Below are 115,343 nucleotides of genomic sequence, written 5' to 3'. Positions count from 1 at the left end.
ACAAACCTCTGCTTTGTGTTAACTTACATCCTTTTTTTTCAAGATAAAAATGATACAAATTTTCATAAATGGGGATATTATGAAATCCAGGTTTTTGATAATATTTATTTCTGCTTTCCAATGAAAAACAAAAAACATCCGCATTTGAAGATCGAATAAAATGAATTGAGATTTGATTTGGTATTTTCTCAATTATTTTTTTATTTTTTTCAGATAAAGATTTTGCTAAAAATAATCCTCTTGCAGATTTGTTTAAGAGGGAAGAATAAATTAAGTTTAAAGAATTTTTAGTTTTATCTGATAATAATAAATGATTTAATGAATAGTTTTTCTGATTTAATATTCCATAACTTTCCCAGTATGGCTGATTAAATGAGATATATAAACCAATCTCTGCTGCCTCCGCATAGGCATCTTCAGCAACAGATATTGACTGTAATATTAATTGATTATTTATAGTGATTTGATTTATTAAATTGGCTATTTTTGAAGATTCTCTTAACGTTGACTCTCTAGCCTTTTGAATATTAGAATAATTACGAGAATAAGATTCCGAAATAAATAAAAAATAAATTGAAAAAAATAAAGTAAAAATAAGAAGTATAAGACCACTTACTAAAGCTTGTCCTTCTTGATTTTTATTTTTTTGAGATTTAAACATTAAAATTCCTTTTTATATTCTTGAAAAAATAAAGTTAAATTATTGTTCTGAATTGCTTGCAAAGTGCTTTGATTCAAATCATTTTCCAGCCCATAAAATTTATTTGGAACTGCAAATCCTTTTTGATAAATAGATGAGGAAGCAGGCCAAGGAAAAAAGGAGCTTGTGCGCACCCGAAACCAAAACAAAGGTGTCCATATTGAATTAGAGGAATAATAACCAAGGCAATTTCTTGAAGCTGCTTTATCTTCTGATATTTTTTCATTTACTTTTTTTCCAATTTGCGGAAGATTCTTTTTTTGATAAAGATAATTCCGAAAAAACCCCGAAAATAAAACAGGTAAACAAGCATTTATTTTCATATAAACACCAGGTGTATTTAATTCATTATAACGATTTATAAATTCTATATTTAATGAAATATTATGTTCATTTAAATATAGCAAAGAATTATTCTTATTAAAATCAAATGACAAGTGCGATGTCATAAAATGATTTAAATTAAGCTCTATATTTTTTTTTATTTCTTTTTCTAATTTATAATTTTTACTTTTATCATCTAACAGATTATTTTTTAAAAGATATAAATGAGAATGAGATATTTTACTTGCCGAGTCATGAGTCAAAATTTGAAGATAATTTTTAAAAGCATATAATCTTGATATCTCTATAATTGAGAGTGATAAAAATAAAATAATAATTATGACAATTAAATACTCAAATAAAGTTTGGCCACTTTCATTATTTAATTTCATTTTTTTTATGACCTTTCTTAATATTTAAAAAATACCTTGTATCTTTGTCTAATTTTTCTGTGAATTTATTTTTTTTATTTAAATTTATATTATGATTTATTTTTATATCACTTTTTATAATAACTTCATTTTTATCCGATAATTTTTCTTCTTTAGCATTTTGGATAATTTTTTGATAACCAATATATATTTTTTTTTGAATCAGATGCCTATTCTTAATTAAATCTATATTTTCTTTTACCACATTTTCCGTAAAAAAAGAAGAAATTAAAAATAAAAATACAATAGTGTACTTTATTATAATAATATTTTTTATAAATATTTTTAATAAAAAATGGAAAATAAACCTTAAAAATATTAAATTAAAAAATACTTTTTTTACACCTTCAATATCTCTTAAAATAAAAAAATAATCTGTAAAATTTCCTACTATAAAAACAAATAGAGAAAATGATTTATTGACAATACAATAAATATCTTGATTATAAATAAAAAATTCATTCAATTTTAAAATATTTTTTTTATTTTTTATTTCAATCATAAATAAATTTTTATTAATTTTTTTATAAATAATATCTTTAAACAAAGAAAAAAAATCTTCCACATTATAATAGATTTTGTCTTTAAATGAATATATATATAATTTCTCATGTATCATTATTAAAAACCCTAAATCAGAGGAATATAATTACAAATATTTTTCAAATTTGCTTTATCTATAAAATTTGATTGAGGAACTAAAATAAATTTTTGAATATTAGAAACCTGACTTTTTTTTTCAAATAAAAGTATATCAATATTTTTATGAATTAAAAAAATAAAATAACTATCTTTATTTTCATTTAAACAACTAAATTTATTTGATAGTTTAATTAAATTTAATTTTTTATCCATTGATATTATCTCTTTAAATGAGACCGCAATATATCTATCCGGATAATCCTTATTTAAATTCTCTAACTGAATGGGCAGAACATAAAAATCATGAATTCCTTTAATAATTGGAAAATTACTTTCAAAATAAAAAAATTTGTTTACTTCAATAGATTTATTAATTGGCATTTGGAAAATTATTTTTCTCCAATCTAATAAAGAAATGTTTAATTTTTCCTCATTTTTATTTTTATCTACATAAAAACCGCATATAATAAAACGAAATAAGCATATAAGTAAAATAATTATTATTACAAAATGATTCATAATTTTTTTATTTTTATAATTAATTTTACTTAATTTTAAAGAGATAAAATTACAAAAAAGATAAATTTTATAAATGAATACAAAAAAATATAAAATAACTAATTTAAAAAATTTATTTTTAAGATAATAACGAAAGTCAGGAATAAAAATACTGTTTTTCAATTTTAGATTTAAAACCAAACAAAATACGTTATTTTCAAAACATATTTTCTCAAAAGATTTAATTAAAATACCTCTATAAGGGCTAGTCTCATCCTTATTACAATAACTAAAATGTAATATTGAATTATTATAGTCGTAAATTAAAATCATATTTATTCCTTAATCTAATAAACTTCCAGTAATATTTTTTTTGAAACTTGCAAACTTATTCTCAATTAAGGCTTGAACATCTTTATCTTCATCTAATAAGTCACCTCTCATAGCAGAAACGGCAACCCATAATTCAGACTCATCATCTTTAAATCTTCTACTTTTAAACAATTCGCCAATAATAGGAATGCTTCCTAAAATTGGAAATCTTTCAACATTTTTTGAATTTTTAGTCTGGACTAATCCGCTTAAAATTGCATATTTTTTATCTTTTAAAATGATATTTGTATTGACTCTTCTTGTTGTAAAACCAGGTACATTTTGATAACTGAGTTGTTCTGATATATCACTTACTTCTAAATCTAATTTTAACCAAATAGATCCATCTGTTTGCAAATTTGGGGTAACGTGAAACAAAATTCCGAAAGGTTTATAGGAAACACTTGAACTTTGTCCATTTGTATTAAAGGATGAACTTACGATAGGAACTTCACCACCAGCAAGAAAAGATGCTTTTTCTCCCGAACGAGTAATGACAACAGGCTTTGCTAAATTTCTTGCATAGGATCGTTCTTGTAATGCCTTTAATAAAGTTGTTAAAGGTGCGATTTGTAATGTAGGTTGTGATATTCCAGAGGATAATAAATTAGGAGCAAAAGATAAGCTACCTGATATGGATTGATTCATTCCTGGTTGCTGAAAACCAGCCCCAATTTTTTCGGATTTTCCTACTTCTAAAAACTCAAGATTTACTTGAATAATAGCACTATCACCTGTCATATTACTTGTAGAATCAATTAAATTTGGAATTAAAGCACTTAAAAATTGCCAAGATTTATTTTTTCCTATTGGCGAAGAAGGAACTCCAGATAAAGAATACAATCCTGATTTATTTAATATTCTCAAATCTCTTTCACCAAATAACTTTAAATCAGATTGAATTGATTTAAAAACAGCATTTTCAATTTCTTTTGATAAACTATAGGCAGGAAAAAAAACATTTGGTTTAGAAACAACAGCTACCACTAACTTACGAAAGGATTCATAATCTGTAATATGACCTAAAATAATTATTTTTCCATTTTTAATTTGATATTTTATCCCAGATATTTGATTTAAGGAACGAGCCATGACTTGAAGAGATAAATTTTGATTTTCTGTATAAATATCACCTAAATTAGATGAATAAGAATTATCTTCTTTTCCAATTTGGATATTCCATATATTTTCAATACCGCCCGTATATTGAATAATTAATTTAACTTTTCCATTTTGTTTTGGAATTAATTTAATGGAATTTGTCAAACCTACTCTCTGTATATCAAGGATATCAGGGTCTGAATTTTGAATACTCTGAGGTGCATTTCCAAGATCAATTGTTTTATCACGCCCTAAAGATAGTTTTAAGCTATCCTCAGCATAGGCTGCCATAAAAATTAAACAACTAAATATAAAGAGATGTAAACATAAAATTTGTTTCAAATATTTGAAAATATAAAAAAATAATTTATTTTTATATACTATGACTTTATCGGAATAATGACTATCATTTATTTTATCAATAATTTCATGATTTACCTCTGCAACATATTTTGTTTTAAAGGGAACAATAAATAAACAATTTTTTTGAATAACAATTGGTTTTGATAATATTTTATGACTTTTATCAAAACAAATTATACCAATTGGAAAAAACATACCAAAGGTATGAAACAAATAAGTATTTTTATATAATAAACCTTCATTAGAAAGAAGACTCATATGATTTAATAATCCTACTTTTTTTTCAGAATGATTTTTTGGAATAAGCAATGATACTATATTTTTTTTTGTGTTTTCTGATTTTTTAAGTATCAAATTTAAATTTAATTCTGCTTTATTTTTTTTTGTATTTAAAAACAACATATCTACCCCATCCTAAATTGAATCCAAGATTTCATTTATTTTCTTGATTTTAGGAAGAGACTTTTAACCGACTTCAAAATATTTATAAATTACTAATTTTTTTGGGAAATAAATTAAAAAAAAGAGCTTAAAAAAGAGAAAATATTTTTTTAACAATAAAATCAAAGAAAAGAATGAAAATATAAAATCTGTTTTAGAATCAAAATAAAAAAGGAATAAATCAATTGCATTTTAAAAGGAGACAATAAACAATGCAAAAAAGAAAATCAGAACTAGGTCAAGGCCTAACAGAGTACGCTATTATTCTAAGTTTAATTGCCGTTGCTTCTATTGCAGCAACAGCATTTTTTGGTGGCGCTATGAAATCAAAAATTGCGTCTCTAGCTGGAGCCATAGCGGGTCAAGATACATCTAAAATAAGCGAGTCAGAGAAAAAAGCCAATTCTGCTGCTGATAAAGCACAAAAAAATGCTTCAAAAGTTACTGGTAATACTTCTATCAAAGAAAATGAAGACATCTTTAATAGTGAAAACTTATAATATTTTTTGGATATAATATGATTGAATGGAATGAATTAAAAGATAATAATTTAGAAAAAAAGAGAAATAATAAAAAGAAATTATTCATAACGTCTTTTTATGCAATTATAATAACCTTAATTCAATTTTTAATTTTTAAATCTATTTCGCAATCATCAAATCCAGAACAAAATATGAAATCTATATTAATTGCAAAAAATAATTTGCTTCAGGGACAGATTGTAAATGAAAATGATTTTAAGTTAAGTGAAATAAAATCAAACGAGTCAAATTCTTTTTTTATTGATAGTAATGAAATAGACCAATACATTGGTAAAAAAATCTTAATTACAATAAAAGAAAATACTCCTCTATTAAAAGATTTATTTATGAGTCCTTTTCAAAAAAACTCTGTCCCTGAAAAAATACCTAATGGAAAAAGACTTTTTGTTTTGGACATCGATTTTGGAAATTATGGAACACTTCTTAAAATTGGAGATAAAATCGATCTTATTGCTCATTTAAACATTCCCAATTTTGGAAAAGTGACCGAAACTATTTTACAAAACATTAAAATAGTAGGAATAAATGATCAAATAGAAGAAAAAACAAACGTTTCTTCCGCAAATTCTATAAGTTTTTATATTTATCCTGAAGAAGTTAAAATAATTACATTTATGAAACAGTATGCCAACTTTAGCATTTCTTTAAGAAATCCAAATGACAATATGATAAACAAAGATGAAGCAATTACATTAAACAAATTTATTGAAAATGAGCGTATTCAAAAAATAATAAAAAATGATTCTTTTCAATTTATTCCAGGATTAAAAAAATGAAATGGAATATAATTCATAAAAATTTAAGTAAATCAGCTACAGTCTCAGATAATAATTATTTATCTATTGGAAATAATTCTGAAAATGATATTTTTTTGGAAACAAAAAGCATTAAAAATTTATTTTATCAGTTTTTCCTTGATAATGGATTTATTTATTTTGAACATGATAATAAAAAAAGTGTTTATTATTTAAAAAATCAATTTTCTTTTGAAAATCATAATATAATAATTGAATGCAGCTCAAAACCTAATTTTATACCTCCAATAGAAGAAGAAATTTCAAATATTTTCTCATCTTCAATTTTTAAAACTACACTTGAACTGATCCAAAATGAATTTTCAAATAACTCTGATTTTTTATTTTACAAAGAAGAAATTGATGATTTTGTTTTTTTTAAAACAACTTGTTATTATTTAAATTTAAATTTTTGGGATAAATATCATTTTTTTGATAAAGAAGATCGTATATTATTTCAAAAATATATTTGGTGTATTTGGGCGGAATCGTATCAATATGGTGTCATTACGTCTGTATTGGAAGATGATTCTATTTCTGAAATTATGATTAATAATTCAAAAAATATCTTTTTAGAAAAAAATGGGATTATCATTTCTTCAAATTTAAAGTTTGACTCAAATGAAAACTTAAAAGGAATTATAGAAAGAATATGTAATCAAGTTGGGAGAAAAATAGATGAAAGTATCCCTTATTGTGATGCGAGGCTACCTGATGGATCTCGTGTCCATGCTATTATTCCACCCTTATCTTTAGATGGTCCTTGTTTAACGATTCGTAAGTTTCCAAAAAAATCCATAACTTTTAGTGAACTTATTCAAAAAAATTCGATTGAAAATGAAATTTCTTCTCTTTTAAAAGAGATTGTTCTCTCAAAGAAAAACATTTTAATTTCGGGGGGGACAGGTACGGGAAAAACAACATTATTAAATTGTTTATCTTCTTTTATATGTCCCAAAGAAAGAATCATTACAATTGAAGACTCTGCTGAACTTAAATTACAACAACCACATGTGATTCGTCTGGAAACGAGAAAAGAAAACATTGAGCAAAAAGGCAGTATTTGTATTCGTGAATTATTAAAAAATTCATTAAGGATGAGGCCAGATAGAATTATCATAGGAGAATGCCGAGGGGGAGAAGCATTAGACATGTTGCAGGCTATGAATACGGGACATGAAGGTAGTATGACTACAATACACTCCAACTCAACAGTCGACGCTCTGCGCAGATTAGAAACTTTAGTTCTTTTTGCTTCTTCCCATTTACCATCTCGTGCTATTCGGGAACAAATTTCTTCTGCTATTCATTATATTATTCAACTTTCTAGAAATGAAAAAGGACACCGCTATATTTCTGCAATACACCAAATGGTTTCTTTATCTGAAAATAATAATTTTATAACAAAATCTATTTTTGAAAAAAATTTAACATGACATTTATTTTCCTTTTATTATTATTAATTTTACAAATATTATATTTAATGCATCTTTTAAATATAAAAGAAATTTATATATTATTTAAAATTCATCCTGCCTTTTTAGTTGGTAAAATTTTATCGTTAGAATTTATTATTTTTATAAAAAATAAAATTCATATAAAAAAACAGGAAGAAGAAATTCCTAAATTAATAAAATTAATGATTTCATATTTAAAAGCAGGTATACAGCTTTCTCATGTGTTTAAAATAATTGAATCTAAAAAAAAATGGCCCCTTCCTATTCAAACTGCAATGTATAAAATCAATCGTTATTATTCCCAAGGAATGACTTTAGATCAGTCTATTTACTCTGCTGCTAAATCTATTAAAAAAAACAAAAAAACTTATTATTTATTATTATTGCTAAATATGATAAAAATGGGTTATGTGAATAGTGGAAACTTAGTAACCCTTTTAGAAAAAATGGATAATAGAATAACAGATAAAATTTTATTAGATAAAAAAATGTCTGCAGCGACAGCTCAAATCAGATTTCAATCTTTTATAATTGGAATTTTTCCCTTATTTATTGCAATTATAATTTGGATTATATCTCCTTCCTACATCCTTTTTTTCTTTCAAAATAAAATAGGTATTTTTCTTTTAATTACCATGATATTACTTAACACAACTGGATTTTATATCCTAAAAAAAATGGCGCAACTAAAATAACATGAAATTTTTATTCTTTTCTTTATTATTGAATCTCATTTTTATTTTTATTTTTCAAAAAATAATTTCTTTATCTTTTCGTAAAAAAATATTGTCCTTATCTTTTCTTAAAAATGAGTTTATTCTCACTCAGCATGAAACAGCCGATTTTTTAGATATTATTTTATTAAATCTCGATGCTGGGAAAAACATTTATCAATCATTTGAAAATGCAACAACATTTACCATTAATCCCATTATCAAGAAATCAGCAAAGGAAGCCCTAACACGATATTCCGTAGGTTGTTCCTTTATGACAGCTCTCCAAAAGTCAACTGGTAAAAAAAATAATCCATTTTACGACGAAATTATTGAAAATATAATTATCTCATTAAAACTAGGAACGTCACTCCAAAAAAATTTAACTGAATTAAGTAAAAATATGAGGACTCAGGCAAACCTCAAATTAGACGAAATGACGGCTCAAGCTCCTGTAAAAATGGTCTTTCCTCTGGTTTTCTTTATTTTTCCAGTTATATTTATTCTTCTTAGTAGTGGTTCCATACAGGACTTGATCAGATCTTTGCGTTTTTAATACTCAACAGGAGATAAACATGGAAAATCTTGAATTATTGCCTTCTGAGAAAATAGCTTCCATTCCAAAATTTAAAACTGAAAATTTGAGTATAGATGCGATTTTAGAGTTTTATTTTATAGACACGATTAATCTTTGGAGAAACAAATTAGATGAACTGGGGAAAGAATATGATCTGAGCAGACTAGAAAGAAGAATTTTAGTTTATATTGGAAGAAACCCTGGAATAAGACAGGCTGATTTAGCATTGATCATGGACGTAGAGCCTCAAAGTTTAACTCGATCTCTAGAAAATATGGAACAAAAAAAATGGTTGCAGAAACAAGATGACAATAAAGATAAACGAGCAAAAAGTTTGCATTTAACAGAAACAGGCGAAAACAAACTTACAGATGCTTTTAAAGTAAGCGAAAAAATACGCCCCAAAGTTTTAAAAGACCTTCCTGAAAATGATAAAGAATTGCTCACAAAAATACTAAAACAGCTTCGAAAAAATTTAGAAATTATTATTTAGCAATATTAAATTTTATATCAAATACATTTATTTTTAAAAATGTAGATTATTTTGCTCTAAAACAACCAAAGCTGCTCCAATAGCACCTGCTGAATCTCCTATTTTATGCTTATAAATAGAAATAGCTTGTTCAGGAAGGTACGTATTTTCACCAATTTTTTTCTCAAGACCTTCATAAATGACGTCTTGTAAACTTAATCCTCCTCCTAAAACAAAATAATGAGGATCAAGCATACAAGTTAAGGTTCCTAAAAAGAAAGCGAGATCTGATTTATACCTTTTCACGACAGCAAGTGCGATAGGATCTTGTGCTTCATAAAGTTCAAATATTTCAGCAGCACCAGGACGCTTTTCAATTTGAGAATAAATTCGATTATTTAAAGCAGCCTCTAATGCAGGTCCACATAAATATTGTTCGGCACAACCAGCACGGCCGCAATAACAAGGACTGCCACCAGGATAAAGAGTCATATGCCCAACTTCTCCTGCTCCCCCTCTACGACCTGTTACCGCTTTTCCATTAACGACAATACCACCACCAAAGCCTGAACCTAAAATAAGACCAATACTAACTTGTTTATTTACAGGTATTCCTGTCTTTTTAAAGTAATCGAGACCTGCCCCGCAAAGAGTTTCTGCTAAAGCAAAACAATTGGCATCGTTTTCAGAAATAATAGGAAATGTTACTTTTAATTTATCACGAAGATCTTGGTGTAAATTATGACCGACTAAGATCATTGTATTACTTGATGTGACTAGTTCCGACTTGGGATCAACAGGACCTGGCACACTGAGTCCAATACCAGATAATGAATGTAAATCGACATTTTTTTCGGCACATACTTCTTTAGCTAATAAAGCCATTTTATCTATTAATTGTACGTATCCATTATGCCTTTCCGTTGCTACTCTTTTTTTATAAAGGACATATCCTGGGACAATGTCTCCTGATGATTTTTGGAACTCAAAAGAAGAGATAAAGGATTCCTCCTTTTTTAGCTTACCAATGAATATCAGCATAGCCTCTACTTTTGTTCCACCAATATCAAACCCAATAAGATGCATAAGTACGTCTCCATCAGAAACAGTAAAAAATAGAGATTGCAGCTTGCCATACATAGAGTCTGTATATCAACTTTAAAAAGACTAAAAATGTAAAATATCAATAGAATTTATGATTTTAGTTAATTCTTAGAGCCTAGGCTGGACATAATATTCTAATATCTTATTTATTTCTATGTTCATAGATTTCACTTCTTGCAGCAACCTTATTAATAGAGCACGGTATTTTATCATATCAAATGATGTTGTTTTACCACGATGATCGTATAAATTTTTAATAGCCTCTTTTTCAAGATTTTCTAAAAGATTTAACTCATCTACAGTTCCCATAAGAACAACCGCCTTTTCTTTTGAAAGCGGTAAACGAGCAACACAAATACGAAAATAGTTTTGAATGGAATTTAATTGCTCATAAACAAAAGGAAGACTTTCTTTTCTTTTTTCATAAGAATTAATTCTAAGAGAGTTATATATATTCAATAAAGAAAAATGTATTCTTTCTTGTGATAAAATAAAATCTTCATATTCTTTTAAAGGATAATTTTTTTTTCCAAGTTCATGATAAATTTCTGAAATTTTAATTCTTGCATTTTGATTATTAGTTGCTGATAAAACTTTTTGAATATAAACTTTGTCTTCTTTTATTTCGCCAGCACTCCAATTTATTATAAATTGAAAAAGATTTTCAAGCTCAGAAACAACTTGCAAAAGATCATCTTTAAATGTTTTTTTTGCAAAATCGGGCCATAATAAAAATGAAGCTAAAGTTCCAATTAAAGCTCCTAGTGCTACATCTTCAATTCTTAAAATAGCAAATTCTGCTCCATTATGAAATAATGCAGAGATCAAAGCAATCAATCCAAATGTAAAGAAAAAAACAGTATAAGTATAAGAATTATTATTATAAACTGAATTATAAATTGCTAATAACAATGAAATTAATAATAAAATAACAGATATTGTAACGTTATCTGGAAATAAAAAAGTTAATAAAAAAGCAAGAGCACAACCTAAAACAGTTCCTAAAACCCTTTGTTTTGCTCTTTTTAAAGTAGCTCCAAAATTACTTTGCAAACAAACAATAGCTGTAACTAATACCCATCCAGGATATTCACCTTTTAGCCATTTATGATTTACATATAAACAAACTATACATACTATAGATGCTCGCCATGCTTGCCTTATATCAGATATTTTAAAATTGAAAATGAAAGAAAAAAAATTCTTAAAAACATCGGTTAAAAACATTTTTTACTCTTTTTTACATAGAAATTTAAATTCTGAATTAAGTAAACTTATATTATCTTTTAATTGATATGCATTTGAAAATATTTCATTAAATAATTCATCGTGAACAAAATTTTTTCCAATTTTTTCAATTTTTTTAACTTCAACCAACGCATCTAAATAAATTTTTTCATAAAGAAAGCCTAGTTCTTTTGTATTATATTTTTTTCTATTATCTAAAAACTTAAGCATATCATTATTTGTCTTATGAATTAAAGCAAATAATCTTCTTACAACAGGCTCATATTCAAATGGAACATTTAATAATCTTATTTTAATAGAAATTCCTATGGTATTTTCAATAAATCTTTCTGTTAAAACCGACATAATATAATATGGTAATAATTCATTTTTTTTAGCACTCTTACGATTTCTTCGATACATATTTATATCATTCATCATAAGTCTTAAACTTTGAAGCCGTAAAAATATTTTTTCTCTTCTTTTGGTCAATTGTAAAGAATATTTATCAGATTTATCAAAAGTGTAATTCTCTACTATTTCTATATAAAACGAAAGTTCCCTCAAAATAGATTTTGTTTCTAAAAAACATTCCTTGCGAAGTTTTGGTGGCATTAAAACAATACAAATAAAATAACAAATAGAAAAAGCTATAATGTTCATGTAAATGTTTTTAATAAGTTCATGTCCACTTTTTACAGATAAAATTGAATATAATGGAATTAAATAAACCCATAATGAAAAAACAGATCCAATTTTGAAATAAGTAAATACATACATTAAAAAAGTTAATACAAAAACATAAAAATAAATGGAAATAATGTTTAATGTATAAGGATAAGAAATAGCTAGAGCAACTGTTGAAATTAAAAAAGAAAGCAACATATTAATTTCAAAGCGCCAATACAAAGAACGAGCATTTGACTGACATAAACCTAACGCACAAATCCCCATAAAAAACAAGGATGAATCTTTGACGAATAAATAAATAATAATAACACAAAGAACAGCAAAAGCTGTTCTTGTTCCTTGTAAAATGGAGCGATAATCTTTTTCCCAGATATAGAGAAAATAATTAAATGTGTTTTTATTATTCATCAAGTTGAGTTAGCCACTCCATTATCAATTTCATTTCACGACCATTTATAAAATCTTTTGCATAGGCAATGTCGAATAAATCAGTTGTTTTAAACAAACTTTTATATACGATATGTTTAGAATTAAAAAAATCACTCGATTTTTTTAAATTATGAGTTGATATACTTGAAGCAACAACAGATTTAATAGGCTCCATTTTTATATAATCTACAGCTTGAATCACACTTCCACCCGTTGTAATCATATCATCAATTACAAATATATTTGAATTTGATGGTAAAGTTCCTTCAATGACGGAAGTTAACCCATGTTGCTTAGGTTTACTTCTAACATAAACAAAGCCAGCATTAAAATATTCTGCTAAAGCATAAGCAGGAGCGATCCCTGCCGTTGCCGTTCCTGCAAATACAACATTTCCCGAATCAAACATAAAAGGAAATTCTGTTTTTAAGAATTCAGCCCACTTTGTTATAATTTTTTTTCGTAAAGAAACATTTGAAAATATTTTTCGATGATCTAAATAAACAGGCGACTCCTTGCCACTTGTTAACTTAAACATTGGATTTGTACTAATTTGTAACACTTTTGTCTCAAAAAAACCCCTCACAATTTCATGGGTTTCAGAATCTAGAATCATGAAGGAATCTCCTCGCTTTTTTCATAAGGCACCTGAAGATAGTCTGCTACTTCCGATGCTAAATTTAAATTCCACATCATACCTGTAGCTGCTTGAACAAGATCGGCTCCCGCAGAAAGATAAGATTGAAATTCTTTGATACTCACAACCCCACCAACTCCTATAATTCCGAGCTGATTTGAACGGATCCCTAATTTTGATCGCGTTTCAGCCAATGTAGAAACCATGGATATACCTTGATCAAATATGAGAGAACCACAAACACCACCAGACAACGAACCACTTCCAAGTGCTATTTTGCCATTTATATTTCTAATATTAGCAGAAACTGTATTTATTGCACTAATAGCATGTAGCATCCCAGCTGTCTCTGAAACAAATTTCATTGTTTCTTCTGGACTCAAAGCACCTATTTTAGCAACAAGTTTTACATCTGATTTTTCTTCATTTAAAACTTGATGAGCGCACTGAATTGCTTTTAATGCACTAGGTAAATCTTTATATAATGGAGAATGTACTTCATTGGGACAGCTTAAATTAATTTCTAAAATCGAAGATGGTGAGTTTTTAATACAATCTAAAGCCAAACGGATTGTTTTTTGTATGTCAAAATAAAAAGCTTCTTTTGTTTCTTTACTGGAAGACATTTCTTCTCTTGAACCTTGAAAGCTTAATACAACTCCATATCCTAAAGTTTGTTTTTCATTTAAAGTTAGAAAATCTTTTTTCCATACTTCTGGTGCTTGGCTTGGGACACCAAAAGAATTTGAAATCGAAATTGATTTAGAAAAATAATCTTTATCTTGAAAGGGAGTTCCAATCACATCATTTTGATCATTTGAAAAGATCGATTTTTGATTTGAATTGATTGATAAAACATTAGGCCATTTGTTACATTCCCATTCCCGTGATCGCACCGTCTTATATACTGGTAAACAAAAGCCAGCATTTAAAGCGGCTTTTACATAAGAGGCATTTAATAAGGGGCCTGCTGCCACACCAAAAGGGATATGAAGAGGCACTCCTAAAAATTCATAACGAGGTTTTTTTGTGTATTTAACAAAAGGAAACTTGCCTTCTTTTAAATACTTTGGATCAGGTCCATTTTTATAATTTTCTTCATAAGATGCTGAAGCATTATACATTTTAAGTTAGCCCCAATACTTTTAAACCATTCGATGTTGCAATTTTTAATAGCTCATCCATTTCATAAAAATGAGTAGATTCTAGTAACACTCTTAGTTCCGTTAGCATATTTCCATCTGCATACGGTTTATAAATATCACAAATATTATCTGATCCTAATGCCACTGTTAAACCAGCAGGAATCATTTCATCAATAGGTGTTACTGAGTTGTGTGTTGGTGACAAAGTTTCATTTCTTCTACTATCAATCCATGCTGTCGGACAAGCAACAAAACTGAGACCCGCATCGCGACAAAGTTTATATAATTCTTGACGATAAGATTTTGAATGGGCTGCAATTGAAATCCCGTGAACAGCTGTTACTTTACCTTCAAGCCCAAATTCAATTACCTTACGCGCCAATAATTCTGTTTCTTTTTCTTCAGCAGAATTTAATTGGTCAACATGAATATGAACACGTTTTCCTGTTTCTTTAGAAGCTGCTAATAAAATACGGATATGTTCTTCTTCTTTGCCTGCATCAGCACCAGGCAATCCACCTATGATATCGACATGCTCTAAAGATTTTTCAAACCAAGCACGCGCTTCTTTATCAACAACACCTTTTAATGTTTGACAGGCAATTAAAAATCTCATTTTTAATTCTTTTGCAGCAAACTCTTTTGCACGTTTTGCAGCAATTAAAGCTCTTTCACCGGCAACAGGATCACAATCAATAAAAGATAAACAATGGCGCACACCTTGTTCATTTTGTAACCTTAAAGCAGAAGAAATATGTTGGAAATAAATGTCTTCTGTTGCTTGGGATTTAAAACGATCAACCAACTTCCATTTTTCTTGTAATTGGCTATTAATGTTACCTTGAGTATTTGTAAAATCTTCAATAGAAACAGAATATGCTCTATCAAAATGAGCATGGGCATTAACAAAACCACCATGACCAGAAATCATTCCTGTTAACTTAGATAAAGGATTCCACATATTATTTCCTATTAAAGTAAAGCTGGTTTTTTAGTTGATTCAGATAATTTAGACAAACCTGATTTAGCAGATTTTGCCATTTTTTCAACTGTAACTTTAAATACTTCATAATCCGTTATAAGTTGAACACCGTTTTTTACACTCCAATTGCGAATATTTTTTCCATCAATTTCTTCACTAATTGGCTTTGAAGGTGTAGGAACATTAACAACAAGATCAAATCTATTTTGTTTTAAAAGATCGATTAAGTTAGGCTTATGACTTTCTTCATTTGCTTTATGCACAAGAATACTTTTTACACCTTGTTTTGCTAAATAAGCATGCGTTCCTTTTGTGGCGAATAATAAAAAGCCTTGTTTTTGAAGTTCTGCAATTAAAGGCGCAAATTTTTCTTTATTTTCATCGCCACCTACGGAAACAAGTGCATAACGTTCTTTTTCTTGTGAAAGACGCATTTGCATTGTATAAATTTCTGTAAATCCTGCAGAAGCATTTTGGTTAAACGCGTTACTTTTCATAAATGTTGCAAGTTTTTCATCAAAAATACTATTTGGAGTTTCAACAGCAACAACGTCCGCTCTACCTTTAAATAACTTTATTGTTACTAAACCTGTTACTTTTTCATTTATTTTTTCAATAAATGCATTTAAATCATCCATTAAAGGCTCATGCCATAAAGCGCCATAACATAAATAGCCCCATTTTTGATCCACAACAGATTTAAATTCATTTTCTTGTCTTGTGCAGACAAATTTTTCAAGAGTTTCATGCGCACGAATAATGGTGTGTGCTGCAGGAGATTCATATACCCCACGAACTTTGAGACCCACTACACGATCTTCAAGGTGATGAGTCACACCCACTCCATGTAATGCACCAATTTTATTTAACTCAAGAATAATGGAAGGAAGATCCATATCTATCCCATTTAATTGAACAGGAATTCCTCTTAAAAAGCCTAATTTTACTAATTGGGATTCATGAGGGGTTTTTTCTATAATATTGCACACTTGAAGAATAGCAGGAAGGTTAGGAATAAGAGCCGGATTTTCAATTTCTCCTCCTTCTGCAGAAACACCCCACATATTATCGTCGTAGCTATAAGGGGAGTCTTTTGTCTGTTTTACAGGAATATTATGAACCCTAGCATATTCAAGTTCTTCATCACGTCCCATTCCCCATTCACGAACAGGGGCAATGATTTTCATTTCTGGGGCTAGCGTTAATACAGTACCTTCAATACGAACCTGATCGTTTCCTTTTCCTGTACAACCATGGGCTATACAGTCACAATTTTCTTCACGTGCAATGTCTACGGCTATTTTAGCTAGAAGAGGGCGCCCAAGAGGAGTTGCTAAATGATAATCACCTTGATAACGAGCATTTGCCTTAATTCCTTTTGCTAAATAGTGGTAAGCAAATTCTTTTTTGGCATCGATGACGTAAGCTTTTAAAGCACCTAACTTTAAAGCTTTTTGACGTATTTCTTCAAGATTATCGGCCTGTTGCCCAATATCAATCGTTAAGGCAATCACTTCGGCATTGTAATACTCTTGAATCCATTTCAACATTACAGAGGTATCAAGGCCTCCAGAATACAAAAGAACAACCTTACGAATTTCTCCTTTACGACCTTCATAAGATGCTACTTTAACATAATCCGTCATTGTGAAATCTCCTCTGAAATATAAAATAAGCAAAAAAAAAGCCCCGCAATGCGGAGCTTTAAAAACAATAAATAAATGAATTAGAAATGAGCAATTTCTTTCTGCTTTCAGTGTCTATTTTGACTCGATAAATTGCAAAAGACATAGAATACCCTTTTGAAAGAAAAACTTAAAAATCGTCCGAACGTTGATACTTGAATAAAAGTGCATCGTCAAGACATATTCTTTTATTTTTTAAATTGGATATTAAGGCATGGAAACAATTGCCAAACTAGAACCAAATAGATCACCATCAAGGAGATCAAGGCTATCTGAATTGACTTCTCCATTACTTCTTCCACCAATAAACTCAATACAATTAGAACCATCAAGCTGACATCTAAACACAGCTCCTGTTCTTGCGTTTGCATTATTGATTCTTCCAGAAGCCCCTATGTAAAGATAGTTTCCTAAAATAGCTAAACTCGAGCCCAAATTATCTTTTAGAGAAAGACCTAGACTAGCTGCACTCGCTTTATTTTCACCAGCAATAATTTCAGAACAATTTGTACCTTCTAAATCGCATTTAAAAACAGCACCTATATCATACAAATTAGGATCCGTTGTCGGAAATCCATTTCTGCCAATAGCACCCACAAAAATATTTTTTTCGTTACCTACTAAACTAGAACCAAAAGCATCATTTAACGATAAATGAATATTTTTTACATCTATGTAATTACATTTTGAAATATCATTATTGCATTTTAATAATCCGCCATTACCTGCATTTTTATTCATAGCACCAACATAAATGGTACTATTATTCATAAACAAACTAGATCCAATGGAATCATGTTCACTTAATAATTGGTTCAATAATTTTGATTTATTCTTACCACCAATCAATTCATTGCAATTTTTTCCATCTAAATCACATTGAAAAATGGAACCGACATCATCTTTATTATTATTATCTCTACCTATAGAACCAATATAAATTTTATTGTTTGAATGAAATAAAGTAGAACCAAAATGATCAGAAGACATTAAATTAATTCTCGAATTTTCAGATTTGGTTTGAAAGGAATTATGACCACCTAAAAACTCTTGGCACTCCGTACCATTCAAATTGCATTGAAAAACACTGCCTACTTCATCTTTATAATTTGCACTAGAAATACTCCCCGCATCATTTCCATTTTTATTATCGCGTCCTATTGCTCCAATAAACAATTTATCTTTGATAACCAAAACACTAGAACCAAAAAGATCTCCATTAAATAACTTTAAAGGCTTCAATCCTGATTTTGAAGGCGCTTGAAACCTCATATTGCCACCTAAAAATTCAGTACACTCATAGCCATCAAGAGTGCATTTAAAAACGGACCCTTTACCGAATCTTCCTTTAGCACCAATTAATATATAACTGTGACTATTTTTTTGAGAATTGCTCAATTCGTTAGTCGAATTTTTATTATTACCACCACTTACAGAACATGAAACCAAAAATAAAAAAGAAATTAACGAAATGATAAATAATCTAACAAAAGGTATACTTAACAGGGATTTTAAAAGATTATTTTTCATGAATTACCTCAAAATAAATACTAAAAATCAAACAGTATTTATAGTTATCGGAAATTTTTATGATATTTTAATTCGACAGATTTTTGTCTTTCAACATACATTTAAAATTATTTCTTATTTACATGTTATTTTTTCCGAAGAAAAGTATATTTTAATAAAATTTTTTATGTTTTATTAAAAACAATCATCACCAAGGAAAATGATGATATGAAAAAAATTTTTATATTAAATTTTATAACACTATTTTTTATAATTGGCTGTAATTCTTCTGGAGTAAAAAGCAATAAAACAGAAGCTCTAGATGAAAAAAAAATTGCCCCTGTTGAAAAAGTAACAAACGATCTTATTCCCTATGAAATTAATGAAGATTATTTAACAGATGAGGATTATCCTTTTCGGATTAACAATGAAAGCATATGCTCTATAGTCTTTCATTATACAGCACAATCTTATAAAAAATCACTTCGATCTTTAACAACTGGTGGGAATAGTTCGCATTGGCTTGTACCTGAAAAAGGAAATACAGTTTATAAAATAGTAAGTGAAGACAGAAGGGCACAACACGCTGGAACAAGTTTATGGAAAAATAGAAAAAATGTTAATGTTATTTCGATTGGAATTGAGGTTGTTAACTTAGGTTTTAAATGCAAGAATAATAAAAAGTATTGCAAACAAGGTGAATTGGATTGGATTGGATTTTCAGAAAAACAACAAAAACTTATTGTTTCATTAGCAAAAGATATTCAAAAACGTTACAATATTGATCCTTTGTGTGTTGTAGGACACTCTGACATTGCAGTAGATAGAAAATTAGATCCAGGGCCTTTATTTCCATGGAAAATGCTTGCAGAAAACGGTGTAGGCGCATGGGCTACAGATGAAGAAATACAAATTCAAACTGAAAATATTAAAAAAAGTTTAAAAGGAAATATTTCTCCTTTGCTTCTTCAAATTCGCTTATTTGAATTTGGATATGACATTAGATTAGATAAAATATCCGTAAAAAGTTTAACTAAAAAACTTCTCAAATTTGAATATAATTTAAATAAAACAAGAATATCAGACTTAGAGTCTCTTCAATTAGCAAATAATTTTGGTAATAAAGGTGTTAAAAATGATATGTTTGATATTAAAAAAACAAATTTTGCAATACATTCATTCTTAATGCATTATTTACCAGGTGAATATTTAAATCATAGAGTTAAAGAATCAAATAGCATTGCAGATAATCGCTCTAAACGTGATACTAAAAACTCACCTGATAGCAAATCTGATTTTAAAGGTTCAGTCATTAATTTAGATACGGATTTTGATAATCTTAAAATTTTAGCAGCACTGCAGGCTCTATTAGTAAAATTTCCTAACAAAGTAAGAACAGGCTGCAATTATTAAATCTTTTTCATGAAATAAATATATTTATTCAATTCCAAAAATCATATCTGAATATTTAGGATAAGGCCACAAATCATTTGGCACAAATGCTTCTACCGTATCTACCGCACTTCGGAGATCTTCAAGTTTCAGCATTAATACTTCTGAAATAATCTTACTTGTTTTTTCTAAATGATGATGATCGAGGGCATCACCAGATGTAATTTTTTCAACTTGTATTTTAAGTGCTTCTAGAGTGCTCCATACATGACTGATGTCATCTCCAAAACGCTCCGCCATTTTTTTAGATGGAGACGAACAACTTATTTCAGAAGAAAGTTTTGCATTTTTCATTAGTTTTGAATGAAATTCTATACAAACGGGCAAAACTAAAGTTTGTGCCATTTCAATTGCACAATTCACTTCAATTAGACATTGTTTAATGTAACGCTCTTGTTGAATTGCAAGTCTACTCAATATGTCTTCTGTATTAAATACTCCCGCATTTTTCAAAAATTTTGTTTTTTCTTTATCAGCTAATACCATAAGAGCATCTGGCGTTTTTGAATAATTAGATAATCCCCTTTGAGCAGCTTCATCACGCCATTCTTGAGAATATCCATTTCCTTCAAAACGGATTTTTTTAGTTTGAATAATAACTTCACGAAGAATGAGCAATAAATCGTTATCAGAAACAACTCCATTGACAGCTTTTTCTTCTAGTTTTTTATTTATTTTTGTTAATCCATCATGAACAGCGGCATTTAAAATAGCTGTAGGATAATTTATGGGTGCACTTGAACCAACAGCTCTAAATTCAAACTTGTTTCCTGTAAATGCAAAAGGAGAAGTACGATTGCGGTCTGTATTATCTTTAGCAACTTCTTGAACATGAGAAACACCAAGATCGATCATAATTTTTTCGGCGTTTACTTTATCAGCAGATCCAGATTCAATTGCATTTAAAATTTTATCTAGAGTGTTACCTAAAAAAGCAGAGATGATAGCGGGAGGAGCTTCATTTGCGCCAAGTCTGTGATCATTACCTGCAGAAGCAATAGAAGCTCTTAATACGTCTGCATTATCATTAATTCCTTGTAAAATTCCGCATAAAAAAGTTAAAAAGACTAAGTTTTCGTGCGGAGTTGCCCCTGGATCCAATAAGTTTCTTCCTAATGAATCACTCATGGACCAGTTTACATGTTTTCCGCTTCCGTTTACTCCAGCAAATGGCTTTTCATGCAATAAAGCAACAAAACCATTTTTTAATGCAACACTTTTTATACATTTTAATGCAAGTTGATTATGATCAGCGGCAATATTGGAGCCTTCATAAATTGGAGCAATTTCAAATTGACCTGGTGCCACTTCATTATGTCTTGTTTTAACTGGGACACCTAATTTATATAATTCAACTTCTAATTCATTAAAAAAGGATTGAACACGACTTGGAATATGACCAAAATAATGATCTTCAAGTTCTTGCCCTTTTGATGGTTTACGTCCAAAAACAGTACGTCCTGATAAATGTAAATCTAGCCTTTTCATAGCATGTTTTTTGTCAATGATAAAAAACTCTTGCTCAGGTCCAACCGATGTTGTTACGTGTGTTACCTTTTTTTCACCAATTAAATGTAAAGTTTTTGTAGCTTCTACAGAAAGTGAACCATTAGAACGTAACAAAGGTGTTTTAAAGTCAAGAGCTTCACCATGGTAGCTGATAAATACAGATGGAATATAAAGCGTTTTTCCATTTTCTGTTTCCATAATAAACATAGGACTGGAAGGATCCCATCCTGTATAACCTCTTGCCTCAAATGTAGATCGGATACCACCTGATGGAAAACTTGAAGCATCGGGTTCACTTTGAAGAAGTTCTGGTCCTGTAAATCTTTCTATCGGATTTCCTTGTTTATCAAACCATAAAAAAGCATCATGTTTTTCAGCAGTAGCTCCTGTTTGGGGTTGAAACCAATGGCAGTAATGAGTGGCTCCTTTTTCCATTGCCCACTCTCTTGCTGCTGAAGCAACTCTTTCCGCCAATGAAGCATCAATTTTTCCACCATATTTCATTACTTTGGTCATCGTTTCGAGATCTTGGGCAGATAATCTTTTTACCATGGCACGAAGATCAAAAACATTAGAAGCAAAATAATCTGCAATTCGAGATTGTTTACCGTCGGCATTTTGAGGACGAAAAACTTTACGAATAGATAAAGCAGAATAAAAAGATGAGATATCAGACATGTAGCTTAACTCCATATGCAATTTGAAAATCAAAAAAAGTTAATATAATAAGAAATTCCTATTATATTTTCTTAGAGCCTCTAAATAACTATATTTTCAAAATTAAAAAACGATAAATAACATTCGGTCGTATATCATTATCATGAAATATTTAAACTCAAAAGTGATTATTTATTTTTTTGAAGAGTAGCGCATCCAGAAAAAGATAGGAACACGAGATGGGGATATCACAATGAAAATAAAGGATAGAATTCCGCCTAATAATAAAGACTCAGATAAAGCTGCACATACTTTTGTTTTTTCTGAAACTTTTAAACCTTTGTTTTTATTATTTTGAATTGCTATTCCAAATATCCATCGTCCTAAAGTAGAACCTTCAAAACCTAAGATAGTATATTGAAAAAGGAAAACAAGAAAAGCCATAAAAAACCAAACTTGCAAGGAAAATAAAAATGTATGAAAAACACTTATATCTAAAGTAACAAAACTTAAATATTTTTGTACAGTCGGTGAAATTACAAATATTCCTTTTGGAACAAATACATAATTAATGCACAAAGAAATAATTAAAAAGCAAAAACCTAAAATAGCGTCTATTGTCCAAGCCAAAAAGGCAAAAAAGGGATTTACGTAATATTCTGATTTAAACTTTTGATTATCTAAAAATTTATTTTGAGAAATTTCATTTTCATCTGTTTTATTTTTATTATCTGAATTCGGAATTGTTGTAGATATATTTTCATCAAATGAAGAGATCATTTTAGATGAAGTTTTATCTATAAAAGATGTCTCCATTTTAAGTTCAGTTTCAGCATTAGTTTCTATTTCAATTTTTTTTAATTTCCCAAGTCTTTTTTGTATTTCTTCACCATAAAATCCAAAGCCAACATGTAAAGGTTTTATATTTGTATCTTGTTTAGATAAATAATTTGCTAAAAAGAAACTCATGTAGCTTCCTCGAGAAAAAGGTTAAGAACAGTAGAACGAATATTTTCTTCAGTAATACTTCCAAATTTATCTTTCCAACCTGCAACAGGAAATATTGCTTTTGCCATCGTTCTATGACCACCACCACTTCCAATTCCATTTAAAATTCGTCTTACAACATCACCAGCATTTTTTACATAACCAACATTTCTAACACTCATTACTATATTATTTTCAAAAATACCGACACAAACAACCCATTCTATATTTTCAAATTGAAGCATAAAATCGGCAACTTGTGGAATAAGATCTTCACGCTCAACATTACCAATAAAACTTACTAAAATTTTATCTTGAAAGGCCATATTTAATAATGCATTTGCTAATACAGGAGCAAATCTCATAGGAAGCTCAGGTTTTTCCATTCGCCTTAATAAATTATAATTAATGTCTGGATATAAAGAAACAAATGCATATAAATCGGCATCAATTACTTCTCTATTTAAATGCAATGTATCTGCTTTAATTCCATATAATAAGGCCGTCGCAAGACGTTGCCCAATATTTACCGCTGCAGCCCTTAAATATTCAGTTAAAATAGTAGAGGTAGCCCCATATTTTGAGCGAATATCACAGTAAGGAATGTGAGAATAATTTGCTACCATGGGATGGTGGTCTATAATAACATCGACTCTTGGCAAAGTAACAGTAAAATGGGCTGGCTGTGTATCTAACATTGCTACTTTATCATAATTTATAAGGTCTTCTGGTTTTATAGTGATAACTTCAAGGTCAAGAAGTTGCATCATAGCTATATTTTCTGGTCTTGTTACTTTACCAAAACTACAAATAGGAGTGGAAACTTTGTTACGCCCAAGCAAACATCTTAGCGCAAGAGCAGAAGCTAAACCATCAGGATCGGGATCGGGTTGCAGAAGAAGGGCTATTTTATCACCTTCCATCAAAATATCTCGGATTTCTTTTACTCGATGAGTACTTTCAATGTGCCTTAATTCAGCACTAATAGGTCGACTTAAAAGCTCGGTCCAGGAAAGCACCAATTCTCGATCATTATCGACAAGTTTTCGAGGTACTTCCTCGGGATGTCCAATTTGAAAAGATAAAATTCGAGACTCTGGTAATTCTTCTAATAACATTTCTCTAACATTAGAATACTTGTCATTATCCTTTAAGGATAAAACAACACAAATAGGATCGTATTCTTTCCATTGAGAAAAAAAGGACGGCTTGGTAATATCGCCTTTTACTAGAATATCATCAACTTTATCAGAATCTTCACAGGCCTCAATCAGAGAGGTTTGTAATTGATTTTGTTTATTTGGAAGCCAAACCTTTATATCCATATTTTTTTGAATATGTACTAAAGTTGAGGCAAGTTCGGGGTCATCACAAATAACCAAAAATAGTCCGCGCTTGGAATCCATCTGATACACCTTACATATTGATTTTATTAAATTTATAAAACCAAAAAACTTGAAAAATATCCTTGCAAGACTGTCTATGCTACAATATTTTACCCAATCTGTTGCGTAGAGGAAAATTACTGTTGCATTTTCCACTCTACACTATATTGCATTATATCTGTAAGATCAGATAATTTGCTTAGGTAACAATAAGCAGAACTCATTGAGGACATAAGATGACAGAAATACTCGGCTTTAACAACCTTACGAAAGCTTTAAGCTTTAATCTCTATGACTTTGCAGTTGCTCTTAATGATGAGGAAAGAGCTTCCTATATTCGTTATATTGACGAAAAATATTCTGCAAGACAGATCGAGTCACAACTCATTCGCATTGCTGAAATCATAGATGCCGAAGTATTGAACGTAAGTTCAAAAGATTTCGATCCTTATGGAGCTAGTGTGGTGCTTTTAATGAGCGATCTTAAAGGAGATCAGGCTACAAAAGAAGCAAACATGCAATCCTCATCTTCAAAGTCCTCTAACCTCATGGCTCAATCTACAGTTTCTATACATTTAGACAAGAGCCACATCTGCGCCCATACCTATCCAGATAGCCTAGATCCATCTGGTATATGTAGCTTTAGAGTAGACATTGACATTGCTACTTGCGGAAGCATTTCTCCGCTTTATGCGCTAGATTTTATGTTTAAAGCATTTGAAACAGATGTTGTGTGTGTAGATTACGTTGTCCGTGGTTTTGCACGTAACAAACGTAACGAAAAAATATTTATGGATCATGACATGTCTAGCATAACTAAATATGTTTCGCCGCTCATTTTACGTGACTATGATACAATTGATATGAACTCACCAGAGCATCATACCTATCAAACCATGTTTTGCCGTCGTGAGCTTGATGAAAGCAGTTACTTTAGAAATCCACGTACGGTTCCACCAGAATTAGCTACGGAAAAAATGATTCTTATTCGTAAAGAAATGGAATCAATCGCAAAATTAAAAAAATAAATATTTTTGAATTTCTTTTAAGACCTTATTCTTATGAATAGGGTCTTTTTTTATGTATAATTTTAAAATCGAAAATTTAAGGCATTTTTTTAATGCGAAAAATTAATATTTTATTTAAATTTAATTTTCTTGAAATGAAAAATTTGATAAATATAATATTTTAATTTTACAATAAAGTATAATTATGATATTTAAAAAAAAATCTTCGCGCTATGAAGAATGATTGATTTAAAAGTTTTTTTATTCTCAAAGAATTAATTCCAATTATTAAATAAAGGATTTCTATGGGTAAAAGAAGTGCCAATGAAGCAATTTTAGGCTATTTTTATCAATTTGACTATTCAATTCTTGAAATTCTAAATTTACAAAATGATACTAATGTAATTACTATTGAAGGAGTAGAAGATATTGATGTAAACTTAAATGACGAAACTTTAGCTATCCAGTGCAAATATTATTCTGAAAGTGATTACAATCATTCGTTAATTGGAAAACCAATCCGATTAATGCTGAATGATTTCAAAAAAAACAAAAGAGACGAAAATTTTAAATACAAATTATATGGGCATTATAAATCAGGCCAAAATAAACTAAAACATCCCATAAATATTATTTATTTTAAAGAAAATTTTTTAACTTATACAGAAAAAGGTAGCAAAAAAGAACATTATAATGAAATAGATATAACTGATTATGAATTAAATATTTTTCTAAAAAATCTAACTATTGATATCAATGCACTAAGCTTTAGTGAACAACGTAAAAAAATTTTAGATCTTATAACCATTTGTTTTAAATGTAAAAATGATGATGAAAAAAATAACTTTTACTCCAATGCATTAGCACTTATTTCAGATCTTGCAATAAAAAAAGATGAAAAAGATAGAAAAATAACAAAAAAAATATTTTTAGATAAAATAAACAAAAAAATTGTGCTATTTAATTCTTGGCTTAAAGAGTATAAAGGAAAAAATATTTTTTATAAAAAAATTAAGGATGATTATTTTATTCAAGACCTTAATACATCACCATTTGATAGATTTTTTCTTTTTGAAATTGATAATAATAATTTCGATTTATCAAAATTAAAAACGTTAATACTTTTAGTACAAAAAAAATGGTCAAAAATTTCAAAAAGAGAACCGGAACCATTTTGTCCATACATTTATATTCATGGTATATGCAAGAATAATTTAATATCATTGAAAAAAAATTTATGGAATGAAAATCATATTTTTATTGATGGATTTGATTATCAAGACTCCGAATTTAATGCTTATTCAATCATAAAAAAACCAACTGAAGAAAACAATATAAAATTCAAACTTATTAATGACTTAATTCATATAGAAAGTATATTAAAAGAATCTAATAACACAAAGGAAATATATCAATTTTATTTAAACAAAATAATTTATAACAATCATAATAATACTATGAAAAATATATCTATTATAATTGAAAATATAGATGATGCAATGGAGATATTAAAATGAATAAATCACAAATTAATGCCGAAGTAATTTCTGTATTTCCAAATAAAGTAAAAATTTTAGTTGATAATCTAGAAGATTATAACTCAGCTAATAGATCTCTAAGAGTTGGATCGTATTTAAAAATATCTGATAATGAAGATACTAAATTATTTGCTATAATTGAAAACTTTTCTCTTGAAATTAAAGAAAGCGGAAGAAAATATCTAATTGAAGCAATGCCAATTGGAATTATTAAAAATAATATATTTACACGCGGTGGGGATACCATTGCTATTCCACCTAAAAAAGTGGAACCAGCTACTGAACAAGAAATAATAGATATTTTTAAAAACTCTGACAATAAAGATAATTTTATTTTTTCGCGTCTTTTATCAAATCCAGAAGTAAGAATACCAATTAATGGAAATAAATTTTTTAATAAACATATTGCAATTGTTGGTTCTACAGGTTCAGGAAAATCTCACACAATTTCTAAAATTATCCAATCAGCTGTTGAAGAAAAAAACGGAACCTATTCTCTAAATAACTCACATATTATTATATTCGATATACATTCAGAATACAAATCAGCTTTTCCTAAAGCTAATATAATAGATATTGAAAATTTAATTTTACCTTATTGGCTCCTAAATAGCGAAGAACTTGAAGATATTCTTCTCGATACAGGTGAGAGGGATAATTATAATCAATCATCAATTTTTAGAACATTAGTTACTGAAAATAAAAAAAAGCATAATAGAAAAATTGAAAAAATATATTATGACAGCCCAGTATTCTTTTGTATTAATGAAGTTAAAAATGCTATATATAATTACAAAAATGAAACAATAAATGCAAAAAATAATACTCGATATATGATTAATGATGGGACTTCTTGTTTTAAAGACCAAACTGATGAAAATTCAGGGATTGAATTGAATGATGAGAATAGAATAGAAAAATATTTTACTGAACCTCTTAAATTTTTCACTACAAAAGCTCAAAATATTAAAAAGGGAGATTATGCAGATGGAAGCCTTGATAAATTTTATATTCGTTTAAATTCAAAAATTTCAAATGATCGATTGCAATTTTTATTTGGAGAAAAGTCTAAAAACGCTAAATTTGAAAATGTTTTAAGTTGTTTAATGGGTTATAATAATAAATCAAATGTAACGATAATTGATTTAAGTGGTGTCCCCTTTGAAGTACTAAGTATTACTGTTTCATTAATTTCAAGACTTTTATTTGAATATGGCTATATATATAAAAAAATTCGGTGTGAAAAAGATTCAAATGAAGAGATAAATAATGATATCCCATTTTTACTTGTATATGAAGAAGCTCATAAATATGCCCCAAATAGTGATCTAACAAAATTTAGATCATCAAAAAATTCAATAGAAAGAATTGCTAAAGAAGGAAGAAAATATGGAATTAGCCTTCTTTTATCTAGCCAAAGACCTTCTGAAATATCTGAAACAATTTTTTCTCAATGTAATAACTTTATTGCCATGAGACTTACAAATCCTAATGATCAAAACTATGTTAAAAAACTTCTACCTGATACTCTTGGAAACCTTATTGACATGATGCCTTCATTAAAAGCTGGCGAAGCCTTATTAGTTGGTGAAGCAATTATGTTACCTTCGCTAGTGCAAATTGATCAATGCAGTCCAAATCCTTCTTCTATAGACATTCCATATTTAAATCTTTGGAAACAAGAATGGAAAGAATTAAGAATAGATGAGATAAAAGAAAAATGGCAAAATGGTAATTGAACATAAAGAAACTTTTGATATAATTTAATGATTTATTATATCTTATTTAATTTTATAAATTGTATTTTTTTAATAAAAAAATCATCATACTTCTTTTTAAGTTTTATTTTCAAACTCAAAATTGATTTTCTAAAAAAGTTCATACATGATAATAATTCATTTCATTTTAAAAATTGAATGAAATACAATTCATATCCTTTAAAATAATTTTAGTAAGGAAAAAGCGTGAAAGATAAATTAAAATCAAGTACATATGGAATTATCTTTATTATAATTGCTTTTTTAAGTTGGGGGTTAACGCCCATTTATTTTAAAGCTTTGCAAACCGTAAATCCATTAGAAATTTTAGCGCATCGCATACTTTGGTCTATATTATTTCTTATTACAATTGTTGCTTATAAGAAACAAATTCATAAATTGATTGAAGTTTTTTATTCACCTAAAAATCTCGCTACTTTAATTTGCACCTCTATATTGATATCTGTAAACTGGTTGACTTATATTTGGGCTATTTTAAATAACCATCTTATGGAATCTAGTTTTGGTTACTTTATTTCCCCAATTTTTAATATTATGCTCGGCTTAATTTTTTTAAAAGAAAGTTTAAATAAAGTACAAAAAATTTCATTATCTATAACAATTATAGCGATAATTATTCAATTTACTGAAATCAATTTTACTGGATTTACCCCTTTTATCCCTGTCCTTTTAGCAGGTACATTTGGTTTTTATGCTCTTTTACGAAGACAAGTCAAAATTGATTCCATACATGGCCTTACCATAGAAACTTTAATACTTGCTCCTATTGCATTCACATATATTGTTTATTTAAACATGAACGCAAAATTAACTTTTTTAGCAAATATAAATTTAAGTATTTTATTATGTTTTGCGGGAGTTATCACTTCCATTCCACTATTATTATATGTTGCTGGAGCAAAATTATTACCTTTAAGCAAGGTAGGTTTTTTTCAATACATAAGTCCTACATTACAACTATTAATTGCTGTTTTTATCTTTAAAGAAAATATAAATAGCACAAAAATATTAAGTTTTTCGTTAGTATGGATTGCTCTTCTTTTTTATATTATGAACAGTATTTGGCTTATAAATAAAAATAGAAAAACAATTCAAAATAAAGTTTCTTAAAATCCAGATCCTTCATATTCAAAACAAATGTATTTACAATCTTCATGAAAACCAATTTTTTTATAAAATTCAACAAGTTTATTTTCATTTGATTTTTCTGAAAATGAAGTTGTCAAAAATAATTTTTTTGCTCCATTCATTTTTGCATAATCTAAAAGCGATAAAAATAAATTTAAGGCATAACCTTTTCTTCTAAAATTAGGATGAGTAAAAACATCAAATAAACCACAATTTTCATTATGAAAATATAAAGATGCTATAGAAATAGGTTTATCAAAGATACTTAAATAAAAATAGCGATAAGGGTTATCTTTTGAAAAACCAAGTTCTTTTGATATTTTTTTAAAATAACCTCTTGCACAGGGCTCATATTCATCAATGACATTTAAAAATTCATCTAATTCATTATCCGATCTAATTTCAGTAATTTTATGTTTTTCAATAGATAATTTATTTAGATCAAAATTATTTAAATCATAGCTCATTCCAATTTTATTATTTTTTTTACTAAATGAAAGTTTATTTAATATTTCATTTAAAAAATCAGGAAAATCATCTGAATAAAACCATAGTGAGAAAGGTTTTGGAGAAAAATATTCAATCGTTTTTTTCATTGAATTTTCAAAATAAATTGGATTAATTTTATTCACCCAGCAAATATTAAACAAAGAGCTGTGGTAAGGTGTTTTTGTTAAAATAAGATCGTCAAATTCATAATAATTATCATTATTCAGTTTTTTAGGTATAAAAAAAAACTTATTTAGTAAAATTTCGTCAAAATTTCCATTCTGATAAATCATATTTTCTCCCAGGATTAATGAATCCGAACATTAAATAATTTTTTCTCCTTTTTCAATACAACTTATTGATTTAAAATAAAATAGCCTTAAAATAACCAACAGTAGAATTTAATTAAAGGATTATTTATGAGTATAACTCGTCGTGACTTTATTAATGGAACTTCTATAGCAATCCTTGCAGGATTAACTCCAATTGATATTTTAAATGCAAAAGAAAAAAATATTTCAAATTATCCACCAAGCTTAACAGGATTAAGAGGGAGTCATATTGGTTCCTTTGAAAGTGCTCATGCCCTTTCAAGAGGGCATATTACATTTCCAATAGATCAATTACCCGTGGAAGAAACTTATGATTTAGTAGTTGTTGGTGCAGGAATCAGTGGATTATCATCTGCCTATTTTTATTTAAATAAAAATAAAAATGCAAAAATTCTTATTCTTGATAATCATGATGATTTTGGTGGACATGCAAAACGTAACGAGTTTTCTAATAATAAAAATTTCATTTTAGGATACGGTGGCACTGAATCTTTAGAATCTCCGAAACATTCTTCAAGTAAAGTAGTTTTAAATTTATTTAATGAGTTAGGAATTAAAATTGACAAACTTGGGAATAAATTTGAAAGAAATTTTTATCCCAATTTAAAGCTTAGTAGAGGAGTTTTTTTCGATACAGAAAATTTTTCTGTAGATAAAATAGTTTCAGGAGATCCCACATCTTTTGCTGATGACGATATTGATCCAAATAGACTAAATGGGAGACCTATAAAAGAATTTATTAATGATTTTCCATTAAATGAAAATGATAAAAATGCATTAATAAAATTATATACCGAAAAAATTGATTATCTTCCAAAAATTCCATTAGTAGAAGACAAAATAAAATACTTACAAAAAATAAGTTATAGAGATTTTTTATTGAAGCATGTTCTTCTTAGCGAACAAGCTACAAAATTTTTTCAAGCTAAAAGCCATGACTTTGATGCAATTGGAATTGATGCTATTTCAACATTAGAAGCAAGAGAATTAGAACTTCCTGGACTAGATGGTATGAATTTACCTGAAGATAATCCTGAAGTACCAAGTGAACCTTATATTTATCATTTTCCCGATGGAAATGCCAGTATTGCAAGACTTCTCGTAAACAGACTTATTCCTAAAGTTTTTAATGGTCATAAAGATATGAATACGATAGTTCTTCATAAATTAAATTATTCTAAACTCGATTTAAGTCAAAATTCTGTCCGTATTCGCTTAAGTAGCACTGTAGTTAATGTAACAAATGCAAAAAATAAATTAGTTGATATTGGATACTTAGAAAAACCTATATTTAATTCAGAAGGCCAATTTATAAAATTAGGAAAACTTCATAAAATACAGGCAAAACATGTTGTCATGGCAAATTACAATATGATGATTCCTGATATCGTAACAGAACTTCCTAAAGAACAAAAAGATGCACTTTCCATGAATGTTAAAGCACCTGTTATTTATACAAATGTGATGATATCAAACTGGAAATCTTTTATAAAATTGGGTGTTCACGATATATATTCTCCTTCAATGCCATATTCTAGAATTAAGCTAGATTATCCCGTTAATATGGGAGGCTATTCACACCCAAGAGATCCAGAAAATCCGATTTTATTGCATATGGTATCAATACCTTGTGCTCCAAATCAAGGTCTAGACGCACGCTCCCAATTCAGAATAGGACGGCATAAATTATTAACCACTTCATTTCAAACTTTAGAAAATGAAATACGGAATCAATTGCAACGAATTTTGGGGAATACAGGGTATTTTAATCATAAAAGCGACATACTTTCTATCACAGTAAACCGCTGGGCACATGGATACTCGTATTATTATAATTCTTTATTTGATGATCAAGAACAAAGTCAACAAATTATAAAATTAGCAAGGCAACCTTTTGGGAATGTTGTTATTGCTAATTCTGATTCAGATTGGAATCCCCTAACTCAACCCGCTATAGATCAAGCTTTCAGAGCTATAAATGAATTGGACTTTTAGTTTAATTCATTTATAATTTTATGTAAGAAAAATGAAAAAGAATAATATTTCACATGTTTTTTTATAAAATTTTAGTGAATAATAAAGAAATTAGAAATCGTTTTGAATCTAAACTCTCCTGACATTAGCATCCATTAGATTTTTATTGTATCCCTAAAATGAGGTTCTGTTACTATTTACAGTGGAATCTAGTTCAATAGAATAATCTGAAAAACACAAAGGAACTCTCCTTGAAAGAAGAAAATAGCCCAAAAAATAGAGCTATGTCCCTTATTCGCACCATTAGCAGCACAGCAATTCGTGCAGGAAACGAAGCTCTTAAAAGAAAATTAAATAAAAATTCAGAAGAAACAGACTCCTTTATGAGTGAAGCCGCACTCAGACTTGTAAAAGGGTTAGATGAATTAAAAGGGGCTGCTATGAAAGTAGGGCAGCTTTTAAGCATGGTTGATGATAATATTCTTCCACCAGGCTGGAAAGACGCACTAGGAAAACTGCAATCCCAAGCAACATCAAAAAACTGGAGTTTTATTGAACCTATTCTTTTAAAAGAATTTGGAAATTTAGATGGATTTTCAAATATTGAAAAAACAGCAGTACACGCTGCCAGTATTGGTCAAGTTCATAAAGCAACACTTAAAGATGGAACAAATGTTGCCATTAAAGTACAATATCCTGATCTTGAAAAAAGTGTAAAATCCGATCTTCAAAACATGAAAAAAATTGTTAAGATCGCAAATCTCATGCCAAATATGGCAAACTATGATCAAATATTTGAAGCTGTAGAAATGCTTTTTATTCAAGAATTGGATTTCGAGCGCGAAAAAAATTATTACAATATTTATAGAGAAAAATTTAAAACAAATAATCAAATTATCGTACCAAAAACTTTTGCTGAATATTCAACTAAAAATGTATTAACGACGGAATGGATTGAGGCAATAAGTTTACAAGAGTGGTTAAATAAATATTCAAAAATATTACATACTGATCCTGAATATATAAAAAAAAGAGATAATTTAGGAAATATTTTACTTGAACTTGTCTTTACAGAAATATTTCATTTTAAACACATTCAATCCGATCCCAATCCTGCAAACTTTTTAGTTACAGATAATGGTGAATTAGTTCTATTAGATTTTGGTGCTACTCAAGAATTAAGTGATGAATTAATTGAAAACTATTCAAAATTAACTCTTTCTGCTGTCCAAAAAAATGAGAATGAGCTTATTAAAACAGCTAAAAAAATGGGCTTTTTAAATAGACATGATTCTCCTGAAGCGAAAGAAAGCTTTATAAAAATGATGGAAATCGCAATTGAACCTTTTATGAATGACAAATATTCATGGAAAGATTGCCATCAGTTAAAAAGGACAAATATGGAATCTATCCATTTTATGCGACACACAAAATTTAGAGCACCTTCTCCAGAAATCATATTTATAAATAGACGTCTTGGGGGGAATCTGCTTATAATGGAAAGTTTGGGGGCTACTGTTTTTGCTAAAGACATTTTATATCGAATTTTAGATAAAAAAGAGATTTAATTATGCTAATTTTAAAACGTCATTTTTCATTTTGCGCTAGTCATCGTTTATATAATCCAAACTTTAGTGACGAAAAAAATAAACTTATTTTTGGGAAATGTTCAGGTAAAAATGGACATGGTCATAATTACAAATTAGAAGTTTCAATAAAAGGCAATATAGACCCAGAAACGGGAATGATGTTCAATTTGCAAAAATTAAAAGATATTGTAAATGAATCTATTATAAATGATGTGGATCACAAACATTTAAATTTTGATGTTTCCTGGCTACAAGGAAAAATTCCAACAACAGAAATTTTTGTCGAATGCATTTGGGAAAGATTAGAAGAAAAATTAGCTTTTGAAAAAATAGATAATATTCAATTACAATCTATAACCGTGTGGGAAACCGAAAATAATATCGTAACTAAAATTAGAGATTAATAGAAACTTTATGCTACTTTATTTGTTTCTTTTCTTGTTTTAATCCATTTAATAATAATTGGAATAAAAGAAACAAAAATGACTCCAATGATTAAATAATGAATATAATCGTTTATTTTATCACCAAAAACTCTTCCCAAATAAAAGCCGCCAAGTAACATACTCCAGACCCATAAAAAACCACCAATAATATTAAACATAGCAAACCTAAAATAATTCATTTCAGCAGCTCCTGCTACTGTTGGTGCAAATGTTCTTATAATAGGAATAAATCTTGCAATAATGATAGTTTTACCACCATGTTTTTCATAAAATTCATGAGCTGCAATTAAATGTTTTTTTCTAAAAAAGAAAGAATCTTCTTTATTATACAACTTTGGTCCTAATTTTCGACCAATATAAAACCCAACAGCATCACCAACAATAGCAGCTACGGTTAATGTACTTATTAAAATTAAGATATTCATGTCACCCTTTGCAGCAAATAATCCCGCTGCAATTAATAAAGAGTCACCTGGTAAAAAAAAGCCAATTAGTAAACCTGTTTCTGCAAAAACAATAAGAATTAATCCCGTATAACCGACAACTTGAATTAATTTAATAGGGTCTTTTAAAACTGAAAATAGAAATTGAAGAATTGAATTTATAAAGTCCATTAAAATTTGCTCCAAAGAATAAAAAAGAAACAGTAAATTTTATACGTAACTTTTATTAAAAGCAAATTTAGAAAAAAGAAAGTTTAGATTTACAAAATTGGTTTTAAATAATTATATTCAGAAATAAAGTCCCAAGAAGCTCCAATGCTAAATTCTATCCAGCCAGAAGTAAATCGTTTGAGTCCGATATCAAAAACTAATTCTTTAGGAAGTGTAGCAAAAGGACGAATATTTCCTTTTAAACTCCAAACGGGAGCCTGTTGCACAAAGTCTATTAATGAAAGTCCAGCTATAATATTATAATTTCCAAAAGTGGGAATTTTATCTTCCCACATTACATTAGCAAATACAGAGGGATGAGTTAATGATACGGAAGGAAGACAATCACAACCAAAATTAATATTTCCGTCCATATATTCTAAAGACCCACCTATAGATAAGGAGTCATTTGGAGTTGTATGAACGATTGTATCAAAAAATGTGGCGCCTAAATAAAAAGAATTACCTGAAAGATCATTTCCCGAAAAATATGAAAACTGAGCATAAGGTAACAATTTAAATTCAATCTTTGAATCTAAATCAATATAACTTGAAGCAGAAATTTTATTCAACAGTGTATTAGGAAAAGTAGAATGACTACTATTAATTGTTCCAACAGTAATTCCAGAACCTATAAGAGCGGAATACGGAACCCAAGTTTCGGGTTTATTTATAATTGCTCTTTTATATGAAACAACAGGAAGAATTTGAGCATTTTCTTCTTTAGGAGTAATTTGATAAGGTAATCCCTGCCTCTCTGTATTTGTTTTATTATTTAATTGCGTTTCCTTACCTTGAGCCATTTTTATATTATTTTTATTTTCATTTTCAAAAATAACAGGAGGAATGATAGAACGTACCGATTCGGGTGATTCTTTTTCTGTAATAGGAATCCCAAAACCAATATCTGCCGCACCTAGTATGGGTGCTGTATCAGGATTATAAGGCTCTCTCCATCCATCTTTATAGTTATTTTTTGTTTGTCTCCAAACTAACATGGAAACATCATTTGTTCCTAAAAGTTTTAATGCCTGCTCAAATGCCAATCGATCAGATGCTACAATTTGGCAAAGTGAACTACCTTGTCTTGACTCCATTACTTTTAATTCATGAATAGGAATTCTTTGTGACCTTAAAAATTCACCCGTTTGAGGATGAAAACTAGTTAATATAATAAAACCTGCAAATAATTTTTCCCCTCTAACAATTCCTCTTTCTAATCCAAAATCTATTGTTAGTAAGTTTTCTCTTATATATGTTATTTTTCCATCATGTCCCATTGTATTTATTAGTCTAGCTAATGCTTGAGAAAATGAATTTTTAATTTTTTCTTCATTCGCCTGTGGCTCTAATGTAATATCCTCTCTAGCCCAAACAGACGAATTTATACCAGGTCCTTTTAAAACCACTCTTACTAAAGTTTGATCGGGTGCAAAATAAACAGAGGGCTTTATCCAAGCTTCAATATTGTAATCATTTTCAAGTCTTCTCTTTAATTTTTCCGTTTTTTGTAAATTATTAAAATTTTCTTGATTTCCTGACATAGGAATTAATTTAACAAATTCGGTAAGTGATAAATTCCAAAATCTGCCTGTATTTTTTATTTCATCAGCAACATCTTCCGCTAACATTCTTTGTATATCTTGTTCATTAAATGGAAATGCAGGAACACCGTACAACAACCTATCCTGTTTCCTCATAAAAACTCTAAATTTATCAATATTTGTCTCTACTAAATCAATCGCAATTCGTCTAACTGGTGGTAAAATAAAAGTATCACCCTGAGTTTTTGGTGAGATTGCAGCTGGATTTTCTAAACAGTAGACATTATTAATACATGATAATAATATAAGGATCAAAAATATTTTTTTGACAACTTTTCTGATTCTCACTTAAAGACTCCCTAATTCATTCAATTGTATGTTACTTTTTAGAAGAAATAGAAGTTCCAGCAATTTGACATAGGGCTGCAATTTTTAGACAAAAGAAAAAGGATAGATGAAATAGGCTCTTCTTTATTAGACAGGAGATGTTTTGATTCTTAAGACTCTAAAAATAATTATAAAAATTATTAAATTAATTGTTACTTTTATTTTAAGTATAATTTTTTTAATTTTTTCAACATTTTTAATTACAAATATTATTATGTTTGTGAATTCAAGAAATAACACCAACCTAGATCAGCCAAAAGAATACGCCATTGTTTTAGGGGCGAGCGTTCATGGAGATTCATTATCTGGGGTTTTAAAAGCAAGAATGGAAACCGCAATAAATTTGTACAATAAAAAGTTAGTTAAAAATATATTAATGAGTGGTGATGGAACCGATAGTTATTATAATGAAACAGCTGCAATGAAAAAATTTGCTTTAAAAAGCGGTATTCCAGAAGAAGCATTAGTAACAGATGAAAAAGGTTATAATACTTATGCAACTATATTAAGATCCAAAGAAGTTTTTAATATTAAAAGTGCTTACATTATTTCGCAGAACTTTCATTTAACAAGATCGGTTTGGATTGCAAGAGAAATAGGAATCAATGCTGAAGGAGTGAGTGCAGGAGAAATGAAAGATGTTTGGTACTATTCTATAAGAGAGTTCTTTGCTCGTACAAAAGATTATTTTCAAGTAATTTTTAAAGTAACACCATATGATGAAAAGAATTTTTTATTCTAGAAAAACTTAAATTTTAATATAAAAATAATCAAATCTGTATTATTTATAGACATTGTAAAAATTATATCTAAAAAATAAATAGTAAAAAAACAGAACATTAAATATTTTAAAAAAAGCCTTAAATCAAGTTAAATTATAAATTTTTTATAAATAAATATATTACCAATTTTATTTTAAGACATATTTTAAAAAGACTATTTATACCCAAATATTTATTTATTTTTGTATATTAATTTTACAGAATTGAATTAATTTGCCTCGATTCAAATTTTAGTTATATATTTTTTATATACATACAGGCTGATATATCTTAAAGGAGTTTTAAATGTTTCATTTTAAAAAGTTATATTTTTTACCAATAGCATTAACTGTTATAAATACAACAATAAGTTTCCAAGCACATGCATGGACAAATTTAGATAGTAGTTACAAAGTCTGCAATAATTTTAATTATTCCCTAGAAATTAAAAGAACCTCTGGATATCAAATGAATACAAATAATGATCATTCAGCCGATCAAGTTGTAAATGCAAATCAATGTGTAACAATTGATTTTTGGGCACAGTGGCAAAGTAATGGATACGATTTAGACGATGCCCTAGATTTTTCAGTGCAATCTAACGGAAATGAGGTTGGAAAATTTACAATATTTGTTAATTCATATTTAGATGGTTTAACTTATTCGATTAAAAATAATTCAAATTTTGTAAAACATAAATATAGCGGATCAAGTGGGCACCAAGGACTTATAAATTTTGAGTAATATTTATCTATATCTTTAAAAAATATTTATAAAAATAAAAAAAATATTATACTCCAATTCATATATTTAATTATATTTATTCTTTTAAATTAACTCTCTATATATTTTATTTATGAAAAAACACAAATATTTGACAATTATTTAATTGTATTTTATATATTACATCATAATTTCAAAATTTTAATAATACTTGAAATTTATTTAAAATTTTAAATCTATGCCCATACATTATCAAATAAATTAAATTTATATAAGGTTAAATAAATGAAAAATATTTTCATATTAAATCAAACCATCATGTTTTCCTGTTTTTCTTTCTTTATTAGTGGAATTTATAGTTGTTCCAATAAAATAAATACCGAATCAAACACTGAAAAAAACACTATCAAATCAAATTATTCATCAGAAATAAATGAAAATTTAATTACAACCGATCCCTTCGATCTCAATTTTATCAATGAACTTGAAAAAAATATCTCCGGTTCTGAATATGAACACACAAATAACATAAAAGATTTATTAATTAAACTTAAAGATAAAAACGAATACTCGACATTAGAAAAAAAATACCAATTGCTATATAATTTAATAAAAAACCTACCAAAACCATATCTATTAGACAAAAATAATACTTATGAAAATAATTATAATGTAATATTAGAACATTTGAAAATAAAGTATGATCTTACAGCCAAATCTATTCCAAAAAATATACATTATATTTGGGTAGGTGGAACATTAGGTGAAATTCAAAAAGATTATATTAAAATATGGGCAAAATTAAACCCAGATTATAAAATTAATATCTGGTATGACTCTGAAAATATGTTTGTTAATGAAACAAATAAATTAATCAAAGAATATTCACCATTAGTAGTTAACGATAAAAAGAATGATCTTTATTATGAAAAAATACTTGCAGATAAAATTATATCTTTACAAAATGCATTGTTTGAAAAATTAATATCTAATAAATCTTCAAATTCAAAGTTAACATTAGATCAAGAAAGATTTTTATTTATAGAAAATATTTTATATAACAAAAATGATGTAACCTTTGAAAAGATTAACTCAAATATTGAAAAAATGAATAATGATATAAAATCTTTAAAAAACGAATTCTCAAATATCGATTTTAAAGACATAAAAAATGAGAAACAAATTTGGACTCTTAAAAATAATTACGAACAAGAATTATATCTTAGAGGAAATTTAGCAGGAGCTAGCGATAGCGCTCGTGTAGAAATTTTAGCAAGTAAAGGTGGCATTTATATGGATGCTGATATTTTACCTGCATTAAATCCTTATAACTATTTTATGACAAATAATACAGATGAAATAAGTAAAAATTATTTAAAAAATAGCTTTCGATCTATATCTCTCATTTTTTATGAACAATTATTTAATTATAACGAAAATTTTTTACCATCAAGAACAAAAAGTAATTTTTATTTAGAAAAGTTTTTTGATCAATTAGATTATATTAATTCTTTAACAACCGAACAAAAAAGTCATATTAAAAATATCCTAAAAGACGAATTAAATAAACTCAAAAATATAAATAATTTAGAATCTGTATTTAATAAAATTAATGATGTAAAAATAAGAGAGGGTGAGTTTCGAACTGCAGAAGATTCAAATAATTTTATCGCATCACATTCAGCTTCTAAAAATTCTGATTGGATCCAGCTACTAAAAAATAAAATAAAAGAAAATTATCTTAAGTTAAATAATTATGAAAAAAATAATCCAAATTTATATTATCCAAAAAAATCAAATTATATTCTTATAAATGACAAAGCATATATAAGACCAAATTTAGAATCTGTAAGAGATTTTGATAGCAAAGCTTTAAGTTACAGATATGATACTTTACTAACTGATAGCAGAGCTACTATAGCCATATCAGGTCCTTCTGCTCTATATTCTGTATATGAAGATATATACCCTGAAAGCATAGAAAATAATCGTGACTTTAAAAAAACAAAAATTATTGAATCTCTTTCTGAATTTAATGTAAAAAATAAAGTATTTAATAATGCAACTGAAGAAGACGCTAAATCTTCTTGGGCAAAAAAATCTATTGCACCTAATGGTGAATATTTTCCACCTAGAAATCTTATTTTTCAGTTAAATCTTGATGAAAATACAAAAAATGCCGCTAATTTTATTTATAATAAAGAATTCTTATCATCAAAAGAAAAATATTCTACTAAAAAAGTTTCTTATATAGATAATGAAAATCTTAAGATAAAAGAGGAATTAAGAAGCTATGGAGAAAAATTAAATATTTACCTTGTTGGGCATGCTGAATTAAAAAACAATATAATGACAATAGGTGATTTAAATCCAGAAGAGCTTGCAAATAGGTTATACGAAATAACTACAATAAACAAAAAAACTTTAATACACCATATTGATATTATTAGTTGCAATCCAACTGGTAATATAAATGATACTAAAAATATGGAAACATATGCACAATCTTTATTGGAAAAATTAAATCATCTAGAAATGCCAATAGATATTATATCAGTTAGAACTGGTATGATTAAAATTGATTCTAATGGAAATGAATTATCAAAAAATAATTATGGTATATTTACAAATGCTAAAAATGAGAATAAATTATATGTCATTCGAAAATCTGCAAATGAATTTTTATCTATAAATACTAGTGAATTAGAAAAACTTCTTCATACAGAAAAAATATCTCGATTTAATAAATTTAGTAACTTAATAAAAAATATAACAAGCAGAAAAACAGATGCACTCGGTGATTTTACAACTACTATTCAAAAAATAAAGAATTCTTATCAATTAAGCATTCAAGAGGAAGATATTTCAAAAGCTAATTCATTTGAACAAAAATCATCTTTATTTAATCAATATTATCAAACAAAATACAAAACATCTATAAGTTCTAAAATTGCAAAATATTCATTTAAAGGAATTGAAAAATTTACAAATGCGGCGAATAAATATAATATTTTTATTAATTTTATAAATATGCCAAATTCACTATCAATGATTCAACAATCATTTAAAAATGGATTTATTGTTGAAGGTACAAGAGATGCTTCAAATCTAATTATAAATAATGCTGATTTAAGTTTAGATCTTTTAAAATATTCTAAATCAAATGAATATTGGCTTCATAATAAAAATATTCTTAATGGGATAACAAAAACTCAAATTGGATTAAATTTAATTTCTTCTGGGTTTGAGTTTTGGCAAGCAGCCGATCTATTTAAAGCAGGAAATTTAACTGACGACGAAAATAAAAAATTAGATCTATATATCAATGCATCATTGACCAGCGCAAGAGCTGTAAGTTCATTAGGTACCGCATTGCTTTTGCCATTATCAGCAAAAGCGGGTCCTATTGGTGCCGCAATTGGCTATACCATTATGTTTTCTCAAGGGGTTTATAATTCTGTACGAACTGCAGAAGAATTAAGACGTTTAGGTTTTAACGAAAATGATATTACTATGAAATCTATTTTAAAATTTTTTGGTCATTATGATACTTCTGAAGATCCTGCTTATATCACAAAAATAGAATCAAATAAATTAATAAAAGAAATTATACCAAATATATTAAATTTAAAAAATAAAGATTATTTTGAAAACTTAAATCGCACTGGTAACAATAGTTTATTTTACTTTAAAAAATTAATTTATCCAAAAGTTGATCTTTATATCCCTTTTACATATGAAACAAGAATAATAGCTTGTGCTTATGGAGGTTGTGGAATTTCAAAAACACCTGGTGTTCCAATACCAAATAAAAGCCATTCCTGTTTAACAAACAATTCTTATATAGGAAGTGATGTAAATATAAATTTAAAAAATGATATTTTAAGTAAACACAACAATTCTATAAATACTTATCATTCATTTTTAACAAAAAAAGAAACAAATACACCATCGCTTCCAAATAACCAATACTATTCTCAGGCAAATATTCAATATATCAATCACACTGTCACATGCCCATCCGTCAATTCTAATACAACTATGATTGAAAGAATTGATAATCCTTCAATTGAAAATAAAGAAAAATTAAAATCTATACCAGATTCAAAAAAAGCAAATTTATTTTTAGTTGGATTTGGAGATCAAGGGATTCATGGAAATATGATAAGTTCCATTGTTGCTGATCAAAATGATATTAACTTATTTAATATTCACCCTTCTACCTATATGCTGCATCTTGTTGGTGGCAAAAAAGAAGATGTTTTTGAATTTTATGACATAGTTCAATCAAAAGAAAATGAAAAAGGATTTATTGATGGAGGTGAAGGGATTGATACTATTCATTTACAAGGAATCTCAAATAAAAATTTAACTGTTAATCTTAATAATAATAAATCAAACGACTTTCCTCAATTCCGAAATATTGAAAATGTTTTCGGCTCAAACCAAGACGATGTCATTCACGGAAATGAATCTGATAATTCCTTATTTGGTAATAGTGGCAATGATTCTATCAACGGTAATGAAGGTAACGATAACCTATTTCCAGGCGCAGGATTTGATAAACTTAATGGAGGGAAAGGAAACGATACTTATGTCATTTTATTAAAAGATTTAACAAATAATGATATTTCAAAAATCATGAATGATTATTTCACCATAACAAATGAAATAAAAATTATGGAAGATAAAATAAACAATATTTCTGAATCATTATTATCAATAAATAACAATAATATTCATATTTTTAGCTCAATAAAAGTAATTGACAGTAGTTATTATTCTTCAATGAATAAATTATCAAATGCAGTTCAAACCTCAAAACAAAATATCCTAAACATTAAAAATAAGTATATAGAATTAAAGGATTTATCAAATTCAATTCGAATCAAAATAAATAATATAAATTCTGAATTAAAAGACTATGAATTTAAAAACACATCAATTCATAAAGAACTTTTAATTATAAAAGAATCTCTTCAAAAAATATCTAACTTTGAAATAAACTCTAATAGCAGTTTAGATGAAATTGATTTATTTATGAATAAAATAAATCAATTTCATACTGAAAATACTTTATCTGATGAAGCAATAAGGCATTATCAAAATAGAAATAATTATTATGTAAGTGAAGCCTTAGAAAGCAATAAAAAGAATTCAATTTATTTAAAAAAAATTACATTAAGTCAATTACAACCCATGATTCATGAAAAATCATCAAATTTAATGAATACCTTAAATCTTATCAAAAATGATTTGTTTAATTTAATCAAAAATTATGGAATAATTATAGATAAATCTCAATCAATACGTGATGGTATGAAAATTATTGATAATTATGATGATAGTTATGATTCTAATACAGAAAATGGATTAGATACAATCATGACAGATATTAAAAATTTAGTCACACGAAAAAGCAATTCGCATTTATATATTGGATTTTATGAAAATGAAAAATTTATTCCTGCAATTCAAGTTAGCAATTATTTCCAAAGTGAAAAAAATCAGCACTTAATTATTTCAGACATAAAAGGAAATATTTATACATCAAAAAATGGAAATCTTTATATTGAAAATGAAAATAATTTAGAAATAACTCCGATAGACACTTTTAAAATTACACATGAAAATTCAATAATTCAAATTGATAAACCTATATTTGGAAATCTAGAAAATATTTTAAAAGCAAAAAATATTATTGGTACATTAAAAAATGACGAAATTCATGGAGATCAAAATAATAATTTTATTTCGGGTGTTGGAGGATTTGACAAACTATATGGTCATGATGGTGATGATACCTTATCAGCAACTCTAGCATCTCATATTCCAAAAGATTATTCAGAAGAAAATATTTTAGAATTTTTTAAAAATTTATTAGGATACCCTACTACCACAAAATTAAATGGCGGAAAAGGATTTGATACCTATATTTTAAATTTTAGCCCTGATTTGTATTCTAGTTTTGAAAATAGTAATTATTTAGAGATAGATAATGAAGACGAAAATGAGTCGATGGATAATTTATACATACATAATTCAAATATAAAAATTACAAATATTATTTTTGAAAGTATAAAAGAGAATCTAAAATCAGATTTACAAATATCATTTCAAGATGAGTTGAGTAAAAAATATTATTATATAAATTTAAAAAATTGGTTTATTTCATCAAAATATCGGCATTTGCAAATTCAAATAGGAAAACAAATAACAGTATCAAGTACTCTTATAGAACAAATTACAAAGGTAATTGAAAACACCGATGAAAGATTTCATTTTAATCTATCCATTAAAAATAATTATTCAAGAGAAATCATTTTTCACAAAAATTCTTTTAATGAAATAAATTCTAATTTTAAATTAAATAATTTAACAAATTTAAATTATATTTTTCATGTAAATGATGCTAGATTAGCAAAATTAAAAATTTCACATTTTGAAAATGATCTTTATTTACAATTGAATTATCCAAATAGTGATGATTTTATTTTTACTATTATTAGGGAATATTATCCAAATAAATTAAATTTAGAAAATTTAATGATTGGAATAAATTCAGAAAATTTAATAGATCCAAAAAATTTTAAAAATATGGTTTCAGAATTAGATGAAGGTTCTTTTATAGAAATATCTATGATTAAATAAATTAATAGGTTTATTTTGAAGAAATCTATAAAAGTTCGCTTGAAAAAAAGTTGCATATAAAAGAGCTTTTAAATGCCATAATAAAGGAGTTTTAAAAAATAATTTTGCTCTATGATCCCTACTAAAAATTATGCTATGGAAATTTGGTGGGGTTCATTCCCTCGTGTAAATTTTTAGGGAAAATCAAATGAATAGAGAATATTCAAGAGAAATAATTTGCAATCTTCTAGAATGGGGGGTTGAAGAATTTTACGTTTGCGCTGGAGCTCGCGATATTCCTTTAATTGAAACTGTTTGCAATATTAAAAGCAATCATAAAATCGTCTTTAATCACTTTGAAGAAAGATCCGCTGCTTTTTATGCTTTAGGAAGAATAAAATCTTTAAAAAAACCTGTTGCTATTATCACGACTTCAGGGACGGCAGTAGGAGAATTGCTTCCGGCAGTTATGGAGGCATATTATTCCAACTTGCCATTAATTTTAATAACAGCTGACAGGCCTAAATCTTATCGAAGCACGGGATCTCCCCAGAGTGCAGAGCAAAAAGATATTTTTGGAGTTTATGTGAGCGCCTGTTTTGATCTTTCCCCAGGGCAGCGCTTTGATTTATCAAACATTCCAAAGAATAAGCCTTTACATTTTAATATCTGTTTTGATATTCCTTTACAAAGCGGAGATATTAAAGAAATTCCTTTTATTCAGAACGATAAAAATATAAATTTGCAGGAAATAAATTCAAGGTTATTTGATCATAATAAGAATAAATTAGAAAGTTTTATTTCAAAAAGTAAAAACCTACTTGTAATTATTTCACAATTAAATGAAAATAATTACACAGGAATTATTGAATTTATAAAGAACTTAAATGCACCAGTATACTTAGAATCTATTTCAAATATAAGAGAATCTAAAGATCTTGTTCATTTAAGAATAAATTGTGCAGACAAAATATGGGCTCATTCTATTAAATCGGATTTTAAAATTGATTCTATTTTAAAGATTGGCGGCACACCAACACACAGAATATGGAGAGATTTAGATGAGACTTACAAAAATATAAAAGTTTTATCTATTTCAAATAGTAATTTTCCTGGCATGCCAAACACAGAAAGTATAAATACTCCTGTTGAATTATTTCTTTCAAATATAAAAATAAGAAAATATTCATTTGATGATTCTAAAATAAATCAATTTTTAAGTTTAGATAAAAAATGTTACTTAAAATTAAATGAATTATTTGAAATTTATCCTGAAGCTGAGGAGTCTATTTTTTATCACTTATCCAAAATAATAGAAATAAATTCTCGAGTTTATTTAGGAAATAGTTTACCCATTCGAAATTGGGATTTATCTGCATCTTATGACTATAAAAACTTTAAAATAGATGCTTCTCGTGGTTTAAATGGAATTGATGGTCAAATATCCTCATTTCTAGGTTTTGCAGATGAATTTTCTTCGGAAAATTGGGGCATATTTGGTGATTTAACAACACTATATGACATGGCTGGTTTATGGATGTTAAGTCAAAGACCCAATTTAATTACCAACATTGTTATCATTAATAATAAAGGCGGAAAAATATTTAATAAAGTTTTAAAGGGAGAAGCCTCAACTTTATGCCAAAATAATCATGATTTTGATTTTAAATATTTAGCTAAGTTTTGGCGAATCTCTTATGAATTGCATAAAAATAGTAAAAATATTCAAACTTCCAAAAAATCTAGAATCATTGAAGTTCAACCAGATCCATTCCAAACAGATTTATTTTCAAAACATTATTCAGAAATTTAAATGGAATTATGATTATTTAATATATTTTGCATTTGGATCATCTTCACCACATTCCAAATTTCCATATTTTGACTTGCAATCCGTTCCACATTTTACTTCACCAAATCGAATGACACATTCATAAAATGGCTTAGAAGCACAACCAGATACTGTAACACTTTCTTTGCAATTATAACCACAAATAACACCATTTATATTTTCAATACATTTTTCGTCTTTTTCTCTTTTGCAGTCAGCGCCAAATATTGTTTTTTTACAATCATATCCGCAAAATTTGCTACCTTTAAACTCTACACATTCCCTTTTTTTTTCAGGTTTATTATTATTTTTTTCTTCAACAGTAACTTCAACCCCACAAAAAATTCCTTTATCATTTTTAATACATAACTCTTTAGAAAAAGAGAAAATAGGAAATAATAAAGTACATACTAATACAAAAAATAACTTCATATATCGATTTCTTTCTAAGATAAAAACAAAAAATATTATTAACTTTTTAAGCTAATAATTTACTTTCCATGTCTTTAGCAGAGTTTGGATTCGTAATAAAGTTTTCTTTTGATTGCATGCACTGTGATTTTAAATTTATTGCAATAGGATGATTTGGATCGATCGTAAGAATATGATTTATTTGTTCTAATGCTTCATCATATTTTTGTAGTTCAAGATAATTTCTTGCTAGTTCAATAATATAATCGGTGTTTTGATATAGTGCTATTGCTTTTTTAATTTCCTCCTCTGCTTCAGAAAAGCGACGAACGGATTGATAAAATAAAAACATATCATAATGTTTTTGAGCCAGAAGTGTTCCTTCTCTTTTGCAAGCATCTGCAAATCGAGTCGCCGCCTCATCATAAAACCCAAGATCACTCAAAATAATAGAGGCATTAAATTGAGCTTCTATAAAATTACTATCTGAAGCTACGGCTCTATCAAAAAAACGAAGAGCTTCAGGAAGATCTCCTTTCATTAAATATAAAATACCCAATTCATTTAGCCAATCAGCTTTTTCGCCGTTTTGTTGGATTTGAACTAATCCAATATTTTCAGCTAAATAAAAATCTCCAGCAAACAAGGCGGAACGAAAGTCATTCAAAGAGTTCTGCACAAAATTTCTCCTATCAAATGATGCACAAATCATACCTTAAAATGTTGAAGATTAAAAATGGATGTGTGAGAGTTGCGCGAACAGAAATCTGTTCTTATTTCACAAAGCAAATACACACATAGAAGTGATTGTATAGAAAAACACTTGGGAGAAAAGAATGAAGCTACAACATGGATCTGCCACACTCGTCCTTGGAGTCCAATATGGTGACGAAGGAAAAGGAAAGCTTGTAGATGTTCTTGCAGAGCAAGCAGACCTCGTTTGCCGTGTGCAAGGCGGTAATAATGCTGGACATACAATATGGGTTAACGGCGAAAAAATTGTGACTCAGCTTCTTCCATCTGGTATTTTAAGAGAAAATTGCGAAATTGGAATTGGAGCAGGAGTTGTCGTTGATCCTTTTGTGTTAAGAGATGAAATTAAAAAAATAAAGGCTCAAGGATACGATATTACTCCAGAAAGACTACACGTAGACTACCGTGCAAGTGTAATTTTACCATACCATAAAAATATGGATCTCAAAAGAGAGCTAGAGCGTTCAAAAAGTACCTCAAAAATCGGAACAACTGGAAGAGGCATTGGCCCAACATATGCAAGCCGTGCTTATAGAGAAGGACCACGAATTGCAGAAATTGCAAATCCAGATAATTTTAGAGCATGGCTAAAATCACAGCCCCAATTAAACGAAGGTTTAGAACCAAAAGTTCTTGAAGAATTCCTTGAAACAGCTGAACAACTTAGACCATATATGAAAGACCTCGCCATGATTGCCAACAATCGTATGGCTCAAGGCGGTAGACTTTTATTGGAAGGCGCACAAGGCGCTATGCTAGATGTTAGCTTTGGGACATATCCTTTTGTAACATCCAGTAATTTAGTTTCTGGCTCATGTGCTGGCGGTTTAGGCATTCCTCCTTGGAAGATCACAAATATTGTTGGTGTTATTAAAGCCTATTCTACAAGAGTTGGTAATGGACCTTACCCTGCTGAACTCTTTGGTGATTTTGCAGATGAACTTCGCAAACGTGGAAATGAATTTGGGACAAATACAGGTCGTCCACGTTCCGTAGGATGGCTCGATCTTGTTGCACTTCGTTACCTTACCAAAGTAAATGGCCTAACAGGTTTAGCTATTATGAAAGCAGATGTTCTTGCAGGACTTGAGCATATTGGAATTATCACATCATATCGTGACAAGAGAACACAAAAAGAAATGGTCGGCTATCCAATGACACCATCTGCATGGGAAAGCGTTGAACCTGTAATAGAATTTGTTGATGGCTGGGAAGAAGTTGCATCAGGACAAAATCTAAATAAACAATATAAAGCTTTTATTAAAAAAGTAGAAGAATTTATAGATGTCCCTAGCGTTTATATTTCTACAGGCGCAGAAAGAAGTGAAGGGCTTTGGATGTAATTATTAAGGACAAGCCACTTGATATTGCATTTAATATTCGGTAGTGTAAGTTAATAAATGTAATTTAACAATTATAGCATCTCAAATTGCTATAATTTTTTATTTTTGGAGATTTCACTCATGACACTTCAAGGTAATGCTCTTATAATTCAATCAGGTGGGCCTACCGCTGTGATCAATCAATCTCTTGCTGGAATTATGGGAGCAAGCAGAGACTATCCAGATAAAATTAATCATGTATATGGAGCATACCATGGACTCCATGGTGTTCTCTATGAAAATCTAATTGATCTTTCTAGTGAAGATACCAGAGTTTGGCGCACAATAGCCAATTCTCCAGGAGCTGCGTTAGGCTCTGCCCGCATTAAACCAAGACACAGTGATCTTAATCGCATTTTTGAAGTTTTTACAGCCCACAATATTAAGTTTGTTTTTTATAATGGTGGTAATGACTCTGCTGAAGCAGCACAACTTATTCGTGAAGAAGCAAATAAACGTCAATATGATGTTCGTATTCTACATATCCCAAAAACAATTGATAATGACTTAATGGTAACAAATCATTGCCCTGGATACGGAAGTGTTGCAAAGGTTGTTTCTCACATTATTGCTGGAGATGACCTTGATAATAGAAGTTTTTTCAATAGTGTTAAAATAAATGTTGTTATGGGCAGACATGCTGGTTGGATCGCTGCAGCTACGGCATTAGCAAAAAAAGGCCATATTGATATTGAAGATGATGATGAAGTTGGTCCTCATCTAATTTATCTTCCTGAAGTTGAATTTAATGAGAAGAAATTTTTATCTGATGTTCAAAAAACCTATAATCGTATTGGCAGAGCTACTATTGTTGTAGCAGAGGGAATTGCAGATCAACTTGGTGAAGAAAAATTTGCTGGTGAAAAAGATGAATTTGGTAACGCCCTATTATCAAGCTCAGGAAAACTTGGCGATTATTTATCAAATTTAATCAAGAAAAACTTAGTATATAATACAGCATTTGGAAAGTTACGCTGCCGTGCCGATACCCTTGGTTATTTACAAAGATCTCTTGCTGGAATGGCTTCTCCTACTGATCAAGCCGATGCCTTTTTAGTAGGATCCATGGGAGTTCACTATATGATGAAAGGAGAATCGGATAAAATGGTTACATTAATCCGCCTGCCTGGAGATACTTATAAATGTGAAACTTCACTTTGTGATTTAAAACTTGTTGCTCAAAAAACAAAATTAATGCCTAAGAGTATGATTAATAGTGAAGAAAATGGGGTTACAGAAGAATTTTATCAATATGCTATGCCACTTGCCGGAATTGTTCCTGAGATTCATGCCTTAAAGCCAAAACATATCAAAAAAAGATTATTAGATTACGTTCGCCCAGATAAATAGCTGAGATCGATATTAATACTCTTACCCTACTTAACTTCATAAAACCAATAACAAAAATATAAATAATACTAATTATATATTTAGAATTAGTCTAAATTACTAGTAACTCCCCAAAAAGTATGCTAGCCTGAAAATATTGAAGGAAAATAAACTTCATTTCTGAAAGGAAAACGTATGAAAGCAAATATAGGAATAAATAAATCGGATAGCGCTAAAATTGTAGAAATACTTTCTCACTACTTAGCAGACTCGTACTATTTATATTTAAAAACTCACAATTTCCATTGGAATGTGACGGGAATGTATTTTGAAAACCTTCACAAGTTATTTGATACACAATATAATGCTCTATTCGATAGCTTAGATGAAATAGCAGAACGTATTCGTTCTTTGGGAGAATTTGTTCCTGCAACATATTCCCAATTAAAAGAATTAACTTGTCTTAAAGAAACAAAAGAAGTTCCAAAAGATAGAGAAATGATCAAAATATTATTAGAAGATCACGAAACTATCATTCGCAACTTAAGATCTTGGATCGAAGAAACAAATAAAGCTGGAGATGCAGGAACAAGCGATTTTCTAACCGCTCGCATTGAAGAACATGAAAAAACAGCCTGGATGTTAAGAAGTCATTTTGACTAATCCAGGATTCATTCAAAAAAAGGATTTGACTCTTTTAATTAAATATAATAAACAAAATTATATATAATATTAAAAGGTTAAATAAAATGAATGAGCAAAATTGTTCTAATGCTGAATTAGAAAAAAACATTCTTCATAAAAATATAAAAGATATTTCTGATACTTTAAACTTTATTCATTCAAAAGAAAAAATAAAATATTTTAAAAAATTGGAAAACCCATCTTCTCTTTTTTCAACATTTTTAATTTTGTATCTTTGGAGTGGCATTTTCATTGGCTGGTATTTAACCGCAGGGATTCACTTTTTATTTTTTCCTATATCTATAGTTATAATTAGTATTAATCAAAGAACTCTTCGCAATATTTTACATGACGCTTCGCATAATAATTTATATTCCAATCAAAAATTAAATGAATATTTATCAAATTTTTTTGCAGGATATCCACTATTTGAAAAAACAAAATATTTTAGAAAATCTCATTTAGCACATCATCGTTATTTAGGAATAAAAAACAAAGATCCAGACTTTGTTTTTATAAATGAACTTGATCCAACTCAAAAAAAAAGTTGTTACCAAATTTATATAATGGCAATTCGAAATAAAAAATGGCTTAAAAGTTCTAATTTTGGAAATTTATATTATTTTAATTATAAAGAAATTTTAGAAGTTTTTTTCTGGTGGTTTATTTTTTTAGTTACTTTAATTTATATTTTTTCATTAAAAAAAGTAATTATATTCTTAATACTTTGGTTTGTATCAAAAGCAACATTATATCATTTTTTAAAAGTATTTATGGAAATTTCAGATCATGCTGGACTTGAAATCAATGGAATTATAAAAAGTACAAGATCAATGCCAAATAAATTATCAAGTATGATTTTTTTTCCTTTTGGAGATAACTATCATTTAACACACCATCTTCTTCCAAAAATCCCAACTATTAAATTAAGAAAAGCCCATAAAATATTAATTGAGTGGGATAATTACCAAAAAGCTTGTTTTCCCAAAAGATATTTTTTTGGTAGAAAATCTGTGATAATGAATTGGGTAATTCATCGAAAGAAAAGTGATTTTACCTAATTCTTCAAATTTAATTTTAATGAATAATTATTAAAAATTATTCTTTGGAGATTTTATGATAAAATACAATAAATATATTTATAAAAAAAATGAAATTAAAGATCCAAAATTAAGACTTTTAATCAATCATCATGCAGGTGGTTCTTCTACAACTTATTTTAATTTTTGCAATTTTTTTCCAGAAAATTGGGATATCTGTTTTTTAGATCTTCCAAATCGAGGGATAGATTTTTCAGAAGATTTTGTTAGAAATAGAGATGAATTACAAAATTTTGTTGATAAATATTTAAAAAATTTAAATGATGTACCTCTTGCTCTTTTTGGACACAGCTTAGGCGGTTATATTTCATATGAAATTGCACATCAATTATCTTTCCAAAAAGAAAACTCACTGATATGGCTTGGAATATCAGCAACAAAACCTCCCAATTTAATAAAAAAAGATGTTTCTTTACCTGAATATCTAAATTCATCTGAACAATTAATCAAATGGATGAAAGATATAGGGGGAACACCTGATGAATTTTTTAACTCATCTGAACTTTTAAATTTATTTTTGCCTGTTATAAAAAATGATTTAACTCTATTTCATAATCTAAATAACAATCCTATTTATTTTGAAAAACTTAAAATTCCAATTTCAATTTTTTCAGGAATGAAAGATATGAAAGCTTCACCAATTGAAATGTCAAATTGGAGAAACTTTACAGAAAATGAATTTTCACAAAATGAATATGAGGGTGGTCATTTTTATTTTCAAGGAAAAGAAAAAATTTTAGTGAACAGCATCTTAAATAGCTTAAATAAAATAAGCATTTCCAATTAAATTTTTATGAAAAAAATACTATAAAATATTGAATAAATAATTTGAAGAATTTTATCTATTTTTAAATTCTATTTTGAAGAAAATTCAAAATAGAATTTAAGCTACTTGCTTAATTTGCAAGAAATAAAAGATAGCTCATATGAAACCTTTATGGAATATAATCTTGTCAATAAAGAAATTTTATTAATTCTAAATATTCCAAAATAATTAATTTTAAATATAAGTAAATTTTTATAAAAAAAATATGTGAAAACATCTATGATTTTATAATTCTTTATTACATTGAAGAAATGACTCTAAAATTCAAATATCCTATATATTTAAACAAAAAATTCTGGCTGCAATGCAAGATGATATGATTATACATTTTTATTAGATCAGTAAAAAATGTAATATCTTACATTTATACAAATTAAAATAATTTAACATTATAATAAATATCAATTCATTTTTAGTTTTTTATAAAAAAGATCAAAGCCTTCCTTTTCATAATTATAAATCTCTTGCTCGCCAGTTAATAACCATTTTACACAAAAAGTATTATTGACCATTTCATCATTTCCACGAAATGCTACAGCCTTTGCTCCTACTTTTTCGGCATTTTGAATTTGTTTTCCAAATTTACTTAAAGTAACTGGAGATTCTGTGTTTAATCCTAGAGCTCTTAATTCTTTCGACAATTTTAATGCAGAAATACGATCAGATTCAGAAAAACGGATTACACAAACATCTGTCTCTTTTTTTAATTCAGGAAGATAACCATGTACTTCCATAAAATTTATGATAGCGACATCGCCCATTCCATAGCCTACACCTGCTAAATCATCACCACCAAAAGCAGCAATTAAATTATCGTAACGGCCACCACCAAATAATGCTCTTTGATTATCTGGATGTTTATCAAATACTTCAAAGACCATTCCTGTATAATAATCAAACCCACGCATAATTTCAGGCGAAAATTTAATCACTTTTTCAGAAGTAAGTTCTATTAAAGAATCAATTCTATTTTTTAATTCTTTTGCAGGAGCGGCATAATCGCCTAATAAAGAAATGATTTCTTCAATAGATGAATTTAAGAATTGATCTAAATTATTTGTTTGGTCTTGAGTTAAATTTAATTTTTTACATTCAACACTAAACTCATCAGAACTTAATTTATCTTTTTTATCTAAAAGTCTTAAAAGAGAAGATATGTTACCTTCTGGTACATTCATAATATTGCTTAAAAATGAATTAATAATTCCCCTATGATTTATTTTTACTTCAAAATCTTCATATTTTGCACCAACACATTTAAGAACATCTACTGCTGATAAAATAATTTCTATGTCTTCATCTAAAGAATTACCACCAAAAATATCAACATTTAATTGATCAAACTCACGAAGACGTCCTCTTTGCGGACGTTCAAAACGCATACATGTTGGAATACTATACCAGCGTATTGGTTTTAATAATTCTTTTTGTTTTGAAGCAACCATTCTTGCCAAAGTAGGAGTCATTTCAGGGCGAATAGCGAGAGTTCTATCCCCTTTATCTTTAAAAGAATAGAGCTGTTCTCTCACAATTTCTTCACTTGATTTTGCCGCATATAATTCAAGATGTTCAACAATGGGACCATTATATTCTTCGTATCCGAAGGAGTGCATTAATTTATGAATTTTCGAGTATACATAATTTTGTAGGCGTTGGTCATTAGGGAAAAAATCTCTTGTCCCTCTATATCCTTGTGTGCTTAATACGGTTTTTTTATTTTGGGAGAGATTAGAAGACATATTTAATCCTGCTTTAGATAAAGGCATTTAAAGTTCTCAACAGAGCATGCTAAGGTAATGCGATAGATAAGTGCTGTCAATTCTAAATCAACTCATAAGGAAGCTTGATCTTAAGTCTTTAGTTGTGCCAGATTGCACAATTGTAATTAGGATAATTATCTAGCCTTCAAGCTCGGTAATTAAGAAATGTGTATTTATTTATCAAGGCAGTTATAATACAGGCAAAACTATGAATATATATTGTGATAAATCGAAACTTAATCCTCTGAAACTACCCCGTCACATAGGAATAGTTATGGATGGAAATGGAAGATGGGCTTCAAAAAAACACTTACCAAGAATTGCAGGACATCGCAAAGGTGTGGAACGCGTCCAAGAAATAACTGAGTTTTGTGGAAATATTGGCATTGAAGCACTAACCTTGTTTGCTTTTTCTGATGAAAACTGGCGCCGTCCAGAAGAAGAGGTAGGCGGTATAATGGGCTTATTAAGATGGTACATCCGAAAAGAGCATAAAAGAATTACCGAAAATAATGTTAGATTTAGGGTTATCGGAGATCGTAGAAAACTTTCTTCAGATATCATAGAATTAATCTCAGCACTTGAAAAAGACACTTATCATAATACAGGGATGCATCTATGTGTTGCTTTAAGTTATGGTTCTCATGGTGAAATTCTAAGAGCAGTAAGAAAAATTGTTGAAAAAGTAAAAGAGAATCTAATTTATCCTGATGACATTGATGAGCAAATTTTCGAAAGTTGTTTAGATACTCAAGGACTCCCTCCTCTAGATATGTTTATCAGAACTAGTGGAGAATATCGTGTTAGCAATTTTTTACTTTGGCAACTTGCTTATGCTGAGCTTTTTTTCAATGAAGTATTGTGGCCTGATTTTGATACAGAAAAGTTGATTGAATTATTAAAACAATACTCGTTAAGAGAAAGACGTTTTGGAATGACTCCAGAGCAAGTATCATTAAAACAAAATGAATCCGCTATTTATTTAAAGAGGTAAAGTAACAAGAATGGAAATTCTTCAATCTATTTTTTCTAATACAATTATTGCATTTATTATTTTAATAGGCGTTGTTGTTTTTGTCCATGAATTAGGTCATTTTATAGCAGGTAAAGCCTTTGGAATTGAAGTGGAAGAATTTAGTATTGGATTTGGACCAAAAGCATTTTCTATACGTAAGGGAAACACAGATTATCGAATTAATTGGCTTCCACTAGGTGGATATGTTCGATTTTATGGTTCCGACATTGAACAAATAGTTCCTTTAGAAAAAAGAGAAAAATCTTTTTTACATGCAAAAGTTCATAAAAGAGCTATCGTCTCTTTCGCAGGACCTTTTGCTAATTTTGTATTAAGTTTTATTGTAATGACGTTTATCTACTTTCATGGTCTTCCTTTTAAACCAGCAACAATCTATGTTTTACCTAATTCTGTTGCAGAAAAGTCTGGTTTAAAAACTGGTGATAAAATTTTAGCTATTGATAATAAAAAAATTGAAAATTGGTCTGATCTATCTGCTAAAATTAATTCTTCACCTGAAAAAAATTTATCACTTCAAATTGAAAGCAATGGATTAAAAAAAGAGCTAAAAATCACTCCTTCTAAAGAAGAAATTGAAACAGCATTAGGTAACAAACAATCTTCTGGTCGAATTGGAATATCAGCCCTTTTTAATTCTTCCCATGTTCACATTAGTAAAAATAGTTTTTTTCAAGCTATCGGGTTACAAAATGGCGATCAAATCACTAGAATTCAAGATAAAAATATTCAATTTTTTTATGAAATAACTCAGAAATTAGAGTCAATTACACAATCTCAATCGGATTATTCTCTTGCCGAAAAAATTCATCTTAATAAAATAGTAAATGAAAAATTTGAAATTGAGTTCTTAAGATTAAATAAAAAAGAAACAATTCATGTTTCTTTAAATGACCCTAATATAAAAAAATGGTCTGAAAATTATTTAATAAATAAATCAAATCAAAAAATAGATTGGTCAAAAGATCTTATTTCTTCAGATCAAACAATTTCAAATTATCAAGCAGTGCCTAACAATGACAAACTCATTCCCGCGATAGAAGCATGGAAAAATTGTGGACTAAAAACGGGTGATACTATTTATTCTATTGAGGGTGTTGGTCGTATTTTTTCTATATTGCAAATATATTCATGGCTCGATACCGCTCCAAAGTCATTGCAATTAAATCAAAATAAAACAGATAAATTGAATGTTCAAATGCAAGTTTTTAATAAAAATGGAAATTTAGAAAATTTAAAATGCTCCATTCCATTAAGAAACGGATTTGATCATTTAAACCGTGCTCAAGTCTTTATGGATTTCCCAATCCAGTTTATGTCACAAAGTGTTACAATGCCAAATGAAATTTCAAAAGCAATTTCATTTTCTGAAGCAGTACAAAAAGGATATAATGCTGTTTTAAATCAACTCTATTTGACATATAATGCAATTAAAATGTTATTTACAGGATCAATCCCTTTATCTAATTTAGGTGGCCCAATTGCAATTGCAAATGTGGCAGGTGAAGCAGCAAAAGGCGGTTTCATTATTTTTCTAATGACTATGGCTTTTATAAGTACTAATATTGGAATGATGAATTTACTTCCATTACCTGCACTTGATGGCGGTTATTTATTTCTAAATGCTGTTGAAGCTGCTTTTGGAAAACCATTGCCAAAGTCTGTTCAGATAACAGTCCAACGAATTGGAATATTTATTATATTAGGTCTTTTTATTATTGTTTTTTACAATGATATATTAAGATTAATTCGTTTTTAATTTAAAGGAACAGTTTGTGTTCACAGACCAGTTACAGTTTCCATTTGCACTTATTCTTACCCATAGACGAGGTGTTGGTATAATAATTTGTAAAAATAATTCAGAATTAAAATCTTTAATACAAAACAAATCTGGTTTTACGAATATATTAAATTCAAAAATAAATTTAATTGACTCCAATATAGAATATTTTTTAAAAGAAAAAACTTTATTTTCTAGAGTCATTGGAAAAACGGCAGAAAATTTATTTACAGTCTATCAGAGATCACTTGAAATTGTTTCTTTAACTTCTCAAGATATAAAAACAATTATTGTTGGAGTAGGCCCTGGCTCTTTTACAGGCTTAAGATTAGGATGTGCTTTTGTAAATGGGCTTAAAACAGGGGCAAATCAATTAAATTTATTACCTGTCTCTACATATTTAACAAATGAATTATTAGACATTTGTAAAATAAATCATTGTGAATTTGAATGTAAACAACAATTAGGTGATTTTGATTTAGATGATGAATCAACAGGGTTTATCACCTTTTTTGATCTATATTTTAGTCTTAAAAAAGCATGGGAAGACAAACGGAATTATGTTGAATCACTCTCTCCCGAATACGGAAAAGAGCCAGGTCCTGTCTTAAAATTAAGAGAAGGAAACAATTTATGAATCCAGAACTACACGAAAATTTAAATAATAAAGAAAATAATGTATCTCACCTTATAGATAAAAAGCGTAAAGTTAAATCTAGTATTTATTTGTTACCTAACTTAATCACTTCTGCCTCTCTATTTTTTGGTTTACTTGCCATAAAATATTCAATAGATGGTAGGATGAATGGCAACATGCAAGAATTTGTTTTTGCTGCGTATGCTATTTTGGCTGCTGGATTATGTGATGGTCTAGATGGTAGCGTAGCGCGCTTAACGCATACTCAAAGCTCTTTTGGAGTCCAATTAGACTCATTATGTGATCTCGTTTCATTTGGAATTGCCCCAGCCATTGTCATTTATAACTACGCACTAAATGATTTTTTTAGACTTGGATTTTGTGTTGCCTTTATTTTTGCAGCGTGTGGTGCTTTGCGTTTAGCACGCTTTAATGTGCAAAGTGAAATGGGCAAAACAAGTGGTAATTTTACAGGTCTTCCAATTCCAATGGCCGCTGCTCCTTTAGCCGTATTTATTATGGCACAAAACGAGCTTGCTTCTTGGACTCTTGCCGATCATTCTAAATGGGAAGTTCTACTTGCACAGACCCTTACAATTCCTGAAGTAAGAAATATTACTTTATTAATTATTATGTTTTTACTTGCTCTCGGAATGGTATCTACTTTTGAATATTTAAGTCATAAATCTATGCGGTTACCAAGAAAAAGACCATTTCGTGTTTTATCTGCCGTCTTAATTATATGCGCCATTATATTTATTTTACAATTTGTTGTTTCCTTAGCTCTGTTTTTAATAATATACTGTTTTCATGGCCCTGTTTTATGGATTTTCACAAGAAAAGATAAAGCAGAAGAGGAAGAGGAACTATTTGAGGCAGGAAATAATTCGGAGTAATATTTTCAAGTTGAGGTTTTCATTATGCTAGAGTTAACAATTGGAATTGTGGGTGCAACAGGAGTTGTGGGACAAACCGCATTAGATATTCTTACCGATGATTTTTCTGGATTTAAAGTTAAAAAATTAAAATTATATGCTTCTCGTGCTTCAGCGGGAAAAACAATTTCTTTTAAAAATAATAAAGTAACAATAGAAGAACCATCGCTTTCTTCAATGCTAGAATGCAACGCACTTTTATTTGCAACAGATGCCGCTATTTCAAGTGAATATATTCCTAAATTAGCAGAAAAAGGCATTCTTTGTATTGATAAATCGTCTGCTTTTAGAGCGCACCCTTCTGTTCCATTAGTTGTTCCAGAAGTAAACGGAAATTTATTAAGCCCAGAAAATCTTTCAAAATTTCCAGTAGTCGCAAGTCCAAACTGCTGTACCATTCCACTTGTTATGGCTTTAAAGCCTTTACAAGAAAAATTTGGATTAAAACGAGTTATTGTTTCGACTTATCAAAGTGTATCAGGAGCTGGAAAACCAGCAATTGACATTTTAACCGATGAATCTAAAAACTTTTTTGTCAATCATGATCTAACATGCGGTAAATCGGAACTCTTCCCAAAGTCTATTGCATTTAATGTAATGCCTTATGTAGCTGGTATTTTAGAAAACGGGGATACCGATGAAGAATCTAAAATCATAGCTGAGACAAGAAAAATTCTTGCTTCTCCTAATTTACCTGTTGCAGCAACCAGCGTTCGAGTTCCAACATTTGTAGGCCACGGCGAATCTGTTACTTTAGAATTCTCTTCAAAAGTAACAGCATCACAAATTAAAGAAGAGCTTTCCCATTTTCCAGGAATTTGTGTAATCGATGAAAAATCAATGTTAAATGAAGATTTAAATCATTTTGGCATGTTTGTGACTCCTCGCGAAGCTCATGGAAAAGACGAAGTTTTTGTAAGCCGAATTCGTAAAACAGATGTGTTTGATAACGGAATTTCTCTTTGGATTGTTTCGGATAATCTTCGCAAAGGCGCTGCATTAAATGCAATTCAAGTCATAAATACTTGCGCATTAAATGGTACAATTCAATCAATTTTAGCAAAATAATTTTTGAAAGAAATAAAATGAAAAATATATTTTCATTGATATATATAGCAGTTGTCTGTTTATTTACGAGTTTTACGTATGCTCAAAGTTTAGCACCGTGTTCGGATTGTACGCCATCGGCAGCAACGATTGAAATTTATGCTCCTAATAGCACTACTTCAACTTTTGCACCTCCCTCACAATACCAAACAGCAGGTTCAATAGGCAAATTAGTTCTAACTTATCCAATATCGATAAGCATTCCAAGTGGAATTACGTTTAAACATGACCCAACACAATGGGGTGTTGCCATTGGAGCAACAACTGGGAATTATCTTAAGTACTATCAAGCAGCTACTTTTTCAAATGGGGTAACAGTAACCTCTGATGTAGGAGGATTTAATACTTCTACTTATAAAGGCTCGATTAAAGTTACAATTGATTTTACCAAAGCAAATAATATTTTACCAAACGATATCATTGGCGCCATTTCAAATGGCGGCATACAATTTACGCCATTTTATAATGGAATCTCAACTCCTGGGGGCACAAGCTTTTATTGGCAGGCAGACACAGGTGCAATGGTAAATGCTCCAAGCATTTCTGTAAAAGCTCAAGACAGCGCTTTTGTTGTTACGTTATCTGCGCCTTCGAGTTTAAATGCCGTTGAGCAAGCTACAGCAGGAACATTAACAGCTACAGCCAATCCAAACACTTTATCTGGTTACGTTATTGTTTATTGGCTTGATAAAGACGCTAATGGAAAATCGACAGGTTGTGGCGCCAGTCCTGGAAATTGGCAGTTTGCTATGAATTCTGTTTCTTTAAAAACGGCTTCTACCACACCTTATACTTGCACCTACACACCTTATCAATCCAGTTTTATGTCTGGAGGATCATCAAGTGCAATCGGTTGTTCATCCGTTGCCCCTTCAAGTCTTTTTGCAACAAATTCAATTTCATTAACAGGAGATTTAGCAGCAATTCCCTATACTCCCGGTATTACCAATCCTTCACAAATTTCAAGTGATAGTAATGGAACACCTTCAGGTTGTTACAATGTTGTTTATGTTCCTGGTTCACAAAGCTCTTGGAGTAAAGGCAATATCAGCAATGGAGCGATTTACGGAGTTATGGCTTGGGCTCTTAATAACGCTTATGACTCAAGTTCAAAAACACTAAGTCCGAATTACAGCCTTGCTCATTCTAATATTAGTTACGTTACAGGAATAAGCCTTCCCTTAGCAAGCACAGATAAATCCCCTAATCTTCCAAAAACAAAAGATTGTTTTGTTGTAACAGCAGCTTCTGGTGATATTAACAGTGATTCTGTTTTTTATTGGCGTATATTAAGAGATACTTATCTTACTCCTATGGGAATTACTCCATTTTATTATAAACATGCTCAGGTTTGGGCAAATTGGCTAGATGAAAATCCAAAATTAAAACCTGCGTTTAATTTGTTTTTTGAATATTCTGGTAAAGCACTTTATCGACTATCAGGATATGCAAAAAAATCAGGTGAATTCTTAGAATCTCTATTACAAAAGGCAGGTTCTATTTGGAATCAAGAAGCTTCTGCACAAGAAATTCCGGAGTCTCCTTTGCAAAACGAGATAAAAGAAAACCCAAATATAAAAACAGAAGAACCAACTAAACAAGAGAATTTAAGTAACACAAACGATAAAGCTAAAACTGAAGAACCTACTAAATTAGAAGAACCTGCTAAGCAAGAGAATTTAAGTAATTCAAGCGATAAAACTAAAACTGATGAGTCAGTTAAATTAGAAGAACCTGCTAAAAAAGAAAACTTAAGTAACACAAGTGACAATTCTAAAGAAGAAGACCCAGCTAAAAAAGATGTCATAAATAAAAATATTATGCCTCCATCTATTGATAAACCCAAAAAAGATAAAGAAACATATAAATCAAATGCGGTTTCAAATAAAGATAAACAACCAAATTATGATCTATTTTTATCAGGTGGTATTTTAATTCCTACTGACGATAAAGTTTATTATGATAAATACTATAATTCTCAACCAACCGGACATTTTGAAATAGGCTCAAATTATTTATTTTGGTTCGGAAATTTTGGCTTATCTACAGGAATTTTAGGACGCTATTTATTCAATACAAGCACAAGCAGCACAATAATGCTTGGCACACAGCAAACCTACACAAGAAAATTTTATGCATTAACTGCCGAAGCCTTATTAGGAATAAGGTACCGGAATCCAAGTTGGTCTTATATTCAACCAGGAATATTTGTCGGTGTAGGTGGTACCCGTTTTAGAGAAGACGCATCAACAGATGCATCAAATAATACAACAAACAAGCCATTAGGAATAACTCAATTTAGTCCTATTTTTGAATTTGGTGGAAATTTAGATATTAGTTTAGTTCCCATATTTGATGTTTATCCTGGTGAATTAGGTATTTTATTAACAGATATTTTATTTAGAGTTTCTGCTTCTTATAATGTCAATCCTAGCCAAGCATTATCTTCTACCGGATTATTACTCCAAGGTGGATTTGTATTTTTGTTAGAATAAAAAAGCTTATCCAACATTTCTTCGAAACCACATTCTATCCTTTTCAAAAATAAGACAAGGATAGATTAAACGATTGAAGTCTCGCCAATACTTATCAATAGATAAATCGACGGTTCGTGCATATCTCATATTTTTAATAATATCTTGAATTATCCAATAAACATCAACAGGAATAAAAACTTCAAGTTCTGGTATCGTTTTGTCTGCTTGTATAGGATCTGGTCTTAATTCTGGTATATCTGCAATGGTTAAAAATCTTTGTATCATTTCAAATACCTCATTAAAATGGGGTTTGCCTTACCTTTCGGATAATTTACGTTAGTATTTAATATGGAAGAAATTTGATTTTGGAGGATTGCTGTGAATTTAAGAAACTTTTGGGAAAGAGGCGGATTTAAAGTACTTGCCGTTGCAAGATTAGGCTCCTGCAGTTACTCGCTCGTATTTTATATCTTAAATTGTTATGCAGCTGGAATTGATGAAATTGTATCAAGCACAGTTGAACTTTCTATATTACTAGGAGTTCCCGAAAGACAAGTAAAATTAGCGGTTGAAGAGTTGTCAGAAAGTAACATTCTAAGCGTAACAAAAAAACATGAAAAAACTTTAGTTCTAAAAATGAATCTCGATCCCGAAAAATGGAAAAATCTAAGAAGTACTCCCGAACCTAATAAAAGAATTCTTGGGGATGCTAAAAATCTACATTCTCTTATTCCACAAAAGAAAATAAATTCTAAGGTTCGTCCTGTAAAAGTTTCCCTATCAAGTGAAGAAGCGCTTATTTTCCCAAAAAAAATGGAATCAAAAAATAAAAAAATGAATGAAAATAATAAAATTTTAGATGAAGATGTAAATAAAATTTTAGATATTTTCGGAAAATACCACAAAGAAAAAATAGATTTAAATAAAGAAACAAATTTTGCTAAGCTATTATTAGAAAATCATCCAACAGATCAAATTATTTCACTCATTCAATTTTTTTCAAAAGAAATTCCTTCTCTATCTATGTTGGTCGGTGCTTGGTTTCATTATATGAACAAATATAGAGAAGAAACTTCTGAAGTTGATGATCTTAATGCTTTTAGAAAAAAACACGAAGTGTTTGATGAAAAAATAAGAAACCTTGCATCATTTGAATTAAAAAAAATTCAAAAAGAGAAAAAAAATATATCTGCGGACGAAGAATTATTACTTCATATATTAATAAGACATGAACAACCTCGAAAACAACTATATTGGGCTTTAAAAGCAAGAGAAAGATATCCATCTTTAAAAGTTTTTTTAGATAGGGCAAAAGATTCTGTTAATTTAAACTAAACAGAAAAATAGAAATAAAATTTGACATGTTTATTTTTGAAATCTATTTTGATACTTTGCATACTAATGAATTTTTTACTAAGGAGATGTTAATGATCGCTAATAAAGTTACAAAGGTATACTTGTTTTCAACACTCTTAGCTTTTCCTTTTTATGCGCTTGCAGAAACAAAAAGTCCTGATTCTCAAAAACAAGGTACTATTGTAGCGGCTGCAGAAAGTCTACAAAACTATGTTATAGATCAAGATCATTCAAAAGTTTCTTTTGAAGTAGCGCATCTTGTTATTAGTACAGTAACAGGAGAGTTCAAAAAATTTAAAGGAACATTTAAATTTAATCCAGAAGATCTATCTCAAACTCAAATTGAAGCAACAGCTGAAGCAGCATCAGTGGATACATCTGTAAAAAAACGTGATGACCATCTTAAAAGTGCCGATTTTTTCGATGTCAAAAAATTCCCTACTATGTCATTTAAATCAACGTCAGCTAAAAAAACAGGTGACAATTCTTTTGAATTAGTTGGTGACTTAACAATACGTGGAGTTACAAAACAAGCTACTTTTAAAGTAACTCATAAAGGACAAATCAAATCAAAAGATAAAGTAATGCAAGCCTTTAAGGCAACAACAGAAATAAATAGAAAAGATTTTGGAGTCAATTTCCAAAATATTGTTGAAGCGGGTCCCGTTGTAGGAGATACTGTTACGATAAATATTTCTTGCGAAGGTTCACGTTCTGTTAAATAAATCTGTTATGATAATGTCCTAATTTATTTTATTTCCTAAAGGAGGAATGTATATGTCAAGTAAGAATAAGCTATTAGTATGCGCTGCTGTTGCTGGTCTTTCTGTTGGTATAGTTTCTGCTGCAAGTGCTGCAGAAGTGAATTGCTGGGGAGTTAATAGCTGCGGTGGGAAATCTGCGGGTAAAGATAAAGCACAATGCGCTGTAGATGCAAAACATGTAGAAGCTGCGAAAAAAGAATTTGGTGACAAATATGCAAAAGCAACTGCTCATAAATGCGGTGCTGAAGCTAAATGCGCTGGAAAAGGCGGAAATTTAAATTGGACAAAAGTAAAAACAAAAGAAGATTGTAAAAAACTTGGCGGGTTTTTAATGGATAAAGAAGGCAAAATAGAAAAACTTTAATTTTAAATTTCAATTTTTAACTTTTGGGGGCAGTTATGAAAAAAAGAGAAATTATATTAGCCGCTGCATTAAATGGTATTTTTTTAAGTGCAAAGGCAGATTCTCCAGCTGAAACAATTGTTACCCAAGAAGTTGAAAAATGTTATGGAATTCAAAAAAAAGAACAAAATGGATGCTCTATTGATAAAGAAGAAATTGCCGCAGCTAACGCTGCATTCAAAAATAAATACAAAAAAAGTACAACTTTTGAATGCGCCGGCAATGTCCCTGGATCAGATAAAAAGGGGCATCTTGCTTGGGTCTATGTTGCTAAAGGTTCTTGTCATAAAATTGAAGGTGGGTTTTTAATAAAAAAAGACTCAAATGGGAAAAAAATAGTCGATAAAGGTTAATTAATGTGTCTTTTCCTCAAAGTAACTCTGATGAAACATTAAGTATTGAAAAAATAGGAATATTTGGGGCTGGCCTTCGTGCAGCCCATTATTCTTTTTGGCATGAAATAAAAGAGCTCCCAACTTTAGAAATTATGGCAGATAATTATATGTATTTAAAAGGAGGACCTGGTTTATACCATATGCGTCGTATTACAGAAAGAACAAGTACTGTTGTTCACGGAGTTGGTTTAAATTTAGCTTCTGCTTTCGGCTTAAATAAAGAATATTGTTATTTATTAAAAAATCTATGTGATTCTATTCAACCTAAAGTCGTTTCTGATCATCTTTGTTTTTCTGCGAATCCGACTCATAATAGTTTTGATCTTTTACCAATTCCATTTACATCTGTTTCTTTAAATTTACTTTGTGAAAATGTAAATATTATTCAAGATATTCTAAAAAGACAATTTTCTATAGAAAATATTTCTTCTTATATTTCATATAATGAAAGTACATATTCAGAAATTGAATTTATAAACGAGATATGTAAGAGAACAGGATGTGGCGTTTTATTAGATGTTAATAATATTTACGTTTCCGCATTTAATCATGGCTATGATCATAAGAAAGAAATTGAAAAAATAAATCCAGACTACGTAAATCAATACCACATTGCTGGCCATTCAAAAATGGATGATTATTTATTTGATACGCACGATTCATTAGTATGCGATCCTGTTTGGGATCTTATGAAATGGGCATTAAAAAATATTGGAAGTCGCCCTGTTATTATAGAAAGAGATGATGATATTGCTCCTTTTCATGAAATTATTTATGAAATTAATTATGGAAATAGAATATCATGACAATAAATGATCTTAAAAAAATTCAAAACTTTTTTTTAGAAACCATAACATCTAATCCAAATATAAATATTCACGAAATTCTTGAAAAAAAAGAAATGGATATTTTTGAGAAAAAAACGGCTCATAGACTTGAAGCGTATCGGGTTTCTTATTATAGCAGAATTTCATCTGTTTTTTCAGAAACTATATTTAAATTAGCAAGTTTACTATTTGGCAAAGACTTAATTAAAAGTTTTCTAATAGAATACTTTTATCAAAACCCAACACCAAGCCACATGGAAGAATCTATTCGGGAGTTTCCATACTTTCTTGAAAAATTAGATGAAATTCAAGAATGCCCATTTGTTCCCGATTTTATAAAACTTTGCATAAATATTTCTGATATTTTAGCTGCCCCAAATCCAAAAGAGTCTTTACTCATAAAAAATTCAACAACTGTTCCTCAGCCAAATGAAATTTTTCTGCAAGAGGAACATATATTTTTGCAATCACAGTGGCCTATTTTTCAAATGTATTGCTCTGCAAAAAATCTTTCCGAATTATCAGAATTAAAAAGTACAACAGAAGAAATATTAGAAGAAAAAAGAATTGAAGAATTAAGCTCTATAAAAAATACAAATGAATCTATTTTAATTTTTAAGAGTTGTGAATGGAGTTTAGAAACTATTTTAATCCCAGAAGATTTTATTTCTATTATGCATGGCTTGTCAAAAAAACAAAACTTAGAAAACGCAATAGAAAATGCAGATATTAATGAAGATCTTTTTGATATTTCAAAACTATCAGAATGGATGTCTTTAATGACAAAACACTCCGCATTTATGAAGAAGTAGTATTTAAAAACCAACTCATAATTTGAAAATGATCTGAATATATTTGATTTTCTAATAAATGAATATCATCTAATAATATCCATTCAACATGCTCAGAATTTTTTCCAGGTAACACGACTGGTAAATTTTCATGATTTAATTTAAAATAAAATGTATTTGATTTTTGAACTCCAATTGGATATCGCCCAGAATAATCAAAAATACGATGATTCAATAATTCAAAATTTAATTTAATACTGGAATTTTTAAAAATAATTTCACTTAATATACTATTTTTAGGATCATTTTGATTTAACTCTTCAATTTCTGGCATAGAAAATAAATGTTTTCTTAATGTTTGTTTACTTTTCAACAATAATACATAATTATTACAAATTATAAAAACATTAAAAACATCATTATTCATATTTAATTTAGTATTTGATAACATTTTTTGAATATAGTTGTATTTTTCTTTTATTATTTTAAAAGCATTTTTTTTCCGATAATTCTTAAGCCAGTTTGATATAGGTTTAGGGGTTTTATCATAGGCTGATTTTAAATTTTCTGATAAAAAATAAGCTTTTCTAATATCTGTTGCATTTATTCCTTTAAAGTTTCCCGTTTCCAAAAAAAACCATTGCGGAAATACTTTTAAATAATAAGAAGAAGAATCTTTTTCATGACCAATTATCGCAATGGGAAGATTTGTATCAATTAATTTTGCAACTTCGCCTTTTACATTTTGGATCCATAATTGTTCACAGTATAATCTATCTCTGACATACACAAAATCAATTCTATTTAATTGTTGTTTTGTTAAACAAGTCTTAATCATTTGAATTCGCTCTTCGATACTCCATGGCCCTCTTATTGATGGAGATAGATAAGCTCCACCTAATACAAGGATAAGTCGATGCGATTTTTGTAATGCAGATTTAATGCTGTTTAAATGCCCATTATGAAAAGGCTGGAACCTCCCAATATAAACGCTTGCTGCATAAGGATATTCTTTTGAATTTGTCATTTTTAAACCTCGTACTTTTAACATACAATTTAGATGTATAATAAAAAATAGAGTCTTCCTAGTGCTTGACACTTATATATAACAGTAATACAGTTGTGCGACCATTCGTTTTGTTGACGAATGCTATATTTCTAATCACTAGAAGGAACTCTGTTATGAACTTTGCTTCAACAAAAAAATGGGCACTCATTGCAGCTCTTGCATGTTCACCATTGCTCGCTATCTCTGCAAGCGCTGCGGAACCTGCTGCAGCTAAAAAAGACACACCTTCTGCCACAACAAGCAAGAAGGGTTCTATGACTTTTAAAAACGATGAAGACAAAGCAAGTTACATCATTGGACATGAAATCTCTTCTAGTCTCAAGGGCGGCGAATTTAAAGTAAATAAAACAGTACTTTTAAAAGCAATTGAAGATGGTTTAAATGGAAAAGAGTCTGAAATTAGTCAACAAGACTCTCAAGCGTTTATGCAAAAATATATGACTGAGCAACAAAAAATCCGTGGCGATAAAAACTTAAAAGAAGGCGAAGCTTACTTAAAAGCGAAAAAAGCGGAAAAAGGAATTGTTACATTACCAAGCGGTCTTCAATACAAAATCGTAACTGAAGGCAAAGGTCCAAAACCTAAAGCAACAGATACAGTTACAGTAAATTACGAAGGCACACTCATTAACGGTAAAGTATTTGATAGCTCTTACCAACGTGGACAGCCAGTTTCTTTCCCAGTAAATGGTGTAATTAAAGGCTGGACTGAAGCTCTACAACTTATGCCAGAAGGTTCTACTTGGATGCTTTATATCCCTGCTAACCTTGCTTATGGCGCGCAAGCTCCTTCACCTGCAATCGGTCCAAACTCAACTTTAGTATTTAAAGTGAATCTTGTTTCTATTGCAAAACCAGCTCCCGCAACAACACCAGCTCCTGCAAAAACGGCTGAAGCTGATAAAAAATAATTTTTTATTTTTTAGATAATATACTCTCAATTCATTTTTTGATTTGAGAGTTTTTTTTATTTATATTCTAAGCATTTACTTTCACTATCACAGAATGATAATTGACCATTTTCAAAATGATAATATGTGTTTTTAAATAAACTTTTTACTCCAAAACAAAAAAAATACGCTTTATTTCTTTCTTTAATTTTAAATACATCGCTTGATTCATTATCATAAGAAAATTTAAAACTGGGATCTTCTATTTTTCCTGAAAATTGAGTACCTACAAATTTCATTTCACCAGAACACTTAAAAGTAAAGTTATTCTTTTTATCTGTATAAAAATACTTTACAGATGAATCTTTATTTAAAGAAACAGAAGATAAATCTAATTTATATTGAATATCCTCTTTTTCCTTTTCCCAAATAGCAAATAAAGAAGTATTTTTTTCTTTCGTTTTTATATTATTATTTTTATTAGCGTTGCTATTATTGTCTTTTTTTCCACAAGAAATAAAAGCCAAAACGGCTAAAATATATATGAATTTTTTTTTAAGCATAAAATACAACCCCCTACATGAATTTCAAAGAAAACAAAATTGAACTTATTTTTAATTACATAATTAAATAAAACAATCAATAAACCATGTAACTTATTAACAAAATACATATATTATTATAAATTAATAAATGTTTTATAATAATATATGTATTTATTTTTTAAATTTATAAGATGAATTATTATATATACAAAAAATTAGCCTTTCATAATTTCATTCTGAATTATATCAAAACAATCGATATTACATATTGGTTAAGATAAAATTAAGAAAGAAAGGCACTTTTATATTTACCTTTTTTAAAATTTTTCCTCATGATATAAAAAAAGTTCAAAGAATATTCGGCAGCGAATGCCATCTAAAAGCATAAAAATTACATAGTAATTTTTCATAAACCTCATAGGAGAGTTGTATATGTATTTACAAAATCGTCTTGTTAAGTTAGTGGCAACTGGTACTTTAATAAGCTTTTTAGCCGCTTCTTGTGGTAAAACCAATTCATCAAATAGCCAACCACAATCAGCTGATACAAATCCAGCTGCCGCTTCAGCAACTCCAACCCCTCCTCAACAAAAAGCTTCTTATTTAGGTGTTTGGAGAGAAATAGATAAGGATGGAAAAGAATTAAAAACGGTTATTAAGGTAACAGAAACAACAGCTCAATCCTGTACTTTAGGAAGTAAACCCGAAGAAAAACCAAAAGCGGAAGAATTTTCAATCAACCCATTGAATTCAGGCTCATTCCAAAGACTTTCCGAAGATAAACAAAAAGTTTTAGAGACTTATAATTACTCTGAATCAAACTCTAGCAAGTACCTTGAAAAGTCGACTGAGCAAAGCAGCACAACTGCTTCCGAACAATCCGCATCTTCTACAACGGCATCAGCTTCAGCAAGTGCTAGCGCAACGACAACGGCAAGTAGTTCTGTCAGTACAAAATTTATTGCTAAAGAAACAGCTGCTGAAACAGATCAATTAAAATTATGTTTCCCAGATCCTACAAAACCAGATCCTACAAAACCAGATCCTACAAAACCAGATCCTACAAAGCCGGATCCTACAAAACCGGATCCTGTAAAACCAGATCCTGTAAAACCAGATCCTGTAAAACCAGATCCTGTAAAACCAGATCCTGTAAAACCTGAACCAGCAAAACCAAGCACACCAATCGTCTCTACTGTTAAAAATATTATTGATATTGTTAAACAAACAGATCAAAAAGTAAAAGCAACAAATGATGTTGGAGAAAAAATTGTCGCAGGATTTGAAGCTGCTGGCCAAGTAGCAGTTGAAATTGGAAAAGGTATCATAGACACAATTAGTTTTGTTGGAAAATTTATCAAGGGATTATTCAAATAATTCTTTGACTGCTTAAAAAATAAATATATTTACTTTTATAGTAAATATATTTATTTTTATTTAATTAATGTTTCTAAAATATATTTTGAAATAAATATATCCTGAGCTGCTAAACCAGTTAAATCTGAAATTGTAATATCAGATTCATTTCTTTCATAATGATTTGTTGTTTTAATTAATTTACCTATTTCTGTAATCTTGTTTCTTAAAGTTACATTTGCTTTTTCAGCATGAGAAGAATCACCATATTTTAGACATTGCTCAATGGAATCTGCAAAAACATGTGATGCTTTTTTAAATACAGAAATATCTAATTCTTGTTTTATTCCATCATCAGCACCAATAGCTGTTATATGAGTTCCTGGAAGAATAAAATCACCAAACAAAATGGGCTCACATGCTGGAGTTGTGGTCACTAATAAATTACAATTTTGTGCTACAAAATTGGCGGAATCTGAAATATGTACTTGATAACCTAAATTATCAAATTTTTGTTTTATTTTATCAAATTTAAACTTATTTCTTCCATATAAATATAAATTTTTTAACTGTGGAATTTGGATTTTTAAAAATTTTGCCTGCAAAAAAGATTGTATTCCATAGCCAAATATTCCAACAGAATTTATATTTTTTGGTGCTAAATACTTTGCACAAATCACGCCAGCAATTGCGGTTCTAATATCCGTAAGGTAACCTTGATCATTTAAAATAAATTCAGGTATACCTGTATTTGCATTTATAACAACAATAGCTCCTTGGCTGTTGGAAATAGAATATTTAGAAGCATTATCATAAAAACCAGATGCAATTTTAATAAAAAAATAATTATCTGATTTAATCATTCCTGATTTTATATGAATATCTGCTTTTTTATCATTAAATTGATAATGAGATATAGGTAAAGATTCAATATTATTATTAGAATACTCAATAAAAGATTTTTCAATTTCTAAAATGATTTTATTGAAATCGAAACAGTTTTTTATTTCTTCTAATGAAATTATTTTCATACTAAATTTTCCGAATGAAGGAATCTTTTTAATCTTATTAGTGCTTCTGACATATTTAAACGACCATAGCCAACTCTAAAATGATTTTCATTATTATCAAATATATTTCCAGGTAATAAAACAACGCCTTCTTTTAATCTTAGTTTTTCACAAAAATCATAAATGGGAAGATCTAATTTTAATTTAGGAAATGCAATACAGCCACCCTTAGGTTCAAACCATTCAAAAATGCGTTTGTGTTCTTGAAAAAAATGTTTTAAAAGAATTAAATTTTTATTTAAAATATTTAAGTTTCTTGAATTGATATCATCTTCATTTTGTAGAGCAATTAAAGATAAAATTTCACTAGGAGCACTATTACATATCGATAAATAATGCTTCATGTTTGAAATATTTTTTAAAGTTTTTTTATCCTGCATAGCAAGCCATCCAATACGAAGTCCAGGCATACCATAGGATTTAGACATTACACCTAAACTAATTCCCTTTTCATAAATTGATGCGACATAAGGAAGCTTATCTTCTTTATTATGCTCAAGTCCTCTATAAACTTCATCAGAGAATATATAAATACCATGTTTTCTTGATAATTCAATTAAACTATTTAATTCATTTATTGAAATGAGAGCACCAGTTGGATTATGAGGGAAGTTAATAATAATTAATTTTGTATTTGATTTAATAAGAGAAGAAACCTCTGACAAATCAAAAAAAGACTTTCCATTTTCAAATTTAATTTTTAATTCGCTTATTTCACAAAGTTGTTTAGGAATATCTCTTAAAGATTGATAACAAGGTGTTAAAACAATAACATGATCATTTTTATCAATAATTGTATTTAAAGCAGCATAAATAGCTTCTTCTGCACCTGTAAAAGTACAAATATTCTCAAAAGCTGAATTTAGCTTATACTTTTTATTTAATTCCTCTAATAATAAAGGATTTCCAAGAGGAAGAGTATATTCCAATTTTAAATTATTCCAAATATTTAAAACATCTGGATTCGCTAGCTTTATAATATCTTGCATTAAAAAAGATTCCATGTCTGAACCCGAAAACATGATATCACAAAAAAATTCTCTTTCTGAAAGATAATCTTCTAATTTAAAAATTGGTAACTTCATTTTAATTTATTCATCCTTTTCATTTAAATAATTATAAACAGTTGCTCTTGATATTTTTAATATTTTTGCAACATAATCTTTTGAATTTTTTCCATTAAAAGCACCTTTATTTTGTAAGTCAATAATAAGTTCTTTTTTTTCTTCTTTATTGATATTATCAATGATTTTACCTTTTTCTTTTAAATTATTATTTATATAAATATTTATTTTTTCTCTCCAATCATCTTTAAATATAAAAGAAGCTGAGCGATCATATTCGGATTTTCCAATAAATATTTCAATAAAATTTGATAATTGGTTTAAAACTGAAATATCAAAATTTAGGCACATTAAATATTTTTTTTCATTTTTTTCTTCAAGAACAATACTAATTGATTTTAAAATTTTTCCATCATAATTAATTTTTTCATAGGGTCCTATAATTTTTTTTGATTTTTCAAATGAAATGTCATCTAAAACTGAGTCATCACCTAATTCACGATTGGAAAAGTTATTGCCAATGTATACCACTTTTTTTTGCTTAATATCATGAATCACAACTTCCAATTGTGGATAAAAAAGTTGTTCTAATGCTTTTGCTATATTGAGATACTGTTGAATCATAACCTAAACTCCTAGTATTAGAAAATATAATCTAATTTAGATATTTTTGTCAATATATTTTAATTATATGATTTTATTGTAATATTTTAAAATTTATAAATTATTGAAATAAATAACATAATAACCAACATCTTGACTTAAAAGAACTTTTATGACTTAATCACGCTGTTCTCATTCACCAGAAAGGACTCGTCAATGTATCTAAAAAAAATCATTGCTCCATTGATACCGTTCTCTATCTTGTCTTCCGGATATACCTTTGCGATTTCAAGCGATAGTAACAAGCAAAATAAATTTGAATGTAATATTGATTTTGATTCCGGAAAATCTTCAATTAATCATCCTAAAATAGATCTTTGCTTAGAACAAATTCCAAAAAATGAAAAAATTATTTTTTTACAAATTATTTCTTCTGCCGATCACAAAGGTTCCTATCCATTTAACAAAAAATTAACTGAGGAACGTCTTGATAAAATATACTCCTATGTTAGTCAAAAAATAAAAGCTCAGGATGTAAAATTACTTGCAGTTGGAAAAAATGAGAAATTAGGAAAACGGGCAAATATATTAATTATAACCGAAAAAGAAGAGAAAATTACTCCCGTAATTACGGATCAATCTTCTATACAAAGCAATAATCAAAATAATTTAAATAATAATTATAATAAACCTATTTATAGAAAAACAACTGAAAATTATTCTGAAACAAAAAATTATACTTTAGATCGAAAACTAGAATAATTATTTTCATTTAAAAAAAATTCAATATTCCAATTCATAGCTGAAAATTTCTATAATCCACTCTGTTCTAGTTTATAAAATAACGCAATTACTAAAAAAACTATGCCTCACATACTTGATTATCTTTTGGCCATGAAGTATGAATTTAATTATGAATTTTAACAGTCCATTTCAAAAATCACATCAGTGTTCTACTGAATGATTTTTTAAGTAAAAACTCAACATTGAATATTGAATATCTTGTCTAAATAGGATTTAAATAACTTCTATCTAGGATGGAAAAATGTTTCATAAAAAATATATTTCTAGTAAAATAATATTTTCTAACTTAATAATTAGTACTTTTTTTATTTCAATGAATTCTTATTCTAATGAAACAAAAAAAAATAAAGATATTAAAATTGCTGTTGTTACCCATGGAGAATCTTCTGATGCCTACTGGACAGCAGTGAAAAAAGGGGTCGATGCAGCAGGAAAAAATTTGGGGATTCATGTTAGCTATCAAGCACCAAATCAATTTGATGGGATAGCTATGTCAAGAATGATTGATGCCGCTATTGCTGCAAAAGTAGATGGACTTGTTGTATCTATTCCTGATGCAAATGCATTAAGTAAATCTATTAAATCTGCAGTTGCAGCAGGTATACCCGTCGTAACTATTGATGCAGGAAAAGAAGAAGGTGAAAAATTAGGAGCCAAATTTTTTGTAGGAGGTTCTTCTAATTTTGATTCGGGAAAACAAGCTGGTATAAAAATGGCTCAAGCCGGAGTTAAAAAAGCAATTTGCATTAACCATGAAGTTGGAAATCATAATTTAGACGAAAGATGTGAAGGTTTTGCTAAAGGATTGGGGAAAAATGTATCCATTGTTTCGGTGAATTTAGACCCAACAGAAACAAGTAAAAGAGTTTCCGTTTATTTAGATACGCATAAAGACATTAATGGAATAATTACTTTAGGACCCGTTCCAGCAATAACAATATTAAAAATTTTAAAACAAAAAAAAATTTTAAATAAATACATATTTGGTACATTTGATTTATCATCTGAAATATTAAATGCCATATCAAAAGATGAAATTCTTTTTGGAATTGATTCTCAGCAATATTTAATGGGTTATCTTCCTGTAACCCTTCTGGCACAGAATGCAATGTATGGAACCTTACCCGTTAGCAATATTTATACTGGACCCAATTTTATAACTAAAACAGATTCCGAAAAAATTCTTGAATTAAGTAAAAAAGGATTACGGTAATAAAGTAACAAAAATGTGGTAAATAAAATATTTTCTTATCGGAGTTTTTAAATGGGTTCAAAATCAACTTCAATAAAATTAATAAATAAAGGATTGGGAAGTGATACAAAACGTATTCACAAAACCTCATCGATAATTAAATTACTCAGAAGACCCGAGCTAGGAGTTACTTCATCAATCATATTTGTTTATTTTATATTTTTTATACTTGCTGGCTCTAGTGGAATGTTTAGTGCTGAAGGAATGATTAATATTTTTCAAGTTTCAGCCGAGCTTGGCATTCTTGCAGCAGCCGCTGCTTTATTAATGATTTCAGGAGAGTTTGATCTATCCATGGGATCCATGATTGCATTTGCAAGTATTTGTATTGGGATTTGTGTTAATCAATTTCAAATCCCTCTTTCTATTTCAATAGCACTCACTTTTACTCTTGCTATTTTAATTGGTTGCTTCAATGGTTGGCTTGTCGTTAAAACAGGATTACCTTCATTTATAGTTACCTTAGCTTCTATGTTTATTTTAAGAGGACTTTCCGTTGGTTTAGCGAGATCATTTACGGGAAGCACGCAAATACCTTACATAACAGAAGGCGCGGAAGAAAGTTTTAGCGTATTTTTATTTAGTGGCCATGTTGGAAAACCATTGTTTATTTGGCTTTCTGAAAATCATTTATTAGCAACTCATTCTGATGGATCTCCTGTCATTGAAGGTATTCCAATATCATTATTATGGTGGATTTTTGTAACTATTATTGCATCATGGGTATTATTAAAAACACGTTTTGGAAATTGGATATTTGCCGTTGGTGGAGATATTAATGCAGCAAGAAACATGGGTATACCAGTCCAAAAAGTAAAAATTATTTTATTCATTATAACAGCCTTAGCTTCAACTCTTTTTGCGACAATTCAGGTAACAGAATCAGGTTCAGCTGACACTTTAAGAGGAATGCAAAAAGAATTTGAAGCCATAATTGCTGTTGTCATTGGCGGAACATTATTAACAGGAGGTTATGGCACAACTATTGGAGCAATGTTAGGAGCTCTTATATTTGGTACAGTTCAAATTGGAATTTTTTATACAGGAATTGACAATGATTGGTTTAAAGTTTTTTTAGGAATCATGATTCTAGTTGCTGTTTTATTTAATACATATGTTCGTCGTCGCGCTCTTTTATCTCATTAGGAGTGCATTTAATGCTTCAGTCTATTATTGAATTAAAAAATATTTATAAAACATTCGGATCTATAGTTGCTTTAACTGATATTACTTTTGATATAAAAAAAGGAGAAGTTCATTGTTTACTTGGTGATAATGGCGCAGGAAAATCTACATTAATTAAAATATTATCCGGAGTTCATCAACCAACAGGAGGTAAATTATTTATTGATGGAACACCTATCCTTTTATCCTCCCCTAGAGACGCTATTGACTTAGGAATTGCAACCGTTTTTCAAGATTTAGCAATGTCCCCTTTAATGAGCATTACTCGTAATTTTTTTATGGGTAGAGAACCTGTTAAGGGCAGAGGAATTTTGCAAAGAATTGATATGTTAAAAGCTAATCAAATCGCATTACAGGCTTTATCTGAAATAGGAATTGACATTCGAGATCCTAGTCAATCTGTTGGTACTTTATCAGGTGGCGAAAGACAGTGTGTTGCTATTGCCAGAGCTGTTCATTTTGGTGCTCGCGTTTTAATTTTAGATGAACCAACTTCTGCCTTAGGAGTGCATCAAGCCTCTCTTGTTCTTAAATACATTGCTCAAGCAAGATCAAGAAATTTAGGAGTAGTTTTTATTACTCATAATATTCAGCATGCTTTTACAATTGGAGATCGATTTACTTTATTAAATAGGGGAACAAGTCAAGGAACTTTTAAAAAAACAGAAATCTCTCAAGAAGAAGTTTTGCAAGTTATGGCTGGTGGTGAAGAATTACAGAAGGTTCAATTAGAAATAGAAAAAATAAATTCACAAAGTAACATTAAAGAATTTCATTAAATCTTTTAATAAATGAATTAAAAGGAACTATATGAGCAAAATAAGACTTGGCATAAATCCAATTACTTGGAGTAATGATGATGATCCCACATTAGGTGGACATACACCTCTTACAACTTGTTTAGAAGAAACGAAAAAAGCAGGATTTTCTGGTACAGAACTTGGTGGTAAATTCCCAAGAAAACCAAATGAATTAAAAAATATTTTAGCTGAATTTGATTTAGAACTGGTTTCTGGTTGGTTTGACGGTCATATTGCCGAACGCAATGTAGAAGCAGAATTTGATGCGATTATGCCTCACCTTTATTTATTAAAAGAATTAAATGCAAATGTAGTTGTCTATGCAGATGTTAGCTATAGACAAAAAGATTGGTTATTTGAACCCATCTCTGAACGCCCTAAATTAAAAACAAATGAATGGGAAATATATGGAAATAAAATTACTAAATTAGCAAATCTAATAAAAGATTTTGGATTAAATATGTCATTCCATCATCATATGGGAACAATTATTGAAACTGATAAAGAAATTGATTTATTAATAGAAAATACAGGTTCCTCTGTTGGATTATTATTAGATACTGGTCATTGTGTATTTTCTGGAGGAAGCCCTAAAGAAATTGTTATAAAACATGCTAAAAGAATAAATCATGTTCACTGCAAAGACATTAGAAAATCAAAACTTGAAAAAATTATTTTAAATAAAACAAGTTTTATGGAATCTATTCACGATGGCATTTTTACAGTACCTGGTGATGGATTTATCAATTTTGCTGATATTTTGTCAGTTCTGGCAGCTCAAAATTATCAGGGATGGCTTGTAGTAGAAGCGGAACAAGATCCAAATAAAGCACATCCTCTTACTTATGCAAAAATGGGTTATCAAAATTTAAAAAAACTTGCATTAGAAGCTGGTTTAATTGTGGCAAATTAAATAAGGAATCCAAATGAAAAAAATAAAAATTTGTGTCGTTGGTGCTGGATTGATTTCACAAATAGAGCATATTCCAAATTTACTGCGACTAAATAAATTATTTGAACTTGTTGGTGTTGCAGATCCATCAAAGAATGCAAGAAGTTATTTTTCTGATCGTGGGATCAAAACATTTTCTGATTATGGCGAATTATTTTCACAACAATTAGATGCTGTTTTAATTGCTTCTCCAGATAGCTATCATGCTGAAATTGCACATGCTGCTTTGGATCGTGGTTTACATGTTTTTTCTGAAAAACCTCTTTGTTACTCTATAACTGAAGCAGATAATTTAATTAAAGCACGCGATAAATCGAAAAAAGTTGTGCAAGTTGGATATATGAAACGTTTTGATCCAAATTATGAATTACTGAGAAAATTACTTCCTAAAAATGGATTAGGACTTAGATTAATTAGTGTGGAAGTGCAAGATCCAGGAGCATGGCCATTTAATCAGCATCAAGGAGAATTGATTTTAGCAAATGATATTCCAGCTGATTTAATTCTTGAATCAAGAAAGTTACGTTATCAGCAAGTTATTTTAGCAAATGGAAAAAATATTAATTCAGATATCTTAAGAGGATTTACAGGACCATATTCATCAAGTTTAGTTCATGATATAAATGCTGTCCATGGATTATTAGAAACCATGAATTTAAAAACATCTGAAGTTACTGGAGCCGCCTTTTTTGCTGATGGAACTTGTGCAAATGGAAGTGTTCGAATTAAAGATTGTGATGCTCTCTGGCAAATGTCTTTTGTCTCAATACCTAAACTTGCAGAATACCGTGAAAGAATAAGTTTATACTTTGATGATTCTGTTTATCATTTAGAATTCCCCTCACCTTATTTAAATCATTTTCCTACTAAATTAAGTGTATCTATTTCAAATAATGAATCATTACAAAATACAGAATATTGCTCAGGATATGAAGAGGCTTTTATTAGAGAGCTTCAAGGATTTTGGGCAAGTGTCACCTTAGGAGAACCCATTCGAAATACAATTGAGGATGCAAAATTAGATATGCAGCTTATAGCAAATTTAACCGCAAACATTAAATAAACATTTTAAATTAAAAAAAATTATTTACTATTTCAATTTTACGGATTAATCATGCTTGATAAAAATTGTTACTTAAAAAAAGATAGAAAATTTGATTTAATTTGCTTAGGAAGGCTTGCAGTCGATTTATATTCTCAACAAATTGGAGCCCCTCTTGAAGAAGTTAGTAGTTTTGCGAAATACCTTGGGGGATCTTCAGGAAATGTCGCCTTTGGAACAGCACGCCTTGGCTTAAAAACAGCAATGCTATCCTGTGTTGGTGATGATCAAATGGGAAGCTTTTTATTAAATTCACTTTCCAAAGAAGGTTGCGATGTCTCTCAAATAAAAAAAACAAAAGAACATTTAACAGCTATAACATTACTTGGAATTAAAGACAAAAATACCTTTCCATTATTATTTTATCGTGAAAATTGTGCAGATATGTCTTTAACTGAAAATGACATTGATGAAAATTTTATAGCTTCATCGCATTCACTTGCTATAACTGGAACTCATTTCTCTCAAAAAAATGTTTATAAAGCTTCTTTAAAAGCGTTAGATTATGCTCAAAAAAATGATGTTTTAAAAATACTAGATATTGATTATCGACCAGTCCTTTGGGGTTTGACAAATAAAAGCGATGGAGAAACTCGATTTATTGCTAACAATAATGTAACAGAACATTTACAATCAATAGCCCCCTTATTTGATTTAATTGTTGGTACAGAAGAAGAATTTTGTATACTAGGAGGAAATGAAAATCTTTTTGAAAGTTTAAAATTAATTCGAAATATAAATAATGGAATATTTGTATTAAAACTAGGAGAAAAAGGTTGTACTATTTTTGAAAACAAAATTCCGAATTCATTTGCTGAATGCGAAATCTATGAAGGAGTTAAAGTAGATATTTTAAATGTTTTAGGTGCCGGTGATGCTTTTTTATCTGGATTTTTGGCAAATTTTTTACGTAACAAAGATTTAAAAACTTGTTGTCATATTGCTAATGCTTGTGGTGCTTTAGTAGTAAGTCGTCATTCCTGTGCTCCTGCTATGCCCACTTGGAAGGAAATAAATTACTTTTTAAATCATAAAATTTTAAAACCTTCGTTAGATGTTGAATTAAATAGATTGCACCGTGTTACAATAGCCAAGCAAAAATGGGATGAACTTTTTATCTTTGCATTTGATCATCGAATTCAATTTATGGAACTTGCACATAATGCAAATCAACCAGAAGTAAAAATTTCAGAATTAAAAAAACTATTTGTAAGCGCTGTAATAGAAACGGAATCTGAATTAAATCTTCAAGGAAAAATAGGTATTTTGGCAGATGATCAATTTGGCCAAGAAGCTTTAAACTTAGCAACAGGTAGAGGCTGGTGGATAGGGCGTCCCGTCGAACTTTCTTTATCCAATCCATTGCAATTTGAAAAAGGAAGTTCAATTGGCTCCCACTTATTAAGCTGGCCAAAAGATCATATTATTAAATGCCTTATTCAATATCATCCAGATGATGAAGTCCAAAATAGAATAAAACAAGAAAAAAGACTCTTGTCACTTTATCATGCAGCACAAATTTCAGGTCATGATTTATTAATTGAAATCATTCCACCAAAAATATTTCCACATGCTCAAGACACCGTTTACCGCTCCATGAAAAATTTATATAACTTAGGAATTTTTCCTGAATGGTGGAAATTAGAACAACCTAGCATTGAAATATGGCCATTTATAGATGAATTAATTGCAAAAAAAGATTCTTATTGCCGTGGTGTCGTCTTATTGGGATTAAATGAGCCTTTAACTGTTATTAGTAAAGGTTTTAAAGCTGCTCATCATTCCAAAACATGCCGAGGATTTGCGATAGGCCGAACTATTTTTTATGAAGCAAGTAAACAATGGTTTAATAATGAAATAAGCAATAGAGAAGTTATAAAAAAAACGGGCGATATTTTTAAAAATTTAATCCAAATATGGCAAAACGAAAAAAGGAATACGATATGAAAACAATTCGCCTGACCATGTCACAAGCTTTAATTCGATATTTAACAGCCCAATTTATAGAACATGAAAACCAGAAAATACCTTTATTTGGTGGCTGTTTTGCCATATTTGGACATGGAAATGTTTCTGGAATTGGAGAAGCTCTTTTTTCTGTTAAAAATATTTTTCCAACTTACCGAGGTCATAATGAACAAAGTATGGCCCATGCAGCCATTGCATTTGCAAAAAGTAATTTTCGTAGACGAATGATGGCAGTAACAAGTAGTATTGGACCTGGAGCAACAAATTTAGTAACTGCAGCAGCATTGGCTCATGTGAATCGACTGCCATTGTTACTTTTACCAGGAGATGTGTTTACTTATCGCGGTCCAGATCCTGTTCTACAACAACTAGAATACCCACAAGATGGGACTGTTTCCGTAAATGATTGTTTTCGTCCTGTTTCAAGATATTTTGATCGGATCGTGCGACCAGAGCAATTACTAACAGCTTTACCACGTGCACTTTCCATTCTTACAGATGATTCCAATTGTGGACCTGTAACTTTATCATTACCTCAAGATGTTCAATCAGAAGCCTATTCTTTTCCATTATCTTTTTTTGATGAAAAAATTCATCATTTTTACCTTAAAATATCAGGAAATGAAGAGTTAAATTCTGCAATTCAATTTATTAAAAAATATAAAAAACCATTAATTATTGCTGGAGGTGGTGTTTTATATAGTAAAGCATCAAATAATCTGCAAATATTTGCAGAACAATTTGGAATTCCTGTCTGTGAAACACAATCAGGAAAAAGCGCATTAAAATGGGACCATCCATTACAAATGGGTTCCATTGGAGTAACAGGATCTCATGCTGCTAATACTATAGCAAAAAATGCTGATTTGATAATTGCTATTGGCACTCGTTTGCAAGACTTTACTACTGGTTCAAATTTATTATTTCAAAATGCATCTTGTTTATCTATTAATGTAAATGCTTTTGATAGCATTAAATTTAACAGCCATTCATTAAATGCAGATGCTAATTGGGCATTACTACAACTTTCAAAAATTCTCTCTGAAAATAATTGGCAAATGGAAGATAATTGGACTCTAAACTCTTGTGAGTTAGGAAAAAAATGGCGTGATTCCGTAACAGAAATAACAAGTAAAACTCTTCCACCTTCTAGTGATTTTCTTCCTTATGAAGGAGAAATTATTGGAGCCATTCAAAGATCATCTCAAAATTCTTTTAAAGATGATATTATTGTGAGTGCAGCGGGTGGGATACCTGCAGAACTTCATAAATTATGGCGATCTTCTGAACCAGGCGGTTATCATTGTGAATATGGTTTTTCTTGTATGGGATATGAAATAGCAGGTGGCCTTGGTGTTAAAATGGCTAATCCTAATAAAGAAGTGATTGTCATGGTAGGAGATGGATCCTATTTAATGCTTAATTCAGAGCTTGCCACAAGTATAATGTTAGATCTTAAAATAATATTAGTCATCTTAGATAATAAAGGTTATGGTTGTATTCATCGTTTGCAAAAATCATGTGGCAATGAGCCATTTAATAATATGTTAAAAGATTGCAATATAAATTCATTAGAAAATCCAAATATAGATTTTGCTCTTCATGCAAAATCTTTAGGTGCTGTATCAGAACATGTTACCTCAATTTTTGATTTTGAGCATGCCATGCTTCGTGCCAGAAAAAGCTCTCATAGTTACGTTATTGTAATTGATACAGATTATCGACGTACTACTGAATTGGGTGGTTGCTGGTGGGAGGTGAGCATACCAGAAACATCTCAATATCAAAAAGTAAATCATGCTAGACAAAATTATCAAGATACACGTAATAAAAGATTATAATTAAATTCAAGCAAAACAACGAGGTCATCCATTAAGGAATTTGGTATGGATTTATTAATTAAGTCAAACCGTAAATCAAATGAGCATATTATTATAACTCCAGAATCTGCAGGTTGGCAGTATATTGGGTTTATCATTACTGAAATAAAATTTGATCAGACAATATCATGGTTTGATTCAAAACGTGAACTTTGTTTAATTATTCTTAATGGAGAAGTTACAATACATTTAGATCAACAAATATGGGAAGGAATCGGAAAACGCCAAAATGTTTTTGATGATTTACCTCCACATGCTGTGTATATTCCTCCTGCAAAATTTATTAAAGTAACAGCAACAAAAGAAAATACTTTGTGTGCATTATGTAGCGCTCCTGCAAAAGGAATTTATCCTCCAAGATGGATTAAACCTGAGGAAATGGAAAAAACAGTTCGAGGAACAGGGACAAATCAAAGATTTGTTACTGATATTTTGCCAGCTAGCGCCAAAGCAGAATCTTTAATTGTTGTTGAAGTAAGGACACCTTCAAGTCATAGCTCTAGCTATCCACCACATAAACACGACATGAATTTTCCACAGGAAGAAAGCCAATTGGAAGAGATTTATTATCATCGGATTGCTCCAAATCAGGGTTGGGTTTTTCAACGCATCTACACAGACGATCGATCCTTGGATCAAAGTGTCTCTGCAGAAGATGGGGATGTTGTTTTAGTTCCCTATGGATACCATCCTGTTGTTGTCCCACATGGATATCATTCGTATTATTTAAACGTTATGGCTGGCCCCATTCGCGAATGGAAGTTTAGAAATGATCCTGACCATGAATGGATGTTAAACTCCTAGTCGTAAATTCAAGAAATATATTTAATTACATTTCATACAAAGATCATAAAAATCTTTTGGATTTAAACTTGCACCACCTACTAAAGCTCCATCAATATCTGGACAAGACATATATTCTTGAACATTATTTAACTTAACACTTCCACCGTATAAAATTTGTAGTTTAGAGCTTGTTTCTTTATCAAAATAACTTGATAAAAACTCTCTGATAATGGAATGAGCCTCTTGAGCTTCGACAGAAGTTGCCGCTTTACCTGTTCCAATAGCCCAAACAGGTTCGTATGCAATAGATAAAAGAGGATTTTTAGGATCTGATCCCAAAAATTCGGATGCACTCTTAATTTCTGATGCAATAAAAGCTTCTTCTAACTGTGTTGTTAAAACTTCGTGCAATTTTCCTTTTTCTCGTTGCTCTAATGTTTCCCCAATACATAAAACGGCTTTCATTCCTGAACGGATTAATGCCCCCACTCTAGCACCTGAAGATATATTTGTTTCACCAAACATTTGTCTACGTTCACTATGAGCAACTAAGCTTCCCTTAACACGAATACTTTTCAACATAGGGACAGATATTTCCCCAGTAAATGCGCCATCATTTGCCCAATGTGCATTTTGCGCAAATAAAGTAACAACATTTTGAGTTCTTCCACTCAATTCAGAAAGAAAAACACTTGGAGCAGCTATTCCAACTTCAATATTTAAATTTTGATTTGCTATCAAATTTGAAAAGTTTGAAAAATCTGCACTTGCACTTGTTACATCTTTAAACATTTTCCAATTACCAATAATTATTTTTTTTCTAGTTGTTTGCATAAATGCCTCTGTATTTTTAAAAGTTTTTGAATTTCTTATTTCATTCTTAAAACTTTTATACCAGGAAGTTCTTTTCCTTCTAAAAGCTCCATACTCGCTCCACCACCAGTGGAAACATGCGTTACTTTATCTTGTAAATTAAATTTTACAATAGCCGCAGCAGAATCTCCGCCCCCCACAATTGTTGTTCCTTCACAATGAGACATGGCTTCAGCAACTGCTTTTGTTCCTTTTGCAAAGGCTTCAAACTCAAATACTCCCATTGGACCATTCCAAACAACAACTTTACTATTTTCAATTACATTTTTAAAAACTTTTGCAGAGTGTTCACCAATATCTAATCCCATTAATCCATCTGGAATATCTGCTGAATTCACAACAACAGGGGTTACATTTTCAGAAAACTCAGATCCGCATAAATGATCTTCAGGGAGATATATTTTAACATTTCGTTTTTCAGCTGCTTTAAAAATTTCTTCAACAAGAGCTAATTTATCTTCTTCAACACGAGATTTTCCAACATTTTTACCTTTACATTTTAAAAAGGTATAGGCCATAGCACCGCCAATAATCATATTATTCGCAATTGTTGTAAACTTACGAAGAATCTCGATTTTATCGGAAACTTTGGAACCACCAAAAATAGCGGTAACAGGTGCTTTTGGAGCACGGAATGCATCTTCTAAAAATTGCATTTCTTTTGCTACTAAAAATCCTGCAGCTCTTTTTTCAAGCGGAAAACATTCTGCAGCGGCATAAATAGAAGCATCTGCTCTATGACAAGTTCCAAAAGCATCGTTCACATAAAATTCAGCATATTGAGCTAATTTGTTTGCAAAATTTTCATTACCAGCTTGCTCTTCTTTATGAAAACGGAGGTTTTCAAGTAAAATAATTTGACCTGGTTTTAAATCATATACAATTTTACCAAAACCATCTTCTACAAAGTCATGAGCAAGAACAACTTCAAGATTTAATAATTCGGCAAGTCTTGTTCCAACAGGAGCAATTGAAAATTCTTCTTCAAAGCCAATTCCTTTTGGACGGCCTAAATGAGAGCAAGCAATGATTTTTGCATTTTTTTCAAGAAGCCATTTTATGGTTGGCAGTGCTGCTTTAATTCTTGTTTCGTCTGAGATTTTTCCCTTTTTGATAGGAACGTTTAAATCGAGTCTTAATAATACAACGGGTTGAGTATTTGAAGAAAAATCAAGATCTTCCAAAGTACGTATACGTTTTGCCACTGGAATTCCTTTCTGAAGCAGGTTAAATTCACAAATCCTTGCAAAGTAAAGAACTCTTAAACGGCTTTGTCAAATAGTTGAGAAAAAACGCTTGTTGTGCGACAACAAGTCAACATATAGGAGTTCGTGAATTCCTTTTATTTACCTCAGTAGGAGGCTTCCTTTGAAAAATGATATATTTGAAAAAAATCTTAATATTTATTCCATAATTTTATGCGGTGGTTCTGGAACAAGACTCTGGCCATTATCAAGAAAATCGTTTCCAAAACAGTTCCTTTCTCTGGGTTCAGATAAAAAGTCTTTACTCCAACTTTCCTTAGATAGAGTTAAAAATATTTCACCTCCCAAAAATCGCTGGATCGTCACTGCGAAAGGGCAAGAAGATATATGCAGTAAACAAGTAGGATCGAATGCAGATAGAATCATTATTGAACCTGAAGCTAGAAATACAGCACCTGCTATTGCTTTAACAGCATGGCAACTTATGAAAGAAGACCCTGAGTCTATTATGGTTATCCTTTCATCAGATCATTCTATACAAAATGTCCGCTCCTTTGAGCAAACCATTTATGATGCCGTACATTTAGCAAAACAGAACTTTTTCGTAACAGTTGGCATTCAACCAACCTACCCCGCAACAGGATTTGGTTATATTGAACAAGGTTTACCTTTAGATATAGAAGGAAACATTCTTTCTCCTCAAAAATTAACCGAAACATCCGCTACAGGTTATAGCGTCCGCAGTTTTAGAGAAAAACCAAACCAAGCAGCAGCAGAGCAATTTTTGAGAACTCAAAAATATCTTTGGAACGCTGGTATTTTTGTTTGGAAAACAAAAACATTTTGGAATGCTTTTTCCCATATTCAAGCAGAAACTGCTAGTTTAATTGAGTCTATTACTCCTGATAATTTAGCAGAAGTTTATTCGAAAATTGAAAATTCTCCAATTGACATCGCTTTTATTGAGCAAACAAGTCATGTCGCTTGTGTACCTGCAAATTTTGACTGGAATGATGTAGGGTCTTGGTCAGCTGTTAGAGAATGTTTTGAACAAGACAATCAAGGTAACAATGTTTCTGGTGATGTTTTTCATTTGGAAACAAAAAATAGTATAATTCACACTACTGGACCTTTCGTCTCTGTTATTGGTATGGAAAATGTTGCGGTTGTTGCTACGAATGATGCCGTTCTTGTTATGCCTCTCAATCGAAGCCAAGACGTAAAAAAGACAATCCAATATCTCGAAACAAAAAATCAAAAGTTACTTTAAGTAAAATTTATTTCTGGGAAATTATATGAGCAAAATTCTTCTTGAAGCGGCACAAGGTAAAAAAACAAATAAAATACCTTTATGGTTAATGCGCCAAGCAGGCCGCTATCTTCCCGAATATCGAGAAATTAGAAAAAGACATAATACTTTGGAAATGTTTAAAACACCCTCTATCGCCGCTGAAATTACTTTACAACCATTAAAAAGATTTAATTTAGATGGTGCTATTCTTTATGCAGATATATTACTTATTCCTGATGCTATGGGATTAGATTTATTTTTTGTAGAAAAAGAAGGTCCTCGTTTTTCAAAAACTATCCGCTCAGAAACAGACTTGAATCAAATTATTTCTTTAGCTGAAAATACAGACAAGCTTTTAGAGAAATTAAGTTACGTTAGTGAAACTCTGGATCGTGTTAAACAAAATCTATCTAAAGAAACAACTCTTCTTGGATTTGCTGGTGCGCCATTTACAGTTGCAAGTTATATGATAGAAGGTGGAAGTAGTTCGAAAGGCGATTTTTTTGAATGTAAAAAATTTATGTTTACGGAACCTAAAGCCTTTCATAAACTTATGGATCTCATTACAAATGCAACGATCGCTTATTTAAAAATGCAAATTAAATTCGGGGCAGAAATTGTTCAACTTTTTGAAAGTTGGTCTGGAGCATTATCACCTGATCAATATAATGAATTTTGTTTGCCTTATACTAAAAAAATTGTAGATGAAATTAAAAAACAAATTCCCGTAATTCATTTTTTTGGACAAGGGGCATCTCTAATACCAGAAGCTTTAAAAATAAATCCAAATGTCCATAGCGTTGATTGGAGACAAGATCTTTCTTATGTTTCGAGCGCTCTTAATGGTTCTGGTATTGCACTACAAGGAAACCTAGATCCCTTGTTGCTTTATGCACCTCAAAATCGCTTAATTGAAAAAATTGAACATTGTTTAACAATAGGTTCCGCACATCCACATGGTTATATTTTTAATTTAGGTCATGGTTGCACTCAACATACACCAATTGAAAATATTTCTTGTTTAGTAAATACAGTAAATAATTTTAAATCATAAAAAGTTTTCCTTTTATTAAATAAATTAAACAAATTTACCTATTGTCATTTAGATGTCTCCTTTTAATTATATCTTTAATTTTTTAATATTAAACTAAATTATAATTGATTAAAATAACAGGAGGATGATTCGTGAAAAAAACATTAATTTTATTTAGTTTATTTGCATTTCCTTTAGCATATTCACAAGAAAAAAAATCGGATAACGGAAAATTAAATTTAGATATTTTAGGTTCTATTGGATTTACAAATTATACAAATTATCCTGCATTAAACAGTTTAAATGACTATTTCAAAAGTATTGGAGTTAATGTAGATGGAAGCGAAAGCACAGCACCATATTATGGTGTTAATGTAGGAGCAAGTGCACTATATTCCTTTTATAAGACAAGTATTGGATATCCTGTTGTTGGCGGTGGATTAAGTTATGTTTACGCTACAACGGATCAAAGCAAAACCAAATACTATACAGATGGATATACTTCAAATTCAAAAACAGGTAATACTTCTTCTCTATTTATTGATTTATATGCAGGATTTAATTTTACATTCATTGAGCAACTAAAAATATTTACTCTTTTTAACTATGGTTATTCTATTTATGACAAAGCATCTCAATCAGAAAACTTCAATATTTACTTAAACTCAGGTTTAACTATTAAAAGTAGCCTGAATAACTCCTATACAGTTAAAAACCATCAAAAATATGGTTTTACAGGAATTTGTCTATATGAATTAACCAATGATATTGGAATTGGCGCAGGACTTGATATCAATAGCCATAGTTTTTCTGCATCGGGTACTTCTACTTATGCAACTGGTTTTTCCCAAAATATCAATCAAAATTCAACTTTTGCAGAAGTTTCTGCTAGATTTATTATGTCATATTCATTATAGTAATTTAATTAATTCCATTTTTTATTTTAATTAAATTAAAAATAAATTCAGGTGTAATATCTTCTAAAGATTTAAATTTTGCATCACAAAAATCAAAAATTCTTTTTTCATAATTATGTTCTTCAGGCACTGCAATTACATTCATTCCTGCCGCTTTTCCTGAAATGGCACCATTTAAAGAGTCTTCAATAACTACACAAAAAGAGGGGGGAGTCTCATTTAATCTTTTTGCTGTAGTCAAATAAGGTTCGGGATGCGGTTTTCCATAAAAACAATCATCTCCTGTTTGCAGAATTTTAATTTCATTGTTCAAACCAATTTTTTCAGTTACCGCCTCTATTATTGACATAGCCGAAGAAGAACAAATGGCCATTGGAACATTTAATTGAGAAAGTTCTTGAATGAGTTCAATTGCCCCAGGCTTAGCTGTTCCTTTTTCTAAAATGATTGTTCGCACAATATCTTTGATATCAAATGCAACTTCTTGTTTTGATTTTAATTTCCAAGGATAACGTTTAAACCAATATTCAACGACATTATCAAGTCTCAGACCCATTGTTTGTTCCGCCATTTCGCGAGTTAACGGAATTCCAAGTTTTGTAAAAACAGAAAGTATCGCTTCTTTCCAATAAGGTTCTGAATCTATAAGAACGCCATCCATATCGAAAATGACACAACCCCGATTATTCTCACTCTTTTTTAAATTCATAAATAGAACCTCAATTTGTATCCCTCAGGAATAATAAATCTTATTGTGATATACTTGCCTTGCAAGTTTAAACATTTGCGAATTTACTTTGAAAGGAATTAAAATGAAAGAAGCACAAAAAATAAAAAATAGAACTGAAGTACCTCATGAAGAAACCTGGGATTTAACAGATTTATTTAAAGATTTTGGAGACTGGGAAAAAAACTTTATGGCATTGCCAAAAGAAGAAGAAATCGAAAAGACAATACAACAAAATTTTAAAAATAAATTATCTGAATCTCCAAAAATATTGTTAAACTGTCTTCTTTTCAAAGAAGAATTATCTCGAAAACTAGAAAATTTATTTGTTTATGCTTCATTAAGAAGTACAGAAGACACATCAAATACACAAGCTACAGAAGCTGTAGGAAAAATTGAAAATAAAATGTCTTTATTAACTTCTAAATTTGCATTTATGAATCCTGAAATATTAACAATAAAAAATCTAGATGAATGGATACAACTAGAACCTTTAAAGGATTATAAATTTAATTTAAGTGAACTTATTCGAAGTAAAAAACATATATTAAGCGAAAAAGAAGAAGCTATATTAGCACGTGTATCTGTTCCTTTAAGAATATTTGATGAAATACATAGTAAATGGAATAATGCCGATCTTAAATTTTTACCCGTTTTAGATTCCCATGGAAATTCTCATATTGTTTCTAATTCTAGATATTCGCTGAATTTACAATCACAAGATAGAACTTTAAGAACAAATACCTTTAATTCTTATTATACTGAAATTGCAAAATGGCGTAATACAATAACATCCAATTATTATGGAAATATGGTTTCAGGTTCTAATATTTCTAAAATAAGAAATTTTTCTGGCTTTTTAGAAGGAGAATTATTTGATGATAATATTCCTCTCGAATTATATGATGGTTTAATTTCAGAAGTGAAAAAAAATATCAAACTTTTACATAGAAGTATGAAATTAAGAAAAAATATTTTAAAAATAGATTCTGTTTATCCATATGATAGAGCTGTTTCTTTATATGAAAGTAAACAAAACCCTACATTTTCTTGGGAAGAAGGAAGAGATCTTGTTTTAAAAGCAATTGCCCCATTAGGAAAAGAATATGTTGAAATAGCAACAAAAGGTCTTACAAAAGATCGTTGGATTGATAGAGCAGAAAACGAAGGAAAAAGATCAGGTGCATTCTCCTGGGGAACGTTTGATTCTCGTCCCTATATTTTACAAACTTGGAATGGTACTTTAGGAGATGTCTATACTTTAGCACATGAATTAGGTCACTCCATGCATACATACTATAGTAACAAAAACCAACCTTATCATAAGGCTCATTATACGATTTTTGTTGCAGAAGTAGCAAGTACTTTAAACGAAGCATTATTAAGTAACTATATTATCACTCATATGAAAGGTAGTGATTTAGCGAAATCTGTTTTATCAGAAAATTTAGAAAATTTTGAAGGAACTGTTTTAAGACAAACATTATTTGCTGCATTTGAAAGAGAAGCTTCTAAAATAGTAGATCAAGATGAAACTTTTACTCCTGATAAACTAGAAAGTATTTATTTAGACTTAAATAAAGAATGGTATGGATCTGAATCTACTTTTCCTGAGTTTACTAAATATGAGTGGATGCGTATTCCGCATTTTTATTCTGCATTTTATGTTTATAAATATGCGACAAGTTATTGTGCTTCTTTAGCACTATCAGAAGCATTTTTTGTTGATGAAAATAAAGCTAGAGAACAAGTTTTTAAAATATTAAAAGCAGGTGGATCAAAATCACCACTTGAAATATTAAAAGACGCAGGAATAGATTTTCTTACTCCAGCTCCCGTAACAAATGCATTTCAAAATTATCAAAAGAATATTCAAAGGGCAGAAGAGGAACTTTTTTAAAATATGAGTTTACATTTTCCAACAACTTATACAAAAGCAATGATATTAAGTTTTTCTAGAAAACTAGGACTTGGTGCTGTTCTTGCCTTTGTTGCAGGAATTGTAAATTCAGTTGGCTTTTTAGGTTTTGGTCAATTTGTCTCCCACGTTTCTGGCCATGCAACCTTTGCTGCCGTTGAATATTCAAAACATTATTATTTATTAGCGTTGACCTCATTTAGTGCTTTATTCTTTTTTATTTTAGGAGCCATGTCCACAGCCCTTTTGCTTAAAGGAAAAACAATTGAAGACTTTAGTGTCTATATTTCTTTTCCCATCTACATAGAAGCCATTTTATTAAGCTATGTTACTTTAGGTTCATTTTATTATACTGACCTTCAATTAACTTATGACTCTTATGGACATGCTAATTATTTTTTTATTTTAAGTTTTGCTATGGGATTACAAAACGCCGTTTTAAGAAAAAAACACGGATCCCATATAAGAACGACCCATATGACGGGAACTGCTACAGATATTGGTGTTGCCATAGGAAGCGCAATTGCTTGGGGATTCACTTCTGCCTTCAATCATATTAAACATTGGATACAAAATAAAGATAAACTCCATACAAGAGAAATCCTTGTCGACTCCATTAAGGTAGTTTATATAAAGTCGAGAGTTGAACATCTTTTCCTTCATGTGATTACCCTCACATCATTTGGTATTGGGGCTGTTTTAGGTACATTTGGATTTATTAAATTTCATTTTTTAATCCTTTTAATCCCTATTATCATCTTATTTGCCATTGGTACTATTGAGCTTTTAAATCACAATGGGAAAATACAAAACAAAGAATAGAGAAAAATATGTCACAAAGTAAATATATGAAAAAAGTAATTCAAAGTGTTGATTTTTTAAAAAACTGGCATGGCAAAGCTCCCGAAATAGCAATTGTTTTGGGTTCTGGCCTCTCTGATGCCATTCCTGGTATCAATGAAATGAAATCAGCTAAATATTCAGAAATTCCAGGATTTAAAGGTTCCACAGTCCAAGGCCATAAAGGAGATCTTCGCATAGGTGAAATTAAAGTAACTATGCCTGATGGATTTAAAAAATCACGTGAAATCGCTTTTCTGCGCGGAAGAAATCATGCTTACGAAGGAAATGATGCTGGCGAAGTCGTTCATAATATTAGAAGTCTAATATCTTGGGGGGTTAAAGGAATTATATTGACAAACGCAGCAGGCTGTCTGAATACAGAGTGGGAATTGGGAAAAATGATGATTATTACAGATCATATCAATTCTACTGCTCTTAGCCCACTTAACGGTGAATTTGGTGAAGGATTTGGTGCTCAATTTGTTGATATGTCATCAAGCTATGACAAAAAATGGCAAAAGCAATTTGAAGACATAGCACACTCGTTGGATCAAAAAATTTATAGCGGAATATATTACGGAGTTCTTGGAGCTCATTATGAAACTCCTGCTGAAATAAGAATGTTTAAATCTTTTGGTGCTGGCGCAGTTGGAATGAGCACTGTTCTTGAAACCATTGCTGCTAGACAAATGGGTGCAAAAGTTGCAGGACTAAGTTGTCTAACAAATTATGGCGCAGGCTTAAAACATGAGCAACTTTCCCATAATGAAGTAATGGATATGGGAAATCGCTTTTCACATGACATGGCAAATATTGTTCTCAAAGCAGCAGTAACGCTTGAGATTTAGTTTTTAATTGGAGTAATTTTATAATGCAAATTAATGTGGATGGTACTTTAATGAATGTTGGTGTTCTATTTAGCGAAATAGACATTCGGGAACGTACCAAAGTTATCGCACAACAAATTAATCAAGACTATGGAACAAAAGAAACACTAGTTGTCCTTATTGTTCTTCACGGTGCGCTTATATTTGGTTCCGATTTAGTTCGAAATTTAGAAATGCCTACTGAAATTGAAACCATTCGCATTAAGAGTTACGAAGGAACTTCCAGTACAGGAAATGTTACATTAGTTACACCATTGCCAAGCTCTCTTGATGGAAAACATGTTTTAGTTATAGAAGACATTGTTGATACTGGACGCTCCATTGATTTTCTTTTAAAAGAATTACAAAAAACAAAAGCGCTCTCTGTTAAAATTTGTTCCTTATTAGACAAACCAGAAGCTCACGAATTTCCTGTTAAGGCAAATTATATCGGTTTTACAATTCAAAAAAACTTTGTCATTGGATATGGTTTAGATCTTAACGGTAAATTTAGAAACCTTCCTTATATCGCAAATCTTACGAAAGCATAATTTGTTCCAAACATTTTTTTGACTCCTTCTTTTAAAAACTTTTTTTTAGGCATGGAATAAAAATCTTAAGTGTAAAGTTTTAATATTATGAGAGTCTACTAAATTATATTCCTTCTTAATCGAAGAATGTAGGCAGCTCAATATTTTTGGACTTCATCCGTTGGCAATCCGCCCGGATTTAAGGGAGCTTATTATGAAATTGATTCCAGCTTTATTATCTTCCGCACTTGTCCTTTCTCTTTCCACTCCAGTTTTAGCTCAAACTCCAAATCCAGCAACTCCAGCGGCTGCGCCTGCTGAAGCAGCTCCAGCTCCTGCTGGCAAAAAAGAAAAGAAAGCTAAAAAAGCTAAAAAAAGCAAAAAAGCTAAAAAAGAAGGTGAAGCAAAATAATTTTGTAACATCCCACTTTTAAAATTAAAAAAAAGCCTACATAATATATGTAGGCTTTTTTTATATCAAAAATGATAGGTGGAAAATGAATAACGCTTTGATGATTAGAATTGGCGCAAATCTTAAAGAAAACAAAGGTCTTTCACCAATATTTAAAGATAACACATATGAATATATACCCTCGCCGCTAGAACCTGCATTTAATGTAAGTAAACATCATAATCATAAACACTATTCAAAAATGAATTGCCAAAATATAAATTTAAAAGAAATGCATATGAGTTCTTTTGTTGAAGAGGAAACAGGGCATGTAGACCCCGAGTTTTATACGTTTACTTATGGTGAGACAAGAAATCCATATATTTCTCAACTAAAAAAATTAAAAGACGGTGATATTCTTATTTTTAGCATACTATTGCAAAAATATAACTCAAAAAAAGAAAATTTTGTGCTCAGTGGAGAGCCCAATATTTATATTATGGGTTATTTTATTATAAATGATGTAAAAAATAACATTCATGAATTTAATGGACCATTATCTGATAAAGATGTAGAAGGTTTTGAAAAAAATTGTAATGAGCATATAATTTATAGATCACAACATATTAAAACACCTGAAAACAAAAAACTCTTGTTGGTGCAAGGTGACAAACATCATTCTTTATTATTTAAAAATCCACTAAAAATTGCGAATGAAGAAGACATTTCAAAAAAATATATAAAAAGTTGGGGCATAGAATCCATTAGTGACAATATAAATGCTGTATGGTGCCGCAATTTTGAAAAAACAAAAAACGACTTAATTGATCATGGAAATTTAAACCGCTGGGTAGAGTGGACAATACCTTAAACATTTTATTTTAAAAAATATAAAAAAAATAAAAAGTAACTTACAACTCGTTTGAAACATACCTGAAATCTTATATTGCCATTTCTTATAAAAATACATAATAAACTTATATTCTCTTGGAGGACTCTCTTATGATACTAGGTTCACATTTAGAAAAATGGATTCATTTAAATTTTTTAGATCAAGAATCTTCAACTATGGGCTTAAGCAATTTTCCTGCTTATAATAAATCTAAAAAAAACTATGATGCATCAAGACCAGCTGAGCAAAAACATATCTATTTAAAAGCAGAAATTCTTTTTGACAAAGAAACTTTAATAGCTGATTGCTTTATTATATTTAAATCCAAAATAGATAATTTAAATCAAATAGTAATTAATGCAAAAGAAATGCAAATTCATGATATATCTTTTTCTAAAATCAAATTTGAAGATTTATACTCTTCTAATAAAAAAACAATTCCAAATATCAATACTATCGAACAAACTAAACTTGAAAAATGCGATTTTGAAATTGAAACAGATGAAATCAATATCTATTTACCTAAAAAAGTATCAAAAGATAATTGGTTTTTATTGAAATTAAACTATAAAATAGCAAATCCAAGATCAGGATTTTATTTTGTTCATTCAAAGAAAAAAAGTCATGCCTCTTATAATTGTGTATGGACCCAAGGCCAGGATTCCGATTCTCCTTTTTGGTTTCCATGTCAAGATGATCCAAGGTTAAAAATAACAACCTCCATACAAATGACTTTCCCAAAAGATTGGAATGCCATGTCAAATGGCATAAAAACTTCTGAAAAAAATTCTGGAAAAAACAAAACCCAAATTTGGGAAATGTCAAAGCCACATTCTCCTTATTTGGTCGCATTTGCTGCTGGAGATATGTTTTATTGTAAAGATCGTTGGCGCGGAAAAGAAGTAAGCCTTTTATTACCTTATAAATATGAAAATCAAAAAGACGAAATACTTAATGAAACAAAAGAAATGTTAGAGTTTTATTCTAACTACTGGGACTTTGAATTTGTTTGGGAAAAATATGGCCAAGCATTTGTAGCTGACTTTCTATACGGTGGCATGGAAAATACCAGTATTACAATAAATACAGATGAGGTTTTAGGACCTAAACTTTTTTCTCAAGGAAGCGAAAGAAGATCTTATCTTGTTATGCATGAAATGGCACACCAATGGTTTGGAGATCTATTAACTTGTAAATCTTGGAGTGAAGGCTGGTTAAATGAAGGCTTTGCAACACAAAGTGAAATGCTCTGGGATGAACATATTAATGGTAAAACAAGTGGCATTTTTTATGCAAGAGAAAACTATTTAAAAGGTTATTTAAGTGAATCTAAAACTTATATTCGACCTCTTGTGTGCAATCAATATGAATTTCCTTCCGAAATTTTTGATGCTCATTTATATGAAAAAGGCGCTTTGTTTTTAAATTATTTGAGAGATATTTTAGGTGAATCCTCCTTTCAAAAATCTATAAACTACTATTTAACAGAATATTCATACAAACCAGTTGAAACCAAAGACTTAATGAATTCTATTCAATATATCACAGGAGTAAATCCTTCTATATATTTTGATAATTTTGTCTTTAGAGCTGGACATCCTGAACTTGATGTTACCTTTGAATTTTCAAATTATGATCAAAACTTTTTAAATATAAATATATTACAAAAGCAAACAATTTCTAAAGAATTTCCTCTTTTTAATTTTGAAACCTATATTTTAATTCAATACAAAAATGGAACAAGAGAGGAAATTAAAATAATTGTAGATGAAAAATCAAAGAAATTAACAATACCTTTAAAGCATAAAATTTCTTTTTGTATTTTTGATCCAAGATCATCTCTACCCGCAGAAATTCAAATTAAATTTCCTGAAAGTTTTATTAAAGATATTTTTCAATTAAATAACAAAAATGATTCATTTTTCAAATATTTAGCAAGTAAATGCATTTGTAACCAATATAACACTATTGAAAATTTTAAATTAATTAAAGAATGGCTAAGTAATGAAGAAAGTTTTAGAGCAAGAGCAGCAACATATGAATTATTATCTGAAAAAGCATCTCAATATGCTTATGATATATTAAATTCATTAGAAGAAAAAAATCCATTAGCAAAATCGAATTTCCTTTTTGCAATATCAGAATCAAATCATTTAAATCCAATAGCTACTTATGATAAATATTTAAAAATAGCTTTGAATGAGAAAGAAGTTTTAAATATTAGAGATGCCGCTATACGCGGAATATTGAAGTTAAGTCAGAAATATTCTTTATTTAGAACAGAAGAAATGAAGAAAAAAACCCTTCTTTTTGCATTTTCTTTATTAGAGAAAGAATCTTTTAATGGAATTATTGAAAATGCAGCATTTGCTCTAATAGGTGAGTTTTGTGAAATAAGTCATCTTAAAACTTTAATTCCTTATACAGAAAATATTACCCAACACTGGAGAATAAATATTGGTGCGCTTGGTGCTTTAGCAAAGCTTTCGGCAAGAAATATAAATTCTAGACCTGATATACGGCCTGCTTTAAACCGCTATACAGAAACTTTGTTTCCCATTAGAATATCAGCATCTCTTCCCGAATTATGGTCCCAGTCTCTCGATCCCTACTACGAATCCTCATATACAAAATTTATTAATAGAAAAAACTATGGCATTCTTTCTATGTTAATTCCTAGGGCAAGAAGATCTCAAATACGATTTCATAAAAACCTTGATAGCAAGAATTTTAACGAGAAAATTCTAGAAATATCTGAGCTAAAAGATAAATTATCAATTATACAAAAAGATCTTGACGAATTAAAACAAATTTTAAAAGATAAAAAGTAAGTAATAAAATTTCTTTGTTTTAAATATGTAAAATTGATACCCAATTTTACATATTAATCAATAATCAAAATATACCTTGTAAAAAAATAAAAAATATGGTAACAAAAAATATACTTAAATAATTAATATTATATGGAGATAACTATGTTTGAATTAAATAGTTATAAAGATATATTTAATAAAAGAGGAAAAGAATATAATTATGCAATGGAATTATGTCCTCATGCTAGGGATCAAGAATTTCTAAATTCAATACAATTTCTAGATAATAATAAAACTTTAAATATATTAGATATTCCATCTGGTGGAGGTTATTTAAGAAAATTTATACCAACTTATCAAAATCTAGTTTGTGCAGAGGAAACAGATTACTTCTATTCTGTCTGCAAAGAACTACCAAATCAACAAAAATTAAAATATGACACAAATTCAACTATTCAAATTAAAAATGAATATTTTGATTGCATAATGAGTATTGCTGGTCTGCATCACCTAGAAAATAAAGACTGGATTATTTCCGAAATGTATCGTCTTTTAAAAAGAAGTGGTGAGATTATAATTTCCGATGCTGAAGTAAATTCAAAAGTATCAAAATGGTTAAATGAATTTATTGAATCAAACAATTCATTGGGACATAAAGGGATATTTCTAGATAATAATTTTGATAAATTAATATCTAAAACTGGATTTAAAATTCTTTTTAGTGACATCATTCGCTATTCATGGAATTTTGATTGTATTGATTCGATGGTATTGTATTGCAAAAATCTTTTTGGAATTGATAAATGTAGCAATTATGAAATACTAAATGGATTAAAAGAGTATTTAGGATTTAAAACTGAAAGCGGGACTGTAAAGTTAAACTGGGAATTAAAATTTATTCATGCAGTAAAAGAATAAAAATATAGTTTATTCATTATTTCCAAATATCCAAAGACTCACACCAGCACCATAAGCAAAATTATAATTTTTACTAGGAATGTATTTATCAATCTGAAAATCGGTTATTTTTCCTGGAATTTCATTACTATTTAACGATGCATCAAGAAAAATTTCAAATTCTCGATTTATTTTCGTACCAACTAAAAAAGTATAACCTAATTTAAAAGAATTTATCTCGCTTGTTTTATCAAATATATCAACCCACCTTGCTTCTAGAGCAAACATAACGGGATCAAAAGAAATTTGTGAACCAATTCCATATGTCAGATAAGAACCATTTGGATTATAATTCGTGCTAAAATTTCCTCCTATTAAAGAAATTTGAGCAAAACTAGGATAAACTCCAATTAATGCATATTTTGCAAGATCCGTATTAGAAAATGGTTTTGGAATATTGATTTCTGCAATACTATAAAAATATTTACTTCCCGCCTTTATTCCAATATTTAATGGAATATCCGTATCGTATCGAAAATACATTTTTGCAAAACCTGATTTTAACAAAAATGATAATATTCCAAATGAGTAACCCGTTTGTTCATCTGCTACATTTATAATTCCTACTTGAAAACCTTTTATATTTTTTGCAATATTTACAATACCAATTTGAACCCCTTCAAAATCATCAGAATTATTCACAACACCAATCTGAAGTCCATAAGTATTTCTTGATTTATTATAAAAACCATATTGAGCTCCATATAAATCATGTGAAGTATTAACAGTAGCAATTTGGACACCATAAAAATCATCTGAATAATTTAATAAAGAAAGTTGTGCTCCATAAAAATCTTTGGAATAATTAAATAATCCTGCCTGAACACCAATACTATTACCAGTAGCAATATTTATAGGAGATATTTGCATTCCATACATATTATTTTCAATATATAAAGAAAATGCACTTATTCCTAATCCATATAAATAATTTGTTTTTGCATATAAAATTCCAAGTACAAAATTATTTTCAGAAATATCAGAATTTCTATTAGTTGAAATTAAGTTTAAATCAGTATAATCAGAAAGTAATGTAAACTTAAAAGGAGCATAATTCACTTCTTTTAATTGTTCTTCATTAGAAAAACTTTTCATATGAATAAAGATCGGAAGAAAAACAACAAATATGAATTGAAATTTACAGATTAACTTTTTCAAAAACTACTCCAAAAAATTATCTCATTCATTCGTATTAAAAATTAAAATAATTAAAATTTCTAAGTACATTTATTTCAATAAACTAGAAAAATTAAAAATACCTTTTTTGCTATTTTTTTTATTATTTTTCCAATTTGTTAATATTTCATTCTGAAGAGGTGTCCTATTTTTTTCATTCATATTTAAAGTTATTTTTGTTTCTTTCATACGGACGGCATCTGCACAGGCAATAGCTAGGGCATCTGTAGCATCAAAGGGAAGAATATCTAATTTAAAGCCAAGCATAGAGCTCATAATTTTTGCTATTGAGGATTTATCTGCTCTTCCGTTTCCTGAAATAATTTTTTTTGCCGATGTCGCACTTATTTCACTTATTTTTAATCCACTTTGATGAGCTTCTGATAAAACTACACCTCTCGCATGCCCCAAAAACAAGGCAGTTCTTGGATTGTCTGCTAAAAAAGAAAGTTCAAGGCACATATGGGTAGGGGAATAAGCTTCAACAACTCTTCTAAATTCAATCGCAAGTGTTGCTAATCGACAAGCAAGATCTTTATTCTCATCTAATTTCCACGCTCCTGCCGCAACCGCTTTCATTGAACCTTCAATAGAAAGATCAATTACTCCATATCCTGCTATTCTCGTTCCAGGATCAATTCCAAGTATGCGCATTTTAACTCCATAGAAACAATAGAAATTTAATGCCACTTTTCGGAATTATTTTTTGCTGGTGTATTTATATCATTATTCATTACAGGGGCTGTAGCTAAACTCGCTTTATCATCATAGGCGGAAATAAATAAATATATAGAGGCACCTAAAAAAGCAACAATAAAGCTACCTATAAAAAACACTTTTAATCTCATTTTACTTACTTCAGCTTTATTCTCAGACAAGAGAGCTCTCCTTAAAAAGATGTTGTAGACAAATGTCTCTTTCGTTCTACGGCAACTACAATGCCAATGCAACTTAAAGCTGTTACCATATGTGTTCCTCCATAGCTAATAAAAGAAAGAGGTACACCAACAACAGGAAATACACCCAATACCATACTGATATTAATTATAAAATGAAAAAGAAAAAAAGCACCAACCCCAACAGCTGCTAATGAAGAAAAAGAGTCTCTCGCTCTATCTGCAATTTGAAAAATTTGAATTATTAAAATAGCAAATAAAAAAATAAGAATAAGACATCCTATAAATCCATGTTCTTCAGCCCAAACAGAAAAGGCAAAATCGGTATGACGCTCTGGCAAAAAATTTAAACGAGCTTGGGTTCCTTGTCCAAATCCTTGCCCCCAAAGCCCCCCGCTTCCAACAGCAATCATACTTTGAATAGAATGATAGCCAGATCCTCTTGGATCTAGCATTGGATTTATAAAAGTTAACACACGTTGTTTTTGATAATCATATAAAATAAAATTCCAAGCCATTATTGATAAAGAAACAGTTATAAATAAAACAGTTAATAAACTTTTTGCTCTTACTTTAATTGTTGCTATTTGAAGACCAGAAATTAAAAGAACTAAACTAGCAGTACCAAGATCAGGTTGTGCTAATATTAATAAAAATGGCAAACCTATATAAAATATTTGTCGCCAAAGACTTAAAAGTGAGAACTCAGAAAACCCTTTCATAATATTAAAACTTCGCGCCACAATTAAAATAATAACAAACTTAACAAACTCACTCGGCTGTATACGAATAGGACCTAATACAAGCCATCTTTCTGCACCTTTTGCACTTCTTCCAAAAATATCAACTGCAAATAACATGATACAAACTAAAATATATCCAATTAAACTTAATCGTTCTAAATTTTTTAAATCAAGAAAAACACCCCAAAAAATAGCTGCTATTGTTCCAATTAAAACAAATATAATTTGATCATAAAATCGAGATGGATTATATGATGCATTTGTGGCGCTATATAAATTATAAAGCCCTATACCTATGATTGCATAACAAGTAACAATAATTCCCCATGGCATTCCTTTAAAGCGATCTTTTAATAATGAAAATATAATCATAATTTATTGCCTCAACTCATCCGGAATGTTTATTTTCTCAAGCTCAGATTCATTTTGTTCATGGTTTATATTTATTTCATCTTCTAATTTATTTATCTCATTTTTTTTATTATCTGGTACCTCTTTTTCCTTAGGAGAATTGATTGCCATTTTTGTAGGTTTAGCAAATTTTTCTGGAAACTTTTTACGCCAATACCCTTCTATAATTTGCTGGGCAATAGGCGCTGCATTTGCACCACCACCACCACCTTCATATTCACTAAAAACAACAACAGCGATTTCTGGATTTTCACTTGGACTATAAGCTGCAAACCAAGCATGATCTAAAGCTTTAAATGCAACATCTTCTGGATTAATTCCTTTAGTAAATTTTAAGGCTGAAGTTTGTGCTGTTCCTGTTTTTCCAGAAACCGTAAATCCAGGTACACGAGCTTTTTTTGCGGTACCGTCCGATGCTTCCACAACATCATGTAAACCTTTTTTAATAACTGCTAAATTTGTTGGATTCATTTTTATTTGTCTAATTTCGGTTTGTTTTTCTTCAAAAATAGTCTTTCCTTGGCTATCAATAATCTTTTTTAAGAAATGAGGTTTATATAAAGTACCACCATTACCAACAGCTGCAAAAGCATTTAATATTTGAATGGGTGTACAAAGATTAAATCCTTGACCAATCGAAGCATTTATCGTGTCACCACTTAACCATGGCAATCCTTTTGTTCTTAATTTCCATTCTGTGGAAGGAGATATTCCTGGTAATTCCATATTTAAATCAAGGCCTGTTCTTTCACCTAATCCAAATAATCTTCCCCATTTTGCAATTCTATCAATACCAACTAAGTTACCAACGTTATAAAAATAAACATCACAACTTAAAGATAAAGCAGAAGACATATTTACAGGTCCATGACCAGTATGTTTCCAACATTTCCAACGCCCATTTCCAAGAACAAAATAGCCAGGACAATTGAATTTTCGATCAGGAGTCACAATTCCTTCTTCAAGAGCAGCAATGGCAACAATAATTTTAAAAGTAGATCCTGGAGGATAAGCACCCCCTGTTACTTTATCTAATAAAGGTTTAAATGGATTTGATCTTAAGTTTTGCCAGTCTTCCATGGTTAAACCATCTTGATACATTGCTAACTTATAATTTGGATTTGATAAATAAACTAAAATTTCACCATTATTAGGATCGATTGCACAAACAGCTCCATTTTTATTTCTAAATGCTTCAGTTGCTACATTTTGTAAATCAGAGTCAATTGTTAAATAAACATCGTTTCCTCTTTGAGCTGGCCTACTTAAATTCAAAGAAATATCTAAGGAAGAATCTGCTTGTAAACGCCCTAAAGCATCGACCAATAATGCTTCTCTTCCTTCACCGCCTCTTAAATATCTCTCATACTTTCTTTCTATTCCTGTTTTACCAATAATAGATCCAACACGATATTGATAATTTGTTACTTGAGAATTTAATATATCTAATTCTTTAGAAGTTACTTCTCCTAAATAACCAAATAAATGAGCAGATTCATTTCCTAAATAATCGCGTCTTGGAGCTGAATCCACATCCACACCTGGTAAAAAGAATTTATTTGACTCCAATGTAGCCACTTCATGCAAAGATAAATTTCTTTTAATACGTACAGGTACAAATTTAGGGTTTGCTTGAGATTCTAATAATTTTCTTTCAATTTGTGCCAATGGAATATGAAATAAGTCAGAAACTATGGATAATGTTTTTGGTCTATTTTGAAGATATTGCGGTATAACGATAAGATCAAAAAACAATCTATTAGATAATAATATTCTACTATAACGGTCGTAAATTAATCCCCTCGGAGCTGGTCTAGTAATTTCGCGCACTCTATTTCTTGCAGAAGCAACCGAAAAGTCTGTTCCTTTAATTATTTGTAGGTACCATAGCCTTGCTGTTATAGCAGCTGTAATACCAAGAAAACAAGAAACAATAATGTTTCTTCTATTGGGATCTGAAACGGACTCTTGCTTTGATCTATTATCAAGCATTACCCAACTCCATAGAAAAATTAAATTATAAATCAATTACTTTCTTTTTATCATGAGAAGGGATAAACTCAAAAAAAGAATCAATAAAAATAAATAATCTAAAAAATGGTAATGACAGCAAAATAGTTACGATAAATCCTTGCCATGAAATTGATATTATTCCAAATAATGAATTTAAATCTCTTGGAAAAATTGAAAAATAAAACAAAAAATATTTTAAAATAATAATACTTAAGAAAATGAAAAATTGTCCAAAAAAACTATTAAACAAAAATACTTTTGATAAAATATTTGAAAAAACAATGATTAATAAAAAATACATTACATAAAATCCAGAAGGAGCAGCAGAACATACTTGAAGTAAAACAGCTGTAAATAATATTTTTATTAAAGCCAATGGTAGAAAGTGTTGAACACTTATATAAACAATTGCAATTGAAACAATATCTATATGAAACCAAAATGAAGGAAATTTTGCTAACAATGAAGATTGCAAATAAACTAAAAAAATTAATAAAAGCAATGATGATATAAAATGCGATGTTTTACTTCTTAAAAAATTAGGATTAGCCACCAGATTTCTCCGCATTAGCTTCTAATAATTTTTTCATCCAATCAACTCCACCAACTTTACGTATAACATCAACTTCTCTATTTGGATTCAATAAAACAAGAGCTTCAGATATATCTGAAAAATCTACTGCTGGCTTTACTTCAATTGTCTGGGTAACCCCATCTGAGTTCACTCGGATATTTGTTACTTTACCGACCAAAATACCACTTGGAAATGATCCTGTTAATCCGCTCGTTACAATTTCATCTCCAACTAAAATACTACTTCCTCTCTCTAAATATTTAAATTGCATAGAACCCGCGGTACCTCCTTGCAAAACACCACGTCTTCTATTTCTTGCAACAATAACATCTAAGTTACTATTTGGATCTACCATTAATAAAACATCTGAATGATTTATCGAAACACGCATTACCACACCAACAACACCTTCTTCTGCAACAACACCCATCCCTGGTTGTAGTCCATTTTTAGAGCCTTGGTTTATGCGAACATTTTTATATACAAAGGAAGGGTCAGAACTTGTTACTTCACAAGTAACAAATTTAACCGATGTTCTGTCCGATAAATTTAAAAGTTTTCTTAAACGATTATTTTCTAGAACAATATCATCAAGTGTTCTCAATTTGACTTTTAATTCCGCATTTTCTCTGTGTAATTCATCGGCTTCTTTTCTTGCATCTTTTAAATCAATAAAAGAATGATAAGTAGAATACACATAATGACTTGATGATAAAAATATGACTTCAATTGGTTTACTTAGTGTATAAACAATTTTTTCAAGAATACTTAATTCTTTTTTAGTCGGGTGAGTTGTCGAGAAAAAAAACATTGTAAAAATCAATGTTATGATAGAGACAAGCCAAAACCCATATCTTTTAAATTGAATCATTTTTAACCCATTTAAATTTGTCTAATATAAAAGCAAGTTGCTACTTATCAGATTTATCTTAAAATGATATGACCTCTTAGCGCAAAAATAAAGATCTTTTCTTTTAAAGTTTGAAATTGTTCTCAAAAAGTGCGAGATAATGTTGACGGTTTTTTGCAGAGGAGTTAGCTGTGCGTTTAAACACTAGAATATTTTCATCCGTAAGCACCAAATCATTTGTATTTGGTTTTGTAATTGTAATGGCATGTACTGCCTTTATTTTCACTGGTTTTGGGAGCTTGAATCCACGCAATTTATTTGGACTTGATCCAAATACAGCTGCTCAAGTTGGTTCCGATAAAATTGACATGCAGCAGTTTGCTGCCGTTATCTCTTCACAACTATCTCAAGATACCCCACCAGAACAAAGAAAAGCGATTGTTCAACAAGTTATCCAACGTATGATCGAAGAAAAAGTACTTGCTGAACAAGCAAAATCAATTGGTTGGATTGCAACCGATGAAGAAATGGCCGTTCTTATTAAAAGCATTCCACAGTTTCAAAATCCTCAGACAAAGCAGTTTGAGTTTCAATTATTTAAAAACTATATTGCTTCTCAGCAAATGTCAGAATTGAGCTTTTACTCTTATTTAAAGCAACAGCTCGAAATTCAAAAAATGAATAATTTATTATATCTTCCAACTCCTGTAAGCACTTCTTTAGCTGAAGCTCAAGATAAAATAAATACAACAGAATTTAACCTTCAATATGCCGTTGTTTCTTTACCTGATGCTGCATTAAAAGCTAAAATAGCGGATCAAGCAAAAAAATATGCGGATGATAAAGCAAATCAATCTAATTTAAATGAGCTTTATCAAAACTCTAAAAATCAATATCAACAAAAAGCGCAGGTCAAAGCACTTTCTATTTTAATATCTTATAAAACAGCCCAAAGAGCTCAAGGCGATGCATTAAAAAGATCTCAAGAAGAAGCTAAAACTCTTGCCGCACAAATTGAAAGTAAATTAAAATCGGGAACTGATTTTGCTAAATTAGCCTCAGAAACAAATGATGATCTTAACGCAAAAAACAACAAAGGTAACATTGGATTTATTGATGAATCAAATATTGATCCCAAATCAGCTCAAGCTGTTTTAGCATTAAACGATAAAAACCCTTTATCACCTATTGTGGAAACTCCTTTTGGATACCGTATTTTTAAATTTACAGAAGGCAAAGCTGCAGTTACTAAAACATTTGATGATGTTAAGTTGCAATTAGCAGAACAACTTGTTGGAAATCAAATAAAACAAAAGCTAGATACTGATCTTCAAAAAGAAATAAATGATGCGATCTCTGCAAAAAATATAACTAAACTAAATTCAATTCTCGCAGAAAATAAAATTACTTGGCAATATGTTAGCAAAATCTATAAAACTACAGATTCATTTATTAATGAATTAGGCATGGCAAAAAGCCTTGCTCAAAATGTATTTTCATTAAAAAATCCTGGTGATATTATTCCAAAAATATTAGATTTTGGAACTAAAAAAGCAATTATAAAATTGGTTTCTAAAAATTCGCCCGTAACTCCTAAAGATCAAATTGAAGCGTTAAAAAAACAAATGATGGCATCTAGCAGCCAAGAGTTCGCATCAAGTAGCCAAAAATCTATTCTTAAGAATTATGAGAAAAATGATAAAATAAAAATCAACCCTGCCCTTTTAAATTAACAAAATCAATTTTAAGAGGCAAAAGCGCTACCGTATCATTGTGAAAGGTAAATATTTTGCAAAGTGAAGTTGACGTATATATTATTCAAAAACAAACAACTCTTGAGCGCTATACACATAGTAAGTTAAATGTTGATTTCTTTGATTATTTAGAAAGGGACAAACAAACACCTGTTCCTCTTCAGCAAGCACATAATGATCACGTTAAAAGCAGAGAGTTATTAATTAAAAGCCTAGAAAAATATTCTCTAAGTTATAAAGTTTTTAATTTAGATGAATTATATGAAAATAATATTTGTTACTACAATGATAAATGCGATAATTCAGGGTTACGACCAAAAAAAAATCTAGTAATTTCATTAGGCGGCGATGGAACTCTTTTACATGCAAGCCATCATGTTGGTGGTGATGTTTGTTTACTTGGTATAAACTCTTGCCCAGAACATTCCGTCGGTCATATGTGTCCAGTGATTCCAAAATACATAGATAAGACAATTGAATGTTTTATTAATAATAAATACAAAGTAAAAAATGTACGCCGTTTAAAATTAGAAGCTTCACGAAAACAAAGTCTTCCTTTAGCTTTAAATGATGTTCTTTTATGCAATCGTCACCCAGCAGCAACAAGCCGCTACCAATTATCAATTTGTTCCCTTATGGGCAATCAAGAACTGCAGTCTGAAAAACAATTATCTAGCGGTCTATGGGTATCAACTTCAGCTGGTAGCACGGCTGCAATTTCTTCATATGGTTTTGACAAAACTGATATCACTTCTGCAGATATCCACGTCGCAGTTCGTGAACCATACACACCACGAAATGAATCTTTAAATTTGCAAAAATTTAATATAGATGGAAATGAAAAATCTCTTTTGTTTTTTTCACGCATGCGGCAAGGACTTGTCTGTGTAGATGGTCCCGACTCCTGCGCTCATTTAGGTTTTGGCGATACAGTTCACATGAGTTTACCGCAAGAATGTTCAATAAAACTTATCCTCGACTTTTTTGGCAAAGTTCCGACCTTTCCATTTGATAAGCCTGAGTGAAAAGATTAGTTTAAAAGTGTTAAAGGAGGGCTTTAAAAAATGAAGCACCATAATTATGGAAATGAATTTTATATTACAACAAAACAAAAAGAACTCGTTGCATGGGCTCGTAAGAACTCACTATGGCCTTATCCTTTTGGTACAGCTTGCTGCGGTATTGAATTGATGTCCGTAATGGGACCTAAATATGACTTAGCTCGTTTTGGTGCCGAAGTTGTTCGCTTTTCCCCAAAACAAGCCGATCTTCTCATTGTTGCTGGGACTATTACAGAAAAAATGGGACCTGTAATTAAGCGCATTTATGATCAAATGCCAGAGCCAAAATGGGTTTTATCTATGGGTGCTTGTGCTTCTTCTGGAGGTTTTTATCGTGCTTACCATGTAATGCAAGGCGTAGATAAAATCATTCCTGTAGATGTTTATGTTCCAGGTTGCCCTCCCACTCCCGAAGCCGTTCTTGATGGTTTTATGCAATTACAAGATAAAATTAAAAGAGAAGCTCTCGATAGTATTAAAGAAGAAAGCGAAAATAAATAAGTATGAAGGATGAAAAGCTGCGCATTCTTATTATTGAGGATGACCGCGATCTAAATAACCTTCTCAAATACACACTAGAAGCATCAAGGGATTTTGAAGTAAAATCCCATTTTGATGGCAATGGCGCCTTTGAACTTATTTCTCAATTCAAACCAAACTTAGTTCTTCTCGATGTCATGTTACCTAATAAATATGGAACAGAAATTTTAAAAAACGTCCGTGAAAACGCAGCGACATCGGGAATTTTTGTCATACTTTTAACTGCGCGATCTCAAGAAAAAGATAAAGTCGAAGGCTTTGAAGCTGGTGCGGATGACTACATTACCAAACCTTTTTCTCCAAGAGAATTAATGCTTCGTGTAAATGCGCTTCTTCGGCGCTCGAATGCTCCTAAATTTATAAATTCAAACCAAAATAATTTTAATAAAGATGATGATAAAACTACATTCTCAAATACAGATACAAGCGATAATTCACAGCATAAAATAATATCTGTTGGCTCTATTAAAATATTTCCAGAAGAATTTAAAGTAACAGTAAATAACGAAACTGTTTCTTTAACTGCTACTGAATATCAACTGCTTGTTTTTCTATCAGAGAGAGTAGGAAAACTCCAAAGCCGAGAAGCATTATTGCAAAAAGTTTGGGGATATGAGGGACAAGTAAACACACGCACCGTAGATACACATATAAAACGTTTACGTCAAAAACTCGGAACTGCTGGCTCTATGATCGAAACAATTCATGGATTTGGTTATCAATTGATTGATTCGCAGTAAGAATAAATTGTTATATTAATCATTTTCAAGCAATAACAATTTTTTTACTTCTTTAATATCACTAGAATTGCTTTCTAAATTGTAATTTTGTTGAGGGTGACAATTTTCTGAGTTTGGTTCAATTCCATTCAGCATATAACAAAATATTTTTTTAGAATTAATTCTCTGAACATCAAGTTTTCCATTATTAAGAACTTTTACATAAGCAATCGCAAATTGATCTTGAGTGCTTATTAAATATATTTTATCATTTTTATTATTTAATAAAGAAACTTCTTCTTTTAAATATGGATCTAATTCGCTTACATTTTCAATTGAAAAAACTTTTTTTTGTGTATTTACAAAACTTCCATTTTCTAGTTTATAAGCATACATAGAATTATAAATTTTAACCAATTTAATTCTTGCTTCAGACTGCTGTCCCTTAGCTTTAAAAACAGAAACTTTGGGAATTACAATTAAAGAAAGAAGAGCAATTAAAGAAATAATGGATAATATACTCATTGATGTATAACCAGAAATTTTTCTATAATTTAATTTTCTCTCTTTTTGATTCATATATTCCCACTTAATAACTTTTGCATATTTCCTTATCGCTAATTTTGCTATAATATTAATCATATTTTGTATATTTCTCAGTTTCTAAGCATTAACCATTTGTACTTATTAAGAAATTCTGTTAATTTAAAATGATTAAATGAATGGATGGAACAAATGTACTTAAACTCACATTTTAGAATTAGCGGTTGGTTATTGCCATGTGGCAATTGGATTGAATGCAAGCCATGGGAACACATCAAATCTGCAAAAGATATTCCATATATCATTGAAAATAAAAATAAAAATAGAGAGCTCCAAACACTTTGGGATCATCCTGATGAGGAGCTATTAAGAGCAGAATTAGCAAAAATAGGAATGGTTAAAGTATGTTATTATCATATTGATGCTGACTATTTAACACACTCACAGTTAAAGAAACTACAAGATCTCTATACAATCTCACCACTAGATGAAGAAATTGAATTTATTGGAAAAATACGAATTAAAATTCAAGTAAGACTATTCCTAAAAATCAAAGATCCTGACAGGTTAAATAAATTGTTTTAATTCTAATAATTTATGAAAATAACTTATAATTTATTCTTAATTAGCCGAACAAATATTAAGTTAAAGTTTTTGGCTTTTAATTGGTTTGTTTTAAAAACGTTCCAATTTTTGCTAATAACATGTTTACTTTTTTGCGAGTGAGTTAAAAAATGGCAAATTTTGAAGTAACAGGAAATGAGTATAATAAGATAAAAGAAGTATATATAAAATATATAAAAGCTTATAAAGAGCTAAATAAAAATTCTACCAAAGGTGCTACCACTTTTGCAGAATTTTATACTTATAGAACATATACTAGCAAGTATTCTGATCCAAGAAAATTCTTAATACATGCAAATAGATAATATTAAGGAAAGATTGTGCTTTATAATAACTTATTTATTGAAGAAATAAAAAAAGAAAATTTAGATCAAAATGTAGAAAAAAGTATTTCTAGATATAATGAAGTTATTATTCCATTTTATAAATCAAAAGGCGTCTCCGAACTATTTAACGGAGTTGGCGATATCACAATAGCCTGTAGAACATTTCATTCACCAAATGCTATTGCAAAAATAATTTTATGCACTGGCTATAATGAATCTTATTTAAAATATTCAGAACTTATCATGAATCTCTGCGAAATGGGATTTTCAGTTTATTGTTACGATCATAGAGGACAAGGATTTTCAAGTCGATTTCCTGATCAAGAAAAAAAAGGATTTGTAGATAAATTTGAAAATTATGTTGATGATCTTTGCTATTTTTTTGAACAGGTATCTAGCAATAATCATCAATTGCCTATTTTTATTATAGCTCATTCTATGGGAGGAGCAATTTGTTCTCTAGCCATTAGTGAAAAAAAGATAAATCCAAATGCTGTTATTCTATGCGCTCCTATGTTTGAAATTATGTTAGCTCCCTATCATTTTTTTGAACTTCCTATTTATCTTTTATCAGCATTTTTATGTAAATTAAAATTAGAAAAAGAATATGTTTTTGGTCAGACAGATTGTATTCCATTTAGACCTTTTGAAAATAATGATGTGACTCATTGTAAATCAAGATACACTGTCTGGAGAAAACACATCTCTGAAATTGAAGATATGCAATTAGGTGGTCCAACATTTTTATGGATGAAAGAATCAATTAAAGCTTCACGCAGAGCACGCAAACTAAGTAAACAAAATAATATACCTATATTGCTTCTACAAGCCGAAAATGACACTGTAGTAAGAAACTCAGCGCAAGATTTTTTTCATAAAAATAGCACTAATACTGAAAAAGTTATATTGGAGTGTGCTAAACATGAAATTTTAATGGAAATAGATTTTATAAGAAACAAAGCCTTAGAAAGCATAAAAAATTTTATTTTGCAAAAAATTCCTAGATAGTCCTTTTTACTTTTAATTAAAGAGAATATACAAGAGCAAATTGATAGTTTATTTATCAGCATTAATAAAAGCATCAATAATATCTTGATCTGTTCCTGGACTAAAAGCAATATATATATTCGCATCAAAGTTTTTCACTTCTAATACTTTTTCAACTGTATTTATATCTGTATTAAACTCTTTTAATTTAGCAACAAGACCTTCTTCAGCAGAAATAATTAAATCACATCTATGGTTTAAAAATTTTTGTACATTTACATTTTGATGTGTTGTCTCTTCAAAATTTGTGAAATTTTCAGATAATAAATGCTCGTGTTTATAATCATTTCTAACAACGCATGTTGAATATTTTTTTGCATCTTCCAAATTCTTAACTTGTATATCTTTAGATGTTTTTAATTTATAAAAATTTAAGGATTGTTTGTAAGCTAAAATAGCAAAATTGAATATTCCATTTCTTTCTTTTGTTTTCACAAATGGAAAAATCATAACATTTTTTCTTTTTTTGGCGTCTAACAAGGCTCTTGCCCATGGTAAAATCTCAATACGATTTGAATTAATATTTGTCTTTTTAAGAATTTTTAAAACTTTATTTCCAACGTGACCTGAAATTTGATTTTTATCATCAACCGTAACATAAGGTGGATTATTTTCTGTATATATCTTGAGATCATCAAAATTTTGTGAATAAATTTTTTGTATTAAAATAAAATTCAAAAACAGCAAAAAAATAAAATATTTCATATATCCCCATTAGATAAAGATGAATTTAATCAATTAATTAATCTTTTTTTCTTTATAAACTCAAAAAAGTTATTTAATACAACTTAAACTGTATCTTTAGCTTTATTAATGTACAAATTTAGTTTTTTTAAGCATGTCAATTTAACTATTAAAAATTCTCTATCAATGCGGTAAGAAATTTTTCATAACATTTTTAAAATTAGAAAAAAAAATCCCACTTCTATTGAAGTGGGATTTAAGATTAAAAGGCTGCGCAGAGCTACTCTCCCACACCTAAGGGTGCAGTACCATTGCCGCAGGCGGGCTTGACTTCGGAGTTCGGAATGGGATCCGGTATTTCCCCGCCGCAATCAGCACAGCCAAAACTAGGCTTTAAAGACTTAGAGCTTGTACC

The 115,343-nt window shown here is 29.5% G+C and carries 104 protein-coding genes and 1 rRNA gene (1 of these 105 running past the window's edge); 64 read left to right on the top strand and 41 right to left on the bottom strand.

Annotation, left to right across the window (positions count from 1 at the left end):
• The 5 genes in view from GCL60_RS00770 to GCL60_RS00750 are tightly spaced (at most 11 nt apart) and all read right to left on the bottom strand, a layout consistent with a single transcriptional unit that may run on beyond the window.
• A protein-coding gene (locus tag GCL60_RS00770) for a hypothetical protein (protein ID WP_153417948.1) crosses the window boundary here: on the bottom strand, positions 1 to 661 show its 5' portion. The gene continues 470 nt to the left of window position 1, outside the view; only the first 661 of its 1,131 coding nucleotides appear in the window; it begins with the start codon at positions 659 to 661; the stop codon falls past the left edge of the window.
• Complete coding sequence (locus GCL60_RS00765; protein ID WP_153417947.1) at positions 661 to 1,416, bottom strand: hypothetical protein; 756 nt, start codon at positions 1,414 to 1,416, stop codon at positions 661 to 663. The genes GCL60_RS00770 and GCL60_RS00765 overlap by 1 nt, the downstream gene beginning before the upstream one ends.
• Entirely contained in the window at positions 1,403 to 2,074 is a 672-nt protein-coding gene (locus tag GCL60_RS00760; RefSeq protein WP_153417946.1) for a hypothetical protein, read from the bottom strand. Before GCL60_RS00760 ends, GCL60_RS00765 begins: the two co-directional genes overlap by 14 nt.
• An 11-nt stretch (positions 2,075 to 2,085) precedes the next feature.
• The gene (locus tag GCL60_RS00755; RefSeq protein WP_153417945.1) at positions 2,086 to 2,928 is read right to left on the bottom strand and encodes a hypothetical protein; all 843 of its coding nucleotides are present in this window, start codon (positions 2,926 to 2,928) and stop codon (positions 2,086 to 2,088) included.
• A gap of 9 nt (positions 2,929 to 2,937) precedes the next feature.
• Positions 2,938 to 4,833: a hypothetical protein gene (locus GCL60_RS00750; protein WP_153417944.1), complete on the bottom strand. Its 1,896-nt coding sequence runs from the start codon at positions 4,831 to 4,833 to the stop codon at positions 2,938 to 2,940.
• A 251-nt stretch (positions 4,834 to 5,084) separates the two neighbouring features.
• Between GCL60_RS00750 and GCL60_RS00745 the strand changes: the two genes are divergently transcribed.
• The 6 genes from GCL60_RS00745 to GCL60_RS00720 are packed head-to-tail and all read left to right on the top strand — an operon-like array spanning position 5,085 to position 9,448.
• Positions 5,085 to 5,372, top strand: a complete 288-nt coding sequence (locus GCL60_RS00745) for a Flp family type IVb pilin (protein WP_153417943.1) — start codon at positions 5,085 to 5,087, stop codon at positions 5,370 to 5,372.
• Positions 5,373 to 5,389: 17 nt separating this feature from the next.
• Positions 5,390 to 6,190, top strand: a complete 801-nt coding sequence (gene cpaB / locus GCL60_RS00740; RefSeq protein ID WP_153417942.1) for a Flp pilus assembly protein CpaB — start codon at positions 5,390 to 5,392, stop codon at positions 6,188 to 6,190.
• Positions 6,187 to 7,644 (top strand): TadA family conjugal transfer-associated ATPase, encoded by a 1,458-nt coding sequence (locus GCL60_RS00735; RefSeq protein WP_153417941.1) that lies wholly within the window; start codon positions 6,187 to 6,189, stop codon positions 7,642 to 7,644. The genes cpaB and GCL60_RS00735 overlap by 4 nt, the downstream gene beginning before the upstream one ends.
• On the top strand, positions 7,641 to 8,360 hold the full coding sequence (locus GCL60_RS00730) for a type II secretion system F family protein (protein ID WP_153417940.1): 720 nt from the start codon (positions 7,641 to 7,643) through the stop codon (positions 8,358 to 8,360). Before GCL60_RS00735 ends, GCL60_RS00730 begins: the two co-directional genes overlap by 4 nt.
• Before the next feature lies 1 nt (position 8,361).
• Positions 8,362 to 8,934: a type II secretion system F family protein gene (locus GCL60_RS00725; RefSeq protein WP_153417939.1), complete on the top strand. Its 573-nt coding sequence runs from the start codon at positions 8,362 to 8,364 to the stop codon at positions 8,932 to 8,934.
• 19 nt (positions 8,935 to 8,953) lie between these two features.
• Positions 8,954 to 9,448: a MarR family winged helix-turn-helix transcriptional regulator gene (locus tag GCL60_RS00720; RefSeq protein WP_153417938.1), complete on the top strand. Its 495-nt coding sequence runs from the start codon at positions 8,954 to 8,956 to the stop codon at positions 9,446 to 9,448.
• Between the two features lie 33 nt (positions 9,449 to 9,481).
• On the opposite strand, the gene GCL60_RS00715 is transcribed toward GCL60_RS00720, so the two are convergent.
• The 8 genes from GCL60_RS00715 to GCL60_RS00680 form a co-directional block, all read right to left on the bottom strand.
• Positions 9,482 to 10,513: an ROK family protein gene (locus tag GCL60_RS00715; RefSeq protein WP_161998023.1), complete on the bottom strand. Its 1,032-nt coding sequence runs from the start codon at positions 10,511 to 10,513 to the stop codon at positions 9,482 to 9,484.
• Positions 10,514 to 10,639: 126 nt separating this feature from the next.
• Positions 10,640 to 11,758, bottom strand: coding sequence for an FUSC family protein (locus GCL60_RS00710; RefSeq protein WP_153417936.1), 1,119 nt, complete (start codon positions 11,756 to 11,758; stop codon positions 10,640 to 10,642).
• A gap of 3 nt (positions 11,759 to 11,761) precedes the next feature.
• A complete protein-coding gene (locus GCL60_RS00705) occupies positions 11,762 to 12,856 on the bottom strand; it encodes a hypothetical protein (RefSeq protein ID WP_153417935.1) in 1,095 nt (364 codons plus the stop codon).
• Complete coding sequence (locus GCL60_RS00700) at positions 12,849 to 13,493, bottom strand: orotate phosphoribosyltransferase (RefSeq protein WP_153417934.1); 645 nt, start codon at positions 13,491 to 13,493, stop codon at positions 12,849 to 12,851. Before GCL60_RS00700 ends, GCL60_RS00705 begins: the two co-directional genes overlap by 8 nt.
• The gene (locus tag GCL60_RS00695; RefSeq protein ID WP_153417933.1) at positions 13,490 to 14,638 is read right to left on the bottom strand and encodes a beta/alpha barrel domain-containing protein; all 1,149 of its coding nucleotides are present in this window, start codon (positions 14,636 to 14,638) and stop codon (positions 13,490 to 13,492) included. Before GCL60_RS00695 ends, GCL60_RS00700 begins: the two co-directional genes overlap by 4 nt.
• Position 14,639: 1 nt before the next feature.
• Positions 14,640 to 15,620: an amidohydrolase family protein gene (locus GCL60_RS00690; protein ID WP_202613979.1), complete on the bottom strand. Its 981-nt coding sequence runs from the start codon at positions 15,618 to 15,620 to the stop codon at positions 14,640 to 14,642.
• An 11-nt stretch (positions 15,621 to 15,631) separates the two neighbouring features.
• Positions 15,632 to 17,287, bottom strand: a complete 1,656-nt coding sequence (locus tag GCL60_RS00685) for an argininosuccinate synthase (protein ID WP_153417932.1) — start codon at positions 17,285 to 17,287, stop codon at positions 15,632 to 15,634.
• 246 nt (positions 17,288 to 17,533) lie between these two features.
• A complete protein-coding gene (locus GCL60_RS00680) occupies positions 17,534 to 18,856 on the bottom strand; it encodes a hypothetical protein (RefSeq protein ID WP_153417931.1) in 1,323 nt (440 codons plus the stop codon).
• 207 nt (positions 18,857 to 19,063) lie between these two features.
• On the opposite strand from GCL60_RS00680, the gene GCL60_RS00675 reads away from it, so the two are divergent.
• Positions 19,064 to 20,248 (top strand): N-acetylmuramoyl-L-alanine amidase, encoded by a 1,185-nt coding sequence (locus GCL60_RS00675; protein WP_153417930.1) that lies wholly within the window; start codon positions 19,064 to 19,066, stop codon positions 20,246 to 20,248.
• Between the two features lie 24 nt (positions 20,249 to 20,272).
• Here the strand turns inward: GCL60_RS00675 and GCL60_RS00670 are convergent, their stop codons facing one another.
• The 3 genes from GCL60_RS00670 to GCL60_RS00660 all read right to left on the bottom strand — a co-directional run bounded on the left by GCL60_RS00670 (position 20,273) and on the right by GCL60_RS00660 (position 24,846).
• Positions 20,273 to 22,474 (bottom strand): glutamine synthetase III family protein, encoded by a 2,202-nt coding sequence (locus GCL60_RS00670; RefSeq protein WP_202613978.1) that lies wholly within the window; start codon positions 22,472 to 22,474, stop codon positions 20,273 to 20,275.
• Between the two features lie 171 nt (positions 22,475 to 22,645).
• The gene (locus GCL60_RS00665; protein ID WP_153417928.1) at positions 22,646 to 23,422 is read right to left on the bottom strand and encodes an RDD family protein; all 777 of its coding nucleotides are present in this window, start codon (positions 23,420 to 23,422) and stop codon (positions 22,646 to 22,648) included.
• Positions 23,419 to 24,846, bottom strand: coding sequence for a DHH family phosphoesterase (locus GCL60_RS00660; protein ID WP_153417927.1), 1,428 nt, complete (start codon positions 24,844 to 24,846; stop codon positions 23,419 to 23,421). The genes GCL60_RS00665 and GCL60_RS00660 overlap by 4 nt, the downstream gene beginning before the upstream one ends.
• 215 nt (positions 24,847 to 25,061) lie before the next feature.
• Between GCL60_RS00660 and GCL60_RS00655 the strand changes: the two genes are divergently transcribed.
• From GCL60_RS00655 to rarD, 4 genes are all read left to right on the top strand, one after another.
• Positions 25,062 to 25,853, top strand: a complete 792-nt coding sequence (locus GCL60_RS00655; protein WP_153417926.1) for an S-adenosylmethionine decarboxylase — start codon at positions 25,062 to 25,064, stop codon at positions 25,851 to 25,853.
• Positions 25,854 to 26,137: 284 nt separating this feature from the next.
• Positions 26,138 to 27,349 carry a DUF4297 family anti-phage-associated protein gene (locus tag GCL60_RS00650; protein ID WP_153417925.1) on the top strand — a complete coding sequence of 404 codons (1,212 nt, stop codon included), beginning with the start codon at positions 26,138 to 26,140 and terminating at the stop codon, positions 27,347 to 27,349.
• Positions 27,346 to 29,109 (top strand): anti-phage-associated helicase HerA, encoded by a 1,764-nt coding sequence (herA, locus tag GCL60_RS00645; RefSeq protein WP_153417924.1) that lies wholly within the window; start codon positions 27,346 to 27,348, stop codon positions 29,107 to 29,109. The genes GCL60_RS00650 and herA overlap by 4 nt, the downstream gene beginning before the upstream one ends.
• A gap of 225 nt (positions 29,110 to 29,334) precedes the next feature.
• Positions 29,335 to 30,258, top strand: a complete 924-nt coding sequence (rarD, locus tag GCL60_RS00640) for an EamA family transporter RarD (RefSeq protein WP_153417923.1) — start codon at positions 29,335 to 29,337, stop codon at positions 30,256 to 30,258.
• Here rarD and GCL60_RS00635 read toward each other — a convergent pair.
• Positions 30,255 to 31,058, bottom strand: a complete 804-nt coding sequence (locus GCL60_RS00635; protein ID WP_153417922.1) for a GNAT family N-acetyltransferase — start codon at positions 31,056 to 31,058, stop codon at positions 30,255 to 30,257. The two genes, rarD and GCL60_RS00635, sit on opposite strands and share 4 nt — an antisense overlap.
• Positions 31,059 to 31,184: 126 nt before the next feature.
• On the opposite strand from GCL60_RS00635, the gene GCL60_RS00630 reads away from it, so the two are divergent.
• From GCL60_RS00630 to GCL60_RS00620, 3 genes are all read left to right on the top strand, one after another.
• On the top strand, positions 31,185 to 33,092 hold the full coding sequence (locus GCL60_RS00630) for an NAD(P)-binding protein (protein ID WP_153417921.1): 1,908 nt from the start codon (positions 31,185 to 31,187) through the stop codon (positions 33,090 to 33,092).
• 230 nt (positions 33,093 to 33,322) lie between these two features.
• Positions 33,323 to 34,639 (top strand): ABC1 kinase family protein, encoded by a 1,317-nt coding sequence (locus GCL60_RS00625; protein WP_153417920.1) that lies wholly within the window; start codon positions 33,323 to 33,325, stop codon positions 34,637 to 34,639.
• Positions 34,640 to 34,641: 2 nt separating this feature from the next.
• Entirely contained in the window at positions 34,642 to 35,064 is a 423-nt protein-coding gene (locus GCL60_RS00620) for a 6-carboxytetrahydropterin synthase (protein ID WP_153417919.1), read from the top strand.
• An 8-nt stretch (positions 35,065 to 35,072) separates the two neighbouring features.
• Here GCL60_RS00620 and GCL60_RS00615 read toward each other — a convergent pair whose 3' ends face one another.
• Together GCL60_RS00615 and GCL60_RS00610 are read right to left on the bottom strand one after the other, a co-directional pair.
• On the bottom strand, positions 35,073 to 35,720 hold the full coding sequence (locus tag GCL60_RS00615; RefSeq protein WP_153417918.1) for a DedA family protein: 648 nt from the start codon (positions 35,718 to 35,720) through the stop codon (positions 35,073 to 35,075).
• An 89-nt stretch (positions 35,721 to 35,809) separates the two neighbouring features.
• Positions 35,810 to 37,651, bottom strand: coding sequence for a hypothetical protein (locus tag GCL60_RS00610; protein ID WP_153417917.1), 1,842 nt, complete (start codon positions 37,649 to 37,651; stop codon positions 35,810 to 35,812).
• A gap of 142 nt (positions 37,652 to 37,793) precedes the next feature.
• On the opposite strand from GCL60_RS00610, the gene GCL60_RS00605 reads away from it, so the two are divergent.
• The 4 genes from GCL60_RS00605 (at position 37,794) to menD (ending at position 47,617) form a co-directional block, all read left to right on the top strand.
• Positions 37,794 to 38,432, top strand: coding sequence for a SanA/YdcF family protein (locus GCL60_RS00605; protein WP_153417916.1), 639 nt, complete (start codon positions 37,794 to 37,796; stop codon positions 38,430 to 38,432).
• A 325-nt stretch (positions 38,433 to 38,757) separates the two neighbouring features.
• On the top strand, positions 38,758 to 39,195 hold the full coding sequence (locus GCL60_RS00600; protein ID WP_153417915.1) for a hypothetical protein: 438 nt from the start codon (positions 38,758 to 38,760) through the stop codon (positions 39,193 to 39,195).
• Positions 39,196 to 39,459: 264 nt separating this feature from the next.
• The gene (locus tag GCL60_RS00595) at positions 39,460 to 45,825 is read left to right on the top strand and encodes a TcdA/TcdB catalytic glycosyltransferase domain-containing protein (protein WP_153417914.1); all 6,366 of its coding nucleotides are present in this window, start codon (positions 39,460 to 39,462) and stop codon (positions 45,823 to 45,825) included.
• A gap of 187 nt (positions 45,826 to 46,012) precedes the next feature.
• On the top strand, positions 46,013 to 47,617 hold the full coding sequence (gene menD, locus GCL60_RS00590) for a 2-succinyl-5-enolpyruvyl-6-hydroxy-3-cyclohexene-1-carboxylic-acid synthase (protein ID WP_153417913.1): 1,605 nt from the start codon (positions 46,013 to 46,015) through the stop codon (positions 47,615 to 47,617).
• Positions 47,618 to 47,629: 12 nt separating this feature from the next.
• On the opposite strand, the gene GCL60_RS00585 is transcribed toward menD, so the two are convergent.
• The gene (locus GCL60_RS00585) at positions 47,630 to 48,067 is read right to left on the bottom strand and encodes a hypothetical protein (protein ID WP_153417912.1); all 438 of its coding nucleotides are present in this window, start codon (positions 48,065 to 48,067) and stop codon (positions 47,630 to 47,632) included.
• 46 nt (positions 48,068 to 48,113) lie between these two features.
• Entirely contained in the window at positions 48,114 to 48,725 is a 612-nt protein-coding gene (locus GCL60_RS00580) for a tetratricopeptide repeat protein (protein ID WP_161998022.1), read from the bottom strand.
• A 157-nt stretch (positions 48,726 to 48,882) separates the two neighbouring features.
• On the opposite strand from GCL60_RS00580, the gene GCL60_RS00575 reads away from it, so the two are divergent.
• From GCL60_RS00575 to GCL60_RS00555, 5 genes are all read left to right on the top strand, one after another.
• Entirely contained in the window at positions 48,883 to 50,142 is a 1,260-nt protein-coding gene (locus GCL60_RS00575; RefSeq protein ID WP_153417910.1) for an adenylosuccinate synthase, read from the top strand.
• Positions 50,143 to 50,262: 120 nt separating this feature from the next.
• Positions 50,263 to 51,531, top strand: a complete 1,269-nt coding sequence (locus GCL60_RS00570; RefSeq protein WP_153417909.1) for a diphosphate--fructose-6-phosphate 1-phosphotransferase — start codon at positions 50,263 to 50,265, stop codon at positions 51,529 to 51,531.
• 174 nt (positions 51,532 to 51,705) lie between these two features.
• The gene (locus GCL60_RS00565; RefSeq protein WP_153417908.1) at positions 51,706 to 52,173 is read left to right on the top strand and encodes a Dps family protein; all 468 of its coding nucleotides are present in this window, start codon (positions 51,706 to 51,708) and stop codon (positions 52,171 to 52,173) included.
• Between the two features lie 86 nt (positions 52,174 to 52,259).
• Entirely contained in the window at positions 52,260 to 53,255 is a 996-nt protein-coding gene (locus tag GCL60_RS00560) for a fatty acid desaturase (RefSeq protein ID WP_153417907.1), read from the top strand.
• Between the two features lie 55 nt (positions 53,256 to 53,310).
• Complete coding sequence (locus tag GCL60_RS00555; protein ID WP_153417906.1) at positions 53,311 to 54,081, top strand: thioesterase II family protein; 771 nt, start codon at positions 53,311 to 53,313, stop codon at positions 54,079 to 54,081.
• A 440-nt stretch (positions 54,082 to 54,521) separates the two neighbouring features.
• Here GCL60_RS00555 and hisS read toward each other — a convergent pair whose 3' ends face one another.
• On the bottom strand, positions 54,522 to 55,859 hold the full coding sequence (hisS, locus tag GCL60_RS00550) for a histidine--tRNA ligase (RefSeq protein WP_161998021.1): 1,338 nt from the start codon (positions 55,857 to 55,859) through the stop codon (positions 54,522 to 54,524).
• A 229-nt stretch (positions 55,860 to 56,088) separates the two neighbouring features.
• Here hisS and GCL60_RS00545 point away from each other — a divergent pair, with 229 nt between their 5' ends.
• From GCL60_RS00545 to GCL60_RS00520, 6 genes are read left to right on the top strand one after another with little or no spacing between them, the layout of a single operon-like run.
• The gene (locus GCL60_RS00545) at positions 56,089 to 56,874 is read left to right on the top strand and encodes an isoprenyl transferase (protein ID WP_153417904.1); all 786 of its coding nucleotides are present in this window, start codon (positions 56,089 to 56,091) and stop codon (positions 56,872 to 56,874) included.
• A 10-nt stretch (positions 56,875 to 56,884) separates the two neighbouring features.
• Complete coding sequence (locus GCL60_RS00540; RefSeq protein ID WP_153417903.1) at positions 56,885 to 58,672, top strand: site-2 protease family protein; 1,788 nt, start codon at positions 56,885 to 56,887, stop codon at positions 58,670 to 58,672.
• A 16-nt stretch (positions 58,673 to 58,688) separates the two neighbouring features.
• Entirely contained in the window at positions 58,689 to 59,330 is a 642-nt protein-coding gene (locus GCL60_RS00535) for a hypothetical protein (protein WP_202613977.1), read from the top strand.
• Positions 59,327 to 60,226, top strand: a complete 900-nt coding sequence (gene pssA, locus GCL60_RS00530) for a CDP-diacylglycerol--serine O-phosphatidyltransferase (protein WP_153417902.1) — start codon at positions 59,327 to 59,329, stop codon at positions 60,224 to 60,226. Before GCL60_RS00535 ends, pssA begins: the two co-directional genes overlap by 4 nt.
• Before the next feature lie 24 nt (positions 60,227 to 60,250).
• Complete coding sequence (locus GCL60_RS00525; protein WP_153417901.1) at positions 60,251 to 61,333, top strand: aspartate-semialdehyde dehydrogenase; 1,083 nt, start codon at positions 60,251 to 60,253, stop codon at positions 61,331 to 61,333.
• A 17-nt stretch (positions 61,334 to 61,350) separates the two neighbouring features.
• The gene (locus GCL60_RS00520) at positions 61,351 to 63,867 is read left to right on the top strand and encodes a hypothetical protein (RefSeq protein ID WP_153417900.1); all 2,517 of its coding nucleotides are present in this window, start codon (positions 61,351 to 61,353) and stop codon (positions 63,865 to 63,867) included.
• A 6-nt stretch (positions 63,868 to 63,873) separates the two neighbouring features.
• Here GCL60_RS00520 and GCL60_RS00515 read toward each other — a convergent pair whose 3' ends face one another.
• Entirely contained in the window at positions 63,874 to 64,134 is a 261-nt protein-coding gene (locus GCL60_RS00515) for a hypothetical protein (RefSeq protein WP_153417899.1), read from the bottom strand.
• Between the two features lie 93 nt (positions 64,135 to 64,227).
• Between GCL60_RS00515 and GCL60_RS00510 the strand changes: the two genes are divergently transcribed.
• The 6 genes from GCL60_RS00510 to GCL60_RS00485 all read left to right on the top strand — a co-directional run bounded on the left by GCL60_RS00510 (position 64,228) and on the right by GCL60_RS00485 (position 68,406).
• The gene (locus tag GCL60_RS00510; RefSeq protein WP_153417898.1) at positions 64,228 to 65,184 is read left to right on the top strand and encodes a hypothetical protein; all 957 of its coding nucleotides are present in this window, start codon (positions 64,228 to 64,230) and stop codon (positions 65,182 to 65,184) included.
• 92 nt (positions 65,185 to 65,276) lie between these two features.
• Complete coding sequence (locus tag GCL60_RS00505; RefSeq protein ID WP_161998020.1) at positions 65,277 to 65,930, top strand: YceI family protein; 654 nt, start codon at positions 65,277 to 65,279, stop codon at positions 65,928 to 65,930.
• A 52-nt stretch (positions 65,931 to 65,982) separates the two neighbouring features.
• Positions 65,983 to 66,333 carry a hypothetical protein gene (locus tag GCL60_RS00500; protein WP_153417896.1) on the top strand — a complete coding sequence of 117 codons (351 nt, stop codon included), beginning with the start codon at positions 65,983 to 65,985 and terminating at the stop codon, positions 66,331 to 66,333.
• A 35-nt stretch (positions 66,334 to 66,368) separates the two neighbouring features.
• On the top strand, positions 66,369 to 66,725 hold the full coding sequence (bufA1, locus tag GCL60_RS00495) for a BufA1 family periplasmic bufferin-type metallophore (RefSeq protein ID WP_153417895.1): 357 nt from the start codon (positions 66,369 to 66,371) through the stop codon (positions 66,723 to 66,725).
• A 5-nt stretch (positions 66,726 to 66,730) separates the two neighbouring features.
• Positions 66,731 to 67,573 (top strand): MbnB/TglH/ChrH family RiPP precursor modification enzyme, encoded by an 843-nt coding sequence (locus GCL60_RS00490; protein ID WP_161998019.1) that lies wholly within the window; start codon positions 66,731 to 66,733, stop codon positions 67,571 to 67,573.
• Complete coding sequence (locus GCL60_RS00485) at positions 67,570 to 68,406, top strand: hypothetical protein (protein WP_153417893.1); 837 nt, start codon at positions 67,570 to 67,572, stop codon at positions 68,404 to 68,406. Before GCL60_RS00490 ends, GCL60_RS00485 begins: the two co-directional genes overlap by 4 nt.
• On the opposite strand, the gene GCL60_RS00480 is transcribed toward GCL60_RS00485, so the two are convergent.
• Entirely contained in the window at positions 68,393 to 69,412 is a 1,020-nt protein-coding gene (locus tag GCL60_RS00480; RefSeq protein WP_161998018.1) for an adenylyltransferase/cytidyltransferase family protein, read from the bottom strand. The genes GCL60_RS00485 and GCL60_RS00480 overlap by 14 nt on opposite strands.
• 155 nt (positions 69,413 to 69,567) lie before the next feature.
• Here GCL60_RS00480 and GCL60_RS00475 point away from each other — a divergent pair, with 155 nt between their 5' ends.
• The gene (locus tag GCL60_RS00475) at positions 69,568 to 70,365 is read left to right on the top strand and encodes a BamJ family beta-barrel-assembly machinery protein (RefSeq protein ID WP_153417891.1); all 798 of its coding nucleotides are present in this window, start codon (positions 69,568 to 69,570) and stop codon (positions 70,363 to 70,365) included.
• A gap of 56 nt (positions 70,366 to 70,421) precedes the next feature.
• On the opposite strand, the gene GCL60_RS00470 is transcribed toward GCL60_RS00475, so the two are convergent.
• A complete protein-coding gene (locus GCL60_RS00470) occupies positions 70,422 to 70,907 on the bottom strand; it encodes a hypothetical protein (protein WP_153417890.1) in 486 nt (161 codons plus the stop codon).
• A gap of 414 nt (positions 70,908 to 71,321) precedes the next feature.
• On the opposite strand from GCL60_RS00470, the gene GCL60_RS17340 reads away from it, so the two are divergent.
• Positions 71,322 to 72,266, top strand: a complete 945-nt coding sequence (locus GCL60_RS17340; protein WP_153417889.1) for a hypothetical protein — start codon at positions 71,322 to 71,324, stop codon at positions 72,264 to 72,266.
• Between the two features lie 56 nt (positions 72,267 to 72,322).
• Here the strand turns inward: GCL60_RS17340 and GCL60_RS00460 are convergent, their stop codons facing one another.
• The 3 genes from GCL60_RS00460 to GCL60_RS00450 are packed head-to-tail and all read right to left on the bottom strand — an operon-like array spanning position 72,323 to position 75,003.
• A complete protein-coding gene (locus tag GCL60_RS00460; protein WP_153417888.1) occupies positions 72,323 to 73,276 on the bottom strand; it encodes a Rossmann-fold NAD(P)-binding domain-containing protein in 954 nt (317 codons plus the stop codon).
• Positions 73,273 to 74,400 (bottom strand): aminotransferase class I/II-fold pyridoxal phosphate-dependent enzyme, encoded by a 1,128-nt coding sequence (locus GCL60_RS00455; RefSeq protein WP_153417887.1) that lies wholly within the window; start codon positions 74,398 to 74,400, stop codon positions 73,273 to 73,275. Before GCL60_RS00455 ends, GCL60_RS00460 begins: the two co-directional genes overlap by 4 nt.
• A 6-nt stretch (positions 74,401 to 74,406) precedes the next feature.
• Positions 74,407 to 75,003 (bottom strand): helix-turn-helix transcriptional regulator, encoded by a 597-nt coding sequence (locus GCL60_RS00450; protein ID WP_153417886.1) that lies wholly within the window; start codon positions 75,001 to 75,003, stop codon positions 74,407 to 74,409.
• Positions 75,004 to 75,198: 195 nt separating this feature from the next.
• Here GCL60_RS00450 and GCL60_RS00445 point away from each other — a divergent pair, with 195 nt between their 5' ends.
• The 9 genes from GCL60_RS00445 to iolB all read left to right on the top strand — a co-directional run bounded on the left by GCL60_RS00445 (position 75,199) and on the right by iolB (position 85,729).
• Positions 75,199 to 75,744, top strand: coding sequence for a hypothetical protein (locus GCL60_RS00445; protein ID WP_153417885.1), 546 nt, complete (start codon positions 75,199 to 75,201; stop codon positions 75,742 to 75,744).
• A 283-nt stretch (positions 75,745 to 76,027) separates the two neighbouring features.
• Positions 76,028 to 76,999 carry a rhizopine catabolism ABC transporter substrate-binding protein gene (locus GCL60_RS00440; protein WP_153417884.1) on the top strand — a complete coding sequence of 324 codons (972 nt, stop codon included), beginning with the start codon at positions 76,028 to 76,030 and terminating at the stop codon, positions 76,997 to 76,999.
• A 51-nt stretch (positions 77,000 to 77,050) separates the two neighbouring features.
• Positions 77,051 to 78,184, top strand: a complete 1,134-nt coding sequence (locus tag GCL60_RS00435) for an ABC transporter permease (protein ID WP_153417883.1) — start codon at positions 77,051 to 77,053, stop codon at positions 78,182 to 78,184.
• 11 nt (positions 78,185 to 78,195) lie between these two features.
• Entirely contained in the window at positions 78,196 to 79,002 is an 807-nt protein-coding gene (locus GCL60_RS00430) for an ATP-binding cassette domain-containing protein (protein ID WP_153417882.1), read from the top strand.
• Between the two features lie 31 nt (positions 79,003 to 79,033).
• On the top strand, positions 79,034 to 79,936 hold the full coding sequence (gene iolE, locus GCL60_RS00425; RefSeq protein ID WP_153417881.1) for a myo-inosose-2 dehydratase: 903 nt from the start codon (positions 79,034 to 79,036) through the stop codon (positions 79,934 to 79,936).
• Between the two features lie 13 nt (positions 79,937 to 79,949).
• Complete coding sequence (locus GCL60_RS00420; protein ID WP_153417880.1) at positions 79,950 to 81,038, top strand: Gfo/Idh/MocA family protein; 1,089 nt, start codon at positions 79,950 to 79,952, stop codon at positions 81,036 to 81,038.
• 51 nt (positions 81,039 to 81,089) lie between these two features.
• A complete protein-coding gene (locus tag GCL60_RS00415) occupies positions 81,090 to 83,024 on the top strand; it encodes a bifunctional 5-dehydro-2-deoxygluconokinase/5-dehydro-2-deoxyphosphogluconate aldolase (RefSeq protein WP_153417879.1) in 1,935 nt (644 codons plus the stop codon).
• Complete coding sequence (gene iolD / locus GCL60_RS00410) at positions 83,021 to 84,886, top strand: 3D-(3,5/4)-trihydroxycyclohexane-1,2-dione acylhydrolase (decyclizing) (protein ID WP_202613976.1); 1,866 nt, start codon at positions 83,021 to 83,023, stop codon at positions 84,884 to 84,886. Before GCL60_RS00415 ends, iolD begins: the two co-directional genes overlap by 4 nt.
• A 45-nt stretch (positions 84,887 to 84,931) precedes the next feature.
• A complete protein-coding gene (gene iolB / locus GCL60_RS00405) occupies positions 84,932 to 85,729 on the top strand; it encodes a 5-deoxy-glucuronate isomerase (RefSeq protein ID WP_153417877.1) in 798 nt (265 codons plus the stop codon).
• A 21-nt stretch (positions 85,730 to 85,750) separates the two neighbouring features.
• Here the strand turns inward: iolB and tpiA are convergent, their stop codons facing one another.
• Both tpiA and GCL60_RS00395 read right to left on the bottom strand, forming a co-directional pair.
• Positions 85,751 to 86,545, bottom strand: a complete 795-nt coding sequence (tpiA, locus tag GCL60_RS00400) for a triose-phosphate isomerase (RefSeq protein WP_153417876.1) — start codon at positions 86,543 to 86,545, stop codon at positions 85,751 to 85,753.
• Positions 86,546 to 86,580: 35 nt separating this feature from the next.
• The gene (locus tag GCL60_RS00395) at positions 86,581 to 87,789 is read right to left on the bottom strand and encodes a phosphoglycerate kinase (RefSeq protein WP_153417875.1); all 1,209 of its coding nucleotides are present in this window, start codon (positions 87,787 to 87,789) and stop codon (positions 86,581 to 86,583) included.
• A 163-nt stretch (positions 87,790 to 87,952) separates the two neighbouring features.
• Here GCL60_RS00395 and GCL60_RS00390 point away from each other — a divergent pair, with 163 nt between their 5' ends.
• The 3 genes from GCL60_RS00390 (at position 87,953) to GCL60_RS00380 (ending at position 91,030) form a co-directional block, all read left to right on the top strand.
• A complete protein-coding gene (locus tag GCL60_RS00390; protein ID WP_153417874.1) occupies positions 87,953 to 89,059 on the top strand; it encodes a mannose-1-phosphate guanylyltransferase in 1,107 nt (368 codons plus the stop codon).
• 25 nt (positions 89,060 to 89,084) lie between these two features.
• Positions 89,085 to 90,134, top strand: coding sequence for a uroporphyrinogen decarboxylase (hemE, locus tag GCL60_RS00385; protein ID WP_153417873.1), 1,050 nt, complete (start codon positions 89,085 to 89,087; stop codon positions 90,132 to 90,134).
• A 131-nt stretch (positions 90,135 to 90,265) separates the two neighbouring features.
• The gene (locus GCL60_RS00380) at positions 90,266 to 91,030 is read left to right on the top strand and encodes a hypothetical protein (protein ID WP_153417872.1); all 765 of its coding nucleotides are present in this window, start codon (positions 90,266 to 90,268) and stop codon (positions 91,028 to 91,030) included.
• A 4-nt stretch (positions 91,031 to 91,034) separates the two neighbouring features.
• Here the strand turns inward: GCL60_RS00380 and hxpB are convergent, their stop codons facing one another.
• The gene (gene hxpB / locus GCL60_RS00375) at positions 91,035 to 91,739 is read right to left on the bottom strand and encodes a hexitol phosphatase HxpB (RefSeq protein WP_153417871.1); all 705 of its coding nucleotides are present in this window, start codon (positions 91,737 to 91,739) and stop codon (positions 91,035 to 91,037) included.
• A gap of 103 nt (positions 91,740 to 91,842) precedes the next feature.
• On the opposite strand from hxpB, the gene pepF reads away from it, so the two are divergent.
• From pepF to GCL60_RS00335, 8 genes are all read left to right on the top strand, one after another.
• Positions 91,843 to 93,657 carry an oligoendopeptidase F gene (gene pepF, locus GCL60_RS00370; protein WP_153417870.1) on the top strand — a complete coding sequence of 605 codons (1,815 nt, stop codon included), beginning with the start codon at positions 91,843 to 91,845 and terminating at the stop codon, positions 93,655 to 93,657.
• Between the two features lie 3 nt (positions 93,658 to 93,660).
• Positions 93,661 to 94,497 carry a YoaK family protein gene (locus GCL60_RS00365; RefSeq protein ID WP_153417869.1) on the top strand — a complete coding sequence of 279 codons (837 nt, stop codon included), beginning with the start codon at positions 93,661 to 93,663 and terminating at the stop codon, positions 94,495 to 94,497.
• An 8-nt stretch (positions 94,498 to 94,505) separates the two neighbouring features.
• Positions 94,506 to 95,366 (top strand): purine-nucleoside phosphorylase, encoded by an 861-nt coding sequence (locus GCL60_RS00360; RefSeq protein ID WP_153417868.1) that lies wholly within the window; start codon positions 94,506 to 94,508, stop codon positions 95,364 to 95,366.
• Positions 95,367 to 95,389: 23 nt separating this feature from the next.
• A complete protein-coding gene (gene hpt / locus GCL60_RS00355; RefSeq protein WP_153417867.1) occupies positions 95,390 to 95,935 on the top strand; it encodes a hypoxanthine phosphoribosyltransferase in 546 nt (181 codons plus the stop codon).
• A 193-nt stretch (positions 95,936 to 96,128) separates the two neighbouring features.
• Complete coding sequence (locus GCL60_RS00350) at positions 96,129 to 96,326, top strand: hypothetical protein (RefSeq protein ID WP_153417866.1); 198 nt, start codon at positions 96,129 to 96,131, stop codon at positions 96,324 to 96,326.
• A gap of 85 nt (positions 96,327 to 96,411) precedes the next feature.
• Entirely contained in the window at positions 96,412 to 97,176 is a 765-nt protein-coding gene (locus GCL60_RS00345) for an Nmad3 family putative nucleotide modification protein (RefSeq protein ID WP_153417865.1), read from the top strand.
• A 131-nt stretch (positions 97,177 to 97,307) separates the two neighbouring features.
• Positions 97,308 to 100,028 carry a M1 family metallopeptidase gene (locus tag GCL60_RS00340; protein WP_153417864.1) on the top strand — a complete coding sequence of 907 codons (2,721 nt, stop codon included), beginning with the start codon at positions 97,308 to 97,310 and terminating at the stop codon, positions 100,026 to 100,028.
• Between the two features lie 144 nt (positions 100,029 to 100,172).
• Entirely contained in the window at positions 100,173 to 100,928 is a 756-nt protein-coding gene (locus tag GCL60_RS00335) for a class I SAM-dependent methyltransferase (protein ID WP_161998017.1), read from the top strand.
• A gap of 9 nt (positions 100,929 to 100,937) precedes the next feature.
• Here GCL60_RS00335 and GCL60_RS00330 read toward each other — a convergent pair whose 3' ends face one another.
• The 7 genes from GCL60_RS00330 to mreC all read right to left on the bottom strand — a co-directional run bounded on the left by GCL60_RS00330 (position 100,938) and on the right by mreC (position 107,651).
• Positions 100,938 to 102,125, bottom strand: a complete 1,188-nt coding sequence (locus tag GCL60_RS00330; RefSeq protein ID WP_153417862.1) for an LA_2272 family surface repeat-containing protein — start codon at positions 102,123 to 102,125, stop codon at positions 100,938 to 100,940.
• Between the two features lie 69 nt (positions 102,126 to 102,194).
• The gene (locus tag GCL60_RS00325; protein WP_153417861.1) at positions 102,195 to 102,797 is read right to left on the bottom strand and encodes a crossover junction endodeoxyribonuclease RuvC; all 603 of its coding nucleotides are present in this window, start codon (positions 102,795 to 102,797) and stop codon (positions 102,195 to 102,197) included.
• A gap of 26 nt (positions 102,798 to 102,823) precedes the next feature.
• A complete protein-coding gene (locus GCL60_RS00320; protein ID WP_153417860.1) occupies positions 102,824 to 103,021 on the bottom strand; it encodes a GlsB/YeaQ/YmgE family stress response membrane protein in 198 nt (65 codons plus the stop codon).
• 11 nt (positions 103,022 to 103,032) lie between these two features.
• Complete coding sequence (rodA, locus tag GCL60_RS00315; RefSeq protein ID WP_153417859.1) at positions 103,033 to 104,154, bottom strand: rod shape-determining protein RodA; 1,122 nt, start codon at positions 104,152 to 104,154, stop codon at positions 103,033 to 103,035.
• 3 nt (positions 104,155 to 104,157) lie between these two features.
• Complete coding sequence (mrdA, locus tag GCL60_RS00310; RefSeq protein ID WP_153417858.1) at positions 104,158 to 106,185, bottom strand: penicillin-binding protein 2; 2,028 nt, start codon at positions 106,183 to 106,185, stop codon at positions 104,158 to 104,160.
• Between the two features lie 25 nt (positions 106,186 to 106,210).
• Positions 106,211 to 106,759, bottom strand: a complete 549-nt coding sequence (locus GCL60_RS00305) for a hypothetical protein (protein WP_153417857.1) — start codon at positions 106,757 to 106,759, stop codon at positions 106,211 to 106,213.
• Positions 106,752 to 107,651 carry a rod shape-determining protein MreC gene (gene mreC / locus GCL60_RS00300; protein ID WP_153417856.1) on the bottom strand — a complete coding sequence of 300 codons (900 nt, stop codon included), beginning with the start codon at positions 107,649 to 107,651 and terminating at the stop codon, positions 106,752 to 106,754. Before mreC ends, GCL60_RS00305 begins: the two co-directional genes overlap by 8 nt.
• Before the next feature lie 170 nt (positions 107,652 to 107,821).
• Between mreC and GCL60_RS00295 the strand changes: the two genes are divergently transcribed.
• The 4 genes from GCL60_RS00295 to GCL60_RS00280 are packed head-to-tail and all read left to right on the top strand — an operon-like array spanning position 107,822 to position 111,725.
• Complete coding sequence (locus GCL60_RS00295) at positions 107,822 to 109,363, top strand: peptidylprolyl isomerase (RefSeq protein ID WP_153417855.1); 1,542 nt, start codon at positions 107,822 to 107,824, stop codon at positions 109,361 to 109,363.
• 56 nt (positions 109,364 to 109,419) lie between these two features.
• A complete protein-coding gene (locus tag GCL60_RS00290; RefSeq protein ID WP_161998016.1) occupies positions 109,420 to 110,409 on the top strand; it encodes a diacylglycerol kinase catalytic domain-containing protein in 990 nt (329 codons plus the stop codon).
• Between the two features lie 39 nt (positions 110,410 to 110,448).
• Positions 110,449 to 110,946, top strand: coding sequence for an NADH-quinone oxidoreductase subunit B (locus tag GCL60_RS00285; protein WP_153417853.1), 498 nt, complete (start codon positions 110,449 to 110,451; stop codon positions 110,944 to 110,946).
• Positions 110,947 to 110,948: 2 nt separating this feature from the next.
• Positions 110,949 to 111,725, top strand: a complete 777-nt coding sequence (locus GCL60_RS00280; protein ID WP_153417852.1) for a response regulator transcription factor — start codon at positions 110,949 to 110,951, stop codon at positions 111,723 to 111,725.
• Between the two features lie 15 nt (positions 111,726 to 111,740).
• Here the strand turns inward: GCL60_RS00280 and GCL60_RS00275 are convergent, their stop codons facing one another.
• Positions 111,741 to 112,283: a hypothetical protein gene (locus GCL60_RS00275; RefSeq protein ID WP_153417851.1), complete on the bottom strand. Its 543-nt coding sequence runs from the start codon at positions 112,281 to 112,283 to the stop codon at positions 111,741 to 111,743.
• Between the two features lie 156 nt (positions 112,284 to 112,439).
• On the opposite strand from GCL60_RS00275, the gene GCL60_RS00270 reads away from it, so the two are divergent.
• The 3 genes from GCL60_RS00270 (at position 112,440) to GCL60_RS00260 (ending at position 114,205) form a co-directional block, all read left to right on the top strand.
• The gene (locus GCL60_RS00270; RefSeq protein ID WP_153417850.1) at positions 112,440 to 112,832 is read left to right on the top strand and encodes a hypothetical protein; all 393 of its coding nucleotides are present in this window, start codon (positions 112,440 to 112,442) and stop codon (positions 112,830 to 112,832) included.
• 149 nt (positions 112,833 to 112,981) lie between these two features.
• Positions 112,982 to 113,176 (top strand): hypothetical protein, encoded by a 195-nt coding sequence (locus tag GCL60_RS00265; RefSeq protein ID WP_153417849.1) that lies wholly within the window; start codon positions 112,982 to 112,984, stop codon positions 113,174 to 113,176.
• 15 nt (positions 113,177 to 113,191) lie between these two features.
• Complete coding sequence (locus GCL60_RS00260; RefSeq protein WP_161998015.1) at positions 113,192 to 114,205, top strand: alpha/beta fold hydrolase; 1,014 nt, start codon at positions 113,192 to 113,194, stop codon at positions 114,203 to 114,205.
• Positions 114,206 to 114,253: 48 nt separating this feature from the next.
• On the opposite strand, the gene GCL60_RS00255 is transcribed toward GCL60_RS00260, so the two are convergent.
• On the bottom strand, positions 114,254 to 114,949 hold the full coding sequence (locus tag GCL60_RS00255) for a substrate-binding periplasmic protein (RefSeq protein WP_153417847.1): 696 nt from the start codon (positions 114,947 to 114,949) through the stop codon (positions 114,254 to 114,256).
• A gap of 246 nt (positions 114,950 to 115,195) precedes the next feature.
• Positions 115,196 to 115,310 (bottom strand): 5S ribosomal RNA (rrf, locus tag GCL60_RS00250).
• Positions 115,311 to 115,343 lie beyond the last annotated feature (33 nt).

The organism is Silvanigrella paludirubra (assembly GCF_009208775.1).
GTDB classification, from domain to species: domain Bacteria; phylum Bdellovibrionota_B; class Oligoflexia; order Silvanigrellales; family Silvanigrellaceae; genus Silvanigrella; species Silvanigrella paludirubra.
The sequence above is the reverse complement of the archived record's forward strand: the minus strand, read 5'-3'. Positions and strand labels throughout refer to the sequence as shown.

Coding starts and splice junctions, on each gene's coding strand:
- GCL60_RS00270 (WP_153417850.1), top strand. CDS start 112,440: ATGTACTTAAACTCACATTTTAGAATTAGCGGTTGGTTATTGCCATGT.
- iolB (WP_153417877.1), top strand. CDS start 84,932: ATGGATTTATTAATTAAGTCAAACCGTAAATCAAATGAGCATATTATT.
- GCL60_RS00485 (WP_153417893.1), top strand. CDS start 67,570: ATGACAATAAATGATCTTAAAAAAATTCAAAACTTTTTTTTAGAAACC.
- GCL60_RS00735 (WP_153417941.1), top strand. CDS start 6,187: ATGAAATGGAATATAATTCATAAAAATTTAAGTAAATCAGCTACAGTC.
- GCL60_RS00600 (WP_153417915.1), top strand. CDS start 38,758: ATGTTTCATTTTAAAAAGTTATATTTTTTACCAATAGCATTAACTGTT.
- GCL60_RS00655 (WP_153417926.1), top strand. CDS start 25,062: ATGACAGAAATACTCGGCTTTAACAACCTTACGAAAGCTTTAAGCTTT.
- GCL60_RS00255 (WP_153417847.1), bottom strand. CDS start 114,949: ATGAAATATTTTATTTTTTTGCTGTTTTTGAATTTTATTTTAATACAA.
- GCL60_RS00755 (WP_153417945.1), bottom strand. CDS start 2,928: ATGATTTTAATTTACGACTATAATAATTCAATATTACATTTTAGTTAT.
- GCL60_RS00615 (WP_153417918.1), bottom strand. CDS start 35,720: ATGGACTTTATAAATTCAATTCTTCAATTTCTATTTTCAGTTTTAAAA.
- GCL60_RS00365 (WP_153417869.1), top strand. CDS start 93,661: ATGAGTTTACATTTTCCAACAACTTATACAAAAGCAATGATATTAAGT.
- GCL60_RS00650 (WP_153417925.1), top strand. CDS start 26,138: ATGGGTAAAAGAAGTGCCAATGAAGCAATTTTAGGCTATTTTTATCAA.
- rodA (WP_153417859.1), bottom strand. CDS start 104,154: ATGATTATATTTTCATTATTAAAAGATCGCTTTAAAGGAATGCCATGG.
- GCL60_RS00765 (WP_153417947.1), bottom strand. CDS start 1,416: ATGAAATTAAATAATGAAAGTGGCCAAACTTTATTTGAGTATTTAATT.
- GCL60_RS00700 (WP_153417934.1), bottom strand. CDS start 13,493: ATGATTCTAGATTCTGAAACCCATGAAATTGTGAGGGGTTTTTTTGAG.
- GCL60_RS00715 (WP_161998023.1), bottom strand. CDS start 10,513: ATGCATCTTATTGGGTTTGATATTGGTGGAACAAAAGTAGAGGCTATG.
- GCL60_RS00520 (WP_153417900.1), top strand. CDS start 61,351: ATGAAAAATATATTTTCATTGATATATATAGCAGTTGTCTGTTTATTT.
- GCL60_RS00745 (WP_153417943.1), top strand. CDS start 5,085: ATGCAAAAAAGAAAATCAGAACTAGGTCAAGGCCTAACAGAGTACGCT.
- GCL60_RS00690 (WP_202613979.1), bottom strand. CDS start 15,620: ATGTGGAATCCTTTATCTAAGTTAACAGGAATGATTTCTGGTCATGGT.
- GCL60_RS00560 (WP_153417907.1), top strand. CDS start 52,260: ATGAATGAGCAAAATTGTTCTAATGCTGAATTAGAAAAAAACATTCTT.
- GCL60_RS00445 (WP_153417885.1), top strand. CDS start 75,199: ATGTATCTAAAAAAAATCATTGCTCCATTGATACCGTTCTCTATCTTG.
- GCL60_RS00670 (WP_202613978.1), bottom strand. CDS start 22,474: ATGTCTGATATCTCATCTTTTTATTCTGCTTTATCTATTCGTAAAGTT.
- GCL60_RS00635 (WP_153417922.1), bottom strand. CDS start 31,058: ATGATTTATCAGAATGGAAATTTTGACGAAATTTTACTAAATAAGTTT.
- GCL60_RS00325 (WP_153417861.1), bottom strand. CDS start 102,797: ATGCGCATACTTGGAATTGATCCTGGAACGAGAATAGCAGGATATGGA.
- GCL60_RS00505 (WP_161998020.1), top strand. CDS start 65,277: ATGATCGCTAATAAAGTTACAAAGGTATACTTGTTTTCAACACTCTTA.
- hxpB (WP_153417871.1), bottom strand. CDS start 91,739: ATGAATTTAAAAAAGAGTGAGAATAATCGGGGTTGTGTCATTTTCGAT.
- tpiA (WP_153417876.1), bottom strand. CDS start 86,545: ATGCAAACAACTAGAAAAAAAATAATTATTGGTAATTGGAAAATGTTT.
- GCL60_RS00345 (WP_153417865.1), top strand. CDS start 96,412: ATGAATAACGCTTTGATGATTAGAATTGGCGCAAATCTTAAAGAAAAC.
- cpaB (WP_153417942.1), top strand. CDS start 5,390: ATGATTGAATGGAATGAATTAAAAGATAATAATTTAGAAAAAAAGAGA.
- GCL60_RS00430 (WP_153417882.1), top strand. CDS start 78,196: ATGCTTCAGTCTATTATTGAATTAAAAAATATTTATAAAACATTCGGA.
- GCL60_RS00630 (WP_153417921.1), top strand. CDS start 31,185: ATGAGTATAACTCGTCGTGACTTTATTAATGGAACTTCTATAGCAATC.
- pepF (WP_153417870.1), top strand. CDS start 91,843: ATGAAAGAAGCACAAAAAATAAAAAATAGAACTGAAGTACCTCATGAA.
- GCL60_RS00660 (WP_153417927.1), bottom strand. CDS start 24,846: ATGGATTCCAAGCGCGGACTATTTTTGGTTATTTGTGATGACCCCGAA.
- GCL60_RS00360 (WP_153417868.1), top strand. CDS start 94,506: ATGTCACAAAGTAAATATATGAAAAAAGTAATTCAAAGTGTTGATTTT.
- GCL60_RS00285 (WP_153417853.1), top strand. CDS start 110,449: ATGAAGCACCATAATTATGGAAATGAATTTTATATTACAACAAAACAA.
- GCL60_RS00460 (WP_153417888.1), bottom strand. CDS start 73,276: ATGAAAATAATTTCATTAGAAGAAATAAAAAACTGTTTCGATTTCAAT.
- GCL60_RS00720 (WP_153417938.1), top strand. CDS start 8,954: ATGGAAAATCTTGAATTATTGCCTTCTGAGAAAATAGCTTCCATTCCA.
- GCL60_RS00350 (WP_153417866.1), top strand. CDS start 96,129: ATGAAATTGATTCCAGCTTTATTATCTTCCGCACTTGTCCTTTCTCTT.
- GCL60_RS00500 (WP_153417896.1), top strand. CDS start 65,983: ATGTCAAGTAAGAATAAGCTATTAGTATGCGCTGCTGTTGCTGGTCTT.
- hisS (WP_161998021.1), bottom strand. CDS start 55,859: ATGTCTTCTAATCTCTCCCAAAATAAAAAAACCGTATTAAGCACACAA.
- GCL60_RS00540 (WP_153417903.1), top strand. CDS start 56,885: ATGGAAATTCTTCAATCTATTTTTTCTAATACAATTATTGCATTTATT.
- GCL60_RS00545 (WP_153417904.1), top strand. CDS start 56,089: ATGAATATATATTGTGATAAATCGAAACTTAATCCTCTGAAACTACCC.
- GCL60_RS00515 (WP_153417899.1), bottom strand. CDS start 64,134: ATGATACAAAGATTTTTAACCATTGCAGATATACCAGAATTAAGACCA.
- GCL60_RS00585 (WP_153417912.1), bottom strand. CDS start 48,067: ATGAAGTTATTTTTTGTATTAGTATGTACTTTATTATTTCCTATTTTC.
- GCL60_RS17340 (WP_153417889.1), top strand. CDS start 71,322: ATGTATTTACAAAATCGTCTTGTTAAGTTAGTGGCAACTGGTACTTTA.
- GCL60_RS00280 (WP_153417852.1), top strand. CDS start 110,949: ATGAAGGATGAAAAGCTGCGCATTCTTATTATTGAGGATGACCGCGAT.
- GCL60_RS00470 (WP_153417890.1), bottom strand. CDS start 70,907: ATGCTTAAAAAAAAATTCATATATATTTTAGCCGTTTTGGCTTTTATT.
- GCL60_RS00570 (WP_153417909.1), top strand. CDS start 50,263: ATGACACTTCAAGGTAATGCTCTTATAATTCAATCAGGTGGGCCTACC.
- GCL60_RS00725 (WP_153417939.1), top strand. CDS start 8,362: ATGAAATTTTTATTCTTTTCTTTATTATTGAATCTCATTTTTATTTTT.
- GCL60_RS00750 (WP_153417944.1), bottom strand. CDS start 4,833: ATGTTGTTTTTAAATACAAAAAAAAATAAAGCAGAATTAAATTTAAAT.
- GCL60_RS00340 (WP_153417864.1), top strand. CDS start 97,308: ATGATACTAGGTTCACATTTAGAAAAATGGATTCATTTAAATTTTTTA.
- GCL60_RS00335 (WP_161998017.1), top strand. CDS start 100,173: ATGTTTGAATTAAATAGTTATAAAGATATATTTAATAAAAGAGGAAAA.
- GCL60_RS00420 (WP_153417880.1), top strand. CDS start 79,950: ATGAAAAAAATAAAAATTTGTGTCGTTGGTGCTGGATTGATTTCACAA.
- GCL60_RS00685 (WP_153417932.1), bottom strand. CDS start 17,287: ATGACGGATTATGTTAAAGTAGCATCTTATGAAGGTCGTAAAGGAGAA.
- GCL60_RS00575 (WP_153417910.1), top strand. CDS start 48,883: ATGAAGCTACAACATGGATCTGCCACACTCGTCCTTGGAGTCCAATAT.
- iolE (WP_153417881.1), top strand. CDS start 79,034: ATGAGCAAAATAAGACTTGGCATAAATCCAATTACTTGGAGTAATGAT.
- mrdA (WP_153417858.1), bottom strand. CDS start 106,185: ATGCTTGATAATAGATCAAAGCAAGAGTCCGTTTCAGATCCCAATAGA.
- GCL60_RS00265 (WP_153417849.1), top strand. CDS start 112,982: ATGGCAAATTTTGAAGTAACAGGAAATGAGTATAATAAGATAAAAGAA.
- GCL60_RS00730 (WP_153417940.1), top strand. CDS start 7,641: ATGACATTTATTTTCCTTTTATTATTATTAATTTTACAAATATTATAT.
- GCL60_RS00440 (WP_153417884.1), top strand. CDS start 76,028: ATGTTTCATAAAAAATATATTTCTAGTAAAATAATATTTTCTAACTTA.
- GCL60_RS00455 (WP_153417887.1), bottom strand. CDS start 74,400: ATGAAGTTACCAATTTTTAAATTAGAAGATTATCTTTCAGAAAGAGAA.
- GCL60_RS00665 (WP_153417928.1), bottom strand. CDS start 23,422: ATGAGTTTCTTTTTAGCAAATTATTTATCTAAACAAGATACAAATATA.
- GCL60_RS00680 (WP_153417931.1), bottom strand. CDS start 18,856: ATGAAAAATAATCTTTTAAAATCCCTGTTAAGTATACCTTTTGTTAGA.
- herA (WP_153417924.1), top strand. CDS start 27,346: ATGAATAAATCACAAATTAATGCCGAAGTAATTTCTGTATTTCCAAAT.
- GCL60_RS00675 (WP_153417930.1), top strand. CDS start 19,064: ATGAAAAAAATTTTTATATTAAATTTTATAACACTATTTTTTATAATT.
- iolD (WP_202613976.1), top strand. CDS start 83,021: ATGAAAACAATTCGCCTGACCATGTCACAAGCTTTAATTCGATATTTA.
- pssA (WP_153417902.1), top strand. CDS start 59,327: ATGAATCCAGAACTACACGAAAATTTAAATAATAAAGAAAATAATGTA.
- GCL60_RS00555 (WP_153417906.1), top strand. CDS start 53,311: ATGATAAAATACAATAAATATATTTATAAAAAAAATGAAATTAAAGAT.
- bufA1 (WP_153417895.1), top strand. CDS start 66,369: ATGAAAAAAAGAGAAATTATATTAGCCGCTGCATTAAATGGTATTTTT.
- GCL60_RS00275 (WP_153417851.1), bottom strand. CDS start 112,283: ATGAATCAAAAAGAGAGAAAATTAAATTATAGAAAAATTTCTGGTTAT.
- GCL60_RS00705 (WP_153417935.1), bottom strand. CDS start 12,856: ATGAATAATAAAAACACATTTAATTATTTTCTCTATATCTGGGAAAAA.
- GCL60_RS00695 (WP_153417933.1), bottom strand. CDS start 14,638: ATGTATAATGCTTCAGCATCTTATGAAGAAAATTATAAAAATGGACCT.
- GCL60_RS00595 (WP_153417914.1), top strand. CDS start 39,460: ATGAAAAATATTTTCATATTAAATCAAACCATCATGTTTTCCTGTTTT.
- GCL60_RS00435 (WP_153417883.1), top strand. CDS start 77,051: ATGGGTTCAAAATCAACTTCAATAAAATTAATAAATAAAGGATTGGGA.
- GCL60_RS00710 (WP_153417936.1), bottom strand. CDS start 11,758: ATGTTTTTAACCGATGTTTTTAAGAATTTTTTTTCTTTCATTTTCAAT.
- GCL60_RS00760 (WP_153417946.1), bottom strand. CDS start 2,074: ATGATACATGAGAAATTATATATATATTCATTTAAAGACAAAATCTAT.
- mreC (WP_153417856.1), bottom strand. CDS start 107,651: ATGATTCAATTTAAAAGATATGGGTTTTGGCTTGTCTCTATCATAACA.
- GCL60_RS00565 (WP_153417908.1), top strand. CDS start 51,706: ATGAAAGCAAATATAGGAATAAATAAATCGGATAGCGCTAAAATTGTA.
- hpt (WP_153417867.1), top strand. CDS start 95,390: ATGCAAATTAATGTGGATGGTACTTTAATGAATGTTGGTGTTCTATTT.
- GCL60_RS00415 (WP_153417879.1), top strand. CDS start 81,090: ATGCTTGATAAAAATTGTTACTTAAAAAAAGATAGAAAATTTGATTTA.
- menD (WP_153417913.1), top strand. CDS start 46,013: ATGAATAGAGAATATTCAAGAGAAATAATTTGCAATCTTCTAGAATGG.
- GCL60_RS00620 (WP_153417919.1), top strand. CDS start 34,642: ATGCTAATTTTAAAACGTCATTTTTCATTTTGCGCTAGTCATCGTTTA.
- GCL60_RS00480 (WP_161998018.1), bottom strand. CDS start 69,412: ATGACAAATTCAAAAGAATATCCTTATGCAGCAAGCGTTTATATTGGG.
- GCL60_RS00525 (WP_153417901.1), top strand. CDS start 60,251: ATGCTAGAGTTAACAATTGGAATTGTGGGTGCAACAGGAGTTGTGGGA.
- GCL60_RS00475 (WP_153417891.1), top strand. CDS start 69,568: ATGAACTTTGCTTCAACAAAAAAATGGGCACTCATTGCAGCTCTTGCA.
- hemE (WP_153417873.1), top strand. CDS start 89,085: ATGAGCAAAATTCTTCTTGAAGCGGCACAAGGTAAAAAAACAAATAAA.
- GCL60_RS00450 (WP_153417886.1), bottom strand. CDS start 75,003: ATGATTCAACAGTATCTCAATATAGCAAAAGCATTAGAACAACTTTTT.